General features: G+C 72.2%; 90 protein-coding genes and 2 pseudogenes (1 of these 92 running past the window's edge). 58 read left to right on the top strand and 34 right to left on the bottom strand.

Translation table 11 applies throughout. From position 1 onward, the window contains the following. Positions 1–1,071: pseudogene (locus Voc01_RS01260) on the bottom strand (hypothetical protein); the annotation flags it as partial. 551 nt (positions 1,072–1,622) lie between these two features. Between Voc01_RS01260 and Voc01_RS01255 the strand changes: the two are divergent. From Voc01_RS01255 to thiD, 3 genes are read left to right on the top strand one after another with little or no spacing between them, the layout of a single operon-like run. Continuing rightward, positions 1,623–2,252 carry a class I SAM-dependent methyltransferase gene (locus Voc01_RS01255; RefSeq protein ID WP_203925316.1) on the top strand — a complete coding sequence of 210 codons (630 nt, stop codon included), beginning with the start codon at positions 1,623–1,625 and terminating at the stop codon, positions 2,250–2,252. A gap of 13 nt (positions 2,253–2,265) precedes the next feature. Continuing rightward, positions 2,266–3,975 carry an ABC-F family ATP-binding cassette domain-containing protein gene (locus Voc01_RS01250; protein ID WP_203925315.1) on the top strand — a complete coding sequence of 570 codons (1,710 nt, stop codon included), beginning with the start codon at positions 2,266–2,268 and terminating at the stop codon, positions 3,973–3,975. A gap of 10 nt (positions 3,976–3,985) precedes the next feature. Continuing rightward, positions 3,986–4,786, top strand: coding sequence for a bifunctional hydroxymethylpyrimidine kinase/phosphomethylpyrimidine kinase (gene thiD / locus Voc01_RS01245; protein ID WP_203925314.1), 801 nt, complete (start codon positions 3,986–3,988; stop codon positions 4,784–4,786). Between the two features lie 53 nt (positions 4,787–4,839). Here the strand turns inward: thiD and Voc01_RS01240 are convergent, their stop codons facing one another. Then, positions 4,840–5,946 (bottom strand): uroporphyrinogen-III synthase, encoded by a 1,107-nt coding sequence (locus Voc01_RS01240; protein ID WP_203925313.1) that lies wholly within the window; start codon positions 5,944–5,946, stop codon positions 4,840–4,842. Between the two features lie 251 nt (positions 5,947–6,197). On the opposite strand from Voc01_RS01240, the gene rplM reads away from it, so the two are divergent. The 4 genes from rplM to Voc01_RS01220 all read left to right on the top strand — a co-directional run bounded on the left by rplM (position 6,198) and on the right by Voc01_RS01220 (position 9,378). Then, positions 6,198–6,641, top strand: coding sequence for a 50S ribosomal protein L13 (gene rplM, locus Voc01_RS01235; RefSeq protein WP_203925312.1), 444 nt, complete (start codon positions 6,198–6,200; stop codon positions 6,639–6,641). 20 nt (positions 6,642–6,661) lie between these two features. Beyond that, the gene (gene rpsI / locus Voc01_RS01230) at positions 6,662–7,159 is read left to right on the top strand and encodes a 30S ribosomal protein S9 (protein WP_307781550.1); all 498 of its coding nucleotides are present in this window, start codon (positions 6,662–6,664) and stop codon (positions 7,157–7,159) included. Between the two features lie 97 nt (positions 7,160–7,256). Next, positions 7,257–8,600, top strand: coding sequence for a phosphoglucosamine mutase (glmM, locus tag Voc01_RS01225; protein ID WP_203925311.1), 1,344 nt, complete (start codon positions 7,257–7,259; stop codon positions 8,598–8,600). A 28-nt stretch (positions 8,601–8,628) separates the two neighbouring features. Continuing rightward, positions 8,629–9,378 (top strand): SDR family oxidoreductase, encoded by a 750-nt coding sequence (locus Voc01_RS01220; RefSeq protein ID WP_203925310.1) that lies wholly within the window; start codon positions 8,629–8,631, stop codon positions 9,376–9,378. 13 nt (positions 9,379–9,391) lie between these two features. Here Voc01_RS01220 and Voc01_RS01215 read toward each other — a convergent pair whose 3' ends face one another. Further along, positions 9,392–10,195 carry an alpha/beta fold hydrolase gene (locus Voc01_RS01215; RefSeq protein WP_203925309.1) on the bottom strand — a complete coding sequence of 268 codons (804 nt, stop codon included), beginning with the start codon at positions 10,193–10,195 and terminating at the stop codon, positions 9,392–9,394. 146 nt (positions 10,196–10,341) lie between these two features. Here Voc01_RS01215 and glmS point away from each other — a divergent pair, with 146 nt between their 5' ends. Further along, a complete protein-coding gene (glmS, locus tag Voc01_RS01210; RefSeq protein WP_203925308.1) occupies positions 10,342–12,222 on the top strand; it encodes a glutamine--fructose-6-phosphate transaminase (isomerizing) in 1,881 nt (626 codons plus the stop codon). A 9-nt stretch (positions 12,223–12,231) separates the two neighbouring features. Here glmS and Voc01_RS01205 read toward each other — a convergent pair whose 3' ends face one another. Continuing rightward, entirely contained in the window at positions 12,232–13,647 is a 1,416-nt protein-coding gene (locus tag Voc01_RS01205) for an alpha/beta hydrolase (RefSeq protein WP_203925307.1), read from the bottom strand. Positions 13,648–13,723: 76 nt separating this feature from the next. After that, a complete protein-coding gene (locus Voc01_RS01200) occupies positions 13,724–14,014 on the bottom strand; it encodes a type VII secretion target (protein ID WP_203925306.1) in 291 nt (96 codons plus the stop codon). Positions 14,015–14,147: 133 nt separating this feature from the next. On the opposite strand from Voc01_RS01200, the gene Voc01_RS01195 reads away from it, so the two are divergent. The 10 genes from Voc01_RS01195 (at position 14,148) to Voc01_RS01150 (ending at position 22,798) form a co-directional block, all read left to right on the top strand. Beyond that, positions 14,148–14,525, top strand: coding sequence for a holo-ACP synthase (locus tag Voc01_RS01195; protein WP_203925305.1), 378 nt, complete (start codon positions 14,148–14,150; stop codon positions 14,523–14,525). Positions 14,526–14,541: 16 nt separating this feature from the next. Beyond that, positions 14,542–16,002 carry an NAD(P)H-hydrate dehydratase gene (locus Voc01_RS01190; protein ID WP_203925304.1) on the top strand — a complete coding sequence of 487 codons (1,461 nt, stop codon included), beginning with the start codon at positions 14,542–14,544 and terminating at the stop codon, positions 16,000–16,002. 105 nt (positions 16,003–16,107) lie between these two features. Continuing rightward, positions 16,108–17,718, top strand: a complete 1,611-nt coding sequence (locus Voc01_RS01185; RefSeq protein WP_203925303.1) for an alkaline phosphatase D family protein — start codon at positions 16,108–16,110, stop codon at positions 17,716–17,718. Positions 17,719–17,751: 33 nt separating this feature from the next. After that, complete coding sequence (alr, locus tag Voc01_RS01180; protein ID WP_203925302.1) at positions 17,752–18,855, top strand: alanine racemase; 1,104 nt, start codon at positions 17,752–17,754, stop codon at positions 18,853–18,855. Beyond that, a complete protein-coding gene (locus Voc01_RS01175) occupies positions 18,848–19,918 on the top strand; it encodes an alpha/beta fold hydrolase (RefSeq protein WP_239159846.1) in 1,071 nt (356 codons plus the stop codon). The genes alr and Voc01_RS01175 overlap by 8 nt, the downstream gene beginning before the upstream one ends. Continuing rightward, on the top strand, positions 19,915–20,355 hold the full coding sequence (tsaE, locus tag Voc01_RS01170; RefSeq protein WP_203925300.1) for a tRNA (adenosine(37)-N6)-threonylcarbamoyltransferase complex ATPase subunit type 1 TsaE: 441 nt from the start codon (positions 19,915–19,917) through the stop codon (positions 20,353–20,355). Before Voc01_RS01175 ends, tsaE begins: the two co-directional genes overlap by 4 nt. A gap of 19 nt (positions 20,356–20,374) precedes the next feature. Further along, positions 20,375–21,010, top strand: coding sequence for a tRNA (adenosine(37)-N6)-threonylcarbamoyltransferase complex dimerization subunit type 1 TsaB (gene tsaB / locus Voc01_RS01165; protein ID WP_203925299.1), 636 nt, complete (start codon positions 20,375–20,377; stop codon positions 21,008–21,010). A gap of 41 nt (positions 21,011–21,051) precedes the next feature. Beyond that, positions 21,052–21,456: a ribosomal protein S18-alanine N-acetyltransferase gene (rimI, locus tag Voc01_RS01160; protein WP_203925346.1), complete on the top strand. Its 405-nt coding sequence runs from the start codon at positions 21,052–21,054 to the stop codon at positions 21,454–21,456. Further along, entirely contained in the window at positions 21,453–22,505 is a 1,053-nt protein-coding gene (tsaD, locus tag Voc01_RS01155; protein ID WP_203925298.1) for a tRNA (adenosine(37)-N6)-threonylcarbamoyltransferase complex transferase subunit TsaD, read from the top strand. Before rimI ends, tsaD begins: the two co-directional genes overlap by 4 nt. 38 nt (positions 22,506–22,543) lie before the next feature. Next, positions 22,544–22,798, top strand: a complete 255-nt coding sequence (locus tag Voc01_RS01150) for a hypothetical protein (protein ID WP_203925297.1) — start codon at positions 22,544–22,546, stop codon at positions 22,796–22,798. On the opposite strand, the gene Voc01_RS01145 is transcribed toward Voc01_RS01150, so the two are convergent. The 7 genes from Voc01_RS01145 to Voc01_RS01115 form a co-directional block, all read right to left on the bottom strand. Beyond that, positions 22,795–23,061 carry a DUF1707 SHOCT-like domain-containing protein gene (locus Voc01_RS01145; protein WP_203925296.1) on the bottom strand — a complete coding sequence of 89 codons (267 nt, stop codon included), beginning with the start codon at positions 23,059–23,061 and terminating at the stop codon, positions 22,795–22,797. The two genes, Voc01_RS01150 and Voc01_RS01145, sit on opposite strands and share 4 nt — an antisense overlap. 3 nt (positions 23,062–23,064) lie before the next feature. After that, positions 23,065–23,547: a Cys-tRNA(Pro) deacylase gene (gene ybaK / locus Voc01_RS01140; protein ID WP_203925295.1), complete on the bottom strand. Its 483-nt coding sequence runs from the start codon at positions 23,545–23,547 to the stop codon at positions 23,065–23,067. After that, positions 23,537–24,682 (bottom strand): class I SAM-dependent methyltransferase, encoded by a 1,146-nt coding sequence (locus Voc01_RS01135; protein ID WP_203925294.1) that lies wholly within the window; start codon positions 24,680–24,682, stop codon positions 23,537–23,539. The genes ybaK and Voc01_RS01135 overlap by 11 nt, the downstream gene beginning before the upstream one ends. Then, entirely contained in the window at positions 24,683–25,867 is a 1,185-nt protein-coding gene (locus Voc01_RS01130) for an ROK family transcriptional regulator (RefSeq protein WP_203925293.1), read from the bottom strand. A 19-nt stretch (positions 25,868–25,886) separates the two neighbouring features. Next, positions 25,887–27,149, bottom strand: a complete 1,263-nt coding sequence (locus tag Voc01_RS01125; protein WP_203925292.1) for a sugar ABC transporter permease — start codon at positions 27,147–27,149, stop codon at positions 25,887–25,889. Further along, a complete protein-coding gene (locus tag Voc01_RS01120) occupies positions 27,146–28,012 on the bottom strand; it encodes an ATP-binding cassette domain-containing protein (protein WP_203925291.1) in 867 nt (288 codons plus the stop codon). The genes Voc01_RS01125 and Voc01_RS01120 overlap by 4 nt, the downstream gene beginning before the upstream one ends. A gap of 101 nt (positions 28,013–28,113) precedes the next feature. After that, positions 28,114–29,205 carry a sugar ABC transporter substrate-binding protein gene (locus tag Voc01_RS01115; RefSeq protein WP_203925290.1) on the bottom strand — a complete coding sequence of 364 codons (1,092 nt, stop codon included), beginning with the start codon at positions 29,203–29,205 and terminating at the stop codon, positions 28,114–28,116. Positions 29,206–29,619: 414 nt separating this feature from the next. On the opposite strand from Voc01_RS01115, the gene groES reads away from it, so the two are divergent. The 3 genes and pseudogenes from groES to Voc01_RS01100 all read left to right on the top strand — a co-directional run. Further along, a complete protein-coding gene (groES, locus tag Voc01_RS01110; protein ID WP_506019260.1) occupies positions 29,620–29,928 on the top strand; it encodes a co-chaperone GroES in 309 nt (102 codons plus the stop codon). A 70-nt stretch (positions 29,929–29,998) separates the two neighbouring features. Continuing rightward, on the top strand, positions 29,999–31,648 hold the full coding sequence (gene groL, locus Voc01_RS01105) for a chaperonin GroEL (RefSeq protein ID WP_203925288.1): 1,650 nt from the start codon (positions 29,999–30,001) through the stop codon (positions 31,646–31,648). A gap of 772 nt (positions 31,649–32,420) precedes the next feature. Next, a pseudogene (locus Voc01_RS01100) lies at positions 32,421–33,646 on the top strand (molybdopterin-dependent oxidoreductase); the annotation flags it as partial. A gap of 85 nt (positions 33,647–33,731) precedes the next feature. Here the strand turns inward: Voc01_RS01100 and Voc01_RS01095 are convergent. Continuing rightward, a complete protein-coding gene (locus tag Voc01_RS01095; protein WP_203925287.1) occupies positions 33,732–34,157 on the bottom strand; it encodes a WhiB family transcriptional regulator in 426 nt (141 codons plus the stop codon). 135 nt (positions 34,158–34,292) lie between these two features. Here Voc01_RS01095 and Voc01_RS01090 point away from each other — a divergent pair, with 135 nt between their 5' ends. Next, on the top strand, positions 34,293–35,045 hold the full coding sequence (locus Voc01_RS01090) for a response regulator transcription factor (protein ID WP_203925286.1): 753 nt from the start codon (positions 34,293–34,295) through the stop codon (positions 35,043–35,045). 81 nt (positions 35,046–35,126) lie between these two features. Here Voc01_RS01090 and Voc01_RS01085 read toward each other — a convergent pair whose 3' ends face one another. After that, the gene (locus Voc01_RS01085) at positions 35,127–35,540 is read right to left on the bottom strand and encodes a DUF5319 domain-containing protein (RefSeq protein ID WP_203925285.1); all 414 of its coding nucleotides are present in this window, start codon (positions 35,538–35,540) and stop codon (positions 35,127–35,129) included. Positions 35,541–35,686: 146 nt separating this feature from the next. On the opposite strand from Voc01_RS01085, the gene guaB reads away from it, so the two are divergent. Continuing rightward, entirely contained in the window at positions 35,687–37,159 is a 1,473-nt protein-coding gene (gene guaB / locus Voc01_RS01080; RefSeq protein ID WP_203925284.1) for an IMP dehydrogenase, read from the top strand. A gap of 22 nt (positions 37,160–37,181) precedes the next feature. Beyond that, on the top strand, positions 37,182–38,294 hold the full coding sequence (locus Voc01_RS01075) for a GuaB3 family IMP dehydrogenase-related protein (RefSeq protein WP_203925283.1): 1,113 nt from the start codon (positions 37,182–37,184) through the stop codon (positions 38,292–38,294). A gap of 51 nt (positions 38,295–38,345) precedes the next feature. On the opposite strand, the gene Voc01_RS01070 is transcribed toward Voc01_RS01075, so the two are convergent. Then, entirely contained in the window at positions 38,346–40,787 is a 2,442-nt protein-coding gene (locus Voc01_RS01070) for a sensor histidine kinase (RefSeq protein WP_203925282.1), read from the bottom strand. A gap of 219 nt (positions 40,788–41,006) precedes the next feature. Between Voc01_RS01070 and Voc01_RS01065 the strand changes: the two genes are divergently transcribed. The 6 genes from Voc01_RS01065 to Voc01_RS01040 all read left to right on the top strand — a co-directional run bounded on the left by Voc01_RS01065 (position 41,007) and on the right by Voc01_RS01040 (position 48,551). After that, the gene (locus tag Voc01_RS01065) at positions 41,007–42,410 is read left to right on the top strand and encodes a M1 family metallopeptidase (protein WP_203925281.1); all 1,404 of its coding nucleotides are present in this window, start codon (positions 41,007–41,009) and stop codon (positions 42,408–42,410) included. Positions 42,411–42,481: 71 nt separating this feature from the next. Continuing rightward, positions 42,482–43,753 carry an MFS transporter gene (locus Voc01_RS01060; protein ID WP_203925280.1) on the top strand — a complete coding sequence of 424 codons (1,272 nt, stop codon included), beginning with the start codon at positions 42,482–42,484 and terminating at the stop codon, positions 43,751–43,753. A 29-nt stretch (positions 43,754–43,782) separates the two neighbouring features. Next, the gene (gene guaA / locus Voc01_RS01055) at positions 43,783–45,336 is read left to right on the top strand and encodes a glutamine-hydrolyzing GMP synthase (protein WP_203925279.1); all 1,554 of its coding nucleotides are present in this window, start codon (positions 43,783–43,785) and stop codon (positions 45,334–45,336) included. Positions 45,337–45,475: 139 nt separating this feature from the next. Then, entirely contained in the window at positions 45,476–46,417 is a 942-nt protein-coding gene (locus Voc01_RS01050) for an NUDIX domain-containing protein (RefSeq protein ID WP_203925278.1), read from the top strand. Next, a complete protein-coding gene (locus tag Voc01_RS01045) occupies positions 46,414–47,349 on the top strand; it encodes an NUDIX hydrolase (protein WP_203925277.1) in 936 nt (311 codons plus the stop codon). Before Voc01_RS01050 ends, Voc01_RS01045 begins: the two co-directional genes overlap by 4 nt. A 212-nt stretch (positions 47,350–47,561) precedes the next feature. Next, entirely contained in the window at positions 47,562–48,551 is a 990-nt protein-coding gene (locus tag Voc01_RS01040) for a CDP-alcohol phosphatidyltransferase family protein (RefSeq protein ID WP_373873771.1), read from the top strand. Positions 48,552–48,599: 48 nt separating this feature from the next. Here the strand turns inward: Voc01_RS01040 and Voc01_RS01035 are convergent, their stop codons facing one another. The 3 genes from Voc01_RS01035 to Voc01_RS01025 form a co-directional block, all read right to left on the bottom strand. Further along, on the bottom strand, positions 48,600–49,832 hold the full coding sequence (locus tag Voc01_RS01035; RefSeq protein WP_203925275.1) for a phosphatidylserine decarboxylase: 1,233 nt from the start codon (positions 49,830–49,832) through the stop codon (positions 48,600–48,602). A gap of 124 nt (positions 49,833–49,956) precedes the next feature. Further along, on the bottom strand, positions 49,957–50,181 hold the full coding sequence (locus Voc01_RS01030; protein WP_203925274.1) for a hypothetical protein: 225 nt from the start codon (positions 50,179–50,181) through the stop codon (positions 49,957–49,959). Beyond that, positions 50,178–52,292 (bottom strand): PspC domain-containing protein, encoded by a 2,115-nt coding sequence (locus tag Voc01_RS01025; protein ID WP_239159844.1) that lies wholly within the window; start codon positions 52,290–52,292, stop codon positions 50,178–50,180. Before Voc01_RS01025 ends, Voc01_RS01030 begins: the two co-directional genes overlap by 4 nt. Before the next feature lie 651 nt (positions 52,293–52,943). Between Voc01_RS01025 and Voc01_RS01020 the strand changes: the two genes are divergently transcribed. Together Voc01_RS01020 and Voc01_RS01015 are read left to right on the top strand one after the other, a co-directional pair. Further along, positions 52,944–54,257: an ATP-binding protein gene (locus tag Voc01_RS01020; RefSeq protein WP_203925272.1), complete on the top strand. Its 1,314-nt coding sequence runs from the start codon at positions 52,944–52,946 to the stop codon at positions 54,255–54,257. After that, entirely contained in the window at positions 54,254–54,907 is a 654-nt protein-coding gene (locus Voc01_RS01015; protein WP_203925271.1) for a response regulator, read from the top strand. The genes Voc01_RS01020 and Voc01_RS01015 overlap by 4 nt, the downstream gene beginning before the upstream one ends. Here Voc01_RS01015 and Voc01_RS01010 read toward each other — a convergent pair. After that, on the bottom strand, positions 54,904–55,638 hold the full coding sequence (locus tag Voc01_RS01010; protein ID WP_239159843.1) for a PIG-L deacetylase family protein: 735 nt from the start codon (positions 55,636–55,638) through the stop codon (positions 54,904–54,906). The two genes, Voc01_RS01015 and Voc01_RS01010, sit on opposite strands and share 4 nt — an antisense overlap. After that, a complete protein-coding gene (locus Voc01_RS01005) occupies positions 55,635–55,904 on the bottom strand; it encodes a chorismate mutase (RefSeq protein WP_239159842.1) in 270 nt (89 codons plus the stop codon). The genes Voc01_RS01010 and Voc01_RS01005 overlap by 4 nt, the downstream gene beginning before the upstream one ends. A 242-nt stretch (positions 55,905–56,146) precedes the next feature. Between Voc01_RS01005 and pcrA the strand changes: the two genes are divergently transcribed. Next, positions 56,147–58,549: a DNA helicase PcrA gene (gene pcrA, locus Voc01_RS01000; RefSeq protein ID WP_203925269.1), complete on the top strand. Its 2,403-nt coding sequence runs from the start codon at positions 56,147–56,149 to the stop codon at positions 58,547–58,549. A 248-nt stretch (positions 58,550–58,797) separates the two neighbouring features. Here pcrA and Voc01_RS00995 read toward each other — a convergent pair whose 3' ends face one another. After that, positions 58,798–59,439 (bottom strand): M23 family metallopeptidase, encoded by a 642-nt coding sequence (locus Voc01_RS00995; protein WP_203925268.1) that lies wholly within the window; start codon positions 59,437–59,439, stop codon positions 58,798–58,800. A gap of 842 nt (positions 59,440–60,281) precedes the next feature. On the opposite strand from Voc01_RS00995, the gene sucC reads away from it, so the two are divergent. The 3 genes from sucC (at position 60,282) to Voc01_RS00980 (ending at position 63,667) form a co-directional block, all read left to right on the top strand. Then, the gene (gene sucC / locus Voc01_RS00990) at positions 60,282–61,460 is read left to right on the top strand and encodes an ADP-forming succinate--CoA ligase subunit beta (protein WP_203925267.1); all 1,179 of its coding nucleotides are present in this window, start codon (positions 60,282–60,284) and stop codon (positions 61,458–61,460) included. A 1-nt stretch (position 61,461) separates the two neighbouring features. Continuing rightward, the gene (gene sucD, locus Voc01_RS00985; protein WP_203925266.1) at positions 61,462–62,349 is read left to right on the top strand and encodes a succinate--CoA ligase subunit alpha; all 888 of its coding nucleotides are present in this window, start codon (positions 61,462–61,464) and stop codon (positions 62,347–62,349) included. Positions 62,350–62,410: 61 nt separating this feature from the next. After that, positions 62,411–63,667, top strand: coding sequence for a cell division protein PerM (locus Voc01_RS00980; protein ID WP_239159841.1), 1,257 nt, complete (start codon positions 62,411–62,413; stop codon positions 63,665–63,667). A 182-nt stretch (positions 63,668–63,849) separates the two neighbouring features. On the opposite strand, the gene Voc01_RS00975 is transcribed toward Voc01_RS00980, so the two are convergent. Both Voc01_RS00975 and Voc01_RS00970 read right to left on the bottom strand, forming a co-directional pair. Further along, positions 63,850–64,116, bottom strand: coding sequence for a DUF4190 domain-containing protein (locus Voc01_RS00975; protein ID WP_239159840.1), 267 nt, complete (start codon positions 64,114–64,116; stop codon positions 63,850–63,852). 27 nt (positions 64,117–64,143) lie between these two features. Continuing rightward, complete coding sequence (locus Voc01_RS00970) at positions 64,144–64,932, bottom strand: DUF4190 domain-containing protein (protein ID WP_203925265.1); 789 nt, start codon at positions 64,930–64,932, stop codon at positions 64,144–64,146. A 154-nt stretch (positions 64,933–65,086) separates the two neighbouring features. Between Voc01_RS00970 and purN the strand changes: the two genes are divergently transcribed. Together purN and purH are read left to right on the top strand one after the other, a co-directional pair. Further along, on the top strand, positions 65,087–65,704 hold the full coding sequence (gene purN / locus Voc01_RS00965; RefSeq protein WP_203925264.1) for a phosphoribosylglycinamide formyltransferase: 618 nt from the start codon (positions 65,087–65,089) through the stop codon (positions 65,702–65,704). Beyond that, complete coding sequence (purH, locus tag Voc01_RS00960; RefSeq protein WP_203925263.1) at positions 65,691–67,250, top strand: bifunctional phosphoribosylaminoimidazolecarboxamide formyltransferase/IMP cyclohydrolase; 1,560 nt, start codon at positions 65,691–65,693, stop codon at positions 67,248–67,250. Before purN ends, purH begins: the two co-directional genes overlap by 14 nt. Here the strand turns inward: purH and Voc01_RS00955 are convergent. Together Voc01_RS00955 and Voc01_RS00950 are read right to left on the bottom strand one after the other, a co-directional pair. After that, positions 67,247–68,158, bottom strand: coding sequence for a serine hydrolase (locus Voc01_RS00955; protein ID WP_203925262.1), 912 nt, complete (start codon positions 68,156–68,158; stop codon positions 67,247–67,249). The genes purH and Voc01_RS00955 overlap by 4 nt on opposite strands. Before the next feature lie 45 nt (positions 68,159–68,203). Further along, entirely contained in the window at positions 68,204–69,793 is a 1,590-nt protein-coding gene (locus Voc01_RS00950) for an outer membrane protein assembly factor BamB family protein (RefSeq protein WP_203925261.1), read from the bottom strand. A 108-nt stretch (positions 69,794–69,901) separates the two neighbouring features. On the opposite strand from Voc01_RS00950, the gene mdh reads away from it, so the two are divergent. From mdh to Voc01_RS00935, 3 genes are all read left to right on the top strand, one after another. Next, positions 69,902–70,852 carry a malate dehydrogenase gene (gene mdh, locus Voc01_RS00945; RefSeq protein WP_203925260.1) on the top strand — a complete coding sequence of 317 codons (951 nt, stop codon included), beginning with the start codon at positions 69,902–69,904 and terminating at the stop codon, positions 70,850–70,852. Between the two features lie 84 nt (positions 70,853–70,936). Then, positions 70,937–73,282: a sensor histidine kinase gene (locus tag Voc01_RS00940; protein ID WP_203925259.1), complete on the top strand. Its 2,346-nt coding sequence runs from the start codon at positions 70,937–70,939 to the stop codon at positions 73,280–73,282. Next, a complete protein-coding gene (locus Voc01_RS00935; RefSeq protein ID WP_239159850.1) occupies positions 73,282–73,932 on the top strand; it encodes a response regulator in 651 nt (216 codons plus the stop codon). Before Voc01_RS00940 ends, Voc01_RS00935 begins: the two co-directional genes overlap by 1 nt. A gap of 9 nt (positions 73,933–73,941) precedes the next feature. Here the strand turns inward: Voc01_RS00935 and Voc01_RS00930 are convergent, their stop codons facing one another. Continuing rightward, positions 73,942–74,190: a hypothetical protein gene (locus Voc01_RS00930; protein WP_203925258.1), complete on the bottom strand. Its 249-nt coding sequence runs from the start codon at positions 74,188–74,190 to the stop codon at positions 73,942–73,944. Further along, a complete protein-coding gene (locus tag Voc01_RS00925) occupies positions 74,187–74,699 on the bottom strand; it encodes a hypothetical protein (RefSeq protein ID WP_203925257.1) in 513 nt (170 codons plus the stop codon). The genes Voc01_RS00930 and Voc01_RS00925 overlap by 4 nt, the downstream gene beginning before the upstream one ends. Before the next feature lie 167 nt (positions 74,700–74,866). Between Voc01_RS00925 and Voc01_RS00920 the strand changes: the two genes are divergently transcribed. Genes Voc01_RS00920 through Voc01_RS00890 form a run of 7 tightly spaced genes read left to right on the top strand, consistent with a single transcriptional unit; the run spans position 74,867 to position 83,238 of the window. Then, complete coding sequence (locus Voc01_RS00920) at positions 74,867–76,549, top strand: Wzz/FepE/Etk N-terminal domain-containing protein (protein WP_239159839.1); 1,683 nt, start codon at positions 74,867–74,869, stop codon at positions 76,547–76,549. Then, positions 76,546–77,934, top strand: a complete 1,389-nt coding sequence (locus Voc01_RS00915) for an O-antigen ligase family protein (RefSeq protein WP_239159838.1) — start codon at positions 76,546–76,548, stop codon at positions 77,932–77,934. Before Voc01_RS00920 ends, Voc01_RS00915 begins: the two co-directional genes overlap by 4 nt. Continuing rightward, positions 77,924–79,129: a hypothetical protein gene (locus Voc01_RS00910; protein ID WP_203925255.1), complete on the top strand. Its 1,206-nt coding sequence runs from the start codon at positions 77,924–77,926 to the stop codon at positions 79,127–79,129. The genes Voc01_RS00915 and Voc01_RS00910 overlap by 11 nt, the downstream gene beginning before the upstream one ends. Further along, positions 79,126–80,016, top strand: a complete 891-nt coding sequence (locus tag Voc01_RS00905; protein ID WP_239159837.1) for a sulfotransferase domain-containing protein — start codon at positions 79,126–79,128, stop codon at positions 80,014–80,016. Before Voc01_RS00910 ends, Voc01_RS00905 begins: the two co-directional genes overlap by 4 nt. Then, a complete protein-coding gene (locus Voc01_RS00900) occupies positions 80,004–81,509 on the top strand; it encodes a lipopolysaccharide biosynthesis protein (protein ID WP_239159836.1) in 1,506 nt (501 codons plus the stop codon). The genes Voc01_RS00905 and Voc01_RS00900 overlap by 13 nt, the downstream gene beginning before the upstream one ends. Beyond that, the gene (locus Voc01_RS00895) at positions 81,506–82,246 is read left to right on the top strand and encodes a class I SAM-dependent methyltransferase (RefSeq protein WP_203925254.1); all 741 of its coding nucleotides are present in this window, start codon (positions 81,506–81,508) and stop codon (positions 82,244–82,246) included. The genes Voc01_RS00900 and Voc01_RS00895 overlap by 4 nt, the downstream gene beginning before the upstream one ends. Further along, positions 82,243–83,238, top strand: a complete 996-nt coding sequence (locus Voc01_RS00890; RefSeq protein ID WP_239159835.1) for a glycosyl hydrolase — start codon at positions 82,243–82,245, stop codon at positions 83,236–83,238. Before Voc01_RS00895 ends, Voc01_RS00890 begins: the two co-directional genes overlap by 4 nt. Before the next feature lie 603 nt (positions 83,239–83,841). On the opposite strand, the gene Voc01_RS00885 is transcribed toward Voc01_RS00890, so the two are convergent. Further along, positions 83,842–84,975 (bottom strand): WecB/TagA/CpsF family glycosyltransferase, encoded by a 1,134-nt coding sequence (locus Voc01_RS00885; protein WP_239159834.1) that lies wholly within the window; start codon positions 84,973–84,975, stop codon positions 83,842–83,844. Between the two features lie 58 nt (positions 84,976–85,033). Here Voc01_RS00885 and Voc01_RS00880 point away from each other — a divergent pair, with 58 nt between their 5' ends. The 4 genes from Voc01_RS00880 to Voc01_RS00865 all read left to right on the top strand — a co-directional run bounded on the left by Voc01_RS00880 (position 85,034) and on the right by Voc01_RS00865 (position 89,307). Further along, positions 85,034–85,969, top strand: coding sequence for a sulfotransferase family protein (locus Voc01_RS00880; RefSeq protein ID WP_203925253.1), 936 nt, complete (start codon positions 85,034–85,036; stop codon positions 85,967–85,969). After that, the gene (locus Voc01_RS00875; protein WP_203925252.1) at positions 85,966–86,874 is read left to right on the top strand and encodes a glycosyltransferase family 2 protein; all 909 of its coding nucleotides are present in this window, start codon (positions 85,966–85,968) and stop codon (positions 86,872–86,874) included. The genes Voc01_RS00880 and Voc01_RS00875 overlap by 4 nt, the downstream gene beginning before the upstream one ends. A gap of 121 nt (positions 86,875–86,995) precedes the next feature. Continuing rightward, the gene (locus Voc01_RS53935; RefSeq protein ID WP_203925251.1) at positions 86,996–88,045 is read left to right on the top strand and encodes a DUF1775 domain-containing protein; all 1,050 of its coding nucleotides are present in this window, start codon (positions 86,996–86,998) and stop codon (positions 88,043–88,045) included. 356 nt (positions 88,046–88,401) lie between these two features. Continuing rightward, a complete protein-coding gene (locus tag Voc01_RS00865; protein WP_203925250.1) occupies positions 88,402–89,307 on the top strand; it encodes a Pecanex-like protein 1 in 906 nt (301 codons plus the stop codon). A 72-nt stretch (positions 89,308–89,379) separates the two neighbouring features. Here Voc01_RS00865 and Voc01_RS00860 read toward each other — a convergent pair whose 3' ends face one another. The 3 genes from Voc01_RS00860 to ppc all read right to left on the bottom strand — a co-directional run bounded on the left by Voc01_RS00860 (position 89,380) and on the right by ppc (position 95,000). Beyond that, on the bottom strand, positions 89,380–90,597 hold the full coding sequence (locus Voc01_RS00860) for an NADP-dependent isocitrate dehydrogenase (RefSeq protein WP_203925249.1): 1,218 nt from the start codon (positions 90,595–90,597) through the stop codon (positions 89,380–89,382). A 97-nt stretch (positions 90,598–90,694) separates the two neighbouring features. After that, positions 90,695–92,245: an adenylyl-sulfate kinase gene (gene cysC, locus Voc01_RS00855; RefSeq protein ID WP_203925248.1), complete on the bottom strand. Its 1,551-nt coding sequence runs from the start codon at positions 92,243–92,245 to the stop codon at positions 90,695–90,697. Positions 92,246–92,270: 25 nt separating this feature from the next. After that, the gene (ppc, locus tag Voc01_RS00850) at positions 92,271–95,000 is read right to left on the bottom strand and encodes a phosphoenolpyruvate carboxylase (RefSeq protein WP_203925247.1); all 2,730 of its coding nucleotides are present in this window, start codon (positions 94,998–95,000) and stop codon (positions 92,271–92,273) included. Between the two features lie 40 nt (positions 95,001–95,040). On the opposite strand from ppc, the gene Voc01_RS00845 reads away from it, so the two are divergent. From Voc01_RS00845 to Voc01_RS00840, 3 genes are all read left to right on the top strand, one after another. After that, positions 95,041–95,406, top strand: a complete 366-nt coding sequence (locus tag Voc01_RS00845) for a VOC family protein (protein ID WP_203925246.1) — start codon at positions 95,041–95,043, stop codon at positions 95,404–95,406. A 29-nt stretch (positions 95,407–95,435) separates the two neighbouring features. Then, a complete protein-coding gene (locus tag Voc01_RS53930) occupies positions 95,436–95,561 on the top strand; it encodes a hypothetical protein (RefSeq protein ID WP_275423669.1) in 126 nt (41 codons plus the stop codon). A 212-nt stretch (positions 95,562–95,773) separates the two neighbouring features. Further along, positions 95,774–96,430, top strand: coding sequence for a DedA family protein (locus Voc01_RS00840; RefSeq protein WP_203925245.1), 657 nt, complete (start codon positions 95,774–95,776; stop codon positions 96,428–96,430). Here Voc01_RS00840 and Voc01_RS00835 read toward each other — a convergent pair. Further along, complete coding sequence (locus Voc01_RS00835; RefSeq protein WP_203925244.1) at positions 96,415–97,059, bottom strand: response regulator; 645 nt, start codon at positions 97,057–97,059, stop codon at positions 96,415–96,417. The two genes, Voc01_RS00840 and Voc01_RS00835, sit on opposite strands and share 16 nt — an antisense overlap. Then, positions 97,050–98,198: a sensor histidine kinase gene (locus tag Voc01_RS00830; protein ID WP_239159833.1), complete on the bottom strand. Its 1,149-nt coding sequence runs from the start codon at positions 98,196–98,198 to the stop codon at positions 97,050–97,052. Before Voc01_RS00830 ends, Voc01_RS00835 begins: the two co-directional genes overlap by 10 nt. Before the next feature lie 108 nt (positions 98,199–98,306). On the opposite strand from Voc01_RS00830, the gene mfd reads away from it, so the two are divergent. Both mfd and Voc01_RS00820 read left to right on the top strand, forming a co-directional pair. Beyond that, positions 98,307–101,903 (top strand): transcription-repair coupling factor, encoded by a 3,597-nt coding sequence (gene mfd / locus Voc01_RS00825; RefSeq protein ID WP_203925243.1) that lies wholly within the window; start codon positions 98,307–98,309, stop codon positions 101,901–101,903. Positions 101,904–101,907: 4 nt separating this feature from the next. Next, complete coding sequence (locus Voc01_RS00820; protein ID WP_203925242.1) at positions 101,908–102,666, top strand: helix-turn-helix domain-containing protein; 759 nt, start codon at positions 101,908–101,910, stop codon at positions 102,664–102,666. Here the strand turns inward: Voc01_RS00820 and Voc01_RS00815 are convergent. Further along, on the bottom strand, positions 102,639–103,382 hold the full coding sequence (locus Voc01_RS00815) for an SAM-dependent methyltransferase (RefSeq protein ID WP_239159832.1): 744 nt from the start codon (positions 103,380–103,382) through the stop codon (positions 102,639–102,641). The two genes, Voc01_RS00820 and Voc01_RS00815, sit on opposite strands and share 28 nt — an antisense overlap. A gap of 86 nt (positions 103,383–103,468) precedes the next feature. Here Voc01_RS00815 and Voc01_RS00810 point away from each other — a divergent pair, with 86 nt between their 5' ends. After that, positions 103,469–103,711: the beginning of a TIGR03086 family metal-binding protein gene (locus Voc01_RS00810; RefSeq protein WP_203925241.1), read on the top strand. The gene runs 312 nt beyond the window's last position; the window shows 243 of its 555 coding nt (coding positions 1–243); it begins with the start codon at positions 103,469–103,471; its stop codon lies beyond the right edge, outside the window.

Below are 103,711 nucleotides of genomic sequence, written 5' to 3'. Positions count from 1 at the left end.
CCGTCCGGGCTCACCGAAGCCGGGGCGGGGTCCGTCGGGGAAGCCGGGACGGGGGGACGGGTCGGCGAAGCCGGCCGGCTGGTCGGGGTAGGGCTGCTGGTACTCGGGCGCGAACCCGGCCGGCGTGCCGCCCGTGACGCCGCCCGCCGTGGCCGGTTCGTCGTCGTCGCGGTAGCGGCGTCGGCGGGCCGGACCGGCCGGACCAGCGGGACCGGTGACGGGCGCCGGCGTCACCGGCGCGGTGGCCGGCGGACCGCTGACCGCGGCCGACCGCTGCTCGGGCGCCCGACGCCGTCCGCCGTACGTGCTGCGCGTGCCGGTGCGCTCACGCGGTGACATGTACTTGAGGATCGGCTCCTCCTGCGGCGGGCTGGCCGGAACGACCGGCGGCGCCGACGGGTCGAAGCGCTTGAAGATCGGTTCCTCGTCGGGGTGTGGCGAGGCGGCGGGTGGGCGCCGGGGCAGCGACGTGCCGGAGGCGCCCCCGAACAGCGAACCCGTCCCGGTACCCGCCGCCGCGGTACCTGCCGACGCGGTACCTGCCGACGCGGTACCTGCCGCCGCGGTACCTGCCGACGCGGTACCGGCCGGCCCGGTGCCCGCCGACGTGGTGCCGGTTGGTTCGTCGCGGGAAGCGGTGCCGAACGCGCCGGCCGTGGGGGCCGCGAAGCCGCCCGTGGGCTCGTCGCGGGGCGGGGGTGCGCCAAAGCCGCCGGTGGGCTCGTCGTAGTTCGGCGTGACGGCGCGGCGGCCGAAGCCACCGGTCGGCTCGTCGCGCGGCGGAGTGCCGAAGCCGCCCGTGGGCTCGTCGCGCGGTGGGGTGCCGAAAGTGCCCGCGGGGCGGCCGCCGAAGGCGCCGGTGGGTTCGTCGTAGGACGGCGGGGTGGGACGGCCGGGGGGTGGGGCGGCGAAGCCGCCCGTGGGCTCGTCGTAGGACGGGCGGGCGTTGAAGCGGCCCGTGGGTTCGTCGTAGTTCGGGGTGACCCGGCCGCCGCCGGTGAAGGGGGCACCGAATGGCATGGCGCCGTCGGGCGGGGGTGGGGGGTCGGTGAACAGGGGTTCCGGGACCACCGGGGGTTCGCCGCCGTGTGCCGGGCCGGCGAAGGGGGCGGAGCCGGCGCCAGGGATGGAGCCCGAGCCAGGGATGGAGCCCGAGCCAGGGATGGAGCCCGAGCCAGGGAAGGGGTCGTTGTCGCGGCCGGCGAAGGTGCCGTTGTCGCGACCCGGGAACGGGTCGTCGCCGCGGGCGGGGAAACCGGTGTTGTCGCGGCCGGGGAAGGGGTCGTCGCCTCTGCCCGGGAAGGGGTCGTCGCCGCGGGCGGGGAACGGGTCGTTGCCGCGGCTGGCGAAGGGGTCACCGGCGGGGTTGGCGAAAGGGTCGCCGCCCGGGGCTCCGAAGGGGTCGCCGCCGGCGTCTGGGTCTCGGCGGCGACGGGAAGGGGGGAACTCTTCCTCGGAGTCTTCCGATGACGCTCGGTAGTCGGCGAGCCAGCTTTCGGCTTCCGCCGCCTCTTCCGCGGGGTCGGGTTGACGCCGGCGCCCGTACCTCATGCCCGTAGGTTAGCCGACCGGGCAACCGGGGACACCGCACAGATGTCCGTCGAAAGTGCAGAATACGTTGCGTGACCGCCGAGCATTACTTCAGCGCCGACCCTGCCTCGCCAGCACAATCCAGACAGATCGACATCGATGTCGCGGGTCGGCCGGTGCGGCTGGAGTCGTCGACGGGCGTCTTCTCGGCCGGGCGGCTCGACCTCGGAACGGCGCTCCTCCTGCGCAAAGCGCCGCTGCCCGGGCCCGCAACCACCGGCACGCTGCTCGACCTCGGCTGCGGCTACGGCCCGATCGCGGTCACGCTCGCTCTGAGCGCCCCGAAGGCGACCGTCTACGCCACCGACGTCAACCGGCGTGCGCTGGATCTCACCCGTGCGAACGCCGCGTCGGCGGGTGCCGGCAACGTCGTGGTCGGAGAACCGACAGAGATCCCGGACCACGTGCGTTTCGACCAGATCTGGTCGAATCCTCCCATCCGCGTGGGGAAGACGGAGCTGCACGCGATGCTCGAGACGTGGCTGCCGCGGCTGGCCGGGAACGGCACGGCGTGGCTGGTGGTGGCCCGCAACCTCGGCGCCGACTCGCTGCAGGAGTGGATCACCGCCAAGGGGTGGCCGACACACCGCCACGCGAGCGGAAAAGGCTATCGCGTCCTGCGGGTCGACCAGCACAATGCGACTCATGCTGGCTCGCCGTAGCGGTCTCTGACCCATGGGGTACGTCGATGTGGCCGGGCTGAGCCACGTACTGCCGGACGGGCGGGAACTGTTCACGGACGTGTCGTTCCGCGTCGGCGAAGGGGCCAAGGTCGCGCTGGTCGGGCCGAACGGCGCGGGCAAGACCACGTTGCTGCGCATGGTCGCCGGAGATCTGCCCGTGAAGGCGGGCACGATCGCGCGCTCGGGCGGACTGGGCGTCATGCGCCAGTTCATCGGAATGCTCGGCGCCCCCGGCGACCGAAAGACTCTTGGATCAGAGCACGCTCACGTGCGTCACCTTGATGTTTTCGCCTTGTCACTCGCGGCGCCCGCGGTCCGTGCGGCCGGGACCACCCTCGCGAAGGCCGAGGCCGAACTGCACGCGGCCGAGCGGCGCGGCAAGTACAGCACCGCGGCGGGCAAGGCGCAGCTCGCGTACGCCGACGCGCTCGCGGCCTGGGGCGAGGTCGGCGGCTACGAGGCCGAGGTGCTGTTCGACACCGCGTCCGTCGCGGCGCTGCACAAGCCATGGGACCAGGTGAAGCACCGCGAGATCGGCACCCTGTCGGGTGGGCAGCAGAAACGGTTCGCGCTGGAGCTGCTCCTGCGCGGACCCGACGAGGTGCTGCTGCTCGACGAGCCCGACAACTTCCTCGACGTGCCCGGCAAGCGGTGGCTCGAACAGCGGCTGGCGGAGTCTGGCAAGAGTGTGCTGTACGTCTCACACGACCGGGAACTGCTCGCGCAGACGGCCAACCGGGTGGTGGCGGTCGAGGGCGGCTCGGCGTGGGTGCACCCGGGCGGGTTCGCGTCGTGGCACGAGGCCCGCGGCAACCGGCACCAGCGCATGGAGGAGAACCGCCGGCGCTGGGACGAGGAGCACGAGAAGCTCCGCCAGCTGATGCTGATGTACAAGCAGAAGGCCGCGTACAACTCCGACATGGCGTCGCGGTACCAGTCCGCGCAGACGCGCCTGAAGAAGTTCGAGGAGGGCGGGCCGCCGCCGCTGCCGCCGAAGGACCAGGACATCCGGATGCGCCTGTCCGGCGGCCGCACCGGCAAGCGCGCGCTCGTGTGCACCGGCCTGGAGATGGAGGACCTGACCTTCCCGTTCGACCTGGAGGTCTGGTTCGGCGACCGGGTCGCGGTGCTCGGCGCGAACGGCACGGGCAAGTCGCACTTCCTGCGTCTGCTGGCCCGCGGGGGCACGGATCCCGACACGGAACACGCGCCGGTCGACGGGCGGCTGCTCGCGCCGGTGCGGCACGGCGGGGTCGCGCGGCTCGGTGCGCGCGTGCGGCCGGGGCACTTCTCGCAGACGCACGACCGGCCCGATCTCGCCGGGCGGACGCTGGTCGAGGTGCTGTGGCGCGGCGACGACCACCGGCGCGGGCTGCCGCGCGAGGACGCGATGCCGTCGCTGTCGCGGTACGAGCTGGCTGGGCAGGCGGAGCAGCGGTTCGAGACGCTGTCCGGCGGGCAGCAGGCGCGCTTTCTCGTGCTGTTGCTGGAATTGTCGGGCGCGACGTTGTTGCTGCTCGACGAGCCTACGGACAATTTGGACCTCGCCTCGGCGGAGGCCCTCCAGGAAGGACTGGCTTCCTTCGAAGGCACCGTGATCGCCGTGACGCACGATCGCTGGTTCGCCCGTTCGTTTGACAGGTTCGTGCTGTTCAGCGGTGATGGTGAGGTTGTCGAGACGCCGGAGCCCGTCTGGGATTAGCGTGACCGAGGTGACACCACCGGTAGTGCTCAGCATCGGCGGCTCCGACTCCAGCGGCGGCTCCGGCCTCCAGGCCGATCTGCGGACGTTCGCCGCGGTGGGCGCGTACGGCGCCACGGTCGTCACCGCGGTGGTCGCGAAGAACACCCGCGCCGCCGCCGACGTGCTGGAGATGACGCCGCCGGTGATCGCCGGTCAGCTCAAGGCCGTGCTCGACGACCTGCCGGTCGCGGCCGTGAAGACCGGGATGTTCGCCAGCGCCGACGGCATCGGCGAGGTGCTCGCGAGGGCGAAGGCCGGCGCGTTGCCGAACCTGGTGGTCGACCCGGTGCTCCTCAACGAGGGCATCAAGTCACGGCGGCAGATCGCCATGGCGCTGGAACGGCTCCTGCCGTACGCGCTGGTGGCCACGCCGAACCGGGAGGAGGCGTCGGCGCTGCTCGGCTGGCAGGTCGCCACCCCGGCCGACATGGCGCAGGCCGCCCGGGAACTGGTGTCGGGCGGCCCGCAGTACGTGGTGGTCACCGGTGGCGACCTCGTGGTCGGCACCGAAGCGCTCGACGCGGTGTGGGCCGCGGGCGAGGAGCGCTACATGAGCGCGCCCCGCATCACGGCCCGCAACGTCCTGGGCAGCGGTGCGGTGTTCTCGGCGGCGATCGCGGCCCGGCTCGCGCACGGCGACGCGGTGGTCGACGCGCTGACGTACGCGAAAGGGCTGGTCGGGCGGGCGATCCAGGACGCGTCGGACTGGCGCCTCGGCAGTGGCCCGGGTCCGATCGACGTGTGCGGCTGGTCGGCGCCGGTCATCTGATCGCGATCTTGGACGCTCGCGCATCGGAATCGATGTACAAGCGTCCAAGATCGCTAGTCGAGGGCGAGGCGGTAGCCTCGCTTCACCACCGTCTGGACGTACGTGGTGCCGCCCAGTGCCGCCCGGAGCCTTGCCACCGCCATCTCCACGGCGTGCTCGTCGGCGCCGCGGGGGAGGACCCGGAGCAGGGCGGCGCGCGAGAGGACCTTCCCCCGCGCCTCCGCGAGGGCGCGCAGCACCGCCATCGGACCCGGAGCCAGCGGCTTCAGCAGCCCGTTCACCACGGCCGCGTGCCCGCGCAGCGTCACCGTGGTGCCGGCCACCTGCAGGGTCGGCGCCCGTTTCGGCAGCTCCTCGACGAGCTTGCGTACCAGTCCGGCGAGCCGGGGCTGGTCGGGCGCCACCACGGGAACCCGCTCGGCGACCAGCGGTTCGGCGGCGATCTCGCCGACGCACGCGGCCGTCACCCCGCCGCGGAGGCGGTCGAGCACCTCCGGCCCGCCGGTGTCGATCAGCGACCGCACGGCCGGCGCGGACGTGAACGTCACGGCGTCGACGAGCCGTCCGTTGATGAGGTCGACCAGCCGTCGCAGCGGCGCCGGATCGGTCGGCGGACCCCACCGGTACACCGGTATCTCCAGCACGTCGGCGCCCGCCGTGCGCAGGGCCGCGCAGAAGTCCGGCTGCGGTTCCCCATGCAGTTGGACCGCGATGCGCTGGCCGGCGATACCGCGCGCGAGCAGGTGGTCGAGGACCGCGTCGGAGCTCTCCACGGTCGGTGCCCAGCTCTCGGCGAGACCGGCCGCCCGGATCGCGGCGCGGGTCTGCGGGCCGCGGGCCACCAGGCTGGCGGAGCCGAGCCTGGCCCGCAGCCCGTCGGCGAGTCCCCAGCCCTCCGCCGCCTCCAGCCAGCCGCGCAGGCCGATCGCGGTGGTGGCCACCACGATGTCGAGCGGCTTGTCGATGCACGTCACCGTCGCGGAGCGGAGGTCGGTGTCGTCGGGCAGCGGCACGATCCGCAGCGCCGGCGCCACCACCACCCGGGCGCCGCACTGTTCCAGCAGCTTCGGGAGCTCGTCGAGGCGCCGGTCGGCGGTGACGGCCACGGTGAAACCCACCAAGGGCTCCGCGTCGGCCACGGGGGCCGCCGCCAGCTTCATGCGCGACCGCCTGCGGGCATGGAATCGAGGCTGACGTGGTGGGATTTCACCCTTGCGACCCAAATGTTTCCGACCCTTTAAGAGCCCCTCACAGCCACTGCGGGTGGGTCGGGAGGCGTTTTGACCCTGGCGCCTGTTGCCGGGTATCGTTGACGGCTGTTGTGTGAAGTGGACTGGCGTCCCTGTGCGGGTACGCTTGGTCCTTGGCGCGTATCGCGCCCGCTCCCGAATCGACGAGACAAGGTAAGCCTGTGCGTACGTACAGCCCGAAGCCGGGTGAGATCGAGCGTCAGTGGCATGTCATCGACGCCTCCGACATCGTGCTCGGTCGGTTGGCCACCCACGCCGCCAACCTCCTGCGCGGCAAGCACAAGCCCACGTTCGCGCCCCACGTCGACACGGGCGACTTCGTGATCGTCATCAACGCGGGCAAGGTGGCGCTCACCGGCAACAAGCGGCAGAACAAGGTCGCGTACCGCCACTCCGGCTTCCCGGGCGGCCTGAAGAAGGTCGGCTACGAGGAGCTTCTCGAGAAGCGTCCCGAGCGGGTGATCGAGAAGGCCGTCAAGGGCATGCTGCCGCACAACAAGCTGGCCAACCGCATGATCAAGAAGCTCAAGGTCTACGCCGGCCCGGAGCACCCGCACGAGGCGCAGCAGCCGCAGCCGTTCGAGATCAAGCAGATCGCGCAGTGAGCGCGCCCGAAGGAAGTGTCGTGACCGAAGGATTTGCCCCGAGCCCGGCCGCGTTCGCGCCGGCCGAGCCCGCTCCCACCGCCGGCACCGCCACCGCGACCACCGCTGCCCCCACCCGGGCGCGTCGTGCGGGCGGCCTCATCCAGACCGTCGGCCGCCGCAAGGAGGCGATCGTCCGCGTCCGGCTGGTGCCGGGAACGGGCAAGTTCGTGCTCAACGGCCGCGAGCTGGAGAACTACTTCCCGAGCAAGGTGCACCAGCAGCTGGTGAAGGAACCGCTCGTGCTCGCCGAGCGGGTCGAGACCGTCGACGTGTTCGCCAACCTGCGTGGCGGCGGCACCACCGGGCAGGCCGGCGCGCTGCGCCTGGCGATCGCCCGGGCCCTGGTCGAACTCGACACCGAGCACCGGCCCACGCTCAAGAAGGCCGGCTTCCTCACCCGTGACGCCCGCGCCACCGAGCGCAAGAAGTACGGCCTGAAGAAGGCCCGCAAGGCTCCGCAGTACTCGAAGCGGTAAGTCCGCTCCGCGACGGCCGGTCGCCCCTACGCTGGGGCCCCGGCCGTTTGCTGCTTTCAGGCCATTTTCGGTTCCTTGATGAAAGGTCTTCGTGCGCATGGGTCGTCTCTTCGGCACCGACGGGGTCCGCGGTCGGGCCAACGCCGACCTCACCCCGGAGCTCGCGTTGAGCGTGGCGGCGGCGGCCGCCCGGGTGCTCGCCGAGCACGACCGCTCGCACCCGCCGGTCGCGGTGGTCGGGCGTGACCCGCGGGCCAGCGGCGAGATGCTGGAGGCGGCGGTCATCGCCGGGCTCACCAGCGCCGGTGCCACCGTCGACCGGGTCGGTGTGCTGCCGACGCCGGGGGTGGCGTACCTCGTCGGCGAGCTCGGTGCCGATCTGGGCGTGATGCTGTCGGCGTCGCACAACCCGATGCCCGACAACGGCATCAAGCTCTTCGCGGCGGGCGGGCACAAGCTGCCCGACGACATCGAGGACGAGATCGAGGCACACCTCGAAGGATCGTGGGACCGGCCCGTCGGCGGTCGCATCGGTCGGGTGCTCGACCGGTTCGACGGTCACGAGCGCTACATCGCCCACCTCGTCGCGGCCGCCCCGAACCGCCTCGACGGGATCACGGTGGTGGTCGACTGCGCCAACGGGGCCGCGTCGGCGGTGGCGCCGGAGGTGTACCGGCGCCTCGGCGCGTCGGTGGTGGAGTTCGCGGCGTCGCCCGACGGGCTGAACATCAACGACAACTGCGGCTCGACGTACATGGACGGGCTGCGCGCGGCGGTGCTCGAGCACGGCGCCGACCTCGGCATCGCCCACGACGGCGACGCCGACCGGTGCCTGGCCGTCACCGCGACCGGCGAAGACGTCGACGGCGACCAGATCATGGCCGTGCTCGCCGTGGCGATGCGCGACGCCGGCACGCTGACCGACGACACGCTGGTCGCCACCGTCATGAGCAACCTGGGTCTGCGGCTGGCCTTGAAGGAACAACGCATCACGATGGTCGAGACCAAGGTCGGCGACCGGTACGTGCTGGAGGAGCTGCGTAACCGCAAGCTGTCGCTGGGCGGCGAGCAGAGCGGCCACGTCGTGCTGCCGGAGTTCGCCACCACCGGCGACGGGCTGCTGACCGCGTCGCTGGTGATGGCGCGCATGGCCGCCACCAAGCGGTCGCTGGCCGACCTGGCGGGGGTCATGAACCGGCTGCCGCAGGTGCTGATCAACGTGCAGGTGGCCGACCGGTCGGCGGGCGCGTCGGCCCCGGAGGTGCTCGACGCGGTCAAGAAGGCCGAGGCCGAGCTCGGGGGCACCGGCCGGGTGCTGCTGCGGCCGTCGGGCACCGAGCCGCTGGTGCGGGTGATGGTCGAGGCGCAGACCCAGGACGCGGCGCGCGATGCGGCGGAGCGGATCGCGGGCGTGGTGCGGGCGGCCAGCCCGCGCTCCTAGTTACTCGCGGGTCAAGTAGTCTGCGGCCATGCGAACCGTGGTGGTGACCGGGGCGTCCCGGGGGATCGGCAAGGCGACCGCGCTCGCGTTCGCGGCCCAGGGCTGCAACGTCGTGCTGACCTCGCGCAAGCAGGACGCGCTCGACCAGGTCGCGGCCGAGATCACCGCGGCGCACCCGGGGGTGGGCGCGCTCGCGGTCGCCGCGCACGCCGCCGAGGCCGACCAGGCACAGGCCGTGGTCGACGCCACGATCGAGCGGTTCGGGCAGATCGACGTGCTGGTCAACAACGCCGGCACGAACCCGTACTTCGGTCCGGTGATGGACATCGACGAGGTGGTGGCCGCGAAGACCACGCGGCTCAACCAGTTCGCGCCGGTGATGTGGAGCCGGCTGGTCTGGAAGGCGTCGATGTCCGACCGGGGTGGTGCGATCGTCAACGTCGCCTCGGTCGGCGGGCTGCTCACCGAGCCCGGTATCGGGTACTACAACTCGACCAAGGCCGCGCTGATCCACCTGACCCGGCAGATGGCCGCCGAGCTGGCGCCGGGAGTGCGGGTCAACGGGGTGGCGCCGGGCATCGTGCGGACGCACCTGGCCAAGGCGCTGTGGGAGAACTTCGAGACCCAGATCAACGAGGCGCTCCCGTTGAAACGGATCGGCGAGCCCGACGACATCGCCGACATCATCACGTTCCTCGCCGGGGAGGCGTCACGCTGGATGACCGGCCAGACGCTGGTGGTCGACGGTGGGGCGCAGATCCGCTACGGGCTCTCCTGACGGTGCTCCTCCGCTACGGGCTCTCCTGAAGGTGTTGCAGAAGTAGCTCCACCAGGCGTTCCGGTGTTCTGAGCGGGAGCATGTGGTCGGCGCCCGGGATCGTCTCACCGCGCGCGCCGGGGATGCGGTTGGTCAGCAGTCCGCCGATGTCGGTGATCGCGTCGACGTCGCGGTCGCCGAGCACCACCAGGGTCGGCGCGCCGACCTCTTCGAGCCGGGCGACCGCGGACGGCTCCTCGAGCTCCTCCTCGTCGCGCATGAACTGTTCGGCCTGGTCGAGGATGATGCGCGCGGCCGCGTCACATTCCTTGATCTCGCCACTGTCGAAGGACATCGGTGCCCAGAGATGGGCGATCGCGAGCGCGAGGCCGTGGGTGTCGCCGGCCTCGGCGGCCGCCATGCGTTCGGCGAACCCGGGTAGCCGGGGCCACTCGTAGCCGGTGAGGCCGGGTGCGACGAGCGTCAGCGACCGGACCCGGTTCGGGTGGGCCAGCGCGGTGTCGACGCTGGTGGCCGCGCCCTGGCTGAGCCCGACGAAGTGGGCCCGGCGCACCTGGGCGGCGTCGAGGACGAGCAACGCGTCGGCGACCAGCGAGTGCGGCGCCGTCGCCGGCGGCGACTGCCCGTATCCGCGCATGTCGTAGCGGATGACGTGGTAGCCGGCGGCTGCCAGCGGGTCGAGGACGCGGTCCCAGACCCGGCGGTCGGCGACGCCGGCGTGCAGGAGGAGGACGGCGTCGTCCGCGCCGGCGCCGGTGTGCTCGGCGTGGATGGCGCCGCCGTCGACGGGCAGGTCGGTGAGGGCGTGTGCTGGCATCGGAAGCCACCGTACGCGCTGGGTCGACGCTCGTTCGGGGTAACCGGTCCGGCTCTTTTCGCGCCTCCGAAATGAGCAAACCTCGTGCGCGAATGAGCCAGTTTCGATCAGCACGTGTGTTTGTTAGACGTGCTACGGTGCTCGCCATGTGTGGGATCGTGGGGTACGCCGGCTGCCGTCCGGCGTTGAACATCGTGGTAGACGGCCTGCGTCGGCTGGAGTACCGCGGGTACGACTCGGCGGGCGTCGCCATCGTCGATGGCGAGGGCGACCTGGTGACCGAGAAGCGCGCCGGCAAGCTGGCGAACCTGGAGAAGGCGCTGGCCGAGGACGGGGCGACCGGTCTGGCCGCGGGAATGACGGGTATCGGTCACACCCGTTGGGCTACGCACGGTGGGCCGACCGACCGCAACGCCCACCCGCACCGGTCCGCCGACGGCCGGGTCGCGGTGATCCACAACGGGATCCTGGAGAACTTCGCCCGTCTCCGGGCCGAGCTGGAGGCCGAGGGCGTCGAGTTCACCAGCGAGACCGACACCGAGTGCGCCGCGCACCTGTTGGCCGCCGAGCTCGGTCACCTCACCGAGCACACCGACCCGGCCGAGCGTCTCGCGGAGGCCATGCGCCGCGTGTGCCGCCGCCTGGAGGGCGCGTTCACGCTGCTCGCGGTCGACAACCTGGCGCCGGGCGCCGTGGTCGGCGCGCGGCGGAACTCGCCGCTCGTCGTCGGCTGCGGCGAGGGCGAGAACTACCTGGCCAGCGACGTGTCGGCGTTCATCGAGCACACCCGCGACGCGATCGAGCTCGGCCAGGACCAGGTCGTGCTGATCACGCCGGAGGGCGTGTCGGTGACCGACTTCCACGGCACCCCGGTCGAGGGCACCCGCTTCCACATCGACTGGGACGCCAGCGCCGCCGAGAAGGGCGGCTACGACTCCTTCATGGCCAAGGAGATCGACGAGCAGCCGCAGGCGGTGGCCGACACCCTCCTCGGCCGGCACACCGAGAACGGCGACCTGACCCTCGACGAGGTGCGCCTGACCGACCAGGACCTGCGCGACGTCGACAAGGTCTTCATCGTGGCCTGTGGCACCTCCTTCCACACCGGCATGGTGGCCAAGTACGCGATCGAGCACTGGACGCGGATCCCGTGCGAGGTGGAGCTGGCTTCCGAGTTCCGGTACCGCGATCCGGTGCTCGACCGGTCGACGCTGGTGGTGGCGATCTCCCAGTCCGGCGAGACGATGGACACGCTGATGGCGCTGCGCCACGCCAAGGAGCAGAAGGCCCGGGTGCTGGCGATCTGCAACACCAACGGCTCGACGATCCCGCGCGAGTCGGACGCGGTGCTGTACACGCACTGCGGCCCCGAGATCGCGGTGGCGTCGACGAAGGCGTTCCTGACCCAGCTGGTCGCCTGCTACCTGGTCGGCCTGCACCTGGCCCAGGTGCGCGGCGTCATGTACGCCGACGAGGTCGGCGCCGTGCTGGCCCAGCTGTCCGAGATGCCGGCGAAGATCCAGACCGTCCTGGACGCGATGGAGCCGGTCCGCGAGCTCGCGCGCGACCTGGCCGACGCCAAGAGCGTGCTGTTCATCGGCCGCCACGTCGGCTACCCGGTGGCGTTGGAGGGCGCGCTCAAGCTCAAGGAGCTGGCCTACATGCACGCCGAGGGCTTCGCGGCCGGCGAGCTGAAGCACGGCCCGATCGCGCTGATCGACGAGGGCACGCCGGTGGTGTGCGTGGTCCCGTCGGCCCGCGGGCGCGGCGTCCTCAACGACAAGATCGTGTCGAACATCCAGGAGGTACGGGCCCGCGGCGCCCGCACCATCGTGATCGCCGAAGAGGGCGACGACGCTGTCGCGCCGTACGCCGACCACCTCATCTACGTCCCCCGCACGCCGACCCTCCTGGCGCCGCTGGTGACCACCGTGCCGCTGCAGGTGATGGCGGGGGAGATCGCGACGGCCCGTGGCAACGACGTCGACCAGCCGAGGAACCTGGCCAAGTCGGTGACGGTCGAGTAGGCCCGCGCATCAGCGCACCGCCGCGTAGTCGCCGCGGGCGATGGCGCCGATCGCGGCCAGGGCCGCGTTGCCCTCGTCGAAGTAGGCGTTGTGGGCACCGACCGGGTCGTGCCAGTCGCCCGGGTCGCTGGTGAAGGCGCGGCCGCCGAAACCGGGGTGGCCCGGGTCGGCACCGTGCCAGCGGTCTTCGGCCGGGTCGCGGTCGAGCCACTCCGGTACGCGGTCGGCCAGTGCGGCGCCGTGGATGATGTCCCACCGCGCCGTGCTGGCCCACACCGCGGGCCCGCGCAGGTCGCCGGCGTGGTCCGCACCGACCCCGGGGCTGCCGACGAACACGATGTCGTCGACGGGCAGGTCGTGCTCGCGGGCCGCGGTGCCGACCACCAGCGACCCGTAGCTGTGCCCGATCACCGTGTGGTGCGCCGGCGGACCGTCGCCGGTGGCGCGCAGCCCCTCCTGGAACCGGTCGAGGTCGGCGGCGCCGGCCCGGGCCGCTCCCGTGCCGGTGGCCGACAGCCACTCCGGCGCGTCGTAGCCCAGCCACAGCACCGACGACACCCCGTCGCCGGCCGCGGCGGCGATCCGTTCCGTGCGGGCCAGCAGGCCACGCAGGTCACCGAGGTCGGATCCCGCACCCGGAACGTTCGTGACCACGTGCCGGGCGTGGTCGGGGTCGCCGATCGCCACGATCGCCCGCCCGTCACCGGCCGGATCGAAGCCGACCAGGTAGGCCCGTGCCGGCTCGGCCCGCTGGAGCCGCGCGGCGAGCGCGTCGAGCACCGTGCGCCGCTCACCCGGCGGGGTGGCCGCGAGGACGTCGTCGAGCACCTGCCGGTTGGCGGCGTCGCGGACGGCCACCGGCACCCCGTCGAGCGCACCCAACCGGCGCGGCTCGGTGGCGAGGAGCACCTGCCGGTCGGTGGGTGACAGCCCGTCCCACCACCGCCGGACGTCGACCGGGCCGGTGCCGGGAGCGGGCAGGCCGGCCGTGCTGTGAACGCCGGCGAGGTCCCTGTCGGCGGTGAGGTCGGTTGCCGCCTTCCTCGCGGCCGCGAGCCGGTGCACGGCCCGGGCATCCGCGGCGTCGGCGGCGGTGAGCAGCGCGTCGTGGGCTCCGGCCGACACCGACGCCGCCGGGACCGCGCGGGCCGCCCCGCGCAGCCGGGAGATCTCGCCGGCCAGTTCGCACAGCGCCTGGTCGCACGCGTACGCCGGCCCCCGTACCGCTCGCAGGCCCACCGCGAGCGACGCGAGGGCGGACGATGCCGCGTCGGCCGCCGGACCGCGCCAGTGGGCCGCCAGCCGGGTCCGGACGGCGTCGGCCGCGCCGGCCCGGTCGGCCAGCGCGTCGGCCAGGGCCCGCCAGCCACCGGCCGCCGCCCGCCAGGCCTCGGGACGCGCGTCGGCCACAGCCGCCAGGGTCACCATCCCGACCGCCGAGCGGTGGTGTTGGTGCCGGCCCGCGACGGCGTCATGCCCGGTCGGAGTCTCGTGCCGGCCGTCATCGTGTGAGCCTCCGGCCGGCGTTCTCGTCGGTCTTCTCGTACTCGAGCGCGGCCGTCACGAGCGCGTCCGCCAGTCTCCGGCACCCCGCCGCCAACCCGGCCAGCGTGGCGTCGACAGACCCGACCGCCGCGTCGTTGGCCATGGTGGCCGCCCACTCACGGTTGGCGGCGCGCGGCGGTGCCACCACGTGGTAGGCGCGCACCAGGTCGGCGCGCACCTCACCGGCCAGCTCGGTGAGCGCGGCCGCACCCTGGCGGAGCGCCTGTGGAGACACCTCGAAGCTCATGGGCGGAACGCTAGGTCGGCCGCCGGAGCCCGGGCCAGCCCCTGTGGACAACCGACCCGCGCGCCGTCGATGGATTGTCCACAGGCCGCGGATCGGACCGGTCGGCGGTCCGCCCGACCAATAGGCTGTCGGGGTGATCGTGGCGGTCGGCATCGACGTGGTCCTGGTGGCCCGCTTCGCGCGTGCGATGGAACGCACGCCGCTGATGATCGAGCGGCTGTTCACGGCCGCGGAGCGCACCACGTCGTCCGGGGGGCAGCGGTCGGCGGAGTCGTTGGCGGCACGCTTCGCGGCCAAGGAGGCGGTGGCCAAGGCGCTGGGAGCGCCGGCCGGGCTGCACTGGCACGACTGCGAGGTGGTGTCCGACGCGAGCGGCCGGCCGTGGCTCACCGTGTCGGGCACGGTCGCGGCGGCCGCCAAGGAGCTGGGGGTACGGCGGTGGCATCTGTCGCTGTCGCACGACGGGGGCATCGCGTCCGCGATGGTCGTCGCGGAAGGGGACGCGTCGTGACTGGCGTGGGGGGACGATGAAGGGCGCATGGCGGGCCGCCGACATCAGGGCGGCCGAGAAGGCACTGATGGCGAAGCTGCCGGAGGGCACGCTCATGCAGCGCGCCGCGGCCGGCCTCGCGCGTCGGTGTGCGGGGCTGCTGCACGACCGGTTCGGCGGGGTCTACGGCCGCAGGGTGCTCGTGCTCGCCGGCTCCGGCGACAACGGCGGCGACGCCATGTACGCCGGTGCGGCACTGGCGCGGCGGGGCGCCGACGTACGGGTCATCCGGCTGTCCGACCGCATCCACGGTGCGTCGTACAAGGCGCTCGTCGCGGCCGGTGGCCGTCCGGCGCCCGCGCCGCACGGGCACCTCGACCTGGTGGTCGACGGCATCGTGGGCATCGGCGGGCGGGGCGCGCTCCGGGAACGCGCGGCCGCGGTGGTCGCCGAGGCGGTCCGGGCGCGGGCGGAGGATGGCGGTGCGCCGGTGGTGGTCGCCGTCGACGTGCCGTCCGGAGTGGAGGTCGACACCGGCGACGTGCCCGACCCGGCCGCCGCGGTCCGGGCCGACGTCACCGTCACGTTCGGAGCGCTGAAGCCGGCACATGTCGTGGGGGCGGCGGCCGTCCACAGTGGACTCGTGGACCTCGTCGACATCGGGCTCGCCGGCTACCTGGTCACCCGGCCGGCCGTGGAGGTGCCCGACCACTCCGACATCGCCGGCTGGTGGCCCAGTCACGCGAGCACCGACGACAAGTACACGCGTGGCGTGGTCGGACTCGCCACCGGGTCCGACGGCTATCCGGGTGCGGCCCTGCTGTCGGTGGCCGGCGCCCTCGCGGGTCCGACCGGGTACGTGCGCTACGCGGGCACGGCGCAGGAGAGCGTCCGCGAACGGTTCCCCAGCGTCGTCACCACCGACTCGGTCGGCGCCGCCGGGCGGGCGCAGGCCTGGGTGTGCGGATGCGGCCTCGGAACCGACGAACGCGCCGTCGGGGAGTTGCGCGCCGTCCTGGCCACGCCGGTCCCGGTGATCCTGGACGCCGATGCGCTCACCCTGATCGCCGACGGCTCCATGGCCCAGCCGCTGCGCGAACGCAGGGCTGCCACCGTGATCACCCCGCACGACCGGGAGTTCGCCCGCATCGCCGGTGCCGAGCCCGGCGCCGACCGCGTCGAGGCGGCGCTGCGCCTGGCCGCGCAGATGAACGCGGTGGTGCTGCTGAAAGGGGACCGGACCGTCGTCGCCGCGCCCGACGGAAGTGCCTTCGCCAACCCGACCGGCAGCGCCGCGCTGGCCACGGCCGGCACCGGCGACGTGCTGGCCGGCCTGCTCGGAAGCCTGCTCGCCGGCGGCCTGCCCGCGCCGCGCGCCGCCGTGGCGGCCGCATACGTGCACGGCCTCGCCGGGCGGCTCGCGGCCGAGAAGGGCCCGACGACCGCGGTCGACGTGGCCGCCGAACTGCGGGAGGCCGTCACGCTGGCCACCCGGTAACGGACGCCCCCGCGCGCGACCGGGAAGAGGCCGGCCGGTGAGCAACGGTAAAAATCTTCGTCGATGGCCTGGGCTCGGCAGGCGCTACGCGGCAAGCTGATCGGCATGCCAGAACACGTCACCCGGCGGGTCGTGCTGCAGGCCGCCAGCGTCGCCACCGCGGCGACCACCGCGGGCCTCGTGGGTGCGGCACCCGCCACCGGGGCTCCCGCCACCACTTTCCAGCACGGGGTCGCGTCCGGCGATCCTCTCCCCGACGGCATCCTGCTCTGGACGCGGGTGACGCCCACCCCCGACGCCGCGCCGGGGTCCGGTGCCGGTCCGGAGGTCACCGTACGGTGGCAGGTCGCGTCCGATCCGGCGTTCGCGGCGGTCGTCGCGGCCGGGAGCGTCGAAACGGGACCGGCGCGCGACCACACGGTCAAGGTGGACGTGCGCGGGCTGGGCCCGGCGACGCCGTACTGGTACCGGTTCGGGCTCGGCGACGTCTGGTCGGCCACGGGACGCACCGCCACCGCGTCGGCACCCGACACCGAACTGGCCTCGCTGCGGGCCGGCATCGTGTCGTGCGCCGACTGGGAGGCCGGCTACTTCGGCTCCTACCGCCTGCTCGCCGCCCGCGGCGACCTCGACCTCGTGATCCACCTCGGCGACTACATCTACGAGTACGGCACCGGCGGCTTCCCCGGCAGCGACGGCGTGGTCCGCCAGCACCAGCCCGCCAACGAGACCCTCACCCTCGCCGACTACCGCATCCGGCACGGCCTCTACAAGACCGACCCCGACCTGCAGGCGCTGCACGCCGCCGTGCCGTGGGTGGTCACCTGGGACGACCACGAGATCGCCAACGACGCCTGGTCGGGCGGCGCCGAGAACCACGATCCGGCCACCGAAGGCGACTACGCCACCCGCCGGGCCAACGCGCACAAGGCGTACTTCGAGTGGATGCCCGTCCGCACCGGCGACAACAACACGATCTACCGCCGGCTGCGCTTCGGACGGCTCGCCGAGCTGTCGATGCTCGACCTGCGCACCTACCGGTCGCAACAGGCCAGCGGCACCGCCGTCGACGACCCGGCCCGCACGATCACCGGCGACGCGCAGATGGAGTGGCTCAAGCAGGGGCTCACATCGTCGACCGCGCGGTGGAAGCTCGTCGGCAATTCGGTGATGATCTCCCGGCTCGACGTGGGTGCGCTGCCGGCGTGGCTGCTCGGCCCGCTCGCCCAGCTCATCGGCGTGCCGCAGAACGGGTTCGCGCTCAACGCCGACCAGTGGGACGGCTACAACGCCGACCGCGACGAGCTCGTCGCCCACCTGAGAGCGCACAACACCCGCGACGTCGTGTTCCTCACCGGCGACATCCACACCTCGTGGGCCAACGAGCTGGTCACCAGGACCACCGTCGGCGACCCGGCGGCGGCCGAGTTCGTGGTGCCGAGCGTCACCAGCGACAACCTGAACGACTTCATCGGGCTGCCGGCCGGCATCGTCAGCCCGGTGGCCGCCGGCCTGATCCGGGGCACCAACCCGCACGTGAAGTGGACCGAGCTCGACAACCACGGCTACGGCGTGCTGCACGTCACCGCGGCCAGGGCCCGGATGGACTGGTACCACCTCCGTGACCGCACCAGCCCCACCACCACGGCCCGCTGGGTGGCCGGCTGGTCGGTGGTACCGGGGTCATCGCGCCTGCGCAAGGAGAGCGCTCCGTAAGAACGCAAGGAGAGCGCGCCGTAAGCTCGAACGATGCACAACGCCGAGATCCGCGTCGACCTGGACGCGATCAGAGCCAACGTCGCCCGGCTGAAAGCCGGCACCACGGCCGAGGTCATGGCCGTGGTCAAGGCCGACGGCTACGGCCACGGCATGGTGCCGTGCGCCCGGGCTGCGCTCGACGGCGGAGCCACCTGGCTCGGCGTCACCACGCTCGACGAGGCGCTGGCCCTGCGCGCTGCCGGCATCACCGCGCCCGTGCTGGCCTGGCTGCTCACGCCGGGCCTGCCACTGGCCGACGCGGTGGCCGCCGACGTCGACCTCTCCGCGGCGGACCAGGTCCGTCTCGCTGAGATCGTGGCGGCCGCGCGGGAGACCGGCCGCTGTGCGCGGGTCCACTTGAAGATCGATACGGGACTGGGGCGGGGCGGCGCCGCGCGGGCCGACTGGCCCGGCCTGGTGGAGGCGGCCGCGAAGGCCGCCGCCGACGGCGACCTCGACGTGGTCGGCGTCTGGAGCCACCTCGCGAACAGTGACGTGCCCGACCACCCCTCGATCGACGCGCAGGTCGCCGCGTTCACCGACGCGCTCGACGTGGCCGCCCGGCTCGGTGTGACGCCGCGCTACCGGCACCTGGCCAACTCCGGTGCCACGCTCACCCGCCCCGACACCCACTTCGACCTGGTGCGCCCCGGCATCGCCGTATACGGGCTGTCGCCGGTCGAGGGGCAGCGGTTCGGGCTGCGGCCGGCGATGTCGGTGCGGGCGCGGGTGATGCTGGTCAAGCGGCTGCCGGCCGGCCAGGGCATCTCGTACGGCCACCACTACGTCACCACGTCGGAGACCACCGTCGCCGTCGTGCCGGTCGGGTACGCCGACGGCGTGCCGCGGGCCGCCAGCGGCCAGGGTCCGGTGGCGGTCGGCGGGCAGACGTTCCGGATCGCGGGCCGGGTGTGCATGGACCAGATCGTGCTCGACGTCGGCGACCTGCCGGTGCGGGCCGGCGACGAGGCGGTGCTGTTCGGCGGCGACGGCCCGCACGTGGACGAATGGGCCGCCGTGTGCGGAACGATCAACTATGAGATCGTCGCCCGCATGGGGAGCAACCGGATGGCGCGGGTGTACGACGGTGGCTAAAGCTACGCAGGAGAAGGGCTTCGTCGGCCGGAACGCCGGCTGGCTCGGCGCGCTCGCCGCGGTGGGTGTCGCGGCCGGCGGTGTCGCGGTCGGTGTCGCGGCCAACCGGTACGCCAAGCGTCGCCGTGCCCGCGCCGCCGACCACTACTTCGACGAGCCGTTCGGCGAGCTGCCCTACGACGAGCAGTTCTCGGTGACCACCGAGGACGGCGTCGACCTGCACGTCGAGGTGGTCGACGGGGAACGCCACGACCCGACGCTGGTCTACGTGCACGGCTTCTGCCTCGACATGGGCACGTTCCACTTCCAGCGCCGGGCATTCGAGGGCGAGTACCGGCAGGTGCTCTACGACCAGCCCGGACACGGCAGGTCCGGCCGCCTGCCCAAGGGCGAGTACACGCTCGACGCGCTCGGAGCCGGGCTCAAGGCGGTCCTGGAGAAGGCCGTGCCCGACGGGCCGGTGGTGCTGATCGGCCACTCCATGGGCGGCATGACGATCATGGCGCTGGCCGAGCAGGCGCCCGAACTGTTCACCGACCGGGTGGCCGGAGTCGTGATGATCTCCACGTCGGCCGGGCGGCTCAACGAGGTGACGTTCGGCCTGCCCGAGGTGGTGTCCCGGCTCAACCGGCCGCTGATCCCGCTCCTGCGGAACGCCCCGCGCCTCACCACGACGGTGGCCGACCGGGCCCGCCGCGCCGCCCACGAGGTCGCCAGGGTGCTGACCCGCCGCTACGGCTTCGGCTCGCCGAACCCGAGCCCGGCGGTGGTCGAGTACGTGGAGAGGATGAACTCCACCACGCCCACCGAGGTGATCGCCCGGTACGTGCACACCCTCTACACGCACTCGCGCCTGCCGGCGCTGGAGGTTCTCCGCACCGTTCCGGTGATGGTCGTCTGCGGAGACGCCGATCTGCTGACGCCGCTGGTGTACTCGCAGGAGATCGCGGCCGAGCTGCCCGACGCCGAGCTCGTGGTAGTGGAGCACGGCGGGCACGTGGTGCTGCTGGAACTGCCCGACGAGGTCGACGACGCCATCGAACGCTTTCTGGAGCGGCTGTGAAGCTTCCTACGGTCGAGGACACCCGCGCGCTCGGTTCGAAGCTCGCGCAACGGCTGCGGGCCGGCGACCTGATCCTGCTCATCGGGCCGCTCGGTGCCGGCAAGACCGCCCTCACCCAGGGCATCGGCGCCGGGCTGGGCGTGAAAGCGGCGGTCACGTCCCCGACGTTCGTGATCTCCCGGGTGCACCGTGACGGCCGGCTGCCGCTGGTGCACGTCGACGCGTACCGGGTCGGTGGCCGGCTGGAGCTCGACGACCTCGACCTCGACGCCAGCGTCGAGGACTCGGTCACCGTGGTCGAGTGGGGCGAGGGGATCGCCGAGCAGCTCTCCGACTCGTACCTGGAGGTCCACCTGGACCGGCTGGACGACGAGACCCGGGTCGCCCGGCTCGTCGGCGTCGGTGGTGACTGGGCGGAGCGCGTCGCGTCCCTGTGACCTCGTTAAGGTGTCTGACGTGCTCGTGCTTGTCGTAGATACCGCCACCCCCGCCGTCACCGCCGCGGTCGCGTCGGTGACCGACGGTTCCGTCGAGGTGCGTGCCGGGAAGGTGACGGTCGACGCGCGGGCGCACGGCGAGCTGCTCGCCCCGTCGGTGCACGACGTGCTGGCCGAGGCCGGCACCACGCCGGCCGGGCTGGCGGCGATCGTGGTCGGCCTCGGTCCCGGCCCGTTCACCGGCCTGCGGGTCGGCCTGGTCACGGCGGCCGCGATGAGCCACACGCTGGACATCCCCGCGTACGGGGTCTGCTCCCTCGACGCCTTCGCCGCCGGTACCACCGGGCGGCTGCTCGTCGCCACCGACGCGCGTCGCAAAGAGGTCTACTGGGCGACCTACGACAACGGCGTGCGCACCGACGGCCCGGCCGTGAGCTCACCGGCCGACGTGCCGGTGGGCGACCCGGCCGCCGGTGAGGCCGCCGGGCGGATCCTCGGGCTGCCGGTCGACGTGCTCTACCCGCCGGCCGCGGGCCTGGCGGCCCTTGCCGCCGACCGGGTGCTGTCCCGGGCCCCGTCGGAGCCGTTGACCCCGCTGTACCTGCGCCGTCCCGACGCCGTTCCACCCGGCCAGCGCAAGATGGCACTCCAGTGATCCAGCTCGAACCGCTGCGGTGGTGGCACATCGCCGACCTCATGCCGCTGGAGGAGGACCTCTTCGGCGCCGAGAAGTGGTCGGAGTGGATGTTCTGGAACGAGCTGGCCAACGGCCACTACTACCGGGTGGCCGTCGACGACGACGGAACGATCGTCGGGTACGGGGGGCTCGCGGTGAACGCGCCCGAGGAGGCCTGGGTGCAGAATCTGGCCGTCCGTCGCGACGCGCAGCGTCGTGGTCTCGGCCGTCTTCTGTTGGAGGATCTGTTGGACCGGTCTGAGCGCCATCAGGTACGCAAGGTGCTCCTCGAGGTGGCCGTCGACAACGAGCCGGCGCAGAAGCTGTACGCCACCTACGGGTTCGAGCCGCTGGCCGTGCGCCGTGGCTACTACCAGCCCAGCAACACCGACGCTCTGGTGATGGTTCGGGAGAACGCGACATGACAGCAGAACCGCTGGTCCTCGGCATCGAGACCTCGTGCGACGAGACCGGTGTCGGCATCGTGCGCGGGCACACCCTGCTGGCCGACGCGGTCGCATCGAGCGTCGAGCAGCACGCCCGGTTCGGCGGGGTCGTGCCGGAGGTGGCCAGCCGCGCGCACCTGGAGGCGATGGTGCCCACCGTGCGGCGGGCCCTCGACACCGCCGGGGTGAAGCTCGCCGACGTCGACGCCATCGCGGTGACCGCCGGGCCGGGGCTCGCCGGTGCGCTGCTGGTCGGCGTGGCGGCGGCCAAGGCGTACGCGTTGGCGGCGGGCAAGCCGCTGTACGGGGTCAACCACCTCGCCGCACACGTCGCGGTCGACTCGCTGGAGCACGGTCCGCTGCCGGAGCCGGCCGTGGCGCTGCTCGTCTCGGGTGGGCACTCGTCGCTGTTGCGGGTGGATTCGCTCGCTCACGGGGTCACCCCGCTGGGCGCCACCATCGACGACGCCGCCGGCGAGGCCTTCGACAAGGTCGCCCGGCTGCTCGGGCTGCCGTTCCCCGGCGGGCTGCCGATCGACAACGCCGCCCGCGAGGGGCAGATCACCATTGAGTTCCCGCGCGGCCTCACCGGCCCGCGCGACCAGGCCGAGCACCGGTTCGACTTCTCGTTCTCCGGGCTGAAGACGGCCGTGGCGCGCTGGGTCGAGGCCCGCGAGCGGTCCGGGGAGCCGGTGCCGATGCACGACGTGGCGGCCAGCTTCCAGGAGGCGGTCTGCGACGTGCTCACCCGCAAGGCGATCGACGCGTGCGCGTCGCAGGGCATCGAGACGCTGGTGATCGGCGGCGGGGTCGCCGCGAACTCGCGGCTGCGGGCGATGGCGGTGGAGCGGGCCTCCGCGAAGGGGATCGCGGTGCGGGTCCCGCGGCCGAAGCTGTGCACCGACAACGGTGCGATGGTCGCGGCGCTGGGCTCGCACCTGGTCGCCGCCGGGGTCGAGGAGGGCCGGCTCGACCTGCCGGCCGACTCCGCGATGCCGATCACCGCGGTAGTGGCTGCACATGGCTGATCTGTCGCCGAGAGAGGTGACGGGGTAAATTGCCGCCCGTGATTGTGCGGATGTGGGAGGCGCGGAGCCGCCCGGCGGTGTTCGACGAGTTTCTGGCGTGGGTCTGCGAGAAGGCCGTGCCGGAGGTCGAGGGCCATCCGCAGCACGTGTCGAGCGAGGTCTTCTCCTCGACCGACCACCGGGTGGTGGTGATCTCCCGCTGGCACCGCGACCCGCTCGACCTGCCCGCGCCGCCGCCGACCCTGGTCGCCCGAAGCCCGCACGTGTGGGACTTCACCCAGGTCGACCGTTAGGTGAGCAGCCAGTAGAGGACGCCGAGCACGGCGACGACGGCCAGCGCGATCGCGAGGATCACCGCGAGCTGACGCGGGTCGCTGTGCTGCTCGGCCTCGGGGAGGTCGGCCGTGGTCGTGGCCAGCTCGCTCAGGGTGCGCGCGGCGTAGACCGTGGACGCCCGCTCGGCGAACTCGTCGAGCGTCAGCCGGCCCGCCGCGGTGTGTTCGCGCAGGGCCGCAAGGGTGCGTTCCCGGTCGTTGTCGGACGCCCGCACAGTCACGCCCTACAGATTAGTACCGATCTCGGCGACGGCCGCCGAGGTGATCTCGACCAGGTCCTTCGGGGCCACCTCGACCTGCAGGCCACGCCTGCCGGCCGACACGTAGATCGTCGGCCAGAGTTCGGCCGAGGAGTCGACCACGATCGGCAGCCGGGCCCGCTGTCCGAACGGCGAGATGCCACCGGTGACGTAGCCGGTGGCGCGTTCGGCCGCGGCCGGCTCGGCCATCGCGGCCCGCTTGCCGCCGACCGCGGCGGCCAGGGCCTTCAGGCTCAAGGCGCCGGTGACCGGCACCACGCCGACGGTCAGCCGGCCGTCGACCTCCGCGACCAGGGTCTTGAACACCCGGGCCGGGTCGACGCCGATCGCGGCCGCCGCACCCTCGCCGTACGACGACGCGCCCGGGTCGACCACGTACTCGTGCAGCGTGAACGTCACCTTGCGCCGGCCGAGCAGCGCGGTTGCCGGGGTCCCCTTACTCGCCACGACGGCATAGTAGTGCGGCCGGGCGGTCGGCGATCCGGGTGAGGAGCAGCACGCCGTCGCCGGTGCCGGACAGGCGCAGGTCGTGGCGGAGCTTCTCGACGTCGAGGGCGCTGCCGCGCTTGCGGATCTCCAGCCGACCGATGTCGTACGACCGCAGCGCCGCCCGCATCTTCTTCACCGCGACCGGCAGCTCGTCGACGACCTCGAGGCAGCGGGCGAACGGCGTGCCCGCCGGCTTTTCCGCGTAGACGAAGCCGATCGACGGGTCGGCCACCACGCCGTCGACGGTCTCCGCGAACGCACCCACCAGGCCCGCCCGCGTGACGGCGCCGTCCGGGTCGAACACGTACCGGCGCGGGCCGCCGACCGGCGCCGGCGCGGCGTCACCGGTCAGCTCGTGGGCGACGCCGGCCCGGAACACGGTCGCGCGCCGGGGCACCGCCGCGAGCGACGGCGACCAGAGCGCCGCCTCCACCAGGTCGCCGTCGACCGAGACCCACTGGGCCTCCGCGCCGGGCGGCACCAGGTCGTGCGGCAGTCCGGGGGCGAGCTTCAGCACGGCGAACCGGAGCCGCGTGAACAGGCCGACCGCGAAGTCCCATGGCGGGGAGAGCGCGGCGGGGGAGAAGACGCGCCGGCCACCGGCCGTGCGGCGGGCCGGGTCGCAGAACGCGGCGTCGACGCCGGTGAGGTCGGCGGTCGTCGCGTCGCCGGTGACGACCGACGCGTCGAGCCCGCGGAGGTTCGCCGCCGCCACGATGGCCGTCTCCGGGTCGGCCTCGACGGCCAGCACCGACAGGCCGGCCAGCGCGAACGCCCGGCTGTCGGCGCCGATCCCGCAGCCAAGGTCGGCCACCCGGGTGGCGCCGGCCAGCGCCAGCCGGCGGGCCCGCGCGGCGGACACCGGTGCCCGGGTCGCCTGCTCCAGCCCGGTCCGGGTGAAGAACATCGACGCCGCGGCGGCGCCGAACTTTCCGACGGCCGCGCGCCGCAACGCGGCCTGGGTCAGGGCCGTGGCCGCAAGATCCGGTGGGACGCCCGCAGCGCGCAACGCCGTGGCCGCCGCGACCGGGCCGCGGTCGACGACGGCCTCGGCCGCGACGAGCGCCGCCGCAAACTCAGGGGCGTCCAGCACTCAGTTATTGTCCAGCGGGTCGGCGAGCAGCGGCTCGAAGGCCAGCTCCGCCGCGCCGAGCAGCGCCGAGTCCTCGCCGAGCGCGGGCGTGCGCAACCGCACGTGCTCCCGGCACGCCTGCAGACCGTTGCGGTTGAGCCGGCTGCGCACCTGTGCCGCCGCGGCGATGTAGATCTCGCGCAGGCCGTCGCCGAAGATGACCATCTCCGGGTTGAAGATGTTCACCAGGTTGGCCACGCCGAAGCCGAGCCAGTCGCCGACCTGGCGCAGGCCCGCCTGCGCCAGCGCGTCACCGCGCGCGGCGGCGTCGATGATCCCGCGGACGGCCTCGCGGCCACCGCCGTCCTGGGCACGACCGGTCAGGCGCAGCAGCGCGCCCTCGCCCGCCTCGGTCTCCCAGCAGCCGTACGCGCCGCACACGCACCTGCGGCCGGCCGGGTTGACCACCATGTGGCCCACCTCGCCGCCGTACCCGCCATGCCCCGTGACCAGCCGTCCGCCGGCGATGATCCCTCCGCCGATCCCGCCGGCGCCGGTCAGGTACACGATGTTGTCGCAGTCGACGGCCACGCCCCGCACGTGCTCGGCCAGCGCGCTCAGGTCGGCGTTGTTGCGGACCTGCACCGGCTTCTCGCCGCCGAGCACCTTGCCCAGCGCCTCGCCCAGCGGCTCGTCGATCCAGCCGACGTGCGGGCCGAGCCGCACCAGTCCGTCCTCCGCCCGCACCAGCCCCGAGACGGCCGCGCCGGCGCCGATGTAGCGCGCCTCGGCCGGCGCCGTGCGCTGCATGTCCTTGACGAACTCGGCCAGCGGCGCCACCACCTCCGCCGGTGACATCGCACCCGGTGGCCGCTGCTTCTCCCGGCGGTCGAGCACCGTGCCACCGAGCCCGATGCGGGCCGCGGTGAGCCGGTCGACGTCGATCACCAACGCGAAGCCGTACACCCCCGACTCGGGCCGGACGACCAGCGAAGGTCGTCCGGCCCGGCCGTGGTCGCGGGGCAGTTCCTCGGCCACCAGCCCGGCGGTTGCCAGATCGGCCGTGAGGGCGCCGATCGTGCTCCGGTTGAGGCCCAGCCGGGCGGTCAGTTCCGCCCGCGAGGTCGGCCCGCGCAGGTGCACGTATCGCAGTAGCGCGCCGAGGTTCTGCCGTCGTATCTCGTCCTGGGTCGGTCCTGCCCGCATGTTCTTGTCTGAACGGCCGCTATCCGAGCCCGCTCGCCGCCGCACGCCGGCGAGACAGGGCGTCGACGCCGGCCGCCAACAGCAGCACCACGCCGGTGACGACGTACTTGACCCCGGCGGAGTAGCCGAGCAGGCCCATGCCGTTGTTGATGACCGCCACCACGGCACCACCGAGCACGGCGTCGATCATCCGGCCCTTGCCACCGAAGAGGCTGGTACCGCCGATGACCGCGGCGCCGACCGCGTACAGCAGCACGTTGCTGCCGCCGGTGTTCGGGTCGACCGAGTTGCCCCACGAGGCCACCAGGATGCCGCCGACCGCCGCCATCGTCGACGAGATCATGAACGCGTAGATCTTGATCCGGTCGACCGGGATACCGGCCCGGCGGGCGGCCTCGGTGTTGCCACCGACCGCGTACAGGTGCCGGCCGAAGGCGGTGCGCTGCAGCACGAACGTGCCGGCGATCAGCAGCACCGCGATGATCGGCACCACGATCGGCACGCCCTTGAGCGAGGTGATCAGCGTGTTGATGCTGCGCTCCTCGTTCAGCACCAGCGTCGCCAGGAGCAGCACCAGCGCGACGGCGGCGATCTTCAGCAGCGTGACGCTCATCGGCTGCGCGACGAGGCCCTGCTTGGCCCGCGACTGCGCCCGGTACAGCTGCACACCGGCGTAGGCGACGATCGACACGCCGCACAGCACCCAACCGAGCCACACGGGCAGGTTCTTGTTGACCAGCGCGAGGATCACGTCGTCGTTGATCGAGATGTTCTTACCGCCGCCGAGCATCATCAGCAACACGCCCTGGAAGCCCAGGAATGCCGCCAACGTCACCACGAACGACGGGATACCGATCTTGGCGACCAGCCCGCCCAGGAGCAGGCCGATGAACGTGCCGGTGACCAGCGCGGACAGCACCGCCAGGTACCAGGGCCAGCCGTGGTTGGTCAGGAGGATCGCCATGACGGCCGCGCACACGCCGCTGGTGTAGCCCGCCGACAGGTCGATCTCGCCGAGCAGGAGCACGAACACCAGACCCATCGCGATCACGGTGGTCTGCGCGCCCTGGCCGAAGAGGTTCGCGAAGTTGCGGGGGGTGGCGAACGCGTCGTCGAGCAGCGTGAACACGAGGCAGAGCACGACCAGCCCGGCGATCGCGGGCAGCGAGCCCATGTCGCCGCCGCGCAGCCTCTGGAGGTACTCGCGGACGTGGCTCTGCAGCGACGGCCCCGCGGAGCGGCCGCCCTCCACGTTTCTCGTCGTGGTGGGTGCGACGGTCATGCGTCGGCTCCTGGCTTGTTGATGTCGACCTTGCCCGGGTCGGTTCCGGTGTTCGGCATGGGTGCGCCGATGCCGTTCGCGGCGCCGACCTCGGTGAGGTCGAGGTTGCTGTCGGCCATGCCGATGTTGCCGCTGCGGCCGGCCGTGATCAGCTCGACCACCTGCTGGTGGGTGACCTCGGTCGCGGGCACGAGCGCCGCCATCTGGCCGAGGTACATCGCCGCGATCCGGTCGGCGACCGCGAACACGTCGTTCATGTTGTGGGAGATGATCACGACGGCCAGGCCGTTGTCGGCGAGCCGCCGCACCAGTTCGAGAACCTGTGCGGTCTGCGCGACGCCGAGGGCGGCGGTCGGCTCGTCGAGGATCACCAGCTTGCTGTTCCACAGCACGGCCTTGGCGATGGCGACGGTCTGCCGCTGGCCACCCGACAGGCTCGACACCTGCTGGCGGACCGACTTCACGGTTCGCACGGACAGGCCGGCCAGGGTCTTGGCCGCGAGCTGCTCCATCGAGCCCTCGTCGAGCACGAAGCCGCGCTTGCGCTCGCGGCCCAGGAACATGTTCTGAACGATGTCCAGGTTGTCGCAGAGCGCGAGGTCCTGGTACACGATCTCGATCCCGAGGGACGCCGCGTCGCGGGGGCCGTGCACCGTCACCTGGCGGCCCTCGAAGAAGAAGTCGCCGTTGTCTGGCAGGTAGATCCCGCCGATGCACTTGACCAGGGTGGACTTGCCGGCGCCGTTGTCGCCGACGAGCGCGGTGACCTCCCCGGCATGCGCGGCGAAGTCGATACCGCGGAGAACCTGAACCGGCCCGAAGCTCTTGTTCAGGTTGCGGATCTCCAGCAATGGTGCCGTCACGTCTCTAGTTCCTCATTCGCCGGGCCGGTCCCCGGTGCCTTTGGGAAAAGGCACCGGGGACCAGAGGGGGATCCGGATTTCACACCGGAGCGGGCCTGTTGCTAGATACCCGCCTCGGTGCACTTCGCGGCGAAGGCGCCGGTGCAGAGCTCGGCCTTGGTCACGAAGCCGTCGTCGACGACCTTCTTGACGTTCTCCTTCGTGATCGCCTCGGGCGCGAGGAGCACGGCCGGGACGTCCCGGTTGCCCTCGGTGTCCTTGACGGTCTTGCCGGTGTCCTTCTTCTCGCCCTTGGCCAGGGCGATCGCCAGCTCGGCGGCCGCGTCGGCCTCCTTCTTGATCGCCTTGTAGACGGTCATGCACTGGTCACCGTTGAGGATGTTCTGCAGACCCTGCACGGTCGCGTCCTGGCCGGTGACCGGGACCTTGCCGTTGAGGTTGTTCTTCTTCAGAACGTTGATCACCGAGTTGCCGAGGCCGTCGTTGGCGGCCAGCACACCGTCGATCTTGCCGCCGGTGGAGGTGAACATCTGCTCGAAGATGGTCTGCGCCTGGGCGTTGTCCCAGTCCGGCACGGCCTGGTCCGGGCCCTTGGTGTACTCACCGGCGTCGAACTTGGCCTTGATCACGCCGTCGTAGCCCTGCTTGAACAGGGTGGCGTTGTTGTCGGTCGGCGAGCCGTTGACGTAGGCCACGACGGGCTTGGTCTTGTTCTGCGCCTGCAGGCACTTGACGAGGCCCTCGCCCTGGAGCTTGCCGACGGCCACGTTGTCGAAGCTGACGTAGTAGGAGGCGCTGCCGCCCAGCGTCAGGCGGTCGTAGTCGATCGTGGCGACACCCTGCTGCTTGGCCTTGTCGAGCACGGCCTTGCCGGTGCCGCTGTCGAGGTTGACGATCATCAGGGCGGTGACGCCGCTGGAGATCATCTGGTCGGCAATGGTCTGGAACGCCTGCTTGTCGTTCTGGGCGTTCTGGATGTCGTACTGAACTCCGGCGGCCTTGAAGGCCTCTTCCAGGTACTTCCGGTCCGCGGTTTCCCAGCGGGCCGATGACTTGCTGTCGGGCAGGATGACGCCGATCTTCGGCGTCTTGTCCGCCGAGCCGCCGTCACCGCCGTCGTCGTCGCCACACGCGGTCAGACCGGTGACCGCCAGCAGCCCGGCCGCGGCGAGGGCGATGATCCCTCTGCGCATGAGCAGGTCCTTTCTTCGGGTGGGTAGACCGACGACGGGTGGAGCCGGTCACACATGATTGTTGTGTCCGGCAACGTATGCGGCGGCCGCATGTTTCCACAAGATGTCGTCCGGCCTTGTTTTGTTGGGTGCGGTAACAATTCGGCAACGTACTCGGGTCCGGGTGCAGCTAGCGCCGCGTTCGGAGGTTCGTTGCGCTTTCGATGCACTTTGTCCGTCGGGTAAGCGCTCTCCGTGCCCCGTCGGTGCGAGAACTGGCACTCTCCTTGACGGAGTGCTAGCGTCCGGAATAACCTCCGGTTAGCACTCTCGCCTTGAGGGTGCTAACCAACCCGGGCGGCGCCGGCACCCGCGACGACGGCGCGGCATGGGTGATCTGAGACTCGAATCCTGATACCCCAGGAGGGTATGCCCGTGACAAGCGCGACCAAGGTTGCGATCAAGCCGCTCGAAGACCGGATCGTGGTCCAGGCCAACGAGGCCGAGACCACCACGGCGTCGGGCATCGTGATCCCCGACACCGCCAAGGAGAAGCCGCAGGAGGGCACCGTCCTCGCTGTGGGCCCCGGCCGCATCGACGACAAGGGCAACCGCGTTCCGATCGACGTGAAGGTCGGCGACACGGTTCTCTACTCGAAGTACGGCGGCACCGAGGTGAAGTACGGCGGCGAGGAGTACCTGGTGCTCTCGGCGCGTGACGTCCTCGCGGTCATCGAGAAGTAGCCAACAGACCGCGATAGTGCCCGCCCCGAGCAGATTCTGTGCTCGGGGCGGCACCGCGTAAGGAGAAGAGATGGCGAAGATCCTCAGCTTCTCGGACGACGCGCGTCACCGCCTGGAGCACGGCGTCGACGCGCTCGCCGACACGGTCAAGGTGACCCTTGGCCCGCGGGGCCGCACCGTGCTGCTCGACAAGAAGTTCGGCGCGCCCCTGATCACCAACGACGGCGTGACGATCGCCAAGGAGATCGAGCTCGCCAACCCGTACGAGAACCTCGGCGCCCAGCTGGTCAAGGAGGTGGCGACCAAGACGGCCGACGTGGCCGGCGACGGCACCACCACCGCCACCGTGCTGGCACAGGCGATGGTCCACGAGGGCATCAAGAACCTGTCGGCCGGCGCCAACCCGGCCAGCATCAAGCGCGGCATCGACGCGGCGGTCAAGGCCGTCGACGCCGAGCTGAAGAAGCGCGCCGTTCCGGTCGACAGCCCCGCGGCGATCGCCGCGGTCGCGACCGTCTCGGCCCGTGACGCGAAGATCGGCGACATGATCTCCGAGGCCATGGAGAAGGTCGGCCGCGACGGCGTGATCACGGTGGAGGAGGGCTCCACGTACGACACGGAGCTCGTCGTCACCGAGGGCATGCAGTTCGACAAGGGCTTCATCTCGCCGCACTTCATCACCGACGCCGAAGCCGGCGAGGCGGTGCTCGAAGACGCCTACATCCTGATCACCACGCAGAAGCTCTCGCAGATCGAGGAGCTGCTGCCGCTGCTGGAGAAGGTCGTCCAGAGCTCGAAGCCGCTGCTGATCGTGGCCGAGGACGTCGACGGCCAGGCGCTGTCGACGCTCGTGGTCAACTCGATCCGCAAGACCGTCAAGGTCTGCGCGGTGAAGGCTCCGGGCTTCGGTGACCGGCGCAAGGCGATGCTCCAGGACCTGGCGATCCAGACCGGTGGCGAGATCATCGCGCCGGAGCTGGGTTACAAGCTGGAGCTGGTCGGGCTCGAGCAGCTCGGGCAGGCCCGCCGGGTGGTCGTCGACAAGGAGAACACCACGATCGTCGACGGTGGCGGCGACGCCTCCGAGGTGTCCGACCGGGTCGCCCAGATCCGCAAGGAGATCGAGGCGTCCGACTCCGACTGGGACCGCGAGAAGCTCAACGAGCGACTCGCGAAGCTCTCCGGCGGCGTGGCTGTGGTGAAGGCCGGTGGCGCCACCGAGATCGAGGTCAAGGAGCGCAAGCACCGCATCGAAGACGCGGTCGCGGCCACCAGGGCCGCGGTCGAGGAGGGCACCATCCCCGGCGGCGGCGTCTCGCTGCTGCAGGCGGCGACCGTTCTCGAGGACGGTCTCGGCTTCGAGGGTGACGAGCTGGTCGGCGTCCGTCTGGTCCGCAAGTCGCTCGAGGAGCCGCTGCGCTGGATCGCCGAGAACGCGGGCCTCGACGGCCGCGTCATCGTCGGCAAGGTGCGTGAGATGCCCGCCGGGCACGGCCTCGACGCCGCGACCGGCGAGTTCAAGGACCTCGCCGCGGCCGGCATCGTCGACCCGGTGAAGGTCGCGCGCAGCGCGGTCGCCAACGCCGCGTCGATCGCGGGCCTCCTGCTCACCACGGAGACCCTGATCGTCGAGAAGCCCGCAGCCCCCGAGCCCGCCGCCGGCGGCCACGGGCACGGCCACGGGCACGGTCACGGCCACCAGCACGGCCCGGGCTTCTGACCCGAGCTCAAAGATAGGATTTCGCAACCTCCCGCACGCGGGAGGTTGCGAAATCCGGAGCCCGGAAATCTATTACGACCCGGGAACGTCCGTGGTCGCGCCGACCGGTGCCGACGCAGACTTCACTCCATGACACAGCGGCGCCGGTTGCCGGCCATGATCGGGGTCGCCTCGGTGGCGGCCGCTCTCGGGGTGGCGGAGCTCGTCGCGATCGTCACCGGTCCGTTGACCTCGCCGGGGATCGCCGTCGGTGGCGCGATCATCGACCTGGTCCCGGAGCCGCTGAAGCAGTTCGCCATCTCGCTCTTCGGCACGTACGACAAGCTCGCCCTGCAGATCGGCACGATCGTCCTGCTGGTGCTCGCCGGGGTCGGGCTGGGTTTCCTGGCCCGCCGCCGTCTCGGCCTCGCGCTGGGACTGGTGGTGGCGTTCGCGGCGCTGGGCCTGGTCTCGGCCGTGACAAGGTACGACGCGGGCTGGACGGCCGTGTTCCCGTCCGTCCTCGCCGGTGCCGCCGGCGTCCTGACCCTGCGGACCCTGACCCTGAAGGCCGCCAACACCGACGCCGCCTCGGATCGCGCCGCCTCGGATCGCGCCGCCTCGGATCGTGCCGCCTCGGATCGTGCCGCCTCGGATCGTGCCGCCTCGGATCGCGCCGCCGCCGACCGCGTTGCCGACCCGGCCGCCACCCGCGCTGCCGCGCCTCCCGGTGCCGGACCGCGACCACCCGACCCCGGCCGCGCTGCCGACACTTCTCGCGCCGCCGGCCCGGCCGCTGACCCTGCTCGCGCTGCCGCCCGCGCCACCGCTCCCGCCGCGGCCGCTCCCGCCGCGGCCGACCCCGCCCGCGCCGATCTTGCGGTTGTGGCCGGGGCGAACGCGGATGAACGTGACGAAAGGGCGGCCACAACTGCAAGATCGGCGGGATGGGGGGTGGCGGCGGAGCGGCGGGCGGTTCTGCGGGCGGCGGGGACCGTCGTGGCCGTGGGGGCCGTGGCGGGGTTCGGGGGGCGCTGGGTGTCGCTGCGGCGGTCGGTGAGTGCCGACCGGGCGGCGGTCACGTTGCCGGCGCCGGCGTCGCCCGCTCCGGCCCTGCCGGCGGCCGTGGAGACGCGGGTCGACGGGCTGGCGCGGTTCGTCACCTCGAACCGGGACTTCTACCGCATCGACACCGCGCTGGTGGTGCCCCAGGTCGCGCCGGACGAGTGGCGGCTGCGCATCCACGGCCGGGTCCGCAACCCGGTGACGCTCACGTTCGACCAGCTGCTCGCCCGTCCCATGATCGAGCGGTACGTCACATTGGCGTGCGTCTCCAACGAGGTCGGCGGGGGACTGGTGGGCAACGCCCGCTGGCTCGGCGTCCGGATCAGCGACCTGCTCGCCGAGGCCGACCCGGAGCCCGGCGCCGACCAGGTGGTCAGCCGCTCCGTCGACGGGTTCACGGCCGGCACGCCGACCGACGTGCTCCGGGACGGCCGCGACGCCATGCTCGCCGTGGGCATGAACGGCGAGCCGCTGCCGATCGAGCACGGGTTCCCGGTGCGCATGGTGGTGCCCGGCCTCTACGGGTACGTGTCGGCCACGAAGTGGCTGGCCGAACTGGAGCTCAGCAGCTTCGGCGACTTCGACGCTTACTGGATCAGGCGGGGCTGGGCGGCGAAGGCGCCGATCAAGCTGCAGTCGCGCATCGACACGCCGACCGGGCGGGCGACGGCCGGGCGGGTCGCGGTCGGCGGGGTGGCCTGGGCCCAGCACGTCGGCGTCTCGCGGGTGGAGGTGCGGGTCGGCGACGGGCCGTGGCAGGAGGCCGCGCTCAACGACGTGCCGTCGACCGACACCTGGCGGCTCTGGACCTGGGCGTGGGACGCCGCGCCCGGCAAGCACCGGCTCACCGTGCGCGCGTTCGACTCGTCCGGCAGGCCGCAGGACGAGACCGAGCGACCCGTCGTGCCGGACGGGGCGACCGGCCTGCACAGCGTCGAGGTCGAGGTGGCCTGAAGCGTCGAGCTCGAAGTGGCCCGAAGACGAGTGTGCCCGGCCGTCCGCGAGGGACGGCCGGGGCGCCTGGAGGGTGCGTCGTGGGTCAGCGGGCGGCGGCGTTACGCGTCGCCATCAGGCGGGACGCGCCGTTGGTCGCCGGCGGGCGCTGCTGGGGGACCGGCGGGCGCAGGCCCAGCCGCGACTCCAGCCGGCGGACGTCAACGGAGGCGTGCTGACGGTCGGCCAGGTCCTCCCAGCCGGAGGCGAGCAGACGCAGGCGCTCGGCCTCGGTGAAGCCACCCCACACGCCGTAGGGCTCACGGGTGGCCAGAGCGTGCGCGGCGCACTGCGCCCGCACCGGACAGGTCTGGCACACGATCTTGGCGGCCGCCTCGCGCCGCCCCCGGGACGCTCCGCGCTCCCCGTCCGGGTGGAAGAACTGCGCACTGTCGCGTCCCCGACAGTTACCCAGCCGCTGCCAGTCCCAGAGATCCGAGATCGGCCCTGGCAGCCGTGCGACGTTGGTCATGCGTACCCTCCAGACACACGCGCCGTCAAGATCACTTTCGAGGGAAATGACGGCAGGTCGTCGATTGAATTTCGGGGAACTCCGGATTGATCTGACCGTTTTGTGTTCTCCTCCTCAGTGAAGAGGGGAGTTACCGTGCGTACGGTCCTTGTGTGTGTGCGAACGCCGGTCGCGGCGCAGGCGGTTGTCACCTGCGCGGCCCGGCTCGGGGTCGGCACGGCGGTGCGTACCGCAGTCTCGGTCACAGAGGCGCTGAGCCGGCTCGCTGAGCAGCCCGCCGACCTGATCCTTGTCGACACGGCGCTGTCGCGTCCCGACAGCGTCGAGTTCACCCGACGGATCGTCGCCGCCGCCCCCGGCGCCGCGGTGGTCCTGTTCGGGGTGGAGGACCCGCGGATCTCGGCCGCCGCCGTGCAGGCCGGCGCCCGCGGGGTCATCCGGGCCGACGCCACCGACCCGGTGACGGTGGTCGCGAAGGCGCTGCTGCTCGTGCTCAGCCCGGCCGGCGAGCCGGCCACGGCGCGGGCCGGTGCCCGCAACGGCTCGGCCGGGGTGCCCGCCCCGGCGGCGCCGGTGGCCACCGCGGTGGGTGCGCTCGCTCCGCGGGCGATGCGTCCCGCCACGTCGTCGGTGCCGATGCAGCGCGGCGACGTGGTGCCCGCGGGCGTCGTCGCCGAGGTGCCGAGGCGGCGGGTCGACCTGACCGAGCGGGAGCTGCAGGTGCTGCGCGGCATGGCCGACGGCAAGAGCAACGCCGAGATCGGGCGGGAGCTGTTCGTGTCGGAGGACACGGTGAAGACACATGCCCGCCGCTTGTTCCGCAAGCTGGGTGCGCGCGACAGGGCGCACGCCGTGGCCTCGGCATTCCGGGCAGGACTGGTGTCCTGAGCACGGGCATGCTTCGACCTGGGCATGCGGGGGCGGTACCCCGCGCCTCAGGCGCTTAAACGAGCCGGACTGATCGGTTGATTAGTCCGGCTCGTTTTTTCCCTCTTCGGGTTCGTCGGACCCCTCGGCCAGGGCGTCGTGGATGCCGTCGGCGTAACCGCGCGCGTACTCCCAGGTCACGTAGTGATCGGGATCCGGGTTGTACGCCGGCTCGTGCACCCGCGGCTTCCCCGAGTCGAGCAGGTGCCTCAGGTTGCCGCGCAGCAGGTCCCAGTCGAAGTAGTGCGGCTCGTGGCAGTCCTCACACTCGATCACCAGCCCACGGACCCCCAGCGGCGTGAGCAGCGCCTGGTAGATCGCCAGGTCGGCGAGGTCCTCCAGAACGTCCTGCCGCTCGTCGGCGGTCAGCGGATCGTTGTCGTCATCAGCCTCGCCCAGCGGCATCGCTGGATCGGCCGGGTCGCCGGCGAAAGGGTCGATGGGCTCTTCCTGCACCTTCCTACGGTACCGGTCATAGTCGTCGCGCTCATGCCGTGGAGCACATCCCGGACATCGCAGCACCGGTGCGCTTCGCGGCGCGGTCCGGCCGCCTTCTACCATGGGGCAACCGCCAACCGCGACCCGAGAAGGCTGGTCACCACATGGATTCGCTGCCCCTGGCGCTCACGTTCGACGACGTCCTGCTGCTTCCCGCCGAGTCCAACGTGATTCCGAGCGAGGTCGACACATCGACCAGACTCACCAGAGAGGTGCGGCTGTCGATGCCGCTGGTCTCCAGCGCGATGGACACGGTCACCGAGGCACGCATGGCGATCGCGATGGCGCGGCAGGGTGGCATCGGCGTACTGCACCGGAACCTGTCGATCGAGGAGCAGGCCCAGCAGGCCGACCTGGTGAAGCGGTCCGAGGCCGGCATGGTCACCAACCCGGTCACCTGCTCGGCCGACGACACGGTCGCCGAGGTCGACGCGCTGTGCGGCCGCTACCGCATCTCCGGGGCACCGGTCACCGACGCCGACGGGCGGCTGCTCGGCATCGTCACCAACCGCGACATGCGGTGGATCACCGACCGCACCACGCGGGTGCGCGACATCATGACGCCGATGCCGCTGATCACCGCGCCGGTGGGCGTGTCCACCGGTGAGGCGCTGGCCCTGCTGCGCGAACACAAGGTCGAGAAGCTGCCGCTGGTCGACGAGGCCGGCACGCTGCGCGGGCTGATCACGGTCAAGGACTTCGCGAAGAGCGAGCAGTACCCGAACGCGACCAAGGACGACGCCGGCCGGCTGCGGGTGGCCGCCGCCATCGGCGTGGGCGACGAGTCCTACAAGCGGGCCCGCACCCTGGTCGAGGTCGGCGTCGACGTGATCATGGTCGACACCGCGCACGGTCACAACAACCAGGTCCTCGAGATGGTGGCCCGGCTCAAGCGCGAGACCAGCGTGCAGATCGTCGGCGGCAACGTCGCCACCTTCGCCGGCGCGAAGGCGCTGGTCGAGGCCGGCGCCGACGCCGTCAAGGTCGGTGTGGGCCCCGGATCGATCTGCACCACGCGCGTGGTGGCCGGCGTCGGCGTCCCGCAGGTCACCGCGATCATGGAGGCGGTCCGGGCGTGCCGCCCGGCCGGGGTCCCGGTGATCGGCGACGGTGGCCTGCAGTACTCCGGCGACATCGTGAAGGCGATCGTGGCCGGCGCCGACACCGTGATGCTCGGTTCGCTGCTGGCCGGCTGCGAGGAGAGCCCCGGCGATCTGATCTTCATCAACGGCAAGCAGTTCAAGGCGTACCGGGGAATGGGCTCGCTGGGTGCCATCCAGACCCGCGGGCAGGCCAAGTCATACTCGAAGGACCGGTACTTCCAGCACGACGTCAGCTCCGACGACAAGCTCGTACCCGAGGGTGTCGAGGGTCAGGTGCCGTACCGCGGTCACCTGTCGAGCGTGGCGCACCAACTCGTGGGTGGCCTGCGGTCCGGGATGGGGTACGCCGGTGCGGCCACCATCGCCGACCTGCAGCGGGGCCAGCTCGTCCGCATCACCGCGGCCGGGCTCAAGGAGAGCCACCCGCACGACATCCAGATGACGCTCGAAGCGCCGAACTACTCGGCGCGATAGACCCAGAGACGAGGAACGCAGCGTGCGTGAGGTCGTGCAGATCGGGCTGGGCAGAACGGCGCAGCGTGGTTACCACCTCGACGACATCTCCATCGTGCCGAGCCGCCGTACCCGCGACGTCGACGACGTGTCGACCGCGTGGCAGCTCGACGCGTACCAGTTCAAGATCCCGTGCGTGGCGCACCCGTCCGACGCCACGATGAGCCCGGCCACCGCGGCCACGCTCGGCACGCTGGGCGGGCTCGGCGTGCTCAACGTCGAAGGGCTGTGGACCCGGTACACCGACCCCACGTCGATCCTCGAGGAGCTGTCGACGCTGCCGCACGGCGGCGGCACCAAGCGCCTCCAGGAGGTCTACTCCGAGCCGATCCGGCCGGAGCTGATCGTCGAGCGGGTCAAGGAGATGCGCGGGAGCGGCGGCACCGTCGCCGTCCGCGTCTCGCCGCAGCACACCCTCAAGCTCGCGCCGGTGATCCTGGACGCCGGCGTCGACATCCTGGTCATCCAGGGCACCGTGGTCTCGGCCGAGCACGTGTCGGTCGCCGACGAGCCGCTGAACCTCAAGGAGTTCATCGCCGACCTCGACCTGCCGGTGGTCGTCGGTGGCTGCACGAACTACCAGACCGCGCTGCACCTGATGCGCACCGGCGCCGCCGGCGTCATCGTCGGGGTCGGCGCCGACGGGCACTCCACCACCGACCGGGTGCTCGGCATCCGCGTCCCGATGGCCACGGCCATCGCCGACGCGGCGGCCGCGCGTCGCGACTACCTCGACGAGACCGGCGGCCGGTACGTGCACCTGATCGCCGACGGCGAGATCCGCACCTCCGCCGACGTGGCGAAGGCCCTGGGCTGCGGTGCCGACGCCGTGATGCTCGGCGAGCCGCTGGCCCGCTGCGAGGGTGCGCCGGCCCGGGGCGCCTGGTGGCACTCGGCCGCCAGCCACCCGAAGCTGCCGCGCGGCGTCTACGCACCGGCGGAGACGGTCACCGGCACGATGGAGGAACTGCTGTTCGGGCCGTCGGGCGACCCGACCGGCGTGTTGAACCTGTTCGGCGGCCTGCGTCGCGCGATGGCCAAGTGCGGCTACCGTGACCTGAAGGAGTTCCAGAAGGTCGGCCTGCAGCTCGGCTGACAACGACGCGGAACGGCCCCGGCGCAACGAGCGCGCCGGGGCCGTTCGTCGTCAGGCCAGGGTGTCGTCGTCGGGGTTGGCGCGGTGGCGGGCCCGGTAGAAGCGGGCCAGCGCCGGCTTGACCTCGGCCGGGTCGTCGGAGGCGGCGCTCGCGGGCGGCGCGGCCAGCGGGTTGCGCGGCAGCTGGGCCATCGGGACCCGGACCGGCAGACCGGCGCCCGAGGTGCCACCGTCGGCAGGTGCGGGCACGACCGGGGGCGCGTGGTGAACGGTCCCGCGGTTCGTCGGGTGCCGGGTGGCCAGGTCGGTCACGTCGGCCGTGGTAGCCGTCGGCTGGGCCGGCAGCCGGATCTCCTGGGTCCAGCCGTGCAGGTTCGCGGCGTCGCGCTCGTCGGGACGGTTGGGCGCCGGAACGGTGACCGGCACAGCCGCCGACCCGTACGGCGGCGTCGCCTGGTCACCGGGTCCCCACGGGCCGACCTGCGAACGTCCCTCCTCGACGCCACCGGCGGCGCGCGACCTGACCACGGACGCCGCTGCCGCCAGCTCGCGGCTGATCAGGTGCATCGTCGACCGGCGCAGCACCGACCGGGCCAGCTCGGCGTACGGCCGCGACGGCGGCGGGGCGAGCAGCGCCGCCGGGATGCCGACCTCGGCCTGTACGCCGCGGTCGAGCCCACGCAGCGCCACGGAGACGCTGTGCCGGCCGGCCAGCCGGCCCACCACCCACAGACCCATCTGCGCGGTCGCCGCCGCCACCGGCGCCGACTGACCGGCGTTCGCGATCTTCTCGTTGGCCTCGGCCAGCTTCTCGGCCGACATGCCGAGCCCACGGTCGGCCACGCGGACGTACGCGGAGCGGCCGTCGGCCGCCACCCGGCCGACGACCGTGACGGTCGTGTCGGGCGGCGAGTACCGGGTGGCGTTCTCCAGCAGCTCGGCCAGGATGTGGATCACGTCGGCCACCGCGGGACCGGAGATGTAGCCGCCGTCGTCGACGTCGGTGACCACCCGTTCGTACGCCTCGATCTCGGCCGTCGCGGCCAGCACCACCGCCGACAGGGGCACCGGGTCGGACCGCCGACGCATCGTGTCGGCGCCGGCGAGCACGAGCAGGTTCGCGTCGTTGCGGCGCATACGGGTCAGCAGGTGGTCGAGGCGGAACAGGTTGGCCAGCTGGTCGGGGTCGTCCTCGGCGCCCTGCACCTCGTCGAGCAGCTTGAGCTGGCGGTCGACGAGTGCCTGGCTGCGCCGCGCCACGTTGACGATCATCGCGTTGGCGCCGCGGCGCAGTTCTGCCTGCTCGCCGGCCAGCCGCACGGCGCTGGCGTGCACGGCGGCGAACGCGTCGCCGACCTCCTCGATCTCATCGCCGCTGTTCGAGCCGCCGAGCTGGGGGAACGCGGTGGTCGGCAGGTTGTCGAGGTCGGCCTGACGCTCGACCGCGCGCAGCCGCTGGATCGCCTCCGGCAGCCGCCGCTGCGCCACGTCGAGCGCCTGGCCGCGCAGGTCACGCAGCGAGCGGACCATCGAGCGGCCGATGAGGATCCACGAGCCGAGCGTGACCACCAGCACCGCGAGGATCAGCGCGGTGAGCCGCAGCGTCCGCTTGTGATGCTCGTCGACAAGCGTCTTCGCGTCGTCGTTGAGCTGGTTCAGGGCCTTCTGCTCGGCGTCGGCGAGCACGGACAGGTCGCCGGTCGACGCCCGCCACCAGTCCTGCGGCGACACCGACACGGTGCGGCCGCGGATCTGCTCGAGGATCCGGTCACGCAGGTTTACCGCTTCGACGCCGCCCGCGCCGCTGCCGAACGTCGCGCCGACAGCGGGTGCGGCGCTCGCGGTGAAGCGCAGCACGGCGGCCTTCTGCTCGGCGATCGTCTCGGAGTACACCTGGTAGGTCGCCGGCTCGGCGAACCGGCCGCGGCACGCGGCGTACAGGCGGGCCCGCAGCTGCGAGGCGTACTCCTTCGCCCGCGCGATCTCCTGCACGGCGATCGTCGGTGACAGCAGCGCCGCGTCGGGACCCGCCGTCGCGCGCGGCAGCAGGCCGAACAGCGCCGACAGCGCCGACGTGTAGGCCTGGAAGACCGTCTCCGGCGCGAGCGCGCCGGTACGCGCCGCGACCCGGGTGTCCCGGAGATCGTCGACGAGCTCGGCTGCCTCACCCAACGGGATGGCCCGGGCGTCGGCGGCGTCGGCCAGCTTCCGGTAGGCGGTGTCGACCGCGTCCCGGTCGGCGCTGAGCGCCTTGTCGAACGCGTCCTCCCGCACGGCGTCGGCCAGCTCTCCCGCGGTGCGGTCACGCTCGGTCTGCAGCGCCGTGGCCAGCGCCGCCACCGGCCGGGCCAGCTCCACCCGGTCGTGGAACGCGGCGACCTCGGCGCTGTCGGCGGCCGCCGCGGCGATCTGCACCGTGGCCAGGGCGGTGAACGCCGTAGCCGGGATCGCGACGACCAACGCCAGCTTGCTGCGGACCCGCCACCACGCCATACCGCGTGGGCGGGGTCGTGACTGAGGAGGGGTGGAGGGCGCCGGCAACTGAGCACCTTTCGGGTCGAGGCGGTGATGGTCACCTATACGGTGCACAACCCGGAGGAAGGATACGGGCCTATGTCCTTCGTGTGGTGCCACCTTTAGAGGGATCACGCAGGTAGCTCCCAGATACGCCGGATAACGTGGTCGCTCGCGAGATCGAGGGTGGGGGAACACATGCGCCGGTGGATGGTCATCGCGCTGGCGACGGGGCTGGTGGTGGCCGGTTGCGCCCGTCCGGACGGGCTCGCCCGTCCGATGCCGGCGGAGGTGGCGCGGCCGGGAGCCGCGGGTGCCGGCGACGAGTACTTCCCGGCGATGGGCAACGGCGGCTACGACGTCGGAAGGTATGTCCTGAAGCTGCGCTACGACCCGGGCACCGACGTGCTCTCCGGGCTGGCCACGATCGAGGCGACGGCCACCCACGCGCTCTCCCGGTTCAACCTCGACTTCTCCGGGTTCGACATCGCCGCGCTACGGGTCTCCGGTGCCGACGCCACCTGGCAGCGCGAGGGTCAGCGCGAGCTCGTGGTGACGCCGGCCGCCCCGCTCGCGAGCGGCACGGCGTTCCGGGTCGAGGTGGAGTACTCTGGGAAGCCCGGCGGCGAGTTCCGCCACACCGTCGACGGGGCGCTCGCGGTGGGCGAGCCGGAGAGCGCGTCGGACTGGTACCCGGCCAACGAGCACCCGTCCGACAAGGCGGCGTACGACTTCGAGATCACGGTCCCGGACACGCAGACCGTGATCGCGAACGGCATCTTCGGAGGTGCGATCCCGGCCGATGCGGGCTGGCACACGGTGCGCTGGCGCGCGACGACGCCGATGGCGGCCTACCTGAGCACGCTGGCGATCGGCCGCTACCGCGTGTTCGAGGAGGCGTTCGAGGGAAAGCCGGTGTACTCGGCGGTCGACGAGCGGATCCCGGCCGGCGGCGTCGCCGACCGGGCGCTGCGGCGCACCGGCGAGGTGACCGCGTACCTCGCCACCCGGTTCGGCCCGTACCCGTTCGAGGCGCTCGGTGGGGTGATCACGGCCGAGCGGTTGGGGTTCGCGTTGGAGACGCAGACGCGTCCGGTGTACGAGTCGTCGTTCTTCCGCGGCACGGAACTGGAGGCGACCTCGATCATCGCGCACGAGATCGCCCACCAGTGGTTCGGCGACAGCGTCTCGGTCGAGCGGTGGCGCGAGATCTGGCTCAACGAGGGCTTCGCCACCTACGCGCAGTGGCTGTGGGAGGAGCACGCCGGCGGCCCGACCGCGCAGCAGGCGTTCGACGACGTGTACCGGGCGCCGGTCAGCTCGGACGTCTGGTCGCCGCCGCCGGGCGACCCGTCGGCACCCGGGCTGTTCGCCGACTCGGTGTACGTCCGCGGCGCCATGACCGTGCACGCGCTGCGCCTGACCATCGGCGACGACGCGTTCTTCCGGCTGCTGCCGGAGTGGACGGCGAGCCAACGCAACGCCACGGCGACGACGGAGGAGTTCGTCGAGCTCGCCGAGCGCGTCTCCGGGGTACAGCTGGACGATCTCTTCCAGATCTGGCTCTACACCGAGGAAAAGCCGCCGTACCCCCGGCGTTGACCTCCCCTGCGCCGGGCGGAGTACCTCGCGGATTGACCTTCGACCTGCGTGAACCGGTAACGTCGCCGCGCATGGCCAGCCTGTTCCGGGAGCGCGACTTCCGGTTGCTCTTCGCGGGGCAGGGGATCAGCGCGGTGGGCACCGCGGTCACGTACGTGGCGCTGCCGCTGATCGCCGTGGCCTACCTCGGGGCGGGGCCCTTCGAGGTCAGCCTGATCACCGCGGCCGGGTATGCGGCGTGGCTGGTGCTGAGCCTGCCGTTCGGGGTGTTCGTCGACCGGCGCCAGCGGCGTCCGCTCCTGATCGTCACCGATCTCGGCCGGGCCGCGCTGCTCGCCACCGTGCCCGCGGCGGCGCTCGCGGACGCGTTGACGGTGCCGCACCTCATCGTGGTGGCGCTGCTCGCCGGTGCACTCAGCGTGCTCTTCGACGTCGCCTATCCGGCCTACATCCCGGTGGTCGTCGCCGACCGGTCCCGGCTCACCGACGCCAACGGCAAGCTGTTCGCCACCGAGTCGGCGGCGCACGTCGGCGGGCCGGGCCTCGGCGGGCTGCTGCTGCAAGCGGTCGGCGCGGCCGGTGCCGTCGTGGTCGACGTGGTGAGCTTCCTGGTCTCGGCGTTCACCCTGACGCTGATCCGCAGCCCCGAGCCGCCGGTGTCGCCGAAGGGCGGCAGCGTGCGGGCCGAACTGGTCGAAGGGCTGCGGTACACGTTCGGGCGGCCGTTCACCCGCGCGGTGCTCGGAGCGGGCGTGATCGGCAACTTCGTGTTCGGCGGCTACAACGCCGTCGTCGTGGTCTTCCTGTACGAGACGGTCGGGCTCACCGAGGCGGCCGTCGGGGTGCTGCTCGGGGTCGGTGCCGCCGGCGCGGTGGCGGGTGCGCTGGTCACCGGGTGGCTCGGCGACCGGATCGGCGACGCGCGGCTCACCTGGCTGGCGCCGGCCGCCGGCGTGGCGTTCGGGGCGCTGGTGCCGCTCGCGGCGGGCGACTGGCGGCTGGTCCTGTTCGCGCTGGGCGCGTTCGGGCTGTCGGCGGAGATCGGGATCTACAACGTCTGCGTGCGGGCCGCGCTGCAGACGTCCGTACCGGGCGACCTGCTCGGGCGGACGATGGCGTCGATCCGGCTCTTCACCCGCGGCATGCTGCCGCTCGGCGCGCTCGCCGCCGGTGCGCTGGCCACGGTGACGTCACCCAGGGTCGCGATCGCGGTGATGATGGCGCTGCTCGTGCTGTGTCCGCTCTGGCTGCGGAGGTCACCCGTCGGACGCGTGCGCACCCTCGCGGAACTCGGCGCCGATAAGGCCCTGGGCCCGCGCGAGCGGAGGGAGCGCCATCAGTAGCGAGCCGGCCGATAAGTAGGGTTGGGGGCGTGACCACTCCGCGCCCGGTGCTCGTCGTCGACTTCGGCGCCCAGTACGCACAGTTGATCGCCCGCCGTGTGCGCGAGGCGGACGTCTACTCCGAGATCGTGCCGCACACGATGCCGGTCAGCGAGATGCTGGCCCGCGACCCGGTGGCGCTGATCCTCTCCGGCGGCCCGTCGAGCGTCTACGACGACGGCGCCCCGCAGGTCGACCCGGCCCTGTTCGAGGCCGGCGTGCCGACGTTCGGTATCTGTTACGGCTTCCAGGCGATGGCCCGCGCCCTCGGCGGCGAGGTCGCGCGCACCGGCCTGCGCGAGTTCGGCGGCACGCCGTTGCGGGTCAGCGGTGATCGCGGGGTGCTGTTGCGCGATCTGCCGGCGGCTCCGTCGGTGTGGATGAGCCACGGTGACGCGGTGAGCACGGCGCCCGACGGCTTCACGGTCACCGCCAGTTCCCCGGGTGCGCCCGTGGCGGCGTTCGAGGCGCCCGAGCGCGGCTTCGCCGGTGTGCAGTTCCACCCCGAGGTGGCGCACACCCCCAACGGGCAGGACGTGCTGCGGCGGTTCCTGTACGACATCGCCAAGGCCGAGCCGACCTGGAACACCGGCAACATCATCGACGACCAGGTCGCGGTGATCCGCGAACGGGTCGGCGACGCCCAGGTGCTGTGCGCGCTGAGCGGCGGCGTCGACTCCGCGGTGGCGGCGGCCCTGGTGCACAGGGCCATCGGCGACCAGTTGACGTGCGTCTTCGTCGACCACGGACTGCTGCGCGCCGGCGAGGCCGAGCAGGTCGAGAAGGACTACGTGTCGGCCACCGGCATCCGGCTCAAGGTCGTCGACGCCGAAGACCGGTTCCTGGGCGCGTTGAAGGACGTGAGCGACCCGGAGCAGAAGCGCAAGATCATTGGACGCGAGTTCATCCGCGTCTTCGAGGAGGCGGCGCGCGAGGTCGACGCGGAGCGCCACATCGAGTTCCTGGTGCAGGGCACGCTCTACCCCGACGTGGTCGAGAGCGGTGGCGGCACCGGCACCGCGAACATCAAGAGCCACCACAACGTGGGCGGCCTGCCCGACGACCTGAAGTTCCAGCTCGTCGAGCCGCTCCGCACGCTGTTCAAGGACGAGGTGCGCGCGCTCGGCGCCGCCCTCGGCCTGCCCGAGGAGATCGTCATGCGGCACCCGTTCCCGGGGCCGGGTCTGGCGATCCGGATCATCGGCGCGGTCGACCGGGAGCGGCTCGACGTGCTGCGCGCCGCCGACAAGATCGCCCGCGAGGAGCTCACCGCCGCCGGCCTCGACCGCGACGTGTGGCAGTTCCCGGTGGTGCTGCTGGCCGACGTGCGCAGCGTCGGCGTGCAGGGCGACGGCCGCACCTACGGCCATCCGGTGGTGCTGCGTCCGGTGTCGAGCGACGACGCGATGACCGCCGACTGGTCGCGGCTGCCCTACGACGTGATCGCGAGGATCTCCACGCGCATCACCAACGAGGTCAGCGAGGTCAACCGCGTGGTGCTCGACGTGACGAGCAAGCCGCCGGGCACCATCGAGTGGGAGTGACGCCCGACCGCAGGGCACGGGTTGGAGTGACGACAGTCACTTCTCACTCCGAGGGGTGAGATGATCTAGCCTCTCTGTAACGAAACAGCCACACTGACGGTGGATATTCGCGCCATACCTTCCTCCCCTGGAGGCGCCTGTGACCCCAGCCCTGGAACCGGTGCGCCGCATCGCGGCCTACGGCGTCTGCACCGACGACGAGGGCCGCGTGCTCCTCGTCCGCGCGGCGGCCTCGAGCGGCACGCCCGGTGCCTGGTCGCTGCCCGGCGGCGCGGTGTCGCACGGCGAGCATCCGCTCGACACCGTGGTACGCGAAACCGCCGCCGAGACCGGCCTGTCTGTCGCCGTCACCGGCCTGCGTGACGTGCTCGCCGACATGCGGGCGCTGCCGAACCGCGGCGTCACGATCCACACCGACAGGTTGATCTACGCGGTGACCGTGCGCGGCGGTGGCCTGCGCGACCGCATCGGCCAGCCCACCGACCTCGCCCGCTGGATCTCGCCGGAAGACGCGAAGGCGCTGCCGCTGCGTCCGTTCACCGCGACCGCGCTGGGCCTGCCGCCGGCACCGGTCGACCTGCGCCCCGACGCGCCTCCCGAGTTCCCGTCGTTCTACGCGGTGCCCGGAGAGGACGGGCTGCACCGCGCGCAGCGCTTCGCCGCCTACGCGGTCGCCACCGACCCGGCCGGTCGGGTGCTGCTGACCCGGGTGGCACCGGGTTACCCGGGAGCCGGCCGCTGGCACCTGCCCGGCGGGGGCACCGATTTCGGCGAACAGCCCGGCATCGCGCTGCTCCGCGAACTGGCCGAGGAGACAGGCCAGCGGGGCGACCTCGTCGGCCTGCTCGGGGTGGCGAGCCACCGCGACGCGGCGTCGCTGGGTCCCGAGGGCTACCCGATCGACTGGCACGGCGTCCGCGCGTTCTACCGCGTCGAGGTGGGCGACCCGGCACCGCTCGCGGTGATCGACGCGGGTGGCTCCACCGACGACTGCCGCTGGCACACCGTCGAGGAGTGCGCCGGCCTGACCCTCACCGAGGTCACCGAAGAGGCGCTGCGCGCCGCCGGCCTGCGCCAGTGACCCGGTGGCGGCGGCGGGTGACCGCCCACGGGGTGGTGCGTGACGGGTCCGGCCGGGTGCTGCTGGTGCCGACCGGCCGGCACGACGGCTGGAGCCTGCCCGGCGGCACCGTCGCGCACGGCGAGAGCCCGCAGAGCGCGGCGATCCGGCTCACCCGGCAGCAGACCGGGATGGCGACGCAGGTGCGGGCGGCCCGGTTGGTCGCCTCCGACCAGGTGCCCCGGCCCGGCGACGCCGTGGTGCACACCGACCGGCTGATCTTCGACCTCGTTCCGACCGCAGGTACTCCGGCTGAACGCGCACGCTGGTACACGCCGGCCGAGCTCGTGCGCGTCCCATTGCCCGGGTATGCGGCGTCGGCTCTCGCCGGTGTGATCGCCGAAGGCGGGCACACCAGCGATGCCTCTGTGCGGGATTTCGGCAGCACAGCCGCTGGAACGCCCACGGCGGACCTGGAGGACCCCGACGACGGCTGGCCGGTCGAACGCGGCCTGGCGATGGACGACGCCGGCCGGCGGGTGCAGCGGTTCTCGACGTACGCGCGGGCGACCGACGCCGCCGGACGCATGCTGTTCGCCAAGATCGCCGACGGGTACCCGGGTGCCGGCCGCTGGCACCTGCCCGGCGGCGGTACCGACGTCGGTGAGGCACCGGCCGACGCGCTGTTACGCGAGGTCGCGGAGGAGACCGGACAGGTCGGGACGATCGGGCGGTTACTCAGCGTGTCGCACCGACACAACCCGGTTGCGCGCGGCTGGGAAGGGTATCCGATCAACTGGCACACCATCCGGGTCGTTTACGAGATGGCGGTCGACGAGCCGACCGAACCGCGGGTCACAGAGGCGGCCGGCTCGACCGTCGAGGCGGCCTGGATGCGTCCCGGCGAGATCGACAGGAGGGCGTTGACGGATCTGGCGTCGTCGGTGCTGTGACGGGTCCTAGACTCGACGGCACCGAATTGATTACTCTATGCAACGGCACTTTGGCCCCTATTTGAGCTGCTTTAACCCTTAAGAGAACCTGTTTGACCATCGCAGATTCACAGATTGGTGTGCGATGGTATAGGCCGCATCCGCGCGGGTGGGAACGGAACAAGGAGGTTTACGTGCCGACAGCCCCATGGCGCCGGCGCCGCGTGAACGACATTCCCCGCCCGGGAGGGCGCAGATGGGCCGGCCGGCTTCGGCGCGGCGGATCACTGGCACGCCGGGTGCTCGTCGGTCCGCTCACCGACACCACGGCCCCCGTCGCACCCGACGCCCTGGCGAACCGCCGCCGGTTCACGCTGCGACGCGGTGCCGCCGGTCGGGGTGGAACCGCGGTCGCCGGTCGTCCCGGTCGTTCCGAGCCCGCCGGAGACCTGCTCGACCTCGTCGACCTGGTACCGGCCAGCCCCGCGATCCCGGCACCCGCCGGCCCGGTACCCACCAGCGGACTCAACATCCCGCTGCTGCCCGGCGAGCGCACGGTCGGGCGCCGCATCCGGTTCGCGATCGTCAACGGCTGCACGCTGGCCAGCCTCGCGTTGGGGCTCGCCGCGATCTTCCTCGCCACCGAGGCCGGCGACCTGCAGGCCGCCGCGATGTGCCTCATCGCCTGCGTGGTCTTCGACGGACTCGACGGCGCGCTCGCCCGCCGCCTGCGCGTCGCCAGCCCCTTCGGCGCCCAGATGGACTCGCTGGCCGACATGTGCTCGTTCGGCATCGCCGCCCCGGTCGTCGTGCACGTGGTGCTCGCCGACGAGGCCGCCGCGATCGTCACCGCACCCGCCTGCGCGCTCGTCGCGATCTGTGCCGCCATCCGGCTGGCCCGCTTCAACGTCTCGCCCAAGGACGGCCGCTTCTTCAGCGGCGTGCCGACCACGATGGTCGCCGCCGTGCTCGCCCTGGGCACGCTGATCGCGCCGTCGGCGCCCGTCGGCCTGCAGATCGCGGCGGTGGTGCTGCTCGCGCTCGCGATGGTGTCGAGCTTCCCGTACGTGAAGCTGGCCCGCCTGCTCCGGCTGCCGCCGTGGGTGCTGGTGCTCCCCGTGGTGGGCGCGTTCATCGACTACCAGGTCACGTTCGCCGTGGTGGTGCTGGCATACCTGGTCAGCGGCCCGGTCCTGTGGGTCCGCAACCGCGCCACCGCCTGATCGCACACGAAAGCGCCGGCCGAGGTGGCCGGCGCTTTCGCGTATGCGCTACTTCCAGCGGGCGATGACCGTCGCACCGCCGACGACCCGCTCGCCCGGGCTCACCCGCGGCGTCGCCCGGTCGGCGGGCAGGTACACGTCGGTGCGGGAACCGAAGCGGATCAGGCCCATGCGCTCACCCTTGGCCAGCAGCGACCCGACGGGCGCCCGCTGGACGATCCGGCGGGCGATCAGCCCGGTGCGCTGGGCCACGACCACCTGCCCGTGCGCGGTCTCCAGCACCGTATAGGCGGCCACGTTGTGCTCGGCCGACGGCTTCATCGCCGCGGCGTAGCCGCCGTCTTCGACGAAGTAGTCGACGACCTTGCCGGCGACCGGCGAGCGGTTCACGTGCACGTCGAGCACCGACAGGAACACCGCGATCCGCAGGTACTCGGTGTCGCCGAAGCGGTCGTCGACCAGCCGCTCGACGCCGAGCACCTTGCCGTCGCTTGCGGCCACCACGCTCGCCGGGTCCTCCGGGACGTCGCGGTTCGGGTCCCGGAAGAAGGCCGCGACCGGCGCGGCTGCGAGCGCCGGTACCAGCCAGAGCCGCGACTTGGGCCGGGCCGCCTTCGCGATCGCGGCGAGCCCGAGCGCGATGCCGGCGGCGGCGACCCCGTTCGAGTCGATGTGCATGCCCCGGGTGATCCGCACGCTCGACGACCGGACGGCCGGAGCCATCTTCGCGGCCAGCGTGTGGGACGCCGCGCTGAACCGCAGCCGGTGCACGCGCACCGGTGGCACGTTGCGCAGCACCAGGTCGCTGCCGACCCCGTACAGCGCGACCTGCCGCTCGATCTCGTCGACGGCCCCGCTCGGCCGGCTGGTGGCCGGCACCACCACGGCGAGCACCCCGCCGTCGTTGACGTGCTTGCCGAGGCCCTCCAGCAGCGAGCGGGTCTGCTCGGCGGTGCCGGTGAGCGGCTCGGCGTAGATCACCACGTCGGCCGGGTCGGCGGCACCGACCGAGTCGACGACGGACACCCGGCTCGCCACCCAGGAACCCTGGCTGGTGACGTGCTGCCGGACGTCCTCGTCGCCGACCACCACCAGGCGGTCGTCGGGCAGCAGCGCGTCGACGGCGGCCGTCAGCACCGAGGACCCGACCCCGGCGCCGATCAGCAGGCCGGTCTTCGGGCCGTTGTGCCGGGCCAGCTCGCCGACGAGGGTGGCCGCCGCGCGGTTGCCCACGATCGGGCGGCGCAACGCGGCCGGCAGGTTGACGGGGAACTCGCTCATCGCGGCGATCAGCTCCTAGGGTTTGCAGACGGCACTGGCCGGCGGGGTGTTCCGACACCCCGCCGGCCAGCATATTCCGTGCATGATGCGCTCGCGTCCGCTCACGCGGGCCGCCCGGATGGATTCAGTCGGAGTCGAGCGGCGGCGTGCTGACCGGCTCGATCGACCGGCGCGGCCGCAGCGACCCGATGAGGCCGAAGACGCCGAACAGGATCAGGCCGCCGGCGAAGATCAGGCCCGCCGTGGGCATGTGGACCTCGAGCTGGCTGCCGAGCAGCCACCAGGCCACGAAGCCGAGGAACAGCAGCCCGATCCAGAGCGACCACCGGTCGGTGCGGTGGATGTTCATCGGACGACCTCCAGGTTTCCGACATCGACAGAGAGGGTGAGTTGCAGGTCGCCGCCGCTCTTGGGGCCGTCGGCCCCGTGGTCGACGACGGTGCGCCACCGGTCGCTGAGCCCGCCCCACGACGAGTTGAGCACCCGGGCGTCACCGACCTCGACCTTGGCCTTCACGACGACGTCGACGTTCGGCGGCAGTACCACCCTGATCTTGCCGACGTCGATGCTCGCCTCGAAGCTGACCTGCTGGCCGTTGAAGTCGATCTGGCTGAAGTCGAGCGTGTGGTCGCCGGTGTCGCGCTGGTACGGGTTCCAGCTGTTCAGTTCGGTGACCGAGGTGGGGTTGAACACCTCGGGCGGCCCACCCCGGTAGGGCCCGTCCATCGCCGAGGCGGTGGAGATCAGCAGGCCGAGGCTGAGCGCGAACCCGAGTGGGATCAGCAGCCGGGCCCGCCCGACCCAGGCGCCAGCCACCAGGCCGAGGCCGACTACGGCCAGCGCCACCGCGAAGTACGCCGACCCGGCGATCGACGCGCCGAGCAGGTGCACGGTGGCGAGCGTCCCGAGCGCGACGGCGGTCGCGTAGACCGTGACCCGTCCGAGCCGCGACTTCGGCCGCTTCACCTTCGGCTTCGGCTGCTGCGCCGGCGCACCGGAGAACGGCATCCCCGGGTAGTGCGACATCGGGTCGGCCGACACCGGCGCGTCCCACGGCAGCCCGGCGCCGGGAACCGGCGGGTAGGGGCCGTAGAGCGGCAGCCGGCGGGTCTGCCCCGGCGGGACCGGCCCGAACGCCGGCGGGTACGGCCCGGGCGGTGCGAACGGTCCGTGGGGAGCGAACGGTTGGCCCCAGGTCGGGTCCCGCAGGAACGGCGGGTCGGGAGGCTGCGGCAGCGTCGGGGTCTCATCCGGGACCGCGTGAGCGTGCGCCGCGGCGAACTCGTCCTCCCGGTCGGGGTCGACGCGCGTGGCGGACTCGGCGTCGGGGTCGGTGTCCGGGTTGGTGCCGGCCGGGAGGTCGGGCTCGGCCAGCGGTGGCTTCTGCACGGTGGGCTCCGATGCTGATGGGTCGGATGGGTCCACCGGCACGTGCACCGTGGGGACCTCGGCTGCCGGGACGGTGGGTTTGTCGAGGTTCAGCGCCGCACCCGACGCCGCGGCGGTGGCGGGCGCCACGGATGCTGCGGGCGCGCCAGATGTGGCGGATGCCGCGGGCGTGCCGGATGCGGCGGGCGCCGCGGGCGTGCCGGATGCGGCGGATGCTGCGGGCGTGCCGGATGCGGCCGGTGCGGCGGGTGTGCCGGTGGTCCGGGGCATGCCGGGTACGCCGGGAACGCCCGGAGTCGCCGGGCGGCCGGGCATCCCGGGCCAGCCGTGCATCTCCGGTGTGCCGTGCATGCCTGGCGTGCCTGGCGTGCCGGGCCTGCCGTGCACGCCCGGCATCCCGGGCGTGCCGTGCGTGCCGGGAACTCCATGCATGCCGGGTGTGCCGTGCATGCCGGGTACTCCGTGCATGCCGGGTACTCCGTGCATTCCCGGGGCGCCGGCCATTCCCGGAGCACCGGGCGGCCCGAACATCCCGGAGGCCGGCTGGTGCGGCGAGGGCGGCACCATCGGCGGCGGTGGGAACTGCGGGGCGCCGGCCTGGGTGTTCTGGCCCGAACGCTGCAGCGTCCCGCGGCTGAGCAGCACGGCCGCACCGAGCACGACCAGCGCACCCACCACCGCCGGCCGCAGCCCCTCCGACGCGACCAGCGCGAACACCAGGATCGCCACGACCGCCCCGATCACCGCGACCGGCGCCGACGTGCGGGAGACCCCGCGGCCGAGCACCGCTTCGACCGGGGAGGCGGTGTCGCCGTCGGCGGGGATGAGCAGCCAGCCGATGAGGTAGGCGAGGAGGCCGACGCCGCCGAAGAGCGTCAGGACGGCGAACAGCACCCGCCACAGCACCGGGTCGGTGTTGGTGGCCCGTCCGACGGCGGCGCATACGCCGGCGAAGTAGCGCCCCTCGACCGGCCGGATCAGCCCGTAGCGGGCCATGAACCCGGGACCGAACTGGCCCGCGAACCCGCCGAGCGGCGTCCCGGACCCGGGCCCGCCGGTGCCACCGGCCACGCCGGGCACGCCGGAAGCGGGAGCGCCGGCCGGCCCGGAGGTCGGTGCACCTGCCGGCCCGGACGTCGGAGCGGCGGGCCCGGACGTCGGCGCCGCCGGCCCGGACACCGGGGTGCCAGCCGGCCCGGACACCGGGGTGCCAGCCGGCCCGGAGACGGGAGCCGCCGGACCGGAGACCGGAGCGGCTGCCGGACCGGAGACGGGAGCTGCCGGACCGGAGACGGGAGCTGCCGGACCGGAGACCGGAGCGGCCGCGGGGTCGTGAGTGGGAGCCGCGGACCCGGCGGAGGGCACGCCTTCGCTCGCGCGGGCGGCGGGAGCCGCCGGCGGGGACGGGGCTTCGTGCGGCTCTTGCCCGCTACCGGGCGTCGGAGTGCTCACGCCGTCTCCTGAAGCTGTGAAAGAAGGCCAGCCACCCTCGGACGCCGCGCTCTCCGACGGCGCCTCGCCCGACGAAGGCCAGAGCGGGCCGGGGGGCGGGGCCGGGGGAGCGAGCGGCTGCTCGTCGGCGGGCTGGTTCGTCATGATGTAGATGGTGGCCCCGGTGCGGGACCTAGTACCTCCGGAATCGACCCTGACGCGACCCTGAAATGCCGGTTCCGGGCTTGCTCTGGCTGGTCGCGGACACCTCCACCGTGTGACGATCGCTGCATGACAACGGCGACCCCGCCCCAGGTGCGGCCCCAGACCGGGGCTCAACCGCGCCTGCTGCGCGATGCGGGCAACCGCGTGCTCGGGGGCGTTGCCGCTGGCCTGGCCCAGCATCTGGGTGCCCCGGTCATGGCGATCCGCATCGCGTTCTTCGCGCTCGCGTTGGCCGACGGGCTGGGCGCGATCCTGTACGCGGCGTTCTGGGCCGTGCTGCCCCCGAGTACGCAGGCGCCACAGCGCAACTTCCGACAATTGGTGCCTTTCGTGGCGCTCGGGCTCGGGATCGCGGTGCTGTCGGTGCTCATCGGGGGGCCGCCCGGGCCCAGCACGCTGGTGGGGTGGCTGGCCGCGCTCGGCGCCATGGGCGTCGGGGTGATCTGGCACCAGGCCAGCCCGAAGCGGCGCAAGCGGTGGAGCGAGTCGCTGCCCGGCGCGCCCTGGGTCGGCGCGGTGCTCGACGACGACAAGCGCGGCGCGCTCACCCGGTTCCTCGGCGGCGGCCTGCTGGTGATCCTCGGCGTGATCGGTGTGATCGCCTACATCGCGCAGCCGCTCGCCAGCGAGGGGTTCAGCACGCTCATCGGAGCGTTGCTGTTCGCCGCGGTCGGGCTCGGTGGGGTGGGACTGGCGTTGGCGCCCGTCCTGTGGCGGATGTTCACCCAGCTCACGGCCGAGCGGGAGGCGCGGGTCCGGGAGCAGGAGCGGGCCGAGCTCGCCGCGATGATCCACGACCAGGTGCTGCACACGCTCGTGCTCATCCAGCGCAGCGCCGACGACAAGAAGCAGATCCTGCGCCTCGCCCGCGGCCAGGAACGCACGCTGCGGAACTGGCTGTACAAGTCCACCGCGTCGCCCACCGAGCGGTTCAGCGCCGCCATCGAACAGGCGGCCGCCGAGGTGGAGGACACCTACGCGATCACCGTCGAGGTCGTCGTGGTCGGTGACCGCGACGTCGACGAGCGCACCGCCGCGATGGTCGCCTCCGCCCGGGAGGCGCTGGTGAACGCCGCCCGGCACTCGAAGGTCGCCACGGTCTCGGTGTACGGGGAGGTCGAGGAGGACCAGGCGAGCGTCTTCGTCCGTGACCGCGGCGTCGGCTTCGTGCTGGACAATGTCGACGACAACCGGCACGGGGTGCGCGGGTCGATCCTCGGTCGCATGCAGCGGCACGGCGGCAAGGCCGAGATCCGCAGCGCACCCGGCGACGGCACGGAGGTACGGCTGATCATGCCGGTATCGGACCCGCGGCGGGGGCGGGTCAGTGACTGGCTGGGCGGCGAACCGGCACGGGTGGAAAGCGCGGATAGGGGTTGAGTGCTGTGTCTGAGCGGCTGCGGGTCTTCCTGGTGGACGACCACGCCATGTTCCGGGCGGGCGTGCGGGCCGAGCTCGGCGCCCACGTCGAGGTGGTGGGCGAGGCGAGCACGGTCCCCGAGGCGGTCTCGAAGATCGCGGCGATCGAGCCCGACGTGGTGCTGCTCGACGTCCACATGCCCGAGGGCGGGGGACGGGCGGTGCTCGAGTCGATGCGCCGGTCGCACCCGAACGTCAAGTTCCTCGCGCTGTCGGTGTCCGACGCGGCCGAGGACGTGATCGGGCTGATCCGCGCCGGGGCCAGGGGCTACGTGACGAAGACGATCTCGCCGGACGAGCTGGCCGACGCGATCCGCCGGGTCGCCGACGGCGACGCGGTGTTCAGCCCGCGGCTGGCCGGGTTCGTGCTCGACGCGTTCGCGGCCCGTCCCGACGCGCCGCTCGCCGACCCCGAGCTCGACCAGCTGACCAACCGGGAGCGCGAGGTGCTGCGGCTGCTCGCCCGCGGCTACGCGTACAAGGAGATCGCGAAGGAGCTGTTCATCTCGATCAAGACGGTCGAGACGCACGTGTCGAACGTGCTGCGCAAGCTCCAGATGTCCAACCGGTACGAGCTGTCGCGCTGGGCGGCCGACCGCCGGTTGGTCTAAGCGGTTCTGATCACCGTGAACGCTTCGGCGAGGGCGTCCTCGGGGAAGCCCGCCGCTCTGGCGTTCGCTCTGTGCATGGGACCGAGGAACGCGCGCAGGTCGGCGTGCCGCTCGGTCTGCGACACGTGGGCCCGGAGGGCGGCGAGCTTCCGGTCGAACGTGGCGGTGACGTCGATCCCGTGGTCGGGCGACGGGCCGCCGAAGAACCAGATCTCGCGGACCGTCCACGGCGGCACGTCACGCAGGTCCTCGTGCGCGAACGGGTTGCGCGCGTCGGGGTAGACGGCGCAGGTCACCGCCTCGCCGACCGCGAGGTGGTCGGGGTGCGACGGCCCGTGGATCCGCTCCCACCGGCGCAGCGGCGAGCTGGTGACCACGCGGTCGGGCCGGTGCCGCCGGATCGCGGCGGTGAGGTCCTTGCGCAGCTCCAGGGACGGGGTGACGATGCCGTCGCGGTAGCCGTCGAGGAACTCGACCGTGCTGACGCCCAGCTCCTCCGCGGCGGCCCTCTGCTCGGCCTCGCGGATGCCGGGGATCTCGGCGCGCGGCACCGCCTCGTCGAAGCCGCCGGCCTCGCCCCGCGTCACGATCACGTAGGTGACGTCGAGGCCCTTCGCGACCCAGGCGGCGATGGTGCCGGAGCAGCCGAAGTCGAGGTCGTCGGGGTGCGCGGCGACGCAGAGCACCCGCTGCGCGTCGGAGATCGGCTTGGCCGAGGGCGGGAAGGTCACAGGGGACCGCGGCCCGCGCGCAGGACGAGCAGCGCCAGCTGGACCCCGTCGGCTCCGAGGTGGGCGCGGTAGCGCTCGAGGATCTCGTTCTCGCGGTTGAGCACGAGCCGGGTGCCGCCGGATGCCACCCGGGTGCGGCCGACCTCCTGGGAGATCGCGGCCCGTTCGAGCCACAGCTCGATGATCCTGGCGTCGATCTCGTCGAGGCGGTCGCGCAGGCCGGCGATGTGCTCGGTGGCGGCTTCGGTGGTGACGGCGGCGGTCATGTCTGGTTCCTCCAGGCTCATGAAGGCCTCCAGCCCCCGGGCACAAAAAACCCCGGGCTTCTGGAGGCCCGGGGCAGTAGGTCTGAGGTGATCAGGCGCGACCTACGGCTGCGGGCATCCCGTAGCCGTAAAAGTAAAATCGCACCTGCTGGTTGATCACGGCTTGAAGTATGCCACGCCCTGGCAAGGCCGCAAGGGTCAAGCGGGTTTTCGTCTCACCCCAGGAATAGACTTCCGCTCCGATGCTTCCTCTTCCCGGTTTTTCAGACGTCGCCCAGCCGCCGAAACCGCCGCGGCAGCACAACCCCGGCGCCGCGGTGCTGCTCAACGGCCTGAACCGCGAGCAGGCCGAGGCTGTGACCCACGCGGGCTCGCCGCTGCTCATCGTGGCCGGCGCGGGTTCGGGCAAGACGCGGGTGCTCACCCACCGCATCGCGTACCTGCTCGCCGAGCGCGACGTGCATCCGGGCGAGATCCTGGCGATCACGTTCACCAACAAGGCCGCCGGCGAGATGAAGGAGCGGGTCGGCCACCTGGTCGGCAACCGGGCCCGGTTCATGTGGGTCTCCACGTTCCACTCGGCGTGCGTGCGGATCCTGCGGGCCGAGCACGAGCACGCCGGGCTGAAGTCGAGTTTCACGATCTACGACGCCGACGACTCGCGCCGCCTCATGCAGCTGGTCGCCCGCGAGCTCGACCTCGACCCGAAGCGGCACTCCGCGCGGTCGCTCGCGGCCGAGGTGTCGAACCTCAAGAACGAGCTGATGACCCCCGGCACGTACACGGCGAAGGCGGCCGGTCCGCACCAGCGGGCGGTGGCCGAGGCGTACACGCTGTACCAGCAGCGGCTGCGCGAGGCGCACGCCCTCGACTTCGACGACCTGATCATGCGGGTGGTCGAGCTGTTCCAGCAGAAGCCCGACGTCGTCGACAAGTACCGGCGCCGGTTCCGGCACGTCATGGTCGACGAGTACCAGGACACCAACCACGCCCAGTACGCGCTGGTGAAGGAGATCGTCGGCGAGTCGGGTGAGCTCTGCGTGGTCGGCGACGCCGACCAGTCGATCTACGCGTTCCGTGGCGCCACGATCCGGAACATCCTCGAGTTCGAGCGTGACTACCCGAACGCCCGCACGATCCTGCTCGAGCAGAACTACCGCTCGACCCAGACGATCCTGTCGGCCGCCAACGCGGTGATCGACCGCAACACCGAGCGCAAGCCGAAGCGCCTGTGGAGCGACCAGGGGGCCGGCGAGCCGGTGGTCGGGTACGTCGCCGACTCCGAGCACGCCGAGGCCGACTTCGTCGCCCGCGAGGTCGACCGGCTCAGCGACAACCACGGCTACCGGCCGGGCGACGTCGCCGTGTTCTACCGCACCAACGCGATGTCCCGCGTCTTCGAAGAGGTGTTCGTCCGGTTCGGCCTGCCGTACAAGGTCGTCGGCGGGGTCCGGTTCTACGAGCGCAAGGAGGTCCGCGACGCGCTGGCCTACCTGCGTGCGGTCGCCAACGAAGACGACACGGTGAGCGTCCGCCGGGTGCTCAACACCCCGAAGCGCGGCATCGGCGAGCGGGCCGAGGCGTGCATCGAGGCGCTGGCCGGCCGCGAACGCATCTCGTTCGGGGCGGCGCTGCGGCGGGTCGACGAGGCCACCGGCATCTCCGCCCGCGCGGCGAACTCCGTGCGTGACTTCGTGGCGATGATGGACGCCGCCCGCGAGATGGCCGAGACCGGCACCCCGGAGGAGGTGCTGGAGGTGCTGCTCCAGCGCAGCGGCTACCTCACCGAGCTGGAGGAGAGCCTCGACCCGCAGGACGCCGGCCGCGTCGAGAACCTGCAGGAGCTGGTCAGCGTCGCCCGCGAGTACACCGAGCGCACCGAAGCCAACGCCGCTCCGGAGGACGACGCCGAAGCCGGTGCCGCCGCCGCTGCCCCCGTCGCCACCCTCGACGGTTTCCTCGAGCAGGTGTCGCTGGTGGCCGACGCCGACCAGATCCCCGCCGACGACCCCGAGCACAAGGGCGTCGTCACCCTGATGACGCTGCACACCGCCAAGGGCCTCGAGTTCCCCGTGGTGTTCCTCACCGGCATGGAAGACGGCGTGTTCCCGCACCTGCGCGCCCTCGGCGACCGCAAGGAGCTGGAGGAGGAGCGCCGCCTCGCCTACGTCGGCATCACCCGGGCCCGCCAGCGCCTCTACATCACCCGCAGCGTCACCCGCTCGGCGTGGGGCCAGCCGCAGTACAACCCGCCGTCACGCTTCCTCGAAGAGCTCCCGCCCGACCTCGTCCGCTGGGAACGCACCCAGGCCGCCTACACCAGCTGGTCCGGCGGCGGCGGGGTCGGCGGCCGGGGCGACCGCGCCGACCGCGCCCCGAGGCAGTCGACCTTCGTCGGCGGCACCCCCAAGGCCGCCGAACTGGCCGGCCGCCTGGGCCTCGACCCGAGCAGGCTCGCCACCGCCAGCGACCTGAAGTCCAACGTCCCCGCCCTGGCTGTGGGCGACCGCGTCAACCACCAGCGCTACGGCATCGGCCGCGTGACGCAGGTCGAGGGGTACGGGGCTCGGGCGCAGGCGCAGGTCGACTTCGGGGATCAGGTGATGTGGATCGTGCTTCGGCATGCGCCTCTGGAGAAGCTCTAGGTAGGGGGTTCGGGCCCACAACTCGCTCCGGGAAGTAATGCGTCGAGCTTCCCTCCGCGAGTTGTGGGCCCGAACCCCCCCCGGGTCACCCCAGTCGCGCCGCCCGCGCTTCAGAGCTTGGAGGGGGCGGGACCAGCTATAGGTGGCTCGACTGTCGACAGGGCGGGACGCTGTCTTCCGGTCCAGCCAGCTCCATGCTCTGAAGCGGGAGGTGGCGGGACTGGCTTGAGCAAAACGCCAAGCAAGTGCTACTGGGTGAGCGCGTCGGTCTTCCCTGGCACGTCGGCCCCGTACCCCTTCAGGTACTCGATCGGGTCGACCTGCTTCCCGTCGACGCGGATCTCGAAGTGCAGGTGGGGGCCGAACGAGTAGCCGGTGTCGCCGACCTTGCCGATGACCTGTCCGGCCTCGACGATGTCGCCTTCCTTGACGCCCAGGCTCGACGAGTGGCCGTAGACGGAGACGACGCCGCCGCCGTGGTCGATCATGATGTTGTAGCCGTAGCCGCCGTTGAAGCGGGCCAGGATGACCTTGCCGCGGGCGACGGCGTAGTACGGGGTGCCGTTCGGGGCGGCCAGGTCGATGCCCTGGTGTGCGCGACCGTTCGACTCTGCCTCGAGCTTGCGGAAGCCGAACTTCGAGGTGAGCGTGTACGACTTCAGCGGCAGGACGTAGAGGTCCGGCGGCGGGATCTCCGCGGAGGCGCCGCCGACGCTGCGGGTGTCGTTGCGGCTGGCGCGGTCGTCGCCGACGGCCTGGGAGCGGTCGGCGGCCTCGGAGGCGACCGTGTTCGCGTCGACCAGGTTGAGCCCGTCGGGCTCGCGCATGTCGGGCATGACCGTGCCGGTGACCAGAGCCACCACGCCGGCGCCGACGAAGGCGGAGGTCATGACAGCGGCATAGCGGCTACGGGACGCGGCCGGTACGCGACGGCGGCCACAATAGCGGTCGCCCTGCTGCCGATTCGCCACTCACGCTCCCGATGTCGCTGGGCGCATCCCGTTTTCTCTCTCGGCCCCCGGGTAGACGAACCCCGGGAAATCTCGGCCGCTGGGAGGATGCGGGGCACCCGTTCGCGCGGATGCCGTCGAGAACGGTAGCGGCCACTTAAGGCGTCCACAAGCCGAGTGGCGTGTTCGAGCGGCGACACAGAGCGATTCTCCGTCGTTTCGTGGAACTTCCGTCACTGTCCACCTGCGACTTCGTTACCCGCAAACCGTTGTGGGACGGCGTGAAGACGCCTCGCTTGACGTGGCTTGATAGCTAGATGCGACGATTCGCGTACTGCCTGATGTCATTGGGATTCCGCAGGTGACAACGGCGTGTCGACGCGAAAGAAATAGGCCAGATGGCGTATGAGGCCGCGACACCTGTATCGACCGTTCAGAATGTGTCTGAAGACACAGGAAAGAGTGAGGGGCCGGACGCACCCCTCACACGTCCGGCCCCTCGATGCGCGATGCCCCGCCGCCACCCCTCGACCGACAGGGCATCGGCCGCTTTGGTGCCGGCCGCCGGGAAGATCGGCGGAGACCGGCACTTCGTTCTGGTGCCGGCCCGCGCAGCAGACCGGCATCTCAGTCAACGAGGTGCTTCGCGGGGGGTTACGCGTGTCACCCGTGCGGGGAGTGCTCACACGGCGAGCACCCGCCCGACACCACGGCGTGACCTGCTCGCTAGGCTGCGGCGAGATGCCCAGGAAGCCGTCGAAGAGCTGGAAAGAGCTGACGAAGTGGACCTGTACGAGTACCAGGGGCGCGCGTTGTTCGCCCGGCACGGGCTGCCGGTGCTGGACGGCGGGGTCGCCACCAGCGTCGCGGAAGCCCGCGAGATAGCCGACCGCCTCGGCGGCCGGGTCGTGGTCAAGGCCCAGGTGAAGGTGGGTGGTCGCGGTAAGGCCGGCGGGGTCAAGCTCGCCGACGACGCGGCCGAGGCCGAAACCCACGCCCAGAACATCCTCGGCATGGACATCAAGGGCCACACCGTCCACAAGGTCATGCTGACCACCACCGCCGACATCGCCGAGGAGTACTACTTCTCGTACCTGCTCGACCGGGCCAACCGCACGTTCCTGTGCATCGCCAGCGTCGCCGGCGGCATGGAGATCGAGCAGGTCGCCCACGAGCAGCCCGAGAAGGTCGTGCGGCAGCCGATCGACGCGAACACGGGCGTCACCGAGGACCTCGCGAAGCAGATCGTCGACCAGGCCGGCTTCCCGGCCGACGTCAAGGATCAGGTCGTCGCGATCGCGGTGAACCTGTGGCAGGCCTTCATCAAGGAGGACGCCACGCTGGTCGAGGTCAACCCGCTGGCGAAGACGCCCGAGGGTCGCGTGCTCTGCCTCGACGCCAAGGTGACGCTCGACGCGAACGCCGACTTCCGGCACCCCGAGAACCAGGAGTTCGAGGACACCTCGTCGGTCGACCCGCTGGAGCAGAAGGCCAAGGAGAAGGACCTCAACTACGTCAAGCTCGACGGCGAGGTGGGCATCATCGGCAACGGTGCCGGCCTGGTCATGTCGACGCTCGACGTGGTGGCCTACGCCGGCGAGGAGTTCGGTGGCGTCAAGCCCGCGAACTTCCTCGACATCGGCGGCGGCGCGTCGGCCGCGGTGATGGCCAACGGCCTGGAGATCGTGCTCGGTGACCCGGCCGTGAAGAGCGTGTTCGTCAACGTCTTCGGTGGCATCACCGCCTGCGACGAGGTCGCCCGCGGCATCCTGAGCGCCTTCGAGCTGCTCGAGCAGCGGGGCGAGACCGTCACGAAGCCGCTCGTCGTGCGGCTCGACGGAAACAACGCCGAGGAGGGTCGCGAGATCCTGGACTCGGCCGCGAACCCGCTGGTGGAGCGGGTCGACACCATGGACGGCGCGGCCCGCCGCGTCGCCGAGCTCGCGGCGCAGGGGGCGTGACATGGCTGTGTGGCTGACCGGGCAGAGCCGGGTGATCGTGCAGGGCATGACCGGCTCCGAGGGCTCCAAGCACACCCGGCGCATGCTGGCGTCGGGTACGAACATCGTCGGTGGGGTGACGCCGAAGAAGGGCGGCCAGGTCGTCGAGTTCGACGGCGCCAAGGTGCCGGTGTTCAACAGCGTCGGTGAGGCGATGGCCGAGACCGGCGCCGACACCACCGTGGTGTTCGTGCCGCCGAAGTTCGCCAAGGGCGCGATGATCGAAGCGATCGACGCCAACATCGGGCTGGCCGTGGTGATCACCGAGGGCATCCCGGTGCATGACAGCACCGCCGCCTGGGCGCACGCGACCGCGAAGGGCAACACCACGCGGATCATCGGGCCGAACTGCCCGGGCATCACCAGCCCCGGCAAGTCGAACGCCGGCATCATCCCGGCGACGATCGCCGGCGCCGGCCGCATCGGCCTGGTCAGCAAGAGCGGCACGCTGACCTACCAGATGATGTACGAGCTGCGCGACATCGGCTTCTCCACCTGCATCGGCATCGGTGGCGACCCGGTCATCGGCACCACGCACATCGACGCGCTCAAGGCGTTCCAGGACGACGACGAGACGGACGCGATCGTGATGATCGGCGAGATCGGCGGCGACGCCGAGGAGCGCGCGGCCGACTTCATCAAGGCGAACGTCACCAAGCCGGTGGTGGGCTACATCGCCGGCTTCACCGCCCCGCCCGGCAAGACCATGGGCCACGCGGGAGCGATCATCTCGGGCTCGTCGGGCACCGCCGACGCGAAGAAGGTCGCCCTGGAGGCGGCCGGCGTGCGGGTCGGCAAGACGCCCACCGAGACCGCGAACCTCATGCGCGAGGTCATGACCTCGAAGTAAAGCGCGAAACGGCGGCCGGTCGACATGACCGGCCGCCGTGCTTTTGGCACAGTAGAGCCCGATGTCTGCCACCCAGGACCCGCCCACGGAGACGCGTCGCGTCCCGCGGGAGCAGCGGCGTCCCAGGGAGAGCGTCGCGGCGAAGTCGACGGGTGCGCCCCTCGTGCTGGCAGCCGCCGTCACCACCGCGTGGGCGGTGCTGGTGTCGGCGACGCCGGTGCTCCTCGCCGCCGGGGCGGTGCTGCTGATCTCGCCGAGTCCCACCGACTCCGAGGCGGTGCTCCGGAGCGGGTTCGCCGCGTGGCTGCTCGCTCACGGGGTCCCACTGAAAACAGATCTTGGACCGATCGGCCTGACGCCGCTCGCGATCAGCGTTCTCGCGGCGTGGCGGGTGTCCCGCGCCGGCGTGCACGCCGCGCGGGCGGCCGCCGCCCGCCGCAGCCGGTCGGTGGTTCCGGCCGTCAAGGCGGGTGCGGCGGTCGCGCTCGCATACGGCGTCTACGGGACCGTGTTGGCGCTGGCCGTGTCGACCGCCGGCCTCGGTGTGCCGGCGCTGCGGGCGGGACTGACGATGGCCGTGTTCGGCGCGGTGACCGGTCTGGCCGGCGCGCTCTGGGAGGGCGGCTGGCACGCCCGCTGGGGTCCGCTGGTGCCGGCGGCCGTGCGTGACGGTGTGCGCACCGGCGCGGTCGCGGCGCTGCTGGTGATCGCGGCCGGCGCGGCGGCCACGGGGCTCGCGTTGGCGCTCTCGGCCGGCGTGGCGACCGACATGGTGCGGGAGTACCGCACCGGCGTCGTCGGCCAGGCTGGTCTGACGCTGGTGTGCCTGGTCTACGCGCCGAACCTGGCCGTGTGGGGCGCCAGCTACCTGGTGGGTCCGGGCTTCGCGCTCGGCGCCGGCACGACGGTGAGCGCGGGTGCGGTGTCGCTGGGACCGGTGCCGGCGCTGCCGGTGCTGGCCGCGGTACCGAGCCGGCCACTCTCGGCCTGGAGCGGGCTGCTGCTGGCGGTTCCGCTGGTCGCCGGGATGATCGCCGGGTGGCTGCTGGCCCGGCGCCAGCTGCGGGCCGCGAACCAGCCGCGGAGCGGCGCGTGGGGGCGGCTGCTCGTGCCGGCGCTGCTGGCCGGTCCGGTGGCGGGCGCGGCGCTCGGGCTGGCGGCGCTGGCGTCCGGCGGGCCGGTGGGCTCGGGCCGGCTGACCGAGATGGGCGCGGCGGCCTGGCCACTGGCGGGGATCGCAGCGGCGGTAATGGGCGCGGGTGTCGTGGCCGCGGCCGCGGTGACGAAGGGCATGGCCACCCGCCGCCACGGCCTGTGACAGCGGCGGGGCGGCGCGTTCCGCGCCGGGCTCTCGCGCTTTCGCGTGCGCTCTCGCCGGGCGCGCCTTCCCGCGCCGTGCGCGCGACCTCCCCGCGGCCCTTCCCGCGCCGGGCGCGCGATGCCCGTGGGCGTGGAAAAGGCCCCCGGCAACCCGCGCCAGGGGCCTTTCCTACGACGTCGTCAGCTGCGGATGGCGAACTGGTACACGATGCCGAGGATGATGTTCAGCGCGCCACACACGATGGCGATGATGCCGAGGGTGTTGGGCTTGCCGACCTTCTTGGCCTCGTTCATCGACAGGATGCCGAGAACGATGCCGGCGGGGCCGCAGCAGATCAGGCCGAGCACGATGCCGAGGATGCCGAACAACTGGGTCTTGTCGTTCGACGCCGCCGGCTGTCCGTAGGGCTGGCCGCCGTACGGGGGCTGCTGGGGTGGGTAGCTCACTTGGTTTGCCTCCTGCGTGGGTTTCTGTCAGGTGTAGATGTTGTTGCTGCTGATCACGCTGGTCAAATACAGACCGATCACGGTGAGGCTGATGAGTAGCCCAGCGATGCCGCACACTAAACCAGCGATGGCGAGACCCTTGTTGTTGGCAAGACCCTGGTCGGCCTTGCGCATGCCGAGGATGCCGCAGATGATCGCCGGAATCGGCATGATCAGACCGAAGAAGCTGCAGCATCCGAGCGGGATCGACAGGATGCCGAGCACCAGCGCCACGATGCCGAGCGCGTTGGCCGAGTTCGACGTCTGCGGCGGCGGCCCGTACCCGGGCACCTGGTAGGCGGGCGGCGGGTAGCCGGTGGCGTAGGCGCCGCCCGACACCTGGTAGTTCGTCGGACCCGACACCGGGTACGCCTGTGCCGCCCCCGACGTCGGCTGGGCGTAGGGATCGGCGTACGGCGCGGGCTGCTGCTGGTACGCCGGTGGCGGCGGCTCCTGGTAGGCCGGCTGGGCGTACGACTGCGGCTGCTCGTAGGACTGGGGCTGCTCGTACGACTGCGGCTGGCTGTACGACTGCTGCGGCGGCTGCTCGTTCTGGCTGTACTGCGGCTGCTGCTCGTACGACTGCGGCATCGTGAACTGCTGCGGCTGGCTGTAGTCGGGAGCGAACGGGCTCGGCGCCGGGTCATTCGGGTTCGACTGCTGGTACTCCTGCGGCTTCGGCTGCTCAGGCTGCTGCCCGTACTGGCCCTGGCCCGACGGGTCGGTGTACGGCTGACCGTACGGGTCCTGGCCCGACGGGGGATAGCCAGGCTGCATCGCGATCGCTCCCTCGTGAGGTGTAACTGCCCCGGACCGACGCGGCGCGTACGCACGGTGCGGAACCTGGGCAGCGTACTTGCTTTACTGTCGTAGCGCAGGCAGGCAAGGGGCACGGATCGGGCAGATCAGGCCCTGCCGCTAGGGTGTGCGGGTGCGTAAGCGGCTGGTGGTCCTGGTTTCCGGGTCCGGCACGAATCTTCAGGCCCTGCTCGATGCGTGCGCCGATCCGGCGTACGGTGCCGAGGTGGTCGCGGTCGGTGCCGACCGGCCCGATACGAAAGGCGTCGCCCGGGCGGCTGACCGTGGCATTCCTACCTTTGTGACCGCGGTGCGTGACTTCGCCACCCGGGACGACTGGGACGCGGCGCTCACCGGGGCATGTGCGGAACACTCTCCCGATCTCGTGGTCTCGGCCGGGTTCCTGAAACTCGTCGGACCGGCGTTTCTGGAGCGATTCGGTAGGCGATACGTAAATACGCACAATGCGTTACTGCCGGCTTTTCCGGGCATTCACGGACCTCGCGACGCGCTGGCGTACGGAGTGAAAGTGGCCGGCGCCACACTGCATTTCGTCGACGCCGGCATCGACACCGGTCCGATCATCGCGCAGGTGGCGGTGCCGGTGCTCGACGACGACACCGAGGAGACGCTCACCGAGCGGATCAAGGACGCCGAGCGGCGCCAACTCGTTGAGTACGTGGGACGGCTGGTCCGCGAAGGGTGGACCGTCGAGGGGCGGAAGGTGAAGATCTCAGATGACAGCCGGTGAAGGGCGCCGTCCGATCCGGCGCGCGCTGGTCAGCGTGTACGACAAGACCGGGCTCGACAGCCTCGTGCAGGCGCTCGTCGCCGCCGGCGTCGAGATCGTGTCGACCGGGTCCACCGCCGCCCGCATCGCGGCGGCCGGCGCGAAGGTGACCCCCGTCGAGGAGCTGACCGGTTTCCCCGAGTGCCTCGACGGCCGGGTCAAGACACTTCACCCGAAGGTGCACGCCGGGCTGCTCGCCGACCTGCGACTCGAGTCGCACGGTGCCCAGCTGGAAGACCTCGGCATCGAGCCGTTCGACCTGCTGGTGAGCAACCTGTACCCGTTCACCGAGACCGTCGCGAGCGGCGCGTCGCCCGACGAGTGCGTCGAGCAGATCGACATCGGCGGCCCGGCGATGGTCCGCGCGGCCGCGAAGAACTTCGCGTCCGTCGCGGTGGTCACCTCGCCGTCGGGGTACCGGGCCGTCGCGAAGGCGCTGTCCGAGGGTGGTTTCTCCCTGGACCAGCGACGCGCGCTCGCAGCCGACGCGTTCGTCCGGATCGCCGAGTACGACGTGGCCGTCGCCAACTGGTTCGCCGTCCAGGCCGACCCGGAGGACGGGTGGCCGGCGTTCGCCGGGCAGACGCTCACCAAGAAGGCGGTGCTGCGGTACGGCGAGAACCCGCACCAGCAGGCCGCGCTGTACACCGACCCCGTGTCGCCGGCCGGGCTGGCGCAGGCGGAGCAGCTGCACGGCAAGGAGATGTCGTACAACAACTACGTCGACGCAGACGCGGCGTGGCGCAGCGCGCACGACTTCACCGAGCCGGCCGTGGCGATCATCAAGCACGCCAACCCGTGCGGGATCGCGATCGGCGCCGACGTGGCGGAGGCCCACCGCAAGGCCCACGCCACCGACCCGGTGTCGGCGTTCGGCGGCGTCATCGCGGTCAACGGCGAGGTGACCGTGGAGCTGGCGAAGCAGATCGCCGAGGTCTTCACGGAGGTCGTGGTCGCGCCGTCGTACGAGGACGGTGCGGTGCAGGTGCTGGCCGAGAAGAAGAACCTCCGGTTGCTGCGGGCGGCCCCGTTCCGGCCGCTGCCGGCGGAGACCCGGCAGGTCACCGGCGGGGTGCTCGTGCAGATGCGCGACGCGGTCGACGCGCCCGGCGACGACCCGGCGTCCTGGACGCTGGCGTGCGGCCCGGCGCTGGCCGGCGCCGACCTGGCCGATCTCGTGTTCGCGTGGCGGGCGGTGCGCTCGGTCAAGTCGAACGCGATCCTGCTGGCCTCGGGTGGCGCGTCGGTGGGCGTCGGCATGGGCCAGGTGAACCGGGTCGACTCGGCCCGCCTGGCGGTCGCCCGGGCGGGTGACCGCGCGGCCGGGTCGGTCGCCGCGTCAGACGCGTTCTTCCCGTTCGCCGACGGCCCGCAGGTGCTCATCGACGCCGGCATCCGGGCGATCGTGCAGCCGGGTGGCTCGGTGCGCGACGCCGAGGTGGTCGAGGCCGCCACGAAGGCCGGGATCACGATGTACTTCACCGGGACCCGGCACTTCTTCCACTAGGGCCCGGTAACCGCGCGTTGCGGGCGCCCGAACGCCAGTGACACCACGTCGCTGATGGTTTGGGCGCCCTGCTTGGCGGAGCGGCCCTTGGGCTGGTCGTACGTGACGGCGACGACGTAGCGCTCGCCCGGACCGGCGAACCCGACCGAGTGCACCACCCAGTGGTCGGGGTTGCCCTCCGGCTTGAACGCCCAGCCGGGCTTGTGACCGGCGTCGGAGCCGGCGGCCTGCACACCCCACTGCTGCACCCCGGCGGCGGCCTTCAACCAGCCGACGAGCTGCGTACGGTCGGCCGCCGGCAGCTTGGCCAGCGCGTACGTCATCACCGCGGCGAGGTCGCTCGCGCTGCATTGCAGATGCCGCCAGTACGGGCGGTAACCGTCGACCACCTTCAGGGTGGTCATGCCGTACCGCTGCCGGAACGTCGGGATCAGGTCGACGCCGTCGTACTTCTCCCAGAGGGCGTCGGTGGCGTCGTTGTCGGAGTTGACGAGCATCTTCCGCAGGTTGTCGCGGTCGCCGCCGGTCAGCGTGACGTCGCTCTCCAGCAGGCTGGTCGCGATGGCGACCTTGATCGTCGACGCCGTCCAGGCGGCGTGCGCCGGGTCTCCCGCCTGCCACGCCGACCCGGTGACCGTGTCGCGCACCACCAGCCCGATCGTGCCGGGTGCCGCCGCGATCAGCCGGTCGAGCCCGTCGCTCCGCCGCGGCCCGCCGCTGGCCGCGGAACCGCCAGTCGCGGTCGCGGAGCCGCTGGCCGGGCCCGCCGGCGCGCTCCCGGCCGGGCCGCTCACCGGCGCGGCGCCGGCGGGCACGCCGACCGTCGTCCGCGGCTCGTCGTCGCCGCAGCCGGCCACGCCGACGGCGAGCAGAAGCACCGCCGCGAAACCCGCCACCCATCGCTCCATGACGCACAGACCGTAACGCGTCGGCCCGGAAGCCGGCGACAACGCTCACCGGAGGGCGGTCACGGCGTTCGTCGTGGTGGTCACGAGCAGGGTGGCCGGTGCGGGCCGCAGGCCGACCGCGGCGTCGTCGACCTGGCGGTCGGTGACCACCGCGCCGGTGTCGAGGTCGTAGCGGACCAGGCGTGCGGGCCCGCCGCGGTCGGGGGCCACCAGGGCGAAGCCGACCCCGTCGAATGCGGTGACGGCCACCGGCGTGGTCGCGGCCGGTAGGGGTACACGCCAGCGTTCCCGGCCCAGCGCCAGGTCGACGGCCACCGCCTGGCCCGCACCCAGGTAGAGAGCCGTCGCGCCGGACGAGGCGGCCAGCCGGCCACCCGACGGGTGCGAGCCGCCGGGACGGCCGCCGCCCATGCTCAGCACCAGGCCGGTCGCGCCGTCGGCCACCAGGACGCCGCCGGCGGTCGGAACGAGGAGGGGCGCGTAGCCGCCGGGGAGGGTGCCGCCCGGGGCGGTGCCGCGGGGCGGGAGTTCGGCCCCGGCGTCCGGGGAGGTCGGTTGCCAGGTCCACCGGACCGTTCCGTCCACTGTGGACAGGCCCGACACCCGGCGGCCGCCGGGGCAGGTGAACGACACCGCCACGGAGTCGTCGCGGGCCGGGTCGTCGGTCGTGGCGGCCGACACGACGGTGCACTCCGCGTTCGCCGGGCGCCAGGTCCAGCGGCGCTCGCCGGTGCGGGCGTCCAGCGCCAGCACCGACGCCGCCCGGCCCCGCGGCACCAGCAGCACCAGGTCGGCCGACCCGGTCACCTGGTGGTCCACGGTGGACACGTCCACCTCGCGTTGCCAGCGGCGGTCACCCGTGGCGGCGTCGAACGCGATCGCCAGCGCGTCCCGGTCACCCTTCGACCAGAGACCGACCACGACGGTGCCGCCGGCCGCCGGACCGACCCCGGCCAGCGACCACCCCGCGCGCAGGTGGTGCCAGGCCGCGCGGCCGGTACGGACGTCGACCGTGCGGACGCCGGCCCGCTCCCGCACCAGCGCGACCCCGCCCGCGACGCCGGCCACCGGACCCGCGGGGGTGGCCTGCCACGCGTCGGACAGCCCGGGCGGGGCCGTCGCGTCCGCGGTGGGCACCGCGTCGACCGTGCGGGCGTCGGTGCCCGACCCCGCGAGGCGCGCCGCACCCACCGGTCCCAGCCACCCGATCAGCACCGTGAGCACCGTCCCGGCCGCGGCCGGGGTCCAGGAGAACTTCGCGGGACGATCGACGGTGAGCGCCACGACCAGCCAGCCCCCGGCGGCGAGCGTGGCACCCACCGCGGCGAGCGGACCGCCCGGAGCGAGGCCGTCGCGGGTCGCCTCACCGGCCGCCGTCGCGACCGCGAGCGCCGCGGCCAGCGCGGCACCCACACCCGCGACCACCGCCGGCACGCGGCGGCGCGTCGTGGTCGCGGTGATCGCGGACAGCAGCGGCCCGAGCAGCAGGACCGTGACCAGGACGGCCACCGCCGGCTTCGCGTGCGCCTCGCCCTGCCGCCAGGTGGCCGGCCCCATCGACGCGGCGACGACCAGCAGGCCACCGCCGGCGACCATGCCCAGCGCCCCGTTCCGGATGGCTGTGTCGGGGTTCATCGCGGCTAAGCATGCCCGGAGGGCCCGCAGGTCACACGGACCCGCCCCTCGCGGCGCGGCCGGTGGCGTGCGGCTAGGGTCGGCAGTGGATTGTCACCGGGAGGTTACATGGGCAAGAAGGTCACCGTCGTAGGTGCCGGTTTCTACGGGTCCACGACCGCACAGCGCCTGGCCGAGTACAACATCTTCGAGACGGTCGTGCTCACCGACATCGTCGAGGGCAAGCCGGAGGGCCTGGCGCTGGACATCAGCCAGTCCCGGTCGATCGAGGGCTTCGAGACGAAGGTCGTCGGGCAGACCACCACGCCGGCCGGCGAGGGGTACGAGGCGATCGAGGGGTCCGACATCGTCGTGATCACCGCCGGTCTGCCGCGCAAGCCCGGCATGAGCCGCATGGACCTTCTCGAGGTCAACGCGAAGATCGTCCGCAGCGTGTCGGAGAACGTCGCCAAGTACGCGCCCAACGCCGTCGTCATCGTGGTGTCGAACCCGCTCGACGAGATGACCGCGCTGGCGCAGATCGCCACCGGCTTCCCGAAGAACCGGGTGCTGGGGCAGGCGGGCGTGCTCGACACCGCCCGGTTCACCCACTTCGTCGCCGAGACGCTGAACGTGCCGGTGTCGTCGGTGAAGACGCTCACCCTCGGGTCGCACGGCGACACGATGGTTCCGGTCCCCTCGCGCTGCACCGTCGACGGCAAGCCGCTCGCCGACGTGCTCGACGCCGACAAGATCGAGGACCTGGTCAAGCGCACCCGCAACGGCGGCGCCGAGATCGTCGGGCTGCTCAAGACCGGATCGGCGTACTACGCGCCGTCGGCGGCGGCCGCCCGCATGGCGCGCGCCGTGGCCGAGGACTCGGGCGCGGTGATCCCCACGTGCGCCTGGGTCGACGGCGAGTACGGCATCTCCGGCGTCTACCTCGGCGTCGAGGCGTCGCTCGGCGCCGGCGGCGTGAAGAAGGTCGTCGAGACCACGCTCACCGACGGCGAACTGGCCGCCCTCAAGGAGGCCGCCGAGGCCGTCCGCGCGAAGCAGGCCGACGTCGCGTCGATGTGACCTTCTCCACCCGTGGGTGGGGCTTTCAGTACGTCGGTTCGATGACGATTTTCCGGACGGGCAGCCCGTAGGGTCTTGAGCAGCATGACCGCGATTCGGATCTGGTGGCTGCCCGTCCTCATGGGGATCGGGCAGATCCTCGTGTGGCCGGTCGCGCCGTACATCTTCACCCAGGCGCCGGAGCCGCTCGACGCGGCCGGCGCCGTGGTGATCACGGTGGTCATCGCCGTCGCGCTCGGGTGGCGGATGCGGGCGCCGGTGCCGGCGCTCGCCGTCTGCGTGGTCGCCGCGAGCATCGGCGCGACCGCGCTGCCCACCGACGTCCTCACCATCATCGGGCTCTCCGACCTGGTGGTGCTGTTCTCGCTCGCGGCGCTGCGACCGGCCCGGTACCCGGTGGTCGCGGTCGCCGTCCTGGTGGCCGTCTGGGTCTCGGTGCTCGCCTTCGTCGGCGAGCCCGACTTCGGCTGGGCCGTCGGTCTCGTCGTGATCATCTACACGACCGTCGCCGCGCTCGGCGCCAACCGCGGCCGGTGGCAGCGCGCCCGCGCGGACGCCGCCGCCCGGCTCCTGGCCGCTGAGGCGGAGCAGCGGCGGGCCGCCGAGGCCGAGCGGGAGCGGCTCGCCCGTGAACTGCACGACGTCACCGCCCACCACCTCACCGCGATCGTCGTGAACGCCGGCGCCGCCCGCCGGCTCGGCGCCGGCCGGCCCGAACTGGTGCGGCAGGCGCTCGAGTTCGCCGCGGAGACCGGCCGCCGCACGCTCACCGCACTCAACCGCCTCGTCACCGTGATCGAGCCCGGCGCGGGAGAGCCGTTGGCGCTGCGGCTGGGCCGGCTGGCCACCACCGCGCGGTCCGCCGGTCAGCGGGTCACGGTCACGGTCGAGGGCGCCGCCGACGCCCTGCCGCCGCCGCTGGTCGACGCGGTGTTCGCGGTGGTGCAGGAGGCGGCCACCAACGCGTTGCGGTACGCGCCGGGCGCCGAGGTCACCGCGGTGGTCACGGTGTCGGACGGCAGCGTGCGGGTCGAGGTGACCAACCCGTCCGCCGACGCGGCCGGCGCGGCCGGCTCGCTCGGCTCCGGGCGCGGCCTCGCCGGTCTCTCCGCCCGGGCGAAGGACCTCGGCGGCACGTTCGACGCGGCTCCCGTGCCGGCCGGCGGGTGGCGGGTGTGTGCCGACATCCCGTGCGTCACCCCGGCCGCTGCCGGTCACCGGCTGTCGACGGTCGAGGGTGCGCTCGACGCGGTGCTCATGCTGGTCGTGCTGGTGCCGCCGCTGCTGGTGATGCTCATCGACGGCGGGGCCGTGCGCGACCAGTGGTGGCTGCTGACGTTGCTGATCCTGCTGCACGGCGCGCCCGTGTGGTGGCGGCGGGTGGCTCCGTGGTGGACGCTGCTCGCGGTGGCGGGCGCCGGGCTGGCGTTCGCGGTGATCATCGCGGTCACCGGTCTGCCGATCGTCGCGGCGGATCCGCTCGTGCTCGGGTTCGGCGCCGAGATGACCGCGGTGTGGTCGATCGCCGCCCGTGGCCGGCCGGTCCGAACCACCTGGTGCGGCGCGCTCGTCGCGGCCGTGTCGGCCAGCCTGATGCTGGTCGTCATCAGCGAGGACCTGCGGCGGCTGGCCGCCGACGCCTCGTCTCCACCGGAGATCGTCATTCCGGTCGTGGTGACGTTGGCGCTGTTCTCGGCCGCGTTCGCGGTGATCCTGCTGCTGACGATGTGGCTGCCCGCGTTCCTCCTGCGCCGTCGCCGCGACCGGACCCTCGGCACCGAGGCGGCGGCGCTGCGGGCGGCCGACGAGCGGGCGGCGGCCGCCGCGCAGGACCAGCGGCAGCGGTTCGCGGTCGGTCTGCACGCGTCGGTGATCGAGCCCGCCGAGCGGCTCATCGCCGCCGCCGAGTCGGTGCCGCCCGAGGCGTCACCCGACGCCGCGCTCGCGGCCGTCGACCAGGTGACCGCCGAAGCGCGGGCCGGGCTGGCGGCGATGCGGGAACTGCTCGGTGCGATCCAGCCGGTGCCGACCGGCGACCGCAGCGCCCCGCCGCGCGGCATCGCCGACCTGGCCGACCTGTGTTCGGAGCGGCAGATCCAGCTGGAGGCGGGCCCGATCCTGCATCCGCTGCCGGTGGCCGTGGACCTGTCCGGCTACCGTATCGTCGACGCCGCGCTCGACGCCGACGACACCGCGGAGGTGGTGTCGGTCACCGTCGACCACATCCGGGAGACGCTCGTGGTGACGGTCAGCGGGGTGCCCGGCGCGACCCGCGGCATCGTCGCGGCGCGCATCCGCGCGCGGGCGGCGGCCCTCGGCGGCAAGATCCGGTTCGACCCGGCCGGGGTGGTGCAGGTGCATCTGCCCGCCCCGCCCGAGGCGGGTGGACCCACGACCCTGGGGGAGGTGCCGGCATCGACATCCGCGTGATGGTCGTCGACGACCAGCCGGTGGTACGCGCCGGCTTCGCCGCCATCCTCGACGCCGAGCCCGACCTGACCGTGGTCGGCACCGCCGCCGACGGCGCGGCCGCGCTCGACCTGGCCGCCCGCACCGACCCCGACGTGGTACTGATGGACATCCGCATGCCCGGGATGGACGGACTGACCGCCACCGCCCGTCTCACGGGCGTTCCCGACTCGCCCAAGGTCCTCGTGTTGACGACCTTCGACCTGGACGAGTACGTCTACCAGGCGCTGCGCGCCGGCGCCTCCGGCTACCTGTTGAAGGACGCCGACCCGGCCGACCTGATCGCCGCCGTGCGGGCGGTGGCCGCTGGCGACGGCACGCTGGCGCCGCCGGTGCTGCGGCGGCTGATCGAGGCGTTCGCGATCGGCCGGGTGGCACCGGCGGTGGTGCCACCGGAGGGCGCGCCGGAGGGCCTGACCCCGCGCGAGGCGCAGGTGCTGACGCTGGTGGCCCGCGGCCTGTCGAACACGGAGATCGGGGTGGAGCTGAGCATCGCCACCGGCACGGTGAAGACGTACATCAACGGGCTGTTCGCGAAGCTCGGCGTGCGCGACCGGGTGCAGGCGACGATCCGCGCCTACGACCTGGGCCTGGTGCGGCCGCGTTCATAGCCCTGTGACTCAGAGGGACAGGTCGTCGATCCGGATCGCGGTGGCGGCACGCACGATCCAGGTGTCGAGCTGCTCGATGTCGGTGCAACTGGTGATCCGCTCCCGCGCCTCGTCGGGGACCGTGACACCGCGTGCCCCGAGAATCGCGAGCAGGCTCTCCGCCTTGCCCTTCGCTTGGCCCGCGGCCACGCCCTTGGCGAAGGTCTCGGGGAAGACGAACTTGGCGTACTCGGTGAACGAGATGTCAGCTGCGGTCATGATCTTCTCCAGAAGTCCTCTGGTCGACGCTGACGCCAGCGCTGCGACCCGCGGGCTATCGGGCCTTCGGGTATCACGGGCATCTGGTCGGGCCCCAACGCCATCGGCGTCAGCAGCAGCCCGGGGTCGCCGGTGCTGATCGGCTCGGCGGCCCATTCCGCTACCGCTCTCGTCTCGCACCACACCAGTAGCGCTGTCGGGCAGTCGTGGCGGGCGTGTGTCGTCGCGACGTAGACCGGCCAGCTCAGGCGCTTCGCCCGGTCGGTTCGGCGCTGGGCCTCGAACACCACGGCGAACGCGGGACTCTCGGCCTCCGGTGTCTCGTAGAAGGCGACCACCCCGTCTGCCCGGTACTCGGTGGGCGTCACCGCCGTGAGGTCGCTCGACAGAAGTTGTGCCTTCTGGAACTGGGGAACGTCGATCTTCAGGGGGCCGGCCAGCAGATCGGCGACGACCGCCGGCCGTTGACGGACAAGTTCGATCAGACCTTCATGGGCGAGTGATGGCATGTAGACAAGCTTAAACGTATATGAACAAGTTTAGTCAAGGGGCGAAGTGGAGTACTCACAGCAACCCCGGCGTTACGTACGTCCCTTTCGTGCCGTTAGCCCTCTGGAGCGGCTCCCAAGCCGCTCGGACCGGCGGAGGGATGGCGTTGGACGCGCGTTCGTACGACATGTCAGATCTGCTGGGCATGGTGCGCCGGCACTGGTGGATCGTCGCGCTGCTCACGGTCTTCGGCGTCGTGGGGGCGTACGAGGTCACGGCCCGGCAGCCCAAGGTGTACGAGTCGGCCACCTCGGTGCTGGTGCAGCCGACCGGCGCCGGGCAGGACACGAACGTCTCCGGCGGGCGCACCAAGGGCGAGATCAACCTCGACACCGAGGCCCAGCTCGTGCGGAGCACCGCCGTCGCCACCGACGCGGCCAAGTTGCTGCGCGCGGAGTCGGTGCCGCCGGACACGCTGGCCGCCAACGTGTCGGTGGAGGTGCCGGCGAACACGAGCGTCCTCGTGATCACGTTCAAGGCGGGCGGCGCCCGCGAGGCGCAGGCCGGCTCGCACGCGTTCGCCGAGGCGTACCTGCGTAACCGCGAGGAGACCGCGGCCAACGAGCTGGCCGAGCAGATCGCCACGATCGACGGCAAGCTGAAGCAGCTCAACGCCGCGCTCGCCCCGATCAACGCCCGCCTCGCCAGCCTGCGCCCCGACAGCAGCGAGCGTCCCAACCTGGAGAGTCAGCGCAGCACGATCACCGCGCAGGTCAACACGTTGTCGGCGCGGCTGAACCAGCTGGTCACCACCACGGTGAGCGCCGGAAAGATCATCCGGGACGCGAACCTGCCCGACCGGCCGAGCAAGCCCGTCCTGCCGCTCAACCTCGGCAGCGGTGCCGCGGCCGGCCTGCTCCTCGGCGCCGGCGCGGCGATCCTGCGGGAGCGGCTCGACCGGCGGATCCGCCGTCCCGACGATCTCACCCGCCGATGTGACGTGTCCGTGCTCGCCGCCCTTCCGCCGAAGGTCCGCCCGCGCCTGGACGACGTGTTCCCACCGTTCGGCGCGGGCGGCCGCGTCTTCAACCGGCTGAGAAACGAAGTGGTGGCCGGCGCGCCGAAGACCGAGGGCAAGGGCCAGGTCATCGTCGTCGCCGGGGCGAGCCGGGGAAGCGCGTCGACGGTGGTGGCGGCGAACCTGGCGGCGGCGTTCGCCCGCACCGGGGGGCAGACCGTCCTGGTCTGCGCCCACCTGCCCGACAGCGTGGCGGAGCTCGCTCCGGTCACCAGGCTCCTGGGTGTGCGCGCCGTTCCCGGTCTCTCCGACGTTCTCGCCGGGAAGGTGGCGTTGGGCCGGGCGGTGCAGCGGGCGTCGCGGCAGCCGCGGCTGTCGGTGATCACCACCGGCGGCACCGCGAGCGCCGCCGGGCTGCTGCAGTCGCAGATGCTGCGGGACGCGCTGACCGCGCTGCGCCGGCAGGCCGAGTACGTGGTGATCGAGGCGCCCGCGACGTCGACGAGCGCCGACGCGCAGAGTGTCGCCAGCCTCGCCGACCTCGCCCTGGTGGCCGTGGAGCTCAAGCGCACCCGGTACGCCGACGTCAGCGACGCGGCCGAGCAGCTGCGCCGCGTGGGCACGCCGCTGCTGGGCGCGGTCGTGCTGCCGCGCCTCGTGCGTCACCACGACGAGCCGCCGCCGGCGCCGGCGCGTGCCCTCGACGACGAGGACGAGGCGCTCGACCTCGACGAGGAGGAGTCCGAGGAGGACACGTCGGTCGCCGACGCCGACACGGTCGTCATGAAGAAGGTCGGTGCGCGGAAGAAGCCGCGGAAGGCGCCGGCCACGAACACCTCGGCGCCGCGGTGACGGCAGTCCTCGAGAAGCAAGCACGGGCCCCGGAGAAGGAGACGGGCCGCGGGCGGCTGGTCACCTGGATCATCATCGGGTACCCGGTGTGGTGGGCGCTCGGCCTCGGCGTGCTGATCTTCCTGGCGGTGGCGCCGGTCATGGCGCTGACCCTGTTCCGCCAGCACCGGGCCGGCAACCGGATCAAGCTTCCGCCGGGGTTCGGCTGGTGGTTGGCGTTCCTCGCGGTGGTGGTCGCGGGCATCGCCGCGCTGGGTGCCGACCCGGAGGGCACGGTGCCCGACACCGCGTCGGGCCGCATGGTCGCCGTGGCGTTCCGGCTCGGCCAGTACGTGGCGCTGACGGTCTTCCTGGTCTACCTGGGTAACCGGCACCCGCCCAACCTCGTGAAACTGCTCGGCTGGCTGTTCGTGGTGACCGTCGCCGGTGGCCTGCTGGGTACGTTCGCCGGGAACTTCGAGTTCACCTCGCCGGTGGAGATGCTGCTGCCGAAGCACATCGCGAAGATGGGCTTCGTCCAGTCGCTGGTGCACCCGTCGGCGGCGCAGGTGATGGACCTCATCGGCGACCCGAAACCGCGCCCGGCCGCGCCGTGGGGCTACACGAACACGTGGGGCAACAACTACTGCCTGCTGGTGGTGTGGTTCATCGCCGCCGCCCAGGGCCGGAAGCTGTTCGCCGTCGGGGTTCTGCTGGTCTCGCTGGTGCCGGTCATCTACTCGCTCAACCGCGGTCTGTGGATCGGCATCGGCGTGATGGGCGTCTATGTCGCCATCAGGATGGCGATGCGGGGCCGGCTCGGCGCGTTGGTCGGGGTCGTCGGTACCGCGCTCGTGCTGGCGGTCGCGGTCGCGGTCACCCCGCTCGGTGACGTCGTGAACGCGCGCCTGGACAACGGCAAGTCCAACGGCGTGCGCATGTATCTGACCGAGCGTGCCGTGTCGGGGATGACGGAGTCGCCGCTGATCGGCTTCGGGTCGACCCGCAGCACGATGGGTGGCCGCAACTCGATCGCGGTCGGCCCGAACAGCCGGTGCGAGCGCTGCGGCAGCTTCACGATCGGTGGTAACGGCCAGTTGTGGCAGCTGTTGTACGCCCACGGTCTGCTCGGCACCGCGACCTATCTCGGCTTCTTCCTGTTCGGCCTGTGGCGGTTCCGGCGCGATCACAGCGCTGTCGGTATCGCCGGTTCGGCCGCGATCGTGGCGAGCCTCGTCGCGATGTTCTGGTACAACGCGCTGGTCACGCCGCTGGCCTGGACCTTCTGCGCATACGCCCTGCTGTGGAGGAACCACGTCGTGAGCGAGCTTACGAGCGAACCATCAACTCAGCGCCAGGCGAGCGCCTCGCCTCGCGCCAGCGAGGCGAGGCGTGATGCCGGTTAGGACGGCGCCGGCGAACCTGTCGGCCGACGATGCCCAGTTACGCGCGGAGTACGTCCGCGAGGTACTCGCGCTCCTCTATCCCGAGGGGGGCGGGTCCGGTACCGAGTACATCCAGGTGCCCGATGCGCGCCGCCCGCGCATCCTGGTGCCCGCCAACGATCGCAGGGTCGCGGCGGCCGCCGTCGCGCGCTATGCCGAGCCGCAGTCGCGGCTCGCGCGGTTGAAGCGGGACGCCGTGGTCGCGGCCCTGCGCACCGGTGCGGCGTCCGCGCTGCTGCGCGACCGCGTGACGGCGCCGGGTGGTCGCGACACGATCGAGACCCATCTGCGGGACGCGCTGGGCACGGAGATCCGCCTGGGTGTCCACATCGGACCGGCGCGCGCGAACCGCAAGCCGGTGCTGCAGGTGCTCACGCCGGCCGGCGAGACGGTGGCGTTCGTGAAGCTCGGCGTCAACGAGCTGACCCGCGGTCTGGTGAAGGCCGAGGCGGCGGCGCTCAATTCGCTTGGGGGGACGCGCCTTTCGAAAGTGACCGTTCCGGGAGTGCTCCACAGTGGACAGTGGCGGGGTCACGAGGTGCTCGTGCAGGCCGCACTTCCGGTGTGGGAGCAGCGGGTGCCGGCCGACCGCGACCGCTGCGCCGACGCGATGAACGAGGTCGCGACCGCGTGCGGGATCAGCGCCGGCACGCTCGGTGGCAGCGGGTACTGGACCCGGCTGCTGGCCCGCCTGGCGGAGGTCGCCGAGCACCCGGACGGGTTCCAGCTCCGCCGGGCCGGTGCCCGGCTGGGTACGGCCGCCGGCGACGTGCGGCTCACATTCGGGGCGTGGCACGGCGACTGGGCGCCGTGGAACATGCGCCCGCTGGCCGACCGCATCCTCGTCTGGGACTGGGAGCGGTTCACGATCGGGGTCCCGATCGGGTTCGACGCGCTGCACTTCGACCTGCAGCAGCGGATCAGCACCCAGTCCGACGGCGCCGACGCGGTGCGGCAGACGCTCGCCGCCGCACCCGGCCTGCTCGCGCCGTTCGGGGTCACCACGCCGGCGGCCTTTCGGGTCACCGCGCTGCTGTACCTGGTGGACCTCGCCACCCGTTACCTCACCGACCGCCAGGCGGAGGCCGGTGCCCGGCTCGGAGTGCTCGGCAGCTGGCTGCTGCCGGTCCTTCTGTCCACTGTGGAGGATCTGTGAAGCTCTCCCGGAGCAGCGTCCCGGAACCGCTCAAGGCGGTGGTGCACCTCGGCTCCCGCAACTACGGCCGGCTCACCGCCGAGCAGCGGATGCTGCCGTCGTTCCTCATCTGCGGCGGGCAGCGCTGCGGCACCACCTCGATGTACCGGGCGCTGGCCGCGCACCCCGCGGTGCTCAAAGCCGTGCTGCACAAGGGCGTGCACTACTTCGACGTGGGCTACGACCGGGGTCTGCGCTGGTACCGCGGGCACTTCCCGACGTTCCGGCAGGCGTCGCGCATCGAACGCGACCTCGGTGTGCCGGTGCAGACGTTCGAGTCGAGCCCGTACTACATGTACCACCCGCACGCGGTGGAGCGGATCGCCACGGACCTGCCGTCGGTGAAGCTCGTGGTGCTGGTGCGCGACCCGGTCGAGCGGGCGTACTCGCAGCACGCGCACGAGGTCGCCCGCGGCTTCGAGACCGAGAAGGACTTCGCCGCCGCGCTGGAGCTGGAGAGCGTGCGGTTGGACGGGGTGACCGAGCAGATGGTCGCCGAGCCCGGCCACTACAGCTTCTCCCACCAGCACCACGCCTACCGGGCGCGCGGCGAGTACGTGCGGTACCTGCGCCGGATGGCCGAGCACGTCGGGCGGGAGAGCATCCACGTCGTCGACAGCCAGGAGTTCTTCACCAATCCGGAGCCCGTGTACGACGCGGTGCTCGAGTTCCTCGGCCTGCCGACCCCCGACGAGGTCGGCGCCGACTACCCGGTGTTCGAGCGGCACAACGCGCGTCCGCGGTCGCCGCTGACGGCCGCGCTGCGCACGGAACTGACCGAGCACTACGCCCCCTACGACGAACAGTTGGCGGAATGGCTCGGCCGGACCCCGTCGTGGCAGTCCTAGCGTCACCGCGACAGTCCGTCGACCGGGCCGCCGATCGGGCCGCGCTGCTGCGCGGGGCCGGTCGCGGCGGGGTGCTGAACCTGATCGGCGCCGCCGTCGCGGGTGCCGCCGGGTTCGGCGCCACCTGGCTGGTGGCCCGTGGGCTCGGCGACCCGGGCCGGGCCGGCGCGTTCCTCACCGCGCTCGCCGGGTTCACGCTCGCGGCCGGGGTGGCCCGGCTGGGCACGCAGACGTCGCTGGTCTACTGGCCGGCCCGGCTGCGTGCCCTCGGCGCCCGGCAGGAGCTGGAGCGCTGCCTGCAGCACGGGATCGCGCCGGTGGCCGTCGCGGGTGCCGTCGCCGGGTTCGCGCTCGGGTTCGCGGCGTCGTGGATGCCGCCGGAGATGGCCGGTCCGCTGCGCGTCTTCGCGGTGTTCCTGCCGCTGGCCGTGCTCACCGACGCACTGCTCGCGGCCGCCCGCGGCTACCGCGCGCTGCGCCCGACCGTGGTGCTCGAACGGCTGTTCCGGCCGTTCCTGCAACTCGCGGCGCTGGGTGCGGTGGTCCTCGTCGGTGCGGGCGGGTCCGCGGTGTTCGCGGCCGCCTGGGCCGCGCCGTACCTGCCGGTGGTGCTGCTCGCCGGCTACACGCTCGGCCGGGTGCACGCGATGGACACCAGCGCCAGCGGCACCGAGGCGTTCACCCCGCGCGCCTACTGGACGTTCACCGGGCCCCGCGCGGTCGCCAGCGTCGCCCAGCTCGCCCTGCAGCGGGTCGACGTGCTGCTGCTCGCCGCCCTCGGCGGCCTGCCCGCCGCCGGCCTGTACGCGGTGGCCGGCAAGTACGTGGTCCTCAGCCAGGTGGCCGGCGGCGGCCTGTCGCAGGCCGTGCAGCCCCGGCTCGCCGAGCGCCTCGCCGTCGAGGACGTCGACGGCGTGCGCGCGCTCTACCAGCAGGCCACCGCGTGGCTGATCCTCGCGACCTGGCCGCTGCACCTCGCCGTCGCGTTCAACGCCACCGTCTACCTGGGACTGTTCGGACCGTCCTATCGGGACGGTGCCGCGGTCGTGTGGATCCTCGCCGGCGCCATGCTCGTCGCCACCGGCTGCGGCATGGTCGACATGGTGCTGGCGATGGGCGGCCGCACGCGGTGGAACCTGTACAACGTCCTCGCCGCGCTCGCCACCATGGTCGTCCTCGACATCGTGGTGATCCCGTGGTGGGGAGCGGTCGGCGCCGCGCTCGGGCTCGCCGCCGCGGTACTGGTGAACAACCTCGTTCCACTGACCCAGATCTGGTGGACGCTGGGCGTGCACCCCTTCGGGCGTCCCACGCTGAATGCCGCCGCGTTGACGGCGAGCACCTGCGGGGTCCCCCCACTTCTCGCGACCGCGGCCGGAGCGGGCCCCGCGGCCGTGACCGCGACGAGCGCCGCCGGCGCCCTCTGCTACCTCGCCGGCGCCTACCGGATGCGTCGGCGGCTGAACCTGCACCTGTTGAGAGGAAAGTCATGAGAGCCGACTACGCGGAGATCTTCCAGTCGACGGAGAACGTCGACAAGTACACCGACGTGGTGTACGCGCCCGGAAGCTACGCGACGCACGTGAACACCCGGCAGCGGCGGTTCGTGCGCGACCTCGTGGCCCGGACCTTCCACGACCGCCGGCCGGTGCAGCACGACTTCGCCTGCGGCACCGGGCGCGCGATCCGGTTGCTGCACGGGCTCGTGCGGGCCGCGCACGGGTACGACCCGTCGGCGGAGATGCTGGCGAAGGCCACCGAGGCGGGCACGCGCGCGACGCTGCACCAGATCGCCGCGTCCGGCGACCTCCCGGTACCGGCCACTGTGGACGGTCCGGCCCTGGTGACCATGTTCCGGCTGCTGCTCAACGTCCCCGAAGAGGTTCGTGACCGCGCGATCGCCTTCGCCGCCGCGGCCCTGCCCACGGCGGACGCCGGGCTGCTCGTGGTGGAGAACCACGGCAACCGGCAGTCGCTGCGGCACCTCGCCGCCCGCCGCAAGGCCGGGGAGGCCTGGTTCTCCGAGCTGTCGCACGACCAGGTGCTCGCGCTGTTCGAGCGGCACGGGTTCGAGCTCGTCGAGGCGCGGGCGTTCGCCGTGTGCCCGGCCGGTGCCTACCGGCGGTCCTGGACCCGTTACGTGGCACGGGCGATCGACGGCCTCGCCGTGCGGATGCCGTTCCTGTGGCGGTGGGGAACCGACGTGCTGTACGTGGCGCGGCGCCGATGATGCGTCGGCTCCTCGCGGTGGCGGGCACGCTGCTCGTGCTCGCCACCGGATGTTCGCGTGACCCCGAACCCGCGCCGGCACCCGCGCCGGACCTGTCCGCCGTGCCCACCGGGCAGGCCGTCGCGAACGGACCGTTCGCGTCCGGACCCGTGGCCGCCCCCGCCTCGGGTGCGCTGCTCGGCTCGTGGGTGAAGCCGCGGGCGATCACCCAGCCGTACCGCATCGAGGCGGTGAACACCTGGGAGACCACGCTCGGCCGGCAGCTCGACATCGTGCACACGTACAAGCGGCTCGACGAGCCGTTCTTCACCGAGTCCGACACGACGTTCGGCGCGCGGTCGACGCTCATGCTCAGCTGGGCCGGCGGCGACAGCCGCTCGGTGGTCTCGGGCCGGCACGACGCGCTGATCCGCGAGCGGGCCCGGCAGGTACGCGAGTTCGGCAAGCCGCTGCTCATGCGCTACCGCTGGGAGATGGACCGGCCGAACCTGCAGGCGACCATGTGGTCACCCGAGGACTACATCGCGATGTGGAAGCACGTGCGCGCCCTGTTCGCCCTCGAACGCGTGAAGAACGTGTCGTGGGTGTGGTGCCCGACCATCGAGGGCTTCGAGCGCGGCAACGCACCCTCGTTCTACCCCGGCGACGACCAGGTCGACTGGGTGTGCGTCGACGTCTACTCGGGCGCGCGGTTCGTGCCGCTGGGCGAGCACCTCAAGCCGTTCTTCGCCTTCGCCGCCGGCCGTCCGTCGAAGCCGGTGATGATCGGCGAGTACGGGGTGGCCCGGCAGTACCCGTCCGCGCAGCGGGCGGCCTGGATCCGCAACGGCACCGCGGTATTCAAGGCCAATCCGCAGGTGAAGGCCGTCCTGTACTTCGAGTCCGACCCCGAGGACCGCAAACCCGACGGCCGGTTCAGCATCGCCGACGACCCGTTGGCGCTGGAGGCCTTCGCCGAGATGGCGAAGGACCCCTACTTCAACGTGGCGTGAGCGCCTTCCGCACGGTGGCCACGACCTGCCGCGGCCGGTGAAGGTCGGCGGCGGCGAAGCGGAGCACCGTCCAGCCACAGGTGCGCAGGTCGTTGAGGCGTCGTAGGTCGTTCCGGAACGCGGCGCGGGTGCCGCGGGTAGACGAGGACGAGCCGCAACCGCGACTCCTGCGGCGACTGCGCCCCGGCGTCGCACGATGCGCAGCCCGCGCTGCGGCCCTACCCGGGCCGGGTCGGGGACCGTCACCTCGATGGGTGCGCCCCTGACCAGGGCGACGGCGCCCCACAGGGCGGCGGCGTCGAGGCCGCTGATCGCGCCCCTGCCGTCGAGGAACAGGCAGGTGGCCGGGCAGCGGGTGCGGTGGTCGAGCGCCAACCCCTCCCCGGCGTAGGTGTCGGGGAGGAGCCGGAGCCAGGTCTTCCGGGCGAGTTGGCGCCGGGTCAGCAGGCCCTTCGCGACGGCGTCGACGCCGCGGAACGGCGTATCACGAAGCTCCCTCGGAGCCGCGCGCACCACGGAAGCATCGGGCCCCGCGGCCGTCCGCCGACAGGGTGAGTTCGCGCCAGTGGACAACCCGCGAACTTCCGTGCCCGTTACTTCGGGTTACTCCCAGCCGTCGGTGCGTGGCCGGTCCGGGCGGGGGCGGGGCCGGGGCTTCGGCCTGGCAGTGGCGCGGTCCGCGGCGGCGCGGTCGTGGCCGGCGCGGTAGTCGCCGGCCCGGTCGTGGCCCGCCCAGTCGCCGGCGGCGTGGTCTTCGGCGGCCCAGTCGACGTGGCCGTCGAAGCCGGCCCGCCGTCCGTTCAGGCCCGCGCGGGGTGCGTTCGGGTCGCGGGGCTCGCCCGGTACCGCGAGGTCGGCCGCGGACGGCACGTGGTCGGGGGCGCGGCCGTCGTCGTTGAACCACTCCTCCCGCTCGGCCGGGGAGAGCACGTCCTCCCACTCGTCGGGGTCGGTGCGGTCGCGGCGCATCGCGCTCGTCGCCAGCAGCCGGACCGCGTACGGCGCGTCCTCGCGCAGGTAGCGCCGGGCGAGGCGACGCGGCTCCTTCGCCAGGCGGTGCGCCCACTCCAGGCCCGACCGCTGCATCCACGCGGGCGCGCGGACACAGTCGCCGGCCACGAAGTTGATCGCCGCTCCGCAGCCGAGGAACCACGAGGTCGGCAGCACCGGCCGCAGCTGCTCGATGAGCCGCTCCTGTTTCGGGAACCCGAGCCCCACGAAGACCAGGTCGGGCTCGGCCTCGACGACCCGCTGCATCACCGCCTGCAGCGACCGGCGGTCGCGGTCGAACCCGAACCGGGGGCTCTCGCAGCCGGCGATCCGCAGTCCGGGGAAGCGGGCCAGCAGGTTGTCGGCGGCGCGGGTGGCCCCGTCGGTGTCGGGGTCGCCGCCGAGGAGGTACACGGACGAGCCGTCCTGGGCCAGCCCGTAGGAGAGCGACCAGATGAGTCCCGACCCGGTCACCCGTTCGGGGAGCGGCGTGCCGGCCAGGCGGGCGGCCCATACCAGGGGTGCGCCGTCGGCGACCAGCAGGTCGGCCGTCTCCAGGTCGCCGCGGATGCGTTCGTCGTGTTCGGCCTGGCGCAGGATGTCGATGTTGGGCGTGGCGATGCGGCCGCCGATGCCGCGGGCGAGCGCGGTCCGTACACGGTGCACGACCTCGCCCTCGGTCAGCGCGGCGAACCGGAGGCCGCCCAGGTGCACGGTGTCCGGGTCCGGCAATACGAAAACTGACATATCGTCTCCGACCCCCCGTAGTGCTCGTTACATGGACATAACGAGACGAGGAGGGTCCGTGGTACGCGTGCTCTTCCTGGGCGGCCTGGGCCGCAGCGGGACGACGTTGCTGGAGCGCCTGTTGGGGCAGCTCGCCGGGGTGAGCCCGCTGGGTGAGGTGGTGCACCTCTGGCAGCGGGATCTGGTCGACGACGAGCGGTGCGGCTGCGGCGACCGCTTCTCCGCCTGCGGGTTCTGGCAGAAGGTCGGTGTCGAGGCGTTCGGCGGGTGGGACGCGGTCGATCCGCGGCGCGTCCACGAACTCGCGGCCGCGGTGGAACGGACGCGGCACATTCCGCGACTGGCTCTCGGACGCAAGCCGAAGGGGCTCGACGAGTACGCCGGCTACTACAGCAAGGTGTACTCGGCGGCCGCGGCGGTCACCGGTGCGACGGCGGTGGTCGACTCGTCGAAGCACAGTGCGTTGGCCTACTGCCTGCGCCACGCGCCCGGCATCGACCTGCGGGTGGTCCACGTCGTGCGCGACAGCCGCGGCGTCGCCTACTCGTGGACCAAGAAGGTCATGCGCCCCGAGGCCGAGACCGACGAGGAGATGACCCGCTACTCGCCGAGCCGGTCGGCGCTGTTGTGGAATGCGCACAACGCGTCGTTCGGGCTGCTCGGCCGGTTGGGGGTGCCGGTGCTCCGGATCCGGTACGAGGAACTGCTGGCAGATCCGGTCGCGACCCTGCGCAACCTGGCCACGTTCGCCGACCTGCCGGAGGCCGCGCACGAGATGTCGTTCCTGCGGGCCACCGACGACGGCTATGTCGCCGATCTCGGCCCGTCGCACAGCGCGGCCGGTAACCCGATGCGGTTCACGATCGGCACCGTGCCGTTGCGCCGCGACGAGGCGTGGCGCCGGTCGCTTCCAAAGGGCCAGCGTCGGTTGGTGGGCGCGCTCACCGCGCCGCTGCTGTCCGCGTACGGGTACCGGTTCGGCGGGACCACGTGAGCGCGCCCTCCGTGGGCGTCGTCATTCCGACGCGCAACCGGCCGGAGATGCTCGACCGGGCGATCGAGGCGGTCGAGGCGCAGGACTACCCCGGTGAGGTGCGCACGGTCGTGGTCTTCGACCAGGCCACACCCGACTACATGCTCGCCCGCGCCGGCGACCGTCCGGTGATGGTGCTGGTGAACTGCCGCACGCCGGGCCTGGCGGGGGCCCGAAACACCGGGATCCTGAACCTGTCGACCGACCTGGTGGCGTTCTGCGACGACGACGACGTCTGGGCGCCGGACAAGCTCCGCCGTCAGGTGGAGTTCCTCGGCGACGGCGAGTTCGCCACCTGCGCGATGAACGTGCTCTTCGACGGCACCCGGACGCCGCGCCTGGCCGGTACCGGCCGGGTGGGCGTCCCGGAGCTGGTGCGCTCGCGGATGGCGATGCTCCACGCGTCGTCGTTCCTGGTCCGGCGGTCGGCGTTCAGTGAGGAGGGCGGCCTGGACCTGGTCGCCGAGGATGCGCCGGGCAGCCAGAACGAGGACTGGGACCTGCTGTTGCGGGCGGCCAAGCGGGCGCCGATCCGGCACCTGGACGAGCCGCTCATCGACGTCGCGTGGGGGCGCACGTCGTTCTTCGCGCACCAGTACGACACGAAGATCTCGTCGCTGCGCTGGATGATGACGCGCCACCCGGAGATCGGCCTCGACGGCGTGGGCGCCGGCCGCGTCTACGGGCAGCTCGCCTGCTGGTCGGCGGCGCGGGGCGACCGCAGTGGCGCGGTGCACTGGGTGCGGCAGGCGGTGCGCTCGAACTGGCGGGAGCCGCGGGCGGCGATCGCGCTGGCCGCGCTGTCCGGGGCGGTCCGGGTGGAGACGGTGCTCGGCGCGTTGCACAAGCGGGGGCGGGGCATCTGAGTTTTTTGTAGATCTTGGGAACCGGGAGCCGCCGCCGTACGAATACCCCGGTATGGGTTATGCGCAGCGGGCGGCACGCGCCTGGGCAGGTCTGGCCACGGCCGTCGCTGGACTCTCGGTGGTGGCGGTGTTCGGTCTGGCCACGCCCGCGGCGGCCGACGTGTCGTTCGACAGCCAGCAGGGCCAGCGCACCGGCGGCGCGCGGGTCGCGTTCCGGGTGACCAACGAACATCCGACCGCGTCGATCGTCAAGGTCGAGGTGCGCCTACCCGGTGACCTCCGGCTGCCCGAGGTGTACCCGATCGCGGTGGCCGACTGGGCGCCGTCGATCACGATGACGAGGGTCGACGACAACCCGTCCCATGACTATTCGAGCGCCGTCGTGTGGATCACCATGCCGGGCAGGGAGATCAAGCCCGGCGGCACCTCGCTCCTGCCGCTGGCGATGGGCCCGATGCCCGACCGCGAGGCCGTGTACCTCGACGTGACCCAGTGGCGGTCCGACGGCTCGAGCGAGACGTGGGCCGGCGTCGACGTGCCGGCGGCCGGAGCGCAGCACCCCGCGATGAAGCTGGAGCTCGCTCCGCTCGAGCCGGGTCAGGTGCCCCAGAATCACCACGGCGGTGCCGCGGCTTCGGGTGCGCCGGAGGCCGACGTGGTCGCCGATCCGGTGGCTGACGACGGGGAGGGCTCCTCCGGTGCGGCGTCGCTGGCCGTGGTGCTCCTCGTCATCGCGGCGTTGACCGCGTTCGCGCTGTACTGGCAGCGCCGTCGCGGCGCGTCGCGCACGGACGACGGCAAGGCCGAGGAGTCTCCCGGGTTCCGGGTCCCCGCACAGCGCGCGAAGGCCGCCCCGTCGAAGAAGGCGACTCCGGCACAGAAGTCGGGCCCGGCGAAGAAGGCGCAGGCTCCGGTCAAGGCCGGGAAGGTCGCGGCCGGGAAGGCACCGGCCGGGAAGGTCGCGACCGAGAAGGTCACCGCTACCGACCGCACGTCGGCCGTCGCGGTGCAGCGCCGCACGGTGGTGCGCACCACGGCGACGAGGAAGGTCGTCGCGGGACGGCGCACGACCGCCCGCAAATCGATCGGCGGCGCGGCCACCGCCACCGTCGCTCGCCGTGGTGGAAACGTGGCGAAACGAGCCGGCAAAACCGACGGCGATAACGCGTAGCACGCACTACGCCACTATTCGTTCCGCCATTTCATCGGTCCGGTATCCGGCGTCTTAGGTCGACCTTTTGTCATTGGCAATTATCGGTTAACTGCGGTGCTCGCACCGTCGCTGACCTGCACTTATACGGCCATCCTGAAGTCTCCATTAAGCGAGTTCGGGGGCTTGTTTATTTCAGCGAACATGCGTTGACACCGATATTGGCCACTCCTAGCTTGGTGGGGTACAACGACGTTGATTTAGCCCCGCTGGCCCGCCTCACAAATCCGGGGGGCCTGATGAGAGAACCAAGAAAGGTATCCACCATGCGCCAAAGGTCGGCACACTCAAGTACGCCGCCATACAAGAACAAGCGCGTGCTCGCCCTCCTCGCCGCGGTGGTCGTGTGTGGAGGCCTGCTCACGGTGACCCAGGTGTCGAACGCGGGAACCAACGGCTGGAACTGGGGCAAGCGCCGTCCGTCGCTCCCGGCGTGCCCGCCGGCCAACGCGGGTGGTGCGACGCAGAGTGGTTCGGCCTCGCCGACCGGCAGCGCGTCCAACAACGGCGTGACGGTCACCAACCAGAACGGTCGGCCGGTGCGCCAGTACCGCAACGACGACAACCCCGGCCAGCAGATCCGTGGCGGTGACCGCAACCGCAACCCGCGGCCGTCGTGCACCCCGACCACGCCGGCGAACGGCTCGGCCAGCCCGAGCAGTTCGAGCACCACGCCGCCGCTGGAGGTCCTCGCGACCGACTGCTCCGACAGCCGGCTGCAGGCACACACCGGTTTCCAGGACGGCAACCGCTGCGTGAGCACCTCGATCGGTGAGGTCGCCGAGCTCGCGAAGAACGCCACCGCGATGATCACCCAGTTCCCCACCGGCGGCGTCAACGCGAACCAGGCGTTCACGCTGCGGGTCAGCAGCCGGAACGTCATCCGTGACCGGTTCCTCGCCGCCGGCGCCGGTGGGTACTACCGGGAGACCGCGCTGCTGAACGCGCAGGGCTTCGTCCGCGGCCACCTCCACGTCGGCTGCCGTGTCGTGAACAACACCAACGAGGCCCCCTCGCCGGTCCGGTCGGACTTCTTCGTCGCGATCGAGGACGGTGCCGGGTCCGACACCCCGGACCAGATCAACGTCAACGTGACGGGTCTGCCCCGGGCCGGAACCGCCGTCTGCGCCGTGTGGGCCGGTGACGGTACGCACAAGACCCCGTCGTCGCAGTTCGCCAACCAGCAGCCGGCGTTCGACGTGGTCAAGTTCGTGGTTCGCTGACCCGGAGAAAACCCCTCCAGCGCGGAGCGGCCCCCGACCTTCCGGTCGGGGGCCGCTCCGCGCTGTGCTGGATCAGGCCTTGAGCTTGCGGCCCAGGTTGTCGGTGAGGGCGTTCATGAACTCGTCGGTGGTCAGCCACGGCGCGTCGCGGCCGATCAGCAGCGCGAGGTCCTTGGTCATCTGGCCGCCCTCGACGGTTTCGATGCACACCTGCTCGAGCGCCTCGGCGAAGCCGGTGACCTCGGGGGTGTTGTCGAGCTTGCCGCGGTGGGCGAGGCCCCGGGTCCAGGCGAAGATCGAGGCGATCGGGTTGGTCGAGGTCTTCTCGCCCTTCTGCCACTGCCGGTAGTGCCGGGTGACGGTGCCGTGCGCGGCCTCCGCCTCGACGGTCTTGCCGTCGGGGGCCATGAGCACCGACGTCATGAGGCCGAGCGAGCCGTAGCCCTGCGCGACGGTGTCGCTCTGCACGTCGCCGTCGTAGTTCTTGCAGGCCCAGACGAAGCCGCCCTCCCACTTCAGCGCGGCGGCGACCATGTCGTCGATGAGCCGGTGCTCGTAGGTGAGGCCGGCGGCCTTGAATTCGTCGGCGAACTCGGCGTCGAAGATCTCCTGGAAGAGGTCCTTGAACCGGCCGTCGTAGGCCTTGAGGATCGTGTTCTTGGTGGACATGTAGACCGGGTAGTTCCGGTCGAGCCCGTACCGGAGCGACGCCCGCGCGAAGTCACGGATCGACTCGTCGAAGTTGTACATGCCCATCGCGACGCCGCCACCGGTGAACTCGGCGACGTTGAACTCCATCGGCTCGCCGCCGTCGGCCGGCTGGAACGAGATCGTGAGCGTGCCCGGGCCGGGCACCACGAAGTCGGTCGCCTTGTACTGGTCGCCGTGGGCGTGACGGCCGATGATGATCGGCTTGGTCCAGCCCGGCACCAGCCGCGGCACGTTCGACATGATGATGGGCTCACGGAACACGACGCCGCCGAGGATGTTCCGGATCGTGCCGTTGGGCGAGCGCCACATCTTCTTGAGGCCGAACTCCTCGACGCGCGCCTCGTCGGGTGTGATCGTGGCGCACTTGACGCCCACGCCGTGCCGCTTGATCGCGTTGGCGGAGTCGACCGTGACCTGGTCGTCGGTCTCGTCGCGGTACTGGATCGACAGGTCGTAGTACTCCAGCTCGACGTCGAGGTACGGCAGGATCAGCTGCTCACGGATCTGCTTCCAGATGATCCGGGTCATCTCGTCGCCGTCGAGCTCGACGACCGGGTTCGCAACCTTGATCTTGGCCACGCCGGGCGCTCCTCTCAGGGGATTCTGTTAGCAGTACGAGCGTACTGGATCCAGCCCGGCGCGGCCGGCCGGGGCGCACCCCTGAAGCGGCCGGGGCCTAAGAGGCCTGTGCCTTCTTCTCGGTCGCCTGGCGCGGGTCGATCCACCCGTTCGCGCCCAGGTAACGCAGGACGGTGGCGATCGCCTCGCCGCCCGGCAGGTCCGTGGTGTCGATGGTCAGGTCTGGCGTGGCCGGGATCTCGTACGGGTCGTCGATGCCGGTCATGCCCTTGATCTGGCCGGCCCGGGCCTTGGCGTAGAGACCCTTGCGGTCGCGGCGTTCGCACTCGGCCAGCGGGGTGTTCACCCACACGAGGATGAAGCCGGCCCCGGCCGCGCGGGCGAAGTCACGGGCGGCCTGGCGGGCGGACTCGTACGGGGCGATCGGGCAGCACACCGCCATGCCGCCGTGGCGGGCCACCTCGGCGGCCACCCAGCCGATGCGCCGGACGTTGATGTCGCGGTCGATCGCGGAGAAGCCGAGGCCGGCCGACAGGTGCCGGCGGACGACGTCGCCGTCCATCAGGGTCACCGTGCGTTCGCCGGTCTCCAGGAGGGTCTCCACGACACCGCGGGCCATCGTCGACTTGCCCGAACCGGACAGACCCGTGAAGAACAGCACCAGCCCGCGCTGGCGGCGCGGCGGCCTCGCCTTGGCCATCTCGCGGGCCACGGCCGGCGGCGTGTGCCATTCCGGCAGGGGCGCGCCGCGGTCGAGCAGGTCGTCGACCTCGGCCGGCGCCAACGGCAGCCGCCGGTGCTTGGGCGGGATGTCGTCGCGGCTGCGCCACTGCCCGTCGCGGCTGTCGTAGGCAAGTTCCCGGGGGACCAGGACGCGCAGCCCGCCGCCCGACATCATCGACGCGCCGGTGGCCAGCAGGTGCGTGACCCCGTACGCGGCGGCCACCTTGGCCCGCAGCAGCGCGTCGCGGATCTCGTCTCCGTGCGCCGACAGGGGCACGCCGACGATGGTGGCCGGCGGCATCCGGTCGCGTGCGGCGAGGATGCACCGCACCAGCGACTCCGCCGAGATTCCCTCGGCGGTGGGACCCCCGACGGGGATGAGCACCAGCAGGTGACCGTTGAGCGTGCGGGCCGCGTAGGCGAGCTGGGCCAGCTGCGGCCGGTGCAGCGGGCGGTCGGCGAAGATGCCGAGCACGCGGCCCGGCGGCAAGATGCCGCGCACCTCGCCGGGCGCGCGCCGCAGCCGGCGGAACGGACCTTGCGCGCCCTCGCCGATGCGCCGGATGCGGCCGGTGACCCCGACCGTGCCCTCCCGGGTGGGCCAGCTCTCCGTGACGTCGACGGCCGCGACCGGCGCGCCCTCGGGGTCGGTGAGCACGAGGACGCGCCGCAGCGGGTCGCCGACGTCGAGCTGTTCGGCGATCCCGGGAGGCACCTCGATCGTCACCGGCACCGGCCACGGCGTGCCGTCGACGAGCCGGCCGGTGCGTCCCAGCGACGCGACGTCGGCGCGGCCGAGGAACGTGGTGAGCGGCGCGTAGGCGCCGGACAGGATCAGCTCCAGGTCGGCCAGCTCATGCGGACGCGGCGTGTAGGCGGGAGCATCACGCAGTACGCCCTCGGGCAGGACCCAGCCGTTGGTCATGAGTGCCTATCCTGTCAGGCCCGCCTTAGCCCGTATTGCGCAGCCCCGCCGCGATTCCGTTGACCGTGGTGAGCAGGGCCCGTTGCAGGGTGGGGTCGCGGGGGTCCTCCTCGGTCCGGTACCGGCGCAGCAGCGCCACCTGAAGGTGGTGCAGCGGCTCCAGGTAGGTGTCGCGGACGGCCAGGGTGCGGCGCAGCACCGGCTGCCGTTCCAGCAGCTCGGTCTCGCCGGTGAGCGCGAGCACCTCGGCGACGGTGCGGTCGTACTCCTCGCGGATGCGGTCGAACAGCGGCCGGAGGCGTTCGGGCACCAGGGCCGCGACGTACCGCGACGCGATGCCCAGGTCGGTCTTGAAGAGCATCATCTCCACGTTGGAGAGGAACGTCTGGAAGAAGAACCAGCGCTCGTGCATCTCCTTGAGGGCGTCGCCGAGGCCGGCTTCGCGGGCGGCGGCGAGGCCCGTGCCGACGCCGTACCAGCCGGGGATGATCTGCCGGGTCTGCGTCCAGCCGAACACCCACGGGATCGCGCGGAGTCCGCCGAGGCCGGCCCCGCTGTCGGGACGCTTCGCCGGCCGCGAGCCGATGTTCAGCGCTCCGAGCAGCTCGGTGGGTGTCGACGCCCAGAAGTACGCCGGGAGATCGGGTTCCTCGACGAGTGACCGGTAGCGCCGGAACGCCGCGCCCGACACGGTCGCCATCACGCCGTCCCATTGCGAAAGCTGCTCGGCGGGGAACCTCGACTCCGTGTGCAGCAGGGCGCTGCGCAGCACGGCGGCGACGGTCAGCTCCAGGTTGTCGCGCGCGAGGCTCGGCAACGTGTACTTGTCGGAGATCACCTCGCCCTGTTCGGTGACCTTGATCGCACCGTCGAGCGTGCCGAACGGCTGGGCCAGGATCGCCTCGTGGCTCGGGCCCCCGCCGCGGCCGACGGTGCCGCCGCGGCCGTGGAAGAGCCGCAGCCGCACCCCGTGCCGGGCCGCCACATCGCGCAGCGCCCGCTGTGCGCGGTGGATGCTCCACTGGGACGTCGTGATGCCGGCCTCCTTGTTGGAGTCGGAGTAGCCGAGCATCACCTCCTGCACGTCTCCCCGGGCCCTCACGACCGTGCGGTACGGCTCGATGGTCAGCAGCTGGTCGAGCAGCGGGCCGGCGTTGTCGAGTTCGGCGGTCGTCTCCAGCAGCGGTACGAACCCGATGCGGGCGCGTTCGCCGACGATGTCGACCAGGCCCGCTTCGCGGGCCAGCACCACGGGCGCGAGCAGGTCGTCGGCGCCCTGGGTCATGGAGACGATGTACGACTCGACGACCTCGGACCCGAACCGCTCCTGGCTGGCGCGGATGGTGCGGAACACGTCGAAGGTCTTGCGGGCGCCGTCGCTGAGCGGGGTGTCGACGCCGCTGAGCGGCCGCCGGCTGGACAGCTCCTTCGTGAGGGCGGCCAGGCGTCCGGGCCGGTCGAGGGAGGCGTAGTCGACCTCGCCGACGCGGGTGAACATCTGGGCCAGCACCACGTGGTGGGCGTCGGCGTGTTCGCGGACGTCGAGCGTCGCCAGCCCCAGCCCGAAGGCCGCGAGGGTGCGGATCGCCGACGCGAGCCGGCCGGTGGCGGTCAGCTGGCCGCCGTTGCGGGCCAGCGAGGCGCGCATCAGTTCCAGGTCGGCGAGCAGTTCGCCGGTGCCCAGGTAGTCGCGGCCGGGCCGGTGCGGTGCGCCGGACGCCAGCCGCATGCGGGTGTTGGCGAGCTTGAGCCGGATGCAGCGGGCCTTGAGCCGGTACGGCTCCTCCTCGTTGACCCGCCGGTACCGGGGCGCCATCTCGGGCAGGACGTCGAGGTCGGCGGCGAGGCTCGCGGCCAGGTCGAGCGAGATGCCGCGGACCCGCCGCGACACGCTGAGCTCGTCGACCAGCCGGTCGGCGAGCCGCTCGGCCAGCCGGATGCCGTGCTCGTGCGCGATGATCAGCACGTCGTGGGTCACGGCGGGGGTGACGAACGGGTTGCCGTCGCGGTCGCCGCCGATCCAGGAGCCGAACGTCAGGGGACGCGCGGTCGGCGACAGCGGGACGCCGAGGTTGGCCAGCGTGTCGGCGAGGTCCTCCAGCACGGTCGGCGCGGCGGTGTCGGCCAGGTCGGCCAGGTAGTAGATGGCGTTGCGGGCCTCGTCGGCCGGCTCGGGGCGCTGCAGGCGCAGTTCGTCGGTCTGCCACAGCAGGTCGATGACCTCGGCGAGGCGGCGGTCGGTGCCGTCGCGGTCGGTCCACCCGTCGACGGCGGCCGCGCTGGCTTCGCGGTCGAGTTCGGTGGCGACGGCCCGGAGCTTGGTGAGGATCGAGCGCCGCGCGGCCTCCGTCGGGTGTGCGGTGAACACGGGACGGATGGCGAGCCGGCTGACCGCGGCGCTGACCTCGCGTACCCCGACGCCCCGGTCGGCGATGAGCTTGGCCGCCCGGTCGAGCCAGCCGCCTTCCTGGCCGCGGGCGCGGCGCAGGTCGCGGGCGCGGTGCACCTGTTCGGTGATGTTGGCGAGGTGGAAGTACGTGGAGAAGGCCCGGGCGAGCATGATGCCGGTCGGCACGTCCATCGTCGCGAGGCGCTCGGCGGCCGCTCCGCCGTCGACCCGCACCAGGGCCCGCACCTCCTCGACGAGGTCGAGCAGCGGCTGGCCCTCCTGGCGGGCGAGGGTCTGCCCGAGCAGGGTGCCCAGCCGGCGGATGTCGGAGCGTAGGGCGGCGTCGTACTCCTGCTTGTCCGTCACGTGGTCTGAGAGTAGTGGGCCCTCGTTACATAATGTCGCCATGGCAGTCGGAGCCCTGGGCCAGGTGCACATCAGCGTCCGCGATCTAGACCGGTCGATCGCGTTCTACCGGGACGTGCTCGGTATCAAGTTCCTGTTCCGGGTGCCGGGCCAGCCGATGGCGTTCTTCCAGGCCGGTGACGTGCGGCTGTACCTCGGCACGCCCGAGTCGCCCGAGTTCGCCAGCAAGTGCGTCCTCTACTTCCGGGTGGACGACCTCGACGCCGAGTACCGCCGCCTGACCGGCGAGGGTGTGGCGTTCCTCGACGAGCCGCACGTAATCCACCGCGACGTCGACGGTGAGCTGTGGATGGTGTTCCTCGTCGACCCCGATGGCCACCAGATCGGCCTCATGCAGACCCGTTAACCGCGGGCCGCCCGGGGTATTCGCGCGGTATGACCGAAGACCAGCCCAAGCGCGAGGCGGACGCCAACCGCGCGGCCGAGGCGGAGAAGGAAGCCGCCGACCCCAACCGCAAGGCCGACACCACGAGGGAAGCCGCCCAGGAACCCCCGGACTAACCGCCCCCCGCCCCGCGCCCCGCGCTCGGAGCCGCCGATCTTGCAGTTGTGGCCCCTGATAAAGCCGGACATAGCCCGAAATAACAGCGGCCACGGGTGCAAGATCGGCGGGGAAGGGGCGTCCGGGGTCGGGGGCGGGCTGTGGTTTTCCGCAGGGTAGGTGGGTGGGCCGCCGCATACCGGTGAGCAAGATCCATTTCTACGGTTCAGGTATGGATATCGCGGGCTGGGCCGTGTCGGTCATGGAGACGCTCGGTGCGCCGGGCGCGGGGCTGCTCATCGCCCTCGAGAATCTGTTTCCGCCGCTGCCGAGCGAGGTGATCCTGCCGCTGGCCGGGTTCAGCGCCAGCCGGGGTGAGCTGAGTCTCACCGCGGCGCTCGTCTGGACCACGGCCGGCTCGGTCGTCGGCGCGGTCCTCCTCTACTGGATCGGCGCGCTCATCGGCCGCGACCGGCTGCGGCGGATCGTCGATCGCATGCCGTTGCTGAAGCTGTCCGACGTCGACCGCACCGAGGCGTGGTTCGCCCGGCACGGCACGAAGGCCGTGTTCTTCGGCCGGTTCGTGCCGATCTTCCGCAGCCTCATCTCGGTGCCGGCGGGCGTCGAGCGCATGCGGTTCGGCGTGTTCGTGCTCTACACCACGCTGGGCAGCGCGATCTGGAACACCGTGTTCGTGCTGGCCGGGTACGTGCTGGGGGAGAACTGGCACGTGATCGAGGAGTCGGTGGGCGTCTACTCGAAGGCCGTTCTCGCGGTGGTCGCGGTCGCCACGGCCGGGTTCGTCGTGACCCGTATCCGCCGGAACCGCCGCGGCGAGGAGGAGCCGGTGCGCGCGGTGGGACGGGCCAGGGTTCACGACCCCAGGTAACGCAGCACGGCCAGCACCCGGCGGCTGTAGCCGTCGGAGTGCGCCAGGTCGAGCTTGTCGAAGATCGCCTTGACGTGCTTCTCGACCGCGCTCTGCGAGACGTGCAGCCGGGCGGCGATCGACGTGTTGTTGTGGCCCTGCGCCATCTCGGCGAGCACGTCCTGCTCGCGCGGGGTGAGCCGGCTCAGCGGGTCGGTGTGGGTGGTGCGGCGCAGGAGTTGCCGCACCACCTCCGGGTCGAACGCGGTGCCACCGGCTCCGACGCGGGCCAGCGCCTCCAGGAACTCGCCGACGTCGGCGACCCGGTCCTTCAGCAGGTACCCCACGCGCGCGTTGTCGCCCATGAGCAGGTCGACGGCGTACCGCTGCTCCACGTACTGGGAGAGCACGAGCACGCCGACGGCGGGCCAGCGGCGCCGGATCTCCAGTGCCGCCCGGATGCCCTCGTCGGTGTGCGTGGGCGGCATCCGCACGTCGACGACCACGAGATCCGGCTCGGAAGCGGCCACCGCGTCGAGCAGTTGGGCGCCGTCGCCGACCGCGGCGACGACGAGATAGCCCTCGTCGGTGAGCATGCGGCGCAGCCCGTCACGCAGCAGCGCCGAGTCCTCGGCGAGGATCACCCGCACGGCAGTTCCGCCTCCACGACCGTGGGGCCGCCGGCGGGGCTGCGCACCTCGAACCGTCCGTCGAGCGCGGCGACCCGCCGGGCCAGCCCGGTGAGCCCGCTGCCGGCCGGGTCGGCGCCACCGGCGCCGTCGTCGGTGATCGTGACCGTCACGAAGCCATCCTGCTCGGTCGTCACCGCGAGGGAAATGCGGCTGGCCGCAGCATGCTTCGTCGCGTTGGTGACCGCCTCCGACACCACGAAGTACGCCGCCGCCTCGACCGGCGCGGGCAGCCGCCCGGTCAGCCGGTACTCGACGGTCACCGGCACCGGCGACCGCTCGGCCACCCGGGCCAGCGCCTCCTCCAGCCCGAGGTTGTCCAGCGCCGTCGGGTACACCCGCCACGCGACCTCGCGCAGGTCGTCGAGGATCTGCCGGGACTCCTCGTGGGCCTGTTCCACCAGCTCGGCCGACCGTGCCGGGTGCCGCCGGGCCTGGCCGAGCAGCATCCCGAGGGCCACCAGCCGCTGCTGCACGCCGTCGTGGAGGTCCCGCTCGATCCGCCGCCGCTCGGCGTCGACGGCCTGCACCACCTCGGCGCGGCTGGTCGCGAGTTCCTCGATGCGCCGGCGCAGCGCGTCGGCGTCGGTGGGGCCGAGGAAGCGGTGGGCGAGCCGGCGTTCGAGCCGCACCACCCCGATCAGCCCCTGCAGCGCGAGGAACGCCAGCACCAGCCCGAACGTGCCGATGTAGGCGACCACCCACCACTCGAAGGGGATCCCGTCGGGCTCCTCGCCCCGCGCCCAGCCCCACGCGAACACCACCGCCGTGCCGGCGCCGTAGACCGTCAGTAACAGGATCGCGCCGCCGAGGAGGCCCACCGGCCAGCGCACGCCGAGGTAGGTGAGCGCGCGTTCCCGGCCGTAGCCGCGGTAGGCGGCCGCCTCGGTGTCGCCGTGGAAGCGGCCGAGACGCCACTGCTCCAGCCGGGCGAGCCCGATCACCCCGCCGTTCACCAGGCGCAACGCGGTGGTGCGGTAGCGCGGCCAGCCGAGGGCGGGCGCGATCACGAGGCCGGCCAGCGCCAGGCAGCCGAGCGTCGCCGCGCCGGTCGACGCACCGAGCGTCAAGCCGACCAGATGCCTCACCGCCGCCCGCACGAGGCCAGGCTAGCGGGCCGGGGCGGGTAGTCTTGACGCATCGAACCCCCCGGCTCCGCCGGTCTGGGGTCACACTGCTGTGTCGAATCGCGCCGTGAGGATGCACCAATGAAGCTCGCCGGCCTCCTGCCCGCCGCCCTGGCCGACCGCGCACTCGCCCGCACCGGGGAACTGGCGAAGGCCGACCAGCGGCAGCAGACCGACATCACGGCGCCGCCGGCCTCGCGTCCCTTCGTCGTGGCCGCGATCGCCGCGCACCGCCCGGTGCTGGCCGTCACCGCGACCGGGCGGGAGGCCGACGACCTGGCCGATGCCCTGGGCTGTCTGCTGCCGGCCGACAGCGTCGCGGTCTACCCGTCGTGGGAGACGCTCCCGCACGAGCGCCTGTCGCCCCGGTCCGACACGGTCGGCCGGCGTCTGGCGGTGCTGCGCCGCCTCGCGCACCCGTCCGGGCAGAAGATCAACGTCGTCGTCGCCCCGGTGCGCGCGGTGCTGCAGCCGCAGCTCAAGGGCCTCGGTGACCTCGAACCCATCGAGCTGTCCACCGGCGGCACCCACGATCTCGACGAGGTCGTGCAGCGGCTCGTCGACGTCGCCTACGCCCGGGTCGACCTGGTCACCAAGCGCGGCGAGTTCGCGGTGCGCGGCGGCATCCTCGACGTGTTCCCGCCCACCGAGGAGCACCCGCTGCGGGTGGAGTTCTGGGGCGACGAGGTCGAGGAGATCCGTACGTTCGCGGTCGCCGACCAGCGCACCATCGAGAAGGTCGACAGCCTGTTCGCGCCGCCGTGCCGGGAACTGCTGCTCACCGACGCGGTGAAGGCCAAGGCCAACCAGCTCACCACCGAGCATCCGCAGCTCAGCGAGATGCTCGACCGGATCGCCGCCGGCATCCCGGTCGAGGGTATGGAGAGCCTCGCGCCGGCGCTGCTCGACGGGTCCGACTCGCTGGAACTGCTGATCGACACGCTGCCGCGGAGCACCCACGTGCTGCTCTGCGACCCCGAGCGGATCCGCACCCGCGCCCACGACCTGGTGCGCACGTCGGAGGAGTTCCTGCAGGCCAGTTGGGCCGCGGCCGCCGTCGGGGGCAAGGTTCCGGTGGACCTCGGGGCCGCGTCGTTCAAGACGCTGGCCGACGTGCGTGAGCACGCGGGCTCGCTGGGCCACTCGTGGTGGTCGGTGAGCCCGTTCGGGCAGGTGGAGACGCAACGCCCGCGGGAGGACGAGCCCTGGCGCGACCCCGACGAGGACCTGCTGCCCGCGATCAGCGACGACGACACGCTCACCCTGACGCTGGGCGCCCAGGCGGTGCCGCTGTACCACGGCGAGACCGGCCGGGTCGTCGACGACCTGAAGCGGTGGAGCGGCGACGGTTGGCGGGTGGCGGTGGTGTTCCCGGCCAACGGCCCCGCCGACCGGGCCGCGGAGGTGCTGCGCGACGCCGGTCTCGGCGTGTCGCTGGTCGACGGCATCCGTGAGGAGCCGCCGAGCGGCACCGTCACGATCACCACCGGCGGCCTCGACCACGGGTTCGTCGACGAGAATGCCAGGCTCGCGATCGTCACCGGGAACGACATCTCCGGCGGGCGCGGCGCGTCCACGAAGGACATGCGCAAGATGCCGGCCCGCCGGCGCAACACGATCGACCCGCTGGAGCTGCGCGCCGGCGACTTCGTGGTGCACGAGCAGCACGGCATCGGGAGGTACGTCGAGATGGTGCAGCGCACCGTGAACGGCGCCGAGCGCGAGTACCTGGTGATCGAGTACGCGCCGAGCAAGCGCAACCAGCCCGGCGACCGGCTGTTCGTGCCCACCGACTCGCTCGACCAGCTGAGCCGCTACGTCGGCGGCGAGAACCCGTCGCTGCACAAGATGGGCGGCTCCGACTGGCAGAAGTCGAAGGCCCGCGCGCGCAAGGCGGTGCGCGAGATCGCCGCGCAGCTCATCCAGTTGTACGCGGCGCGCCAGGCGTCGAAGGGGCACGCGTTCGGCCCCGACACGCCGTGGCAGCGCGAGCTGGAGGACGCGTTCCCGTACACCGAGACCCCCGACCAGCTATCCGCGATCGACGAGGTCAAGGAGGACATGCGCAAGCAGGTCCCGATGGACCGGCTCATCTGCGGCGACGTCGGCTACGGCAAGACCGAGATCGCGGTGCGCGCGGCGTTCAAGGCGGTTCAGGACGGCAAGCAGGTGGCCGTCCTGGTGCCGACCACGCTGCTGGCGCAGCAGCACTTCAACACGTTCGCCGAGCGGATGGCCCAGTTCCCGGTGGTGATCAAGCAGCTCTCCCGGTTCGTGACGCCGAAGGAGAGCACGATCACCCTGGAAGGGCTGTTCGAGGGGACCGTCGACATCGTGATCGGCACCCACCGGCTGCTCCAGAAGTCGACGAGGTTCAAGCAGCTCGGCCTGATCATCGTCGACGAGGAGCAGCGGTTCGGCGTCGAGCACAAGGAGTACCTGAAGACCCTGCGGGCGCAGGTCGACGTGCTGTCGATGTCGGCGACGCCGATCCCGCGCACGCTCGAGATGGCGATCACCGGCATCCGCGAGATGTCGACGATCGCCACCCCGCCGGAGGAGCGCCACCCGGTGCTCACCTACGTCGGCGTCCAGGACGAGAAGCAGATCGCCGCGGCGATCCACCGCGAACTGCTGCGTGACGGCCAGGTCTTCTACCTGCACAACCGGGTCGAGTCGATCGAGCGCGCGGCCCGCCGGCTGCGCGAGCTGATCCCGGAGGCGCGGGTCGCGGTCGCGCACGGCCAGATGGGTGAGGACGCGCTGGAGCGCATCATGGTCGGCTTCTGGGAGAAGGAGTTCGACGTCCTCGTCTGCACCACGATCGTGGAGAGCGGCATCGACATCGCCAACGCCAACACGCTGATCGTCGAGCGGGCCGACCTGCTGGGCCTGTCGCAGCTGCACCAGATCCGGGGCCGGGTGGGCCGGGGACGCGAACGCGCCTACGCCTACTTCCTCTACCCGCCCGAGCGTCCGCTCACCGAGCAGGCCCACGAGCGGCTGGCCACGATCGCCCAGCACACCGAGCTCGGCGCCGGCATGTACGTCGCGATGAAGGACCTGGAGATCCGCGGCGCCGGCAACCTGCTCGGCGGCGAGCAGAGCGGTCACATCGAGGGGGTCGGCTTCGACCTGTACGTGCGCATGGTCGGCGAGGCCGTGCAGCAGTTCAAGGGCGAGGAGCCGGAGGAGGAGACCGAGGTCAAGGTCGACCTGCCGGTCGACGCGCACCTGCCGCTGGAGTACATCGGCTCCGAGCGGCTGCGGTTGGAGATGTACCGCAAGCTCGCCGGTGCCAAGTCGAACGAGACGCTCGACGAGGTGGCCGCCGAGATGCGTGACCGGTACGGCGAGCCGCCCACGGAGGTGGCGAACCTCATCGCCGTGGCCCGGCTACGCATGCTGATCAAGCAGTACGGGGTCACCGACGTGTCCCTGCAGGGCCGGCACGTCCGGTTCGGCCCGCTGTCCCTGCCCGACTCGAAACAGCTGCGGCTCAAGCGGCTCTACCCCGACGCGGTCTACAAGCAGGCCACCGACACCGTGTCGCTGCCGCGGCCGACCACGGCCCGCGTCGGCGGCCAGCCGCTGCGCGACACCGCCCTGCTCGACTGGGCGGCCGAGCTGCTCCGTTCGGTGCTGGGCGACCCGGTGCCGGCGGCCCACAAAGCCTGAGCGGATGCGCGACCAACGTGAGGTCGGCGGCGCCTGGACCACGTTCCAGCACCACTGGAAGGGCGAGCCGGCCGCCGACCTCGCGCCGTACGTCACGCACTACTGGGCCGTCTCGTGGGACCTGCGCGGGCAGCCGCCGTTCCGGCAGAAGGTCGTGCCGTACCCGCAGGTGCACCTGTCGTTCCTGAACGGCGAGCCGCTCGTGCGGGGCGTGTCGCGCGGTTTCGTGGTCCGCACGCTCGAGGGGCGGGGCCGGGTGTTCGGGGTGGCGTTCCGGCCCGGCTGCTTCCGGCCGTTCCTCGGGCGTCCCGTGTCGACCATCACCGACCGCACGCTGCCGGCGGCCGCGGTCTTCGACGGCGCCGTGCCTTCAGCGCAGACCGTCGACGCGTTCCTCCTGGACCGGCTGCCCGGCCCCGACCCGGCGACCGGGCAGGCCGCGGACCTGGTCGAGCGGATCGCCACCACACCCGACCTGACCCGCGTCGACGCGTTGGCCGCCGACGCCGGCCTGTCGGTCCGGGGGCTGCAGCGGCTGTTCAGCGACCACGTCGGCGTCGCGCCGAAGTGGGTGATCCGCCGGTACCGCCTGCACGAGATCACCGAGCGCCTCGCCGCCGGCGGCGCCGTCGACTGGGCCGTGCTGGCGGCCGACCTCGGCTACGCCGACCAGGCCCACCTGACCCGCGACTTCACCAAGCTCGTCGGCGAGCCGCCCACGTACTACGCCGAGCGCTACCCGCGTCGGCCGAGCGTCAGGTAGGCGAGGCCGAGCACGCCGCGGGTGCCGTGCAGGTACCGGTGGTGCATCCCGTCGAGCTCGCTTCTCAGGCCCGCGGCGTGGGGACCGGTCGGGTTCGCGAGGAGCCACTCCTCGACGTCCTCGGTGAGCCCGAACTCGAACGCGTCCCACTCGTCGAGGGTCGCGGTCTCGACGCGCAGCAGCCGGAAGCCGGCCGCGACGGCCTGGTCGGCCAGCGTCGCGAGGTCGACGCAGTCGTCGGTGGAGGCGCCCGCCCACATGTGCGCCAACCGCTCCGGGCTCGGCGGCACGGTCCAGACCTCGGCGCCGAACAGCAGCCGCCCGCCCGGTTTGACCCGCCCGGCCAGCGCCTCCAACGCCTCGACGGTGGTGCCGAACGCCTGGTAGGCGCCGAGGCTGATGACCGCGTCGGCCGGTGTCCGGTGGTCGGCCGCGGATCCCTCGACGAACTCGACCCGCCCGTCGAGCCCGCGGTCGCGGGCGGCGCGCCGGGCGCGTTCGATGTCGGGCCCGTGCACGTCGAGGCCGGTACCGCGGGCCCGCGGGCACCGGTCGAGCACGCGGAGCAGGAGCTCACCCCAGCCGCACCCGTAGTCGACGACCGTCGAGGGGCGCGCGGCGGCGAGGCGGGCGACCATCCGGTCGGCCCGGTCGGCGGACAGCGGGTTCGCGAAGTCGAGCCGGTCGCCGGCGCCCAGGGCGGGAGGTTCGGTCACGGCCGCGAAGCCTATCGATCGGCGCCGGTCCCGTCGTCGCGTTTGTTCAAGACCGGGTGCGCGAGGCGCCGGTACGGTCCACGGCCATGCACGAACTCATCGCGCTCGCCGTTCCGCCGACCCTCGCCGTGGTGCGCGGGATCCGTCCCGACGACCTCGACGCACCGACGCCCTGCCGGGACTGGACGGTGCGGCAGCTCGTCGACCACCTGCTGGAGTGGGGACCGGCGTTGGTCGCCGCGGCCGGCAAGGAGGAGGTGACACCGGTGCCGGTGTCCGGTGCGGACCCCGCCGACCTGGAGCCGCACTTCGCCGCGCTGGAGGAGGCG

This window comes from Virgisporangium ochraceum (assembly GCF_016863655.1).
In the GTDB taxonomy this organism is placed as follows: Bacteria; Actinomycetota; Actinomycetes; order Mycobacteriales; family Micromonosporaceae; genus Virgisporangium; species Virgisporangium ochraceum.
This window is presented reverse-complemented; position numbering and strand designations above follow the sequence as displayed.

Excerpts from the sequence above, each read along its gene's own strand:
- pcrA (WP_203925269.1), top strand. The coding sequence starts at position 56,147 with ATGCTTCCTCTTCCCGGTTTTTCAGACGTCGCCCAGCCGCCGAAACCG.
- mdh (WP_203925260.1), top strand. The coding sequence starts at position 69,902 with ATGGGCAAGAAGGTCACCGTCGTAGGTGCCGGTTTCTACGGGTCCACG.
- Voc01_RS00950 (WP_203925261.1), bottom strand. The coding sequence starts at position 69,793 with ATGAACCCCGACACAGCCATCCGGAACGGGGCGCTGGGCATGGTCGCC.
- Voc01_RS00845 (WP_203925246.1), top strand. The coding sequence starts at position 95,041 with ATGGCAGTCGGAGCCCTGGGCCAGGTGCACATCAGCGTCCGCGATCTA.
- Voc01_RS01005 (WP_239159842.1), bottom strand. The coding sequence starts at position 55,904 with ATGACCGCCGCCGTCACCACCGAAGCCGCCACCGAGCACATCGCCGGC.
- Voc01_RS00935 (WP_239159850.1), top strand. The coding sequence starts at position 73,282 with ATGGTCGTCGACGACCAGCCGGTGGTACGCGCCGGCTTCGCCGCCATC.
- Voc01_RS00995 (WP_203925268.1), bottom strand. The coding sequence starts at position 59,439 with ATGACCTCCGCCTTCGTCGGCGCCGGCGTGGTGGCTCTGGTCACCGGC.
- Voc01_RS00895 (WP_203925254.1), top strand. The coding sequence starts at position 81,506 with ATGAGAGCCGACTACGCGGAGATCTTCCAGTCGACGGAGAACGTCGAC.
- Voc01_RS00920 (WP_239159839.1), top strand. The coding sequence starts at position 74,867 with ATGTCAGATCTGCTGGGCATGGTGCGCCGGCACTGGTGGATCGTCGCG.
- Voc01_RS01250 (WP_203925315.1), top strand. The coding sequence starts at position 2,266 with ATGGGGTACGTCGATGTGGCCGGGCTGAGCCACGTACTGCCGGACGGG.
- Voc01_RS01220 (WP_203925310.1), top strand. The coding sequence starts at position 8,629 with ATGCGAACCGTGGTGGTGACCGGGGCGTCCCGGGGGATCGGCAAGGCG.
- Voc01_RS01240 (WP_203925313.1), bottom strand. The coding sequence starts at position 5,946 with ATGAAGCTGGCGGCGGCCCCCGTGGCCGACGCGGAGCCCTTGGTGGGT.
- Voc01_RS01215 (WP_203925309.1), bottom strand. The coding sequence starts at position 10,195 with ATGCCAGCACACGCCCTCACCGACCTGCCCGTCGACGGCGGCGCCATC.
- sucD (WP_203925266.1), top strand. The coding sequence starts at position 61,462 with ATGGCTGTGTGGCTGACCGGGCAGAGCCGGGTGATCGTGCAGGGCATG.
- guaB (WP_203925284.1), top strand. The coding sequence starts at position 35,687 with ATGGATTCGCTGCCCCTGGCGCTCACGTTCGACGACGTCCTGCTGCTT.
- Voc01_RS00820 (WP_203925242.1), top strand. The coding sequence starts at position 101,908 with ATGCGCGACCAACGTGAGGTCGGCGGCGCCTGGACCACGTTCCAGCAC.
- Voc01_RS01190 (WP_203925304.1), top strand. The coding sequence starts at position 14,542 with ATGAAGGGCGCATGGCGGGCCGCCGACATCAGGGCGGCCGAGAAGGCA.
- Voc01_RS00970 (WP_203925265.1), bottom strand. The coding sequence starts at position 64,932 with ATGCAGCCTGGCTATCCCCCGTCGGGCCAGGACCCGTACGGTCAGCCG.
- cysC (WP_203925248.1), bottom strand. The coding sequence starts at position 92,245 with ATGACCAACGGCTGGGTCCTGCCCGAGGGCGTACTGCGTGATGCTCCC.
- groL (WP_203925288.1), top strand. The coding sequence starts at position 29,999 with ATGGCGAAGATCCTCAGCTTCTCGGACGACGCGCGTCACCGCCTGGAG.
- Voc01_RS00925 (WP_203925257.1), bottom strand. The coding sequence starts at position 74,699 with ATGCCATCACTCGCCCATGAAGGTCTGATCGAACTTGTCCGTCAACGG.
- Voc01_RS00980 (WP_239159841.1), top strand. The coding sequence starts at position 62,411 with ATGTCTGCCACCCAGGACCCGCCCACGGAGACGCGTCGCGTCCCGCGG.
- glmS (WP_203925308.1), top strand. The coding sequence starts at position 10,342 with ATGTGTGGGATCGTGGGGTACGCCGGCTGCCGTCCGGCGTTGAACATC.
- Voc01_RS00940 (WP_203925259.1), top strand. The coding sequence starts at position 70,937 with ATGACCGCGATTCGGATCTGGTGGCTGCCCGTCCTCATGGGGATCGGG.
- rimI (WP_203925346.1), top strand. The coding sequence starts at position 21,052 with ATGCCGCTGGAGGAGGACCTCTTCGGCGCCGAGAAGTGGTCGGAGTGG.
- alr (WP_203925302.1), top strand. The coding sequence starts at position 17,752 with ATGCACAACGCCGAGATCCGCGTCGACCTGGACGCGATCAGAGCCAAC.
- Voc01_RS01095 (WP_203925287.1), bottom strand. The coding sequence starts at position 34,157 with ATGACCAACGTCGCACGGCTGCCAGGGCCGATCTCGGATCTCTGGGAC.
- Voc01_RS01060 (WP_203925280.1), top strand. The coding sequence starts at position 42,482 with ATGGCCAGCCTGTTCCGGGAGCGCGACTTCCGGTTGCTCTTCGCGGGG.
- Voc01_RS01020 (WP_203925272.1), top strand. The coding sequence starts at position 52,944 with ATGACAACGGCGACCCCGCCCCAGGTGCGGCCCCAGACCGGGGCTCAA.
- Voc01_RS01035 (WP_203925275.1), bottom strand. The coding sequence starts at position 49,832 with ATGAGCGAGTTCCCCGTCAACCTGCCGGCCGCGTTGCGCCGCCCGATC.
- purH (WP_203925263.1), top strand. The coding sequence starts at position 65,691 with ATGACAGCCGGTGAAGGGCGCCGTCCGATCCGGCGCGCGCTGGTCAGC.
- Voc01_RS01200 (WP_203925306.1), bottom strand. The coding sequence starts at position 14,014 with ATGAGCTTCGAGGTGTCTCCACAGGCGCTCCGCCAGGGTGCGGCCGCG.
- mfd (WP_203925243.1), top strand. The coding sequence starts at position 98,307 with ATGAAGCTCGCCGGCCTCCTGCCCGCCGCCCTGGCCGACCGCGCACTC.
- tsaD (WP_203925298.1), top strand. The coding sequence starts at position 21,453 with ATGACAGCAGAACCGCTGGTCCTCGGCATCGAGACCTCGTGCGACGAG.
- Voc01_RS01185 (WP_203925303.1), top strand. The coding sequence starts at position 16,108 with ATGCCAGAACACGTCACCCGGCGGGTCGTGCTGCAGGCCGCCAGCGTC.
- Voc01_RS01130 (WP_203925293.1), bottom strand. The coding sequence starts at position 25,867 with ATGCGGGCAGGACCGACCCAGGACGAGATACGACGGCAGAACCTCGGC.
- Voc01_RS00955 (WP_203925262.1), bottom strand. The coding sequence starts at position 68,158 with ATGGAGCGATGGGTGGCGGGTTTCGCGGCGGTGCTTCTGCTCGCCGTC.
- glmM (WP_203925311.1), top strand. The coding sequence starts at position 7,257 with ATGGGTCGTCTCTTCGGCACCGACGGGGTCCGCGGTCGGGCCAACGCC.
- Voc01_RS00840 (WP_203925245.1), top strand. The coding sequence starts at position 95,774 with ATGGATATCGCGGGCTGGGCCGTGTCGGTCATGGAGACGCTCGGTGCG.
- Voc01_RS00930 (WP_203925258.1), bottom strand. The coding sequence starts at position 74,190 with ATGACCGCAGCTGACATCTCGTTCACCGAGTACGCCAAGTTCGTCTTC.
- Voc01_RS01125 (WP_203925292.1), bottom strand. The coding sequence starts at position 27,149 with ATGACCGTCGCACCCACCACGACGAGAAACGTGGAGGGCGGCCGCTCC.
- Voc01_RS00890 (WP_239159835.1), top strand. The coding sequence starts at position 82,243 with ATGATGCGTCGGCTCCTCGCGGTGGCGGGCACGCTGCTCGTGCTCGCC.
- Voc01_RS00910 (WP_203925255.1), top strand. The coding sequence starts at position 77,924 with ATGCCGGTTAGGACGGCGCCGGCGAACCTGTCGGCCGACGATGCCCAG.
- Voc01_RS01065 (WP_203925281.1), top strand. The coding sequence starts at position 41,007 with ATGCGCCGGTGGATGGTCATCGCGCTGGCGACGGGGCTGGTGGTGGCC.
- Voc01_RS01030 (WP_203925274.1), bottom strand. The coding sequence starts at position 50,181 with ATGAACATCCACCGCACCGACCGGTGGTCGCTCTGGATCGGGCTGCTG.
- Voc01_RS53930 (WP_275423669.1), top strand. The coding sequence starts at position 95,436 with ATGACCGAAGACCAGCCCAAGCGCGAGGCGGACGCCAACCGCGCGGCC.
- Voc01_RS00885 (WP_239159834.1), bottom strand. The coding sequence starts at position 84,975 with ATGTCAGTTTTCGTATTGCCGGACCCGGACACCGTGCACCTGGGCGGC.
- Voc01_RS01115 (WP_203925290.1), bottom strand. The coding sequence starts at position 29,205 with ATGCGCAGAGGGATCATCGCCCTCGCCGCGGCCGGGCTGCTGGCGGTC.
- Voc01_RS01070 (WP_203925282.1), bottom strand. The coding sequence starts at position 40,787 with ATGGCGTGGTGGCGGGTCCGCAGCAAGCTGGCGTTGGTCGTCGCGATC.